Origin of the sequence: Ruminococcus albus AD2013 (assembly GCF_000526775.1) — a bacterium.
GTDB classification, from domain to species: Bacteria; Bacillota; Clostridia; order Oscillospirales; family Ruminococcaceae; genus Hominimerdicola; species Hominimerdicola alba_A.
The window spans coordinates 1,384,117-1,499,459 of record NZ_JAGS01000001.1 but is presented as its reverse complement, the minus strand read 5'-3'; the positions used below and the strand labels follow the sequence as shown (position 1 = coordinate 1,499,459).

The following is a 115,343-nucleotide window of genomic DNA, read 5'->3' as shown; positions in this document are numbered from 1 at the left end:
AACTCTCGTAGTATCGACAAAAGCGATAAAACATGGTATAAGGATTATCTTGCTCTCGCAAAATGCAGAAAACGCGGTGCGAAAAAGATCAGAAAAGCAATCAAAAAGCAGCTGCAATACATCCGCCGCGATCTTGGATATATCTCGAATCTGCTGAAAAACAATGGTGTTGTGCTTTCAGAATCTGACGCATATTTACTCGATATTCTGGAGACAGTCTATTCGCAGCAGCAACATATGTTTGTCAGCAATACACATCGCATTGAAAATAGAATCGTCAGCATCAGCCAGCCATATATCCGACCGATCGTCAGAGAAAAAGCAAAATCTCCGGTTGAGTTCGGTGCCAAGCTGGATCTGTCTGTGGATGAAACCGGAATGTGCAGAATTGAAAAGCTATCCTTTGATGCCTACAACGAGAGTGCCGTTTTGAAAACTGCGCTCGAGAATTATAAGAAGCGCACAGGACATTATCCGGAGCGTGTACTCGCAGATCAGATCTATCGCAATCGGGATAACATTGCATTTTGCAGCAGTCTCGGCATTCGGCTTTCCGGAAAGAAACTCGGAAGGCCGAAGAAGGATGCAGACAGCAAGGCTGAGAAGAAAATCGCCTATCAGGATAATACCGACCGAATTGAAGTGGAGCGGAAGTTTAGTCTCGCGAAACGCAAATTCGGTCTGGGTCTGCTGCTTACAAAAAGAGAAGATACAACAAAAGCATCGATCGTTCTCAGCATCATTGCAATGAACATCGACCGTATTGCGGCGATGCTTTTGCGCCTTATTCAGTTTTTGCTGAATTTCGAGCTGTCATATGGCTTGTGGCGGTGCTCTTGAAATTATGCCTTAATGAGGAGAGACTAATTACCCTTATGCAGTATAACACGCCGTCTCATATCCCCGTAGTCATAATCGACGACTGCCTGCCATCGTGCGCATAAGCAGGTAAGAGTTTTGAAAGGGTTTTCACTATCAGTGATTTTGGTCGAAAAGTTGTACGTTTTTGTACAACTCTTGCAGAAATATGTCCGGGTTAAATTTTAAATCATTTGTCTGCACAATGTATCCGCTGAGGATATGTGAAGTCTGCACAGAGTTTTATGCAAGAAAAAAAGCCCTCGGAAAGGCTTGCACAGCATTTCCGAGGGCTTGGTTATGAGTATATGGTTTATATTTTGTCGGCTCCCTTATAAGAGTATTGTCTTGCTATCCTCTGCTCGGGGCGCTTGTCAAATGCGTAGAGGAATATCAGGAATGCCCACTCTAATGGTTTCATTACAATGTATATTATATCCGCTCTTGCAGGGGATGTGATCTTTCGTGAAAGCGGATAGCCGTGTGTATCATAGAATGTTCTTATCTTTTTATGTAATCTCGGAGTTTTCTCCTGTATCAGTTCTTCAAATGCATTCGCTATACACAACTGTCGGTTAACTACTATCGTTTCATTTCTTCGAGTGCCTAACCTTATTGGCTTTACCACTTTTTTATGTCCGCCTGCTGCAACAGTACACAGATAGTGTCCGTCATAATCTATAGGGGGCGGAGGTGTTTGCTGTGAAAATGTCCAGTCAGCGGTATCCGTGAATGCTTTGATAGGTGCGTCAAGTCCCTGACCCAGAAGAACGAATATGAGCTCCAGCAGTGCTATAACAAAGAAAAATACGATGAATACAAAGATAGAATATTTCGACAGGCTATTAATCTTATTGATAATAAAACTTAATTTTTTATGCTCGTTATTTTCTGCTATCCTTTCCCTGAAGATCTCTGCTTGTTCTTTCATATGTCTGTGGATGACTCTTGCCGATAAAAGCAGTATATTAAAATGATAAACATAGAGAAGACATTCTATGCTGTGCACATTTTTTAAGATGTGCATAGCAAATGTGAGCTGAAATAAATTCATAAGTATCAGAAAGCTGATAGAAATCGCAGATAACAATGGCGGTAATTTATCTGCACTTTTATTCAGCAAGATAAAATATCCGATAAATCCTAAAATGACTACAATATATATAGACGAATATTCAGATGAAATAGTGTTGTGGTATCGATCTGAAGCTATTTGCTCGTACCAGTCACCCGCACCTTCAAAGCTTAGATTGAACAGCAGAAAATATAATATTGCTCCGTAAAAGATAGTGTGATTTGCTATCAGTTTTTCCTGCTTTGGTTTTTCCGATAAGCAGTTACATACATTCCAGACAGTAAGAATTCCCGGAATGATAAAAACTAAAATTCCAATGATGATCAATGCAAAGGTACCTGTTATATTATTGTATTGCATCTAATATTTCTCCTTAAATCATTTTACTGAAAGGCGTACCTTTCAGCTTGATCGTATTATAACACATTATAATTCGTTTGTCAATACTATTTTATCGAGAAACAATAAAATAGTATCAGAAAACAAAAACTATATATCGTTTCATGGCTTGATATACTGCCGTGTCCGTTTGCTGACGTTTTTGCTAAAAAAGGAGTGTGCAGGGTCATTGTACGGTATTGCCTGTGGATATTTTACCGATATCACACCTGTTTTTTCATGCAAAAAGCCCCGCTCTCAGGGGGTGAGAGCAAGGGCTTTTCCGTATGTGTTGAAAATTACGGGCTGTCAGTATTAGTTTGCAACGTACATCTGTCTGTAGGGGTTGCTGCTGTCGGGGGTAACGACAGTGAAGGGGTGGTCAAGAAGCTCGTTGAGGTCATGACCGAAGTAGAAGCAGAATCTTCTCAGATAATGTGAGATATCCTTGAAATCCTCTTCATCGGCGGGGCGCACGTGAACCTGATGGGGGAAGTGGATACCCTTGCAGTCGGAGCGCAGGTACATTTTTCCGCCGTGCATACCTGTGGAGGGGAAGTTGCCTACGATGGGCTTGTCATCGCTGTTGAGACCAAGCACGATGATAGTGCCGCCTGCCTGATACTCGCCGAGGAAACTGCCTGCGCGTCCGCCGATGATGATGGCGGGCTGCTTATCCTTATAGGCTTTCATATGTATTCCCGAACGATAGCCTGCATCGCCCTGAACGTAGATACGTCCGCCGCGCATAGCGTAGCCCACAGCGTCGCCTACATTGCCGTGGATAACGATGGTGCCGTCGTTCATGGTATCGCCGACAGCGTCCTGTGCGTTGCCCATGACTTCTATCTTAGCACCGTTTAGGTATGCACCGAGGGCATTTCCAGGGATACCGCTTATTTTCAAAGTCTTATCGGAGATACCTGCCGCGATGAATCTCTGTCCGAGACAGTCGGTAATGGTACAGTTGCCGTGTACCTGTCTTAATGTTTCGTTGAGCTCTCTATAATCGAGCCCTGTTGCATTTATATTCATCATACCACACCTCCGAGTTTTGTTCTGCGCTTTTCATCAGAGAAGATAGCCAGCGACGGCATTTTCTTGACCTTTTCGGTCATTTCCTCGTCGAGGACTGTCTGTTCACGCACAAGAGAAGTATATATGCCTGCACGGTTAACATCTCCGATGAGCATATAGCCTGCAAGCTTGCTGTCCTTGAAATAAAGCCTTTTGATACCTTTATCCGTGCGTTCCTCATATATCTCGCCGTCCTCGGGATAAGCACCTGCTGTTGCACAGTGGAGACCGAAGAAGCCGATGGAGTTCATGGGGATAGCATCGGTTATCTCGGAAGAACCACCTGCCATATTTATGCCTGCACATCTGCCCTGCATATAGGCGCTTGGAAGTATCGCAAGTACGCGGTTTGCGCCGATGGAGCTGTCATAGCCCTCGGCACAGTCGCCTGCGGCATAGATGTTAGCGGCAGTGGTATCCATTCCGGTATCGATAATGATACCTCTGTTGATATCGCATCCTGCCTGCTTTGCAAGTTCAGTCTCGGCTCTTACGCCGACTGCAAGGACGAGGATATCGAAATCGACTTCTGCACAGCTTTTCATGTAAGCCTTGTTCTTATCGAACTTGACTGCGGTATCACCCAGCATGAAGCTTACGCCGTGGTTTTCAAGTTCTTTCTGCATATATGCTGCACACTCAGCATCGAGGATAGAGGACAGGACTCTGTCTGCAAGGTCACAGACGGTTATACTGCCTACTCTTTCAGCTATGCCCTCAGCGCATTTTAGACCGATAAGACCTGCGCCGACTATCAGTACTTTTGATTTTTCGGTGAGGACTTTTTCAAGGGCGAGAGCGTCATCGAGAGTCATGAAAGAGAACTTCTTCTTTACCTTGTCGAGACCCTCAAAAGGGGGAACGAAAGGTGATGAGCCTGTACATATACAGAGCTTGTCATATCCGAACCTGCCCTTTCCTTCGAGGATAGTCACCTGCTTTTTGGTGTCTATCTTTGCGGCTTTGCCGTATACTAAATTAACTTTGTTTTTCTCATAAAAATCTGCGGGGCGGTACTTCATTCTTTCGAGGTCTGTCTTTCCCTCAAGCAGATAGGATATAAGGGGGCGGGAGTAAACATGGTGTTCTTCGCCCGATATAACGGTGATAGCACCGTTGCTGTCGACACTCCTTATCCCCTCTATGCAGCCGACTGCGGCTGTTCCGTTTCCGATGATAACATATTCAGCCACTTTGCTCACCTCTCCTCATAAACTATGGCATTGTTGGGGCAGCCCTTTACACAGGCGGGGGAACCGCAGCTGTTTGCGAGACACAGCTCGCACTTCTGGGCTGCGCCCTCGGGACCTGCTGCAACTGCACCGTAGGGACATACGAGAACGCAGGTAAGGCAGCCGACACACTTGGTCTTATCGATCTTTACTGTACCGTCTTCGATAGATATAGCGCCTGCTATACAGCTTTTTACGCAGAGGGGGTCTTTACAGTGGCGGCAGGATACAGCATAGGTGATGCCGTCGGTTTCTTCGATGTGTATGCGGGGATAGATATCCTTGCCTTTCAGTGCTTTTACCATATCGCTTAGACCCGAATTGGCATATGCGCAGTTATATTCGCAGAGGTGGCAGCCAAGGCACCAATCCTCGTTTACAAATACTCTTTTCATCTTAATGACCCTCCTTATTCGCCTGCGTGGGAGATACCGAGTATCTCGAGTTCCTTATCGGTAAGCCCTACGCCGCGGAGCATAAGTCTGTTGCCGCGGAGGCTCTCGATGGAGTTGATACCCATTCCGCCCATAAGTTCCTTGATCTCGTGGCGCCAAGCGTCCATGAGGTTTACAAGTCTGCGTGAACCGACATCTGGGTTCAGGCGCTTAACAAGTTCGGGTCTCTGGGTGGCGATGCCCCAGTTGCACTTGCCGCTCTGGCAGGTACGGCAGAGGTGACATCCCATAGCCAGCAGTGCTGCTGTTGCGACATATACTGCATCTGCACCGAGGGCTACTGCCTTTACCACATCAGCTGCGGAGCGTACGCTGCCGCCTACCACGAGGGATACGTTATTTCTGATGCCCTCATCTCGCAGACGCTGATCGACGGAAGCCAGTGCAAGCTCTATGGGGATACCAACGTTATCACGGATACGTGTTGGTGCAGCGCCTGTACCGCCGCGGAAGCCGTCTATTGCGATGATATCAGCACCGCTGCGGGCGATACCGCTGGCTATCGCTGCGATGTTATGTACTGCTGCGACCTTTACGATAACAGGCTTCTTGTACTCGGTAGCCTCTTTGAGGGAGTAAACCAGCTGACGAAGGTCTTCGATGGAATATATATCGTGATGAGGTGCGGGGGATATAGCGTCCGAACCCTCGGGGATCATTCTGGTCTTGGAAACGTCGCCTACTATCTTGGCACCGGGGAGATGTCCGCCGATACCGGGCTTTGCGCCCTGACCCATCTTTATCTCGATGGCTGCGGCAGCTTCGAGGTAATCCTTGTGAACGCCGAAACGTCCCGATGCTACCTGTACAACGGTGTTGGGTCCGTAGATGTAGAAATCTTCATGGAGACCGCCTTCACCTGTATTGTAGCATATACCCAGCTCGGTAGCCGCACGGGCGAGAGAAGCGTGAGCATTATAGCTGATGGAGCCGTAGCTCATAGCCGAAAACATTACAGGCATGGAAAGTTCCAGCTGTGGAGTAGTTTCGGTGACAAGCTCGCCGTCCTCGTTACGCCTGATCTTTTCGGGCTTTTTGCCGAGGAATACCTTGGTCTCCATAGGTTCACGCAGTGGGTCGATAGGCGGGTTCGTTACCTGGGAAGCGTTTATCAGTATCTTATCCCAGTATACAGGCAGAGGCTTGGGGTTGCCCATTGATGAGAGCAGTACGCCGCCGCTGTTTGCCTGCTTGTATATCTCTTTGATAGTATCGTCAGCCCAGTTTGCATTCTCGCGCAGACGGCAGTCGCTCTTAACTATTTTGAGCGCTCTTGTGGGACATAGAGATACGCAGCGCTGGCAGTTTACACATTTTGTTTCGTCCGAAAGCATGATGCCGCGTTCGGGGTCAAAGCTGTGTACTTCATTTGCGCATTGTCTTTCACAGACACGGCACTGTATGCAGCGGTTATCGTTGCGCACTACCTCGAACTCGGGATATATAAAATGATCTATCATCAGAATTTACCCTCCTTGACTCTGACTATCACAGGCTCGCCGCCCGCAGGTGCGTAGAAGTTCTCTGCATCGGGCTCCATTACCCTAACAGCCGCTTCTTCGCTGGCTATGAATACTTTATCGTCCTTTTCGGCAGTTATCATTGAGCGGAGCTTCAGGCGGTCATTGAGTGCCATGAGTCCTCCGTTCCAGCCGTATACTATTGAAAAAGGTCCTGTTATCAGCAGACTGGGGAATACCTGTCTGAGGAACGTAAGTCTTTCTTTTTCCTTTTCGGGCTTCGAGTTTATCGTAGACCAGAAAGGTGCGGCGATAACGGAAGCGGCTTCCTCCATGGTAAGACCCTGTCTTCTCAGCAGATAATCCAGTATATAGGTTATGACCTCGGTATCGGTCTGCAATGTACATTTATAGCCGAACATCTCGATAAAGCGGCGGTTTGCATCGTAGGAAGATATCTCGCCGTTGTGGACGATGGAACTGTCCAGCAGGGAGAAGGGGTGAGCACCGCCCCACCAGCCGGGGGTGTTGGTCGGATAACGGCCGTGGGCTGTCCATGAATAGCCCTCGTATTCTTCAAGCTTGTAGAATACACCAACATCTTCCGGGTAGCCGACAGCTTTGAAACATCCCATATTCTTGCCGCTGGAGAACACGTATGCACCTTTCATCTCGGTATTGATCTTCATTACCGTGCGTGCAACGAATTCACTTTCATCGACCTGTTCCGATGCGACCATAGAACCCAGTGGAGCACAGAAGTATCTCCATATAATAGGTTCATTGGTTATCTGGGGAATCTTGCGGGTGGGTATCAGTTCACCCTTTACTATCTCGAAACGTTCCTTTAAGTAAGCTTCACATTCCTTACGGGTGGAACGGTGATCGAAGAAGATATGGAAAGCATACAGATCTCTGTATTCGGGATAGATGCCGTAAGCTGCAAATCCTCCGCCCAGACCGTTTGAACGGTCGTGCATTGGCTTCATTGCATTATAAATAACATCTCCCGTTATCCCTTTACCCTCTCTTGAAATGACTGCCGCTATCGCACAGCCCGACGGTATACGAACTTCGCCTTCAAGTTTCATTTTCAGCACTCCTTATCATAAAAAAACGTTCACCCTTTTTTATCGACGTGAATCGCTTCACGGCAATAAAAAAGAATGAACGCCATTGCTCATGCATTATTTGCAAGTATTATATCTCACAATTTCATTTTTGTCAAGGGGTTTTACAAGATTTGTGAAAATTTTGCAAGTTTTGCTTCGGTAACTTTCATGAGTTTTGTGAAAAATGTGCTTGACAAAACTCTTGCGATGGTGTATAATACAAACCATGGAAGGCAAAGAGGTCTTGAATGAAGCTTAGGTTTCAAGGCTCTTTGTCTTTTTTTGTTGACATTGGAAAGACAATGGAAAGTATAAAGTCTTTTCCGAATATAATTTTCTATATTTATAAGGCAATGGCGTCTTCGGTACAGGGATAATACTCTCTGTAAACCGGGGGCGCCTTTGCTGTATCGAACGGAGGAAATCATAATGAGTACGGTACCCGAATTGTTTGCGAGCAAGGTTTTTGATGACAGAGTTATGAAGTCAAGGCTGTCTTCAAAAGTGTATAAGTCACTGAAAAATACTATTGATATCGGTGAGAAGCTTGATATCACAGTTGCCAACGCAGTTGCCGAGGCTATGAAGGATTGGGCTATCGAGCAGGGAGCTACACATTATACTCACTGGTTCCAGCCCCTTACAGGCATCACTGCCGAGAAGCATGACAGCTTTATAAGCCCCTCACCTGATGGCAGAGTTATCATGGACTTTTCGGGCAAGGAACTCATCAAGGGCGAGCCTGATGCATCTTCGTTCCCTTCCGGCGGACTGAGAGCTACATTTGAGGCAAGAGGTTACACCGCATGGGATCCTACATCTTATGCATTCATCAAGGGCAAGACCCTTTGCATTCCTACTGCTTTCTGTTCTTACGGCGGTGAGGCACTGGACAAGAAGACACCTCTGCTGAGATCAATGGAAGCACTGAACAAGCAGGCACTGCGTATCCTGAAGCTTTTCGGAAACGATCAGGTAAGACACGTTACAACTTCCGTCGGACCTGAGCAGGAATACTTCCTTATCCCCAAGGAGCTTTACGATCAGAGAAAAGACCTTATCTATACAGGCAGGACACTGTTCGGTGCGAAGCCTCCCAAGGGTCAGGAACTGGACGACCACTATTTCGGAGTTATCAAGCCCAGAGTTGAGGCTTATATGAGCGACCTGAACGATGAACTATGGAAGCTGGGTATCCTTGCAAAGACTCAGCATAATGAGGTCGCACCTGCACAGCACGAGCTTGCACCTATCTATGCTACCACAAATATCGCCACCGATCACAACCAGCTGACTATGGAGATCATGAAGAAGGTCGCACAGAAACACGGTCTGGTATGTCTGCTGCATGAAAAGCCTTTTGACGGCGTTAACGGTTCGGGCAAGCACAACAACTGGTCTATCGCTACAGATACAGGCGTTAACCTGCTGACTCCCGGCGAGACCCCATATGAGAACGCTCAGTTCCTGCTGTTCCTGTGCGCAGTTATCAAGGCTGTTGACGATTATCAGGATCTGCTTAGAATTTCCGTTGCTACCGCGGGCAACGATCACCGTCTGGGCGCTAACGAGGCACCTCCCGCTGTTATCTCCATCTTCCTTGGTGAAGAACTTGAGGGTATCCTTGAGGCTATCGAGAACGATACTCCATATGCAGGCGTTGAGAAGACTGTCATGAAGCTTGGCGTAAGTGTTCTGCCAAGATTTACAAGAGATACCACTGACCGTAACCGTACTTCGCCTTTCGCATTCACAGGCAACAAGTTCGAGTTCAGAATGGTCGGTTCTGCTGACAGCATCGCTTGCGCTAATATCATGCTGAACTCGGCAGTTGCAGAGAGCCTGAAGATCTATGCTGACAGACTTGAAAAGGCTGATAACTTCGAGGAAGCACTCCATGAGATGATAAAGAAGACCATCACCGATCACAAGAGGATCATCTTCAACGGCAACGGCTATGATGATACATGGATAAAGGAAGCTACCGAAGTACGCGGTCTGCTGAACTACCGTACAACTCCCGATGCTATCCCTCATCTGATGGACGAGAAGAACGTTAAGATGCTGACCGCTCACAAGGTATTCACCGAGGCTGAGCTGCGCAGCCGTACAGAGATCACACTGGAGAACTACTGCAAGGCTGTCATCATCGAAGCTAAGACCATGGAGATGCTGGCACGCCGCGAGATACTTCCCGCTATCGAGGAATATGCTGCATTTGTTGCAAAGACCGCAAACGCTAAAAAATCACTGGCTACCGATCTTGCCTGCACCTATGAGACAGAGACCGTCAAGAAGCTTTCGGGCTATGCAAGTGAGGCTTATGCAAGCCTTGACGAACTTGACAGCGTTCTTGATAAGGTGAAGGATTCAGACAGCGTAACCGATACAGCTTACATCATCAGAGATGAGCTGCTGGGCGTTATGGAAAAGCTTCGTGCTTCCTGTGATGAGGCAGAGACCATCACAGCTGCCAAGTTCTGGCCGTTCCCGACCTACGACGAGCTGCTGTTCGGTGTTAAATAAGTTTTCTACTAAATCCTATCTTAAATTATAAGGAAATGGCTGCCACAGAAATGCGACAGCCAAGTTCCGTTTTTTCGGAGGAATCTAATTATGTGTTGTATTATGGGCTGGTGCTCGGTCAAGGCTGACCGAGACATTATGGAAAAATGTTTTGAAAGGACAAAATCAAGAGGACCCGATGACACTCGTTATCAGGCTGTTGCGGGAGGTATCCTGGCATTCCACAGACTTGCGATAATGGGTCTTACACCCGATGGTATGCAGCCATTCAGGCTGGGTAACAGCTATGTGGTCTGCAACGGTGAGCTTTACGGCTTCGAGAAGATAAGAGATGACCTTGCAAAGAAGGGATACCGCTTCCAGAGCGATTCGGACTGTGAGATACTTCTTCCAATGTGGGAGCAGTACAAGACCGATATGTTCGCAATGCTGGACGCGGAATTCGCCTGTATAATATTTGACAGTGAGACAGGAAAGTTCATCGCGGCTCGTGACCCAATAGGCATACGTCCCCTTTACTATGGCTATGACAGGGATGGTGCTGCTGTATTCGCAAGCGAACCCCAGAACCTGGTGGACATCTGCGACAAGATAATGCCTTTCCCTCCCGGACACTATTATATAGACGGCGAGTTCCACTGCTACAATGATATCGCTAAGCCCGATCATGTATGTCATGATGATCACGATACTATCTATAAGAACATTCATGACAAGCTGGTGGCAGGCATCGAGAAGCGTCTGGTGGCTGATGCAAAGGTCGGCTTCCTGCTTTCGGGCGGTCTGGATTCATCGCTGGTATGTGCTGTTGCACAGCAGAAATCGGACAAGCCTATAAGGACTTTCGCTATCGGTATGTCGGAGGACGCCATCGACCTTAAATATGCAAAGGAGACTGCTGATTATATCGGTTCCGAGCATACAGAGATAATCATAACCAAGGACGATGTGATAAATGCCCTTGAGGAAGTTGTACGTCTGCTGGGAACATTCGATATAACCACCATACGTGCAAGCATGGGTATGTACCTTATCTGCAAGGCGATACATGAACAGACGGATATCCGCGTACTGCTGACAGGCGAGATATCCGATGAGCTGTTCGGATACAAGTACACTGATTTTGCACCCTCTGCTGAGGAATTTCAGCGTGAAGCCGAAAAGCGCGTACACGAACTTCATATGTACGATGTTCTGCGTGCTGACAGATGTATCTCTGTTAACTCACTTGAAGCGAGAGTGCCTTTCGGCGACCTTGATTTTGTAAAATACGTAATGGCGATAGACCCCGAAAAGAAGCTGAACACCTACGGCAAGGGCAAGTTCCTGCTACGTAAGGCGTTTGAAGCTGACGGAGTTCTTCCCGATAATATACTTTGGAGAGAAAAGGCTGCTTTCTCCGACGCTGTGGGACATTCTCTGGTAAACTATCTGAAAGCCTATGCTGAGGATTATTACACAGAGGAAGAGTTTGAAACACTTAGAAAGAAGTACACACACGCTCAGCCCTTTACTAAGGAATCTCTGCTTTACCGTGAGATATTTGAGAAATACTACGAGGGTCAGGGTGAGATGATAGTTGATTTCTGGATGCCTAACAAGACATGGGAAGGCTGCAATGTCAACGATCCATCGGCGAGAGTACTTTCAAACTACGGCGCAAGTGCGGAATGAGGAGGACTGACTTATGAGAAAGTATATTTTTGTAACGGGCGGAGTAGTTTCGGGACTTGGCAAGGGCATCACTGCGGCTTCTCTGGGAAGACTGCTGAAATCCCGTGGGCTGACTGTGGCAGCACAGAAGCTCGACCCTTATATAAATGTAGACCCCGGTACAATGAGCCCTTATCAGCATGGTGAGGTATATGTTACCGAGGACGGTGCGGAGACCGATCTCGACCTTGGACACTATGAGCGTTTCATCGACGAAGACCTGAACAAGTATTCAAACCTTACTACGGGAAAGGTCTACTGGAATGTTCTTAACAAGGAGCGCAGGGGAGAATATCTGGGTTCCACGGTGCAGGTCATTCCTCATATCACCAATGAGATAAAGGAGTTTGTATACTCCGTGGGCAAAAAGACCGATGCTGATGTTATCATCACAGAGATAGGCGGTACTATCGGCGATATCGAATCTCAGCCTTTTATTGAAGCTGTAAGACAGATATCTCTTGAAGTTGGCCGTGAGAACGCCCTGTTCATCCATGTTACACTGGTGCCTTTCCTGAGCGGGTCGGACGAACACAAATCCAAACCCACACAGCATTCTGTGAAGGAGTTACAGGGTATGGGTATCAATCCCGATATCATCGTACTGCGCTGTGACAGACCTCTGGAACCCTCTATTTTCCAGAAGATAGCACTTTTCTGCAACGTTCGCACAGAGTGCGTTATTGAAAATATAACTCTGCCCGACCTTTACGAAGCTCCACTTATGCTGGAGAAAGCTAATTTCTCCGAGGTAGTCTGCGAGCGTCTGGGCATTACAGCACCCCGTCCCCATCTTGATGAATGGTGCGAGATGGTGGAGAGGATAAAGTCTGCGGCTACGACTACAAAGATAGCACTTGTAGGAAAGTACACTGAGCTTCACGACGCATATCTCTCGGTAGCAGAGGCACTTCGCCATGCGGGATATTCCATCGGCACACACGTTGATATAAGCTGGGTGGATTCGGAAAAACTGACAGCTGAAAACATCGGTGAGTCGCTGGGTGGCGTTAACGGTATCATAGTCCCAGGCGGTTTCGGCGGAAGAGGTATCGAGGGCATGATACAGGCTGTAAAGTATGCTAGAGAGAACAATATCCCATTCTTCGGCATATGCCTTGGTATGCAGATAGCTGTTATAGAATACGCCAGAAATGTCTGCGGTATCAGTGATGCTGATTCGGGTGAGTTCAATGAGGTATGCAAGCACAAGGTCATCGACTTCATGCCGGGACAGAGTGACAGCATCGACAAGGGCGGCACGTTACGTCTTGGTGCTTATCCCTGTGTTATATCCGATGGTACTACGATGCAGAGATGCTACGGCAAGAACGAGATAAGTGAACGTCACCGCCACAGATACGAATTTAACAATGATTACCGCGATACACTGTCATCTGCCGGTCTTACCCTCAGCGGTATGTCGCCCGATGGCAGACTTGTGGAGACTGTTGAGCTTACCGACCGCGATTTCTATGTGGGCGTACAGTTCCACCCCGAATTCAAGAGCCGTCCCAACCGTCCTCACCCGCTGTTCATGGGATTTGTTTCAGCGGCGGCAGAGAGGAGCGGAAAATGAGCGGTCTGCATGAGGAGTGCGGAGTATTCGGCTTATACTCCCAAAAAAAGTCACATCTTGCCGAAATAGTATACTACGGTCTTTATGCTTTACAGCACAGAGGGCAGGAGGGCTGCGGAATCGCTGTATGCGAGGACGGAGTCATCACCGCACATAAAGATGTGGGTCTTGCGGGTGAGGTATTCACCCACAGAATACTTGCTGAAATGCCACAGGGCAATATGGCTGTGGGACACGTAAGATATTCCACCACAGGCGGCAACGAAAGGCGTAACTGTCAGCCCATAGTTGTCAACCACATGAAAGGGCGCATGGCGCTGGCTCACAACGGAAATCTTTCCAATGCGGGAGAACTCAGACGCGAGCTGGAGCTTTCGGGGGCTATATTCCATACAACCTCCGATACGGAGACCATCGCCTATATAATAACAAAGCAGCGTCTTATCAGAGACTCTATCGAGGAAGCAGTGCTTTCCGCAATGGACATAATCGAAGGCGCTTATTCGCTTGTGGTGATGAGCCCCACAAAACTCATCGCCTGCCGTGACCCTTTCGGTTTCAGACCTTTGTGTTTCGGTAAAATGTCAGACGGCACTTATGTGGTGGCATCGGAAAGCTGTGCGCTCACAGCTGTGGGTGCGGAGTTCGTACGTGATATAGAGCCCGGAGAGATGCTGATATTCTCAAAGGAGGGCGTGCGGTCAGACCGTTCCCACTGTGAAAAGAAGCCTAAGCGGATATGCATATTCGAGTACATATACTTTGCACGTCCCGATTCTGTCATCGACAGAGTATCGGTACATTCTTCGAGGCTCAGGGCGGGACATATCTTAGCGAAAAGCTGTCCCGTTGATGCGGATATAGTTATAGGCGTACCCGATTCGGGACTTGATGCGGCACTGGGATATTCACAGGGCTCGGGTATACCTTACGGCATAGGTCTTATAAAGAACAAGTACGTGGCTAGGACTTTCATATCGCCCACACAGGAGAGCCGTGTTGACAAGGTACGCATAAAGCTTTCGGCAGTTGAGGAAACTGTAAAGGGCAAACGAGTTGTGCTGGTAGATGATTCCATAGTACGCGGCACTACCGGCGGCAGGATAGTTTCACTGCTGCGTGAAGCTGGGGCTAAAGAGATACATTTCCGTGTATCGGCACCGCCTTTCCTGCATCCATGCTATTACGGCACTGATATAGATTCGGAAGAAAATCTTATCGCTGCACGCCGTACTCCCGAGGAGATAGCTAAGGAGATGGGTGCGGACAGTCTGGGATATCTGCCTATGTCGGCACTGGATGAGCTTAATCTGGGTGCGGGCTGCTGCAAAGCTTGCTTCGGCGGAGATTACCCCACAGCTGTTCCCGAAAAAGCACACAAGGATAAATACGAAATGAAAATACAGGAGTGATAAAAATGCTTACACCTAATATGAATTATTCCCATTTAAAGGCTTCGTACCTTTTTTATAATATCGCACAGAAAGTAAAGGCTTATCAGGCAGCAAACCCCGATGCGCACATTTTGCGTCTGGGCATAGGCGATGTATCTCTTCCCCTTTGCGATGCTGTTATCAAGGGTCTGCACAAGGCGGCTGACGATCAGGCAAATGCATCGACTTTCAACGGATATATGCCCGAATGCGGTGCACCGTTCCTGAGAAAAGCTATCGCTGATTATTACCGCGGCAGGGGAGTGGAGCTTGGTGATGACGAGGTCTTCGTATCATCGGGCGCGTCTGACGAACTGGGTGATATTCTGGACATTTTTGACCGATCAAACCGTTCACTTATAATCGAGCCTGCTTATCCCGCATATGTTGACGCAAATATCATGGCAGGACGTGAGATAGTACATCTGCCGTCTTCGAGAGATAACGGTTTTCTGCCCCTGCCCGATGAAGATACATCTGCGGAGCTGATATATCTCTGCTCGCCCAACAATCCCACAGGTGCGGTGTTCAGCAAAGAACAGCTGAAAGTATGGGTTGACTGGGCTAATGAGCACGGCTCTGTCATTCTTTTTGATGCGGCTTATGAAGCATTCATCGAGGAAGAAGGTATGCCTCATTCCATCTTCGAGATAGAGGGCGCACGCACCTGCGCTATCGAGATATGTTCACTTTCAAAGACAGCGGGCTTTACGGGAACCCGTCTCGGATATACGGTTATACCCAAAGATCTTGTCCGCAACGGTATGAATTTCAATGATATGTGGGTGCGCAACCGTACCACCAAGACAAACGGTGTATCCTACATCATACAGCGTGCTGCCTGTGAGGTGTTCACTCCTGAGGGTCAACAGCAGATACACGAAAATATAAATGTTTATAAGAATAACGCCCGAACCCTTATGAAAGCCCTTGACAAGCTGGGCATATGGTACACAGGCGGCAAGAATGCGCCTTACATCTGGATGGAGTGCCCGAATGGTATGGGTTCATGGGAGTTTTTTGACAAGCTGCTGAACGAAGCACAGATAGTCGGCACCCCAGGCGAGGGCTTCGGAAAGTGCGGCGAGGGTTATCTGAGATTTTCCACTTTCGGAAGTCCCGAGGATACCGAGAAAGCAGCTGAAAAGCTTCTGGAACTTCTGGGCTGATAAGTCAGCATTCCTCACCTGATGATATTATATAAAAAAGACAGTTATCCTGTGAGATAGCTGTCTTTTGCTTTGATGGGGATATGTGTTTAGACCGCGCTCTTTTCCTCAACTATGGTAAGATCGGATGTATCGTAGCACACCCTTGCGTGGTTGTGTCTTATCAGTTCTCTCGAAACGTGTTCGCCTGTACGGCGGTCGATCTTGTCGCGGTAAACATCGCCGTTTCGGTATACTACACCGTCCTCACGGGAAAAATATACGTTCTCAGCCTGAATATGGAATTTATAGGACTGCCTTTTTTCGGCTCTGAGTTCACCGCAGAGGTATTCATCGGTTGTATATATTATCAGCTGGTAAGTATTGTCAGTATCGTTGCGGAAACGGTAATCGAGGTAATTATACATTATAGATGTACCTGTCCCAAAGGGGATAGTTCTGTTGAAATCGGGGAAAAGGTCGATCTGGTCATGGTGGTGATGTTCGGTTATGGTCAGTTCGGAGTGGAGTATCATCCAGTGTATGAGATTTGTCATCTGGCACATACCGCCCCCAAGACCCGATGAGGGGTGGTCGGAGAATATCGTAAGACCCTCGCGGTAGCCTTTTTTAACGGTAAGGCTGCCCACAAGGTTCCAGAATGAAAAAGTTTCACCGGGACGGATAAGTACAGAATTTATCTTTGGTGCAGCAAGCGAAAGATTAACAGCCTTGTTTTCCTGAAGCTGCATATTAACATTGCCAAGACGTCTGCGAATAAGGGAATTATGTTTGTAGATCACGTATTCAAGCTTATCCTTGGAGAATGTGCGGGCAAAGGTGTGCTTGTCCTTTATATCCTGTAAAAATCTGAGTGCTTCGCATTTTTTTACTGACAGGGCGTATGTAATGGGGCATATTTCGCAGAATAGTTTTCTCTTCATTTTTAGACCTTCTCTTTCAAATCATTATAGCTTTTTTTGTACTAGTGTATCATACACTATATTAGACGGTTAAATCGCCAAAAAGTTATAAATAACAAGCTAAATAATAGAAAACATTATATGAATTGAAAATTGCGAGTTGTGACAGTGAACGTTTATAAACGCAGCTATCCTTTTAGCGACCCATTTAATGCGCCTGTATAACGATGTACATTTATTTATGTGTATTGTTTGGGACAAAACAAAAAGGCTGTTTGACTTTTGGAAAAGTATATGCTATAATTACATTGTAGTTAGTGAAGTCTAACTGGTTTACAAAAGGAGAATAAAAATGAAGTCTGCTGTACGGCTGACATCATAAAAAAGAAATTACGAGATAAGATGGGCAGGGTGCAGACAGGCGTGATTTTTATAAGAAGGTTTGGGTGATACTATGATAAGTGAAATATTCTTTGGACTTGCGCTGCCCTTTGCGGGGACAGCTTTGGGTTCGGGCTGTGTGCTTTTTATGAAGAAGACTCTCAGCAAAGGAGTACAGCGTGCGCTGACGGGCTTCGCGGCAGGCGTTATGACTGCCGCTTCTATATGGAGTCTGATAATACCTGCAATGGAGCAGTCGGAAGGGATGGGCAAACTGTCTTTCCTGCCTGCTTTGATAGGCTTCTGGTGCGGAGTGATCTTTCTGCTTTTTCTTGATACGCTTATACCGCATCTGCATATGAATGCCGAGAAAGCCGAGGGTATACCATCGCGGCTTGCTAGGACGACTATGATGGTGCTTGCAGTCACACTGCATAATATCCCCGAAGGAATGGCTGTGGGTATCGTGTATGCAGGTCTTGTCTCGGGCACGGCAGAGATAAATGCAGGTGGTGCATTCGCGCTTGCACTTGGTATCGCGATACAGAATTTCCCTGAGGGTGCTATAATATCAATGCCGCTTCACGCTGAGGGAAAAAGCAAGGGCAGATCATTTGCTGATGGTGTGCTTTCGGGAGCGGTCGAACCGATAGGCGCTTTGCTCACCATATTGTTTGCAGGGCTTTTTTTGCCAGCAATGCCGTATCTTCTGAGCTTTGCAGCGGGTGCGATGATATATGTTGTTGTTGAGGAACTTATCCCGGAAATGTCAGAGGGAGAACATTCAAATATAGGTGTGCTTATGTTCTCTCTGGGATTTACTCTGATGATGGCACTGGATGTGGCATTGGGGTGAAAATGTCTGTATAATTATAATTGTCGGTTTTGTTACATATATTTCTTCCTGATGATATATTGCATTGAATATGCCAAAAATTATTGACGATTTTGCCGCCTAACTCGTGACTTTAGTCATGAGTTAGGCGGCATTTTTTGACATTCTGTTGTGCATGGTCGAGGGTATGTATATTCATTGTAATACCATATCGTAAGAACTACCAAATACAGGAAGTCTTGATCATATACTTCGTCTTGTAAACTGTAAGCCTCACTTAAGAATGTCAGATACTATAATTCTTAAGTGAAAGACAGCTAAGTGTGTAAGCTTAGCTGTCTTTCTGCATCTTAAATCTCATAAAAAGAAAAATTGAATTCTGTTTGTGTCACGCGTGACACAAACACAGAACAACTTTTAAGTATATAAAATTTTAAATTCTTAAAAAAATCTACTATAATAAATATATATGGAATCCATCGTATTTTGTAGCAACTGTAAGCGACAGAAGTCTTAAACATGTAACAGATTACATTAATTCTCAAAAAAACAAGTAGAAGGATGGAGTCTGCAGTATGCAGATATATACGACTTATAGCGTTAAGATCAAGCATTACAACAACATCTTTAAAGATACCGTTATCGTATACAGACATGCTGTAGATTACCTTATCAAAGTATGTCTTGATAAATGGGATAACATTGTTACATTCAAAGGGATGAGTAGACTCACATATATTGAAACACTGATCCATGCTACAAAAGATAATCCCGATCCAATTTATGATTTTGATGCCAAATTCTATAAGATGCCAAGCTATCTGCGCCGTGGTGCTATTAACGAGGCTATAGGCAAGGTATCATCTTACAAAAGCAATCTCGATAACTGGATCAAAGATCCGGTCGGAAGAGAACCATCGTATCCAAAAGCAGGTTATTCATTCCCGTCTATGTATCGTACAGGAATGTACAATCAGACCGGTGATTATACTGCCCGGATCAAAGTCTATATCCGTAATACATGGGACTGGATAACGATAAACCTTAAAAAGCCTGATATGGATTATATATACAGACATTGCAGTTTTCGCAAGCAATGCGCTCCAACACTTCAAAAACGAGGCAAGGAGTGGTTTTTGGACTTTCCGTTTGAGGAAAAGGTCAAACTTGCAGATATATCTGTGTATGAACAGACCATTGTTGCTGTAGATCTTGGAATAAACACCACTGCTACGATTTCCGTAATGCGTTCAGATGGCACTATTCTTGGAAGGCATTTTTGTAAGCTTACCAAAGAAACAGACCATCTTATGCATTGTGTTAACCGTATCAAAAAAGCTCAGCAGCATGGTAACTATAAAACACCAAGGCTTTGGGCAAAAGCCAAAGGAATCAATCACGACATTGCCACTAAAACAGCTGCCTGCATCGTAGATATAGCCGCTCTTTATAATGCAGATGTTATTGTATTTGAGCATTTAGACAAGAACGGTAAGGTCCGCGGTTCTAAAAAGCAGAAGCTCAAGCTGTGGCGCAGTCAGGAAGTTCAGTCTATTGTAACGAATAAAGCTCACAGACTAGGTATGAGAGTAAGCCATATCTGTGCATGGAATACGTCACGCCTTGCCTACGATGGCAGTGGTTTTGTACTTCGTGGTAAATTTGGTGGTTTCAATACCTATGAGCTATGCAAATTTCAAAATGGCAAGACCTACAACTGTGATCTATCTGCTTCGTATAATATCGGGGCAAGATATTTCATACGTGAAATATTAAAATCCTTGGATGAGAATTCAAGGTTGCTCATTGAGGCAAAAGTACCTCAATGCAGTAAGAGAAGCACCTGCACGTTCTCTACCTTAGTTAACCTGAATGCGGAAATTATTGCTCATACAGCATAATTTTCTGAGTTCAGGCTTTATGGTAGAAACGTAGTCCGCCTGCCTAAAGTGGGCGTGTCCGTAAGGATACTATAGGAAGCACGCGACTTTAGTCGTGTGAGGCTTCACAAAATCAGTCAAGTATGATATCCTAATTATCTGCTGAATTTTTGTGAAAAGGGAGAGGGCTATGTTCATACTTGAAGATTATCTGGAAAAGCTGATAAACGAATGCAGATTTGCTTTTGGTGAAAGGCTGGTATATCTTGGATTGCAGGGGAGTTATCTCAGGGGAGAAGCTACCGAACAAAGTGATATCGATATAATGGCAGTAATAGATGAGTTCTGTGCCGCTGACATGGATATCTACCGAGAAATACTGAAAAAAGTGGGGGACTACGAAAGGTCATGCGGATTTATCTGCGGCAGAGATGAACTTGCCCGCTGGAATCCTCTTGAAGTTATACAGCTGAGACACACTACCAAAGACCTTTACGGAACTCTGTCGGAACTTCTGCCGGAAGCGAAAAGAGAAGATCAGGTAAATTATGTCAAGGTCAGTCTTGGTAATCTTTACCATGAACTTTGTCATCGCTATATACATACTGACAAGGAAAACAGTGCAATCAAGCTGTTCTTTACGCTAAAGGGATTTTTCTTCCTGATACAGAATCTTCATTATCTTGAAAGCGGAGAGTTTCTGCTGACAAAGAAAGAGCTGAAAGAAAAGGTAAGTTCCGATGACAGGTATATACTTGAACTTAGTGAGAATTACGTTTCGCAGGATTTCGACAGTGTATTCCCGAAGGTGATGGAATGGTGCAGGCAGGCTTTCATAAGGGCGGATATTTAGTGCATGAGTGCAAATAAGTGTGAAATAAATACGGTCAAAAGTATTGACAAAACATCAGGACTATGGTATAATAAATGTGGTTAGTAATAGCTAACCGTATTTATTTCGTTTTCAGTTAGATTAAACTAACCGTAGAAAGGAACTAAAATGAGTGTAGTTATAGTAGGCGGCAATGACCGCATGGCAACTAGATATCAGGATATCTGCAAATCTTACAGAATGAAATCAAAGGTGTTCACACAGATGCCTGCTGATTTTGAAAACAAGATAGGTTCGCCTGATCTTGTGATAGTGTTCACGGGTACGTGTTCGCATAAGATGCTGGGAGGTGTAAAAAAGCATACCGAGAAATCGGGAACTCCTGTGAGACATCTTCATTCTTCAAGTGTGAGCGCTTTGAAGAATCTGCTGTCGGAATACCACAGATAAAATGATAGAACAAGACCGCTTTTCGAAATGCTGAAAAGCGGTCTTCGTTTCTATTTGAGATAGTTTCTCATGCTTGCGAGGGATATCGCAAGGGTAGAGGAATTGTGAAGAAGTGCTGATGTTGTCGGGGCTATAACGCCTGATGCGCCAAGCACCATCAGGGAGAAATTGAATCCGATTATGGTGCGGTAGTTGGAGTTTATACGCTTCATAAGAGAAGCTGACAACTGACGTAATGTCACAAGACAGCGGAGGTCATCTGCGGATATCGTTATGTCTGCGACCTCTTTTGCTATGGCTGCACCGCTGCTTATAGCGATGCCTGCATCAGCTTGGGAAAGGGCAGGGGAGTCATTGACTCCGTCACCTATCATAATGACTTTTCTGCCAGCACGTTTTTCACGGCGGACGTATTCAGCTTTATCCTCGGGAAGGACTTCGGCATAATACTCGTCAACGCCAACTTTATTGGCAACCGCCTTTGCGGTACGTTCGCTGTCGCCTGTCATCATTACTATCTTGGTGATGCCAAGTTCTTTCAACTGCGAAAGGACTTCCTTTGCTTCTTCTCGTATCGGGTCTTCTATGCATATGACTGCTGCAAGTATTCCTCCAACTGCAAGGAACAGGTGAGAGTACTCATCGGGGAGTGTATCAAACTTTTCCTTTTCGCTTTCGGGCAGTGTACAGCCTTCGTCCTCGAATACAAAATGGTAGCTGCCCAGCACCACCTTGACACCACTGACAGAGCTTGCTATACCGTGTGCGACTACATACTCCACCTCACTGTGGAGTTCCTCGTGGACAAGACCTCGGTCGCTTGCCGCTTTAACTACTGCATTTGCTATGGAGTGGGGATAGTGTTCTTCAAGACACGCGGCGAGCCTGAGTGCTTCGGACTCATCGTTCTCACCAAATGTTATTATCTTAGCAACTTTGGGCTCAGAATGAGTCAGGGTGCCTGTTTTATCGAAGATGATCGTATCAGCTTCAGCAACTGCTTCAAGGAACTTTCCGCCCTTTATCGTCATGCCGCAGGTCTGACCTTCACGCATAGCGGAGATGACCGATATTGGCATTGCCAGTTTCAGCGCACAGGAGAAATCCACCATGAGTATCGATATAGCTTTTGTGGCATTCCTCGTCAGCAGATATGTCAGCAGAGTGCCGCCCAGACAGTAAGGAACAAGTTTGTCCGCAAGATGAGATGCACGGCTTTCGACTTCGGATTTAAGCTTTTCGCTGTCCTCAATCATTTTTACTATGCGGTCGTACTTACCGCTGCCTGTGAGTTTATCCACCTGAATTACACAGCTGCCCTGTTCAACCACCGTACCTGCGTAAGCGTAGCTTCCCGCGGACTTATGCACAGCAAGGGCTTCACCTGTGAGTGTAGCCTGATTGACCTCTGCTTCACCGGAAATTACTTTGCCGTCCAAAGGTATCATGCTGCCTGTGCGGACGATTATTTCGTCGCCTTCGGAGATCTCATTGATGGACACGAGAGTTTCGCTTTCGTCTGTTTTCAGCCATACCTTTTCCACGCCCAGTGACATTGTACGGGCAAGATCATCAACAGACTTTTTGTGCGTCCAGTCCTCCATAAGTTCGCCAAGACCAAGCATGAACATCACGCTTGAAGCAGTTTTGTGGTCGCGGCGTATCAGTGAGACTGTTATTGCAACAGCGTCCAGCAGGCTGACTTCTATTTTGCCCTTTGAGATCGATATCAGTGCTTCGCGGACGTACTTCGCTGCTTTGATGACAGACAGCGCCATTCGCAAAGGAGCGGGTATCAGCCGCTTGAAAATATATCTCCTTGCCAGCATAAAGAAGAGTCTGTCTTCAAACTCGCGGTCCAGTTCTCTGCCTGTATGCTCAGGTACGAGGGCAGCTGTCTTTTTGTCAGCATAGGTGAAATCAGCTAATGCTTTTATTAACTGCTTCCTGTCGGTGAATATTATTACCGCATCGCCCGTGCGGTCGAATACCTTGACATCTGTGACAAATGGTTTCGCACGGAGATAGTATTCCAGCATATCCGCCTGCCGGAGTGTCATATGGTCACGCATTATATGTACACGCAGGCGGTTATGGGAACTGTGAAGTATCTGACATTTCATCAGTCTTTTTTCTCCTCGTCCGAAAATTCTTCTTCGATGGTATCGGAGCTGTCTTCGATGATGTCGATGATATCCTCTTCCGAGCGCTTTTCGTTGATATCTTTAGCATCAGCCACGATATCATCACAGCTCTCGCGAACTTTTGTAACACCCTCCATTACAGCGTCCTTTCCACGCAGAACTGTTGCAGTCGTATGGGCGTAGACCTTTTTTGCGGTCTTGCTTGTCAGCAGCTTGACACCTAAAGTGCTTGCCGCCATACCTCCTACGAAAATTGCTCCCTTGATCCAGAATGACATACAAATTCTTCCTTTCTATATTGAAATATATGATGAACGGGAGAGTTTCCTCTCCCGAACATATCTTTACAACCATTGAAATTGCAGCTTTGCGAACTTTGCAAAAGCATATATCGAACTCTTACCCGTTCTCAAAGAGCGATTTCTAATTTCGATTAATATAACTTATTTTTTGGCAGGATGGCACTTGCCGTGCATAGCACAATTCGCACAGCCGCATCCGCAGCTGCTTTTGCCCGAGCGTTTGTCCTTTATAACAGACCTGATAGCCAGAGCAAGTATCGCTGCTACTATTATAATAACCACGATGTTTCCGATGTTTTCACTGAGCCATGCTGCCATAATAAACACTCCTTTATGCTTTGCTGACTGCCAGCTTTGAAGTCAGCTTGGTTGCTTCCTTGTAAGGTCTGAAAAGCATATATATCATGCAAGCCAGTATTGCTGCTGCGCATATAACGCCGAGGATATTGGTATTGCCTGTGATCATTCCGCCGAACTGGTTTATCATGAGTGCGATAGCATATGCAAATCCGCACTGATAGCCGATCGCGAACCATGTCCACTTGGCGTTGTTCATCTCACGCTTGATAGCGCCGATAGCCGCGAAGCAGGGTGCACACAGCAGGTTGAATACAAGGAAGGAATAACCTGTGATGGATGTGAACTGAACTGCCAGTTCCTGCCAAACAGTTTTGTCTCCGCCGCCGTAAAGTGTGCCCATTGTTCCGACGATGTTTTCCTTAGCCACAAGACCTGTGATAGAAGCCACAGCCGCCTGCCAGTTGCCCCAGCCAAGAGGAATGAATATCCATGCGATAACACTTCCGAGTTTTGCCAGAATAGATGAGCTGAGTTCTTCTTCCTCCAGCATACCGAAGCTTCCGTCAACAAATCCGAAGCGGCTTGTGAACCATACAACTACCTGAGAGATAAGTATTACTGTACCTGCCTTCTTGATGAAAGACCAGCCGCGCTCCCACATTGAACGAAGAACGTTCTTTACGGTGGGGAGATGGTAAGCGGGAAGTTCCATAACGAAAGGTGCAGGGTCGCCTGCGAACATTTTTGTCTTTTTCAGCATAATACCTGAGATTATGATAGCAGCCATGCCGATGAAGTAAGCCGAAGTAGCTACCCATGCAGCACCGCCGAAGATCGCACCAGCTACCATGGCGATGAAAGGAACTTTCGCACCGCAGGGAATGAATGTCGTTGTCATGATGGTCATACGTCTGTCGCGCTCGTTCTCGATTGTACGGCTTGCCATGATACCGGGAACACCGCAGCCTACACCAACAAGCATGGGTATGAAGCTCTTGCCCGAAAGACCGAACTTGCGGAAAACTCTGTCAAGTACAAAAGCGATACGGGACATATATCCGCAGGCTTCAAGAAATGCCAGCATCAGGAAAAGTACAAGCATCTGAGGAACGAATCCAAGTACTGCACCGCATCCTGCAATGATGCCGTCAATGATAAGACCCTTCAGCCATGCAGCTGCACCGACTTTATCCAGTGCTTTTTCAGCAAGAGCAGGAACAGGGGGAACATACCAGCCATAATCAGCCGGATCGGGTTCATCGCCTATTTTCTCGATTGTGGCGAGGGCTGATTCGTAGTCGGCGATGGTTGCTGTTTCCTCGGATATTTCCAGAGTTTCCTCGTCTTCGACTTCGTATGTAAATTCATCGGCGGGAGCCGTTCCGTTAGCTTCAACGTAAGCATCATAGCCGTCGATTATAAGTTGTGCGCCTGCGTATTCCTCGGATGCTTCTTCATAATCGGAAGTTCCTTTACCGAGAAAGTGGAAACCGTCTTCACCGAAGATGTTGTCGTTAGTGAAATCGGTGAGAGGTGCGCCCACGCCAACCATTGCTATCCAGTATACCGCGAACATTATAGCAGCAAATATCGGCAGACCCAGCCAGCGGTTGGTAACGATCTTATCGATCTTGTCCGAAGTGCTCAATGCGCCTTTGTTCTTTTTCACAAGGCAGCTGTCGATGATGTTTGAAATGTAGTTATAACGCTCGTTGGTGATTATGGATTCGCTGTCGTCGTCCAGTTCTTTCTCGACTTTTTCGATATCCTTATTTATATGAGCAAGCTTTTCATTCTTGATACCCAGTTTTTCTATCACCTTGTCATCGCGCTCGAAAAGCTTTATTGCGTACCATCTCTGCTGTTCATCGGGCAGATCATGAACACAGGCTTCTTCTATATGTGCGAGGGCGTGTTCGATAGCCGCATCAAAACGGTGAACAGGTCCGCCGTGTTTTGTGTCAGCAGCGGAAATTGCAGCTTCGGCGGCTTCGGAAATACCTTCATTTTTCAGAGCCGATATTTCTATTACCTTGCAGCCGATCGCTTCGGAGAGCTTTGAAACGTTGATCTTATCGCCGTTTTTGTTTACCACGTCCATCATATTCACGGCGCAGACAACGGGTATCCCCAGCTCTGTCAGCTGTGTTGTCAGGTAGAGATTTCGCTCTAAGTTCGTGCCGTCGATGATGTTAAGGATAACATCGGGCTGTTCATCGATAAGGTAGTTTCGTGCTACGACTTCCTCCAGCGTGTAAGGTGAAAGTGAATAGATGCCGGGCAGGTCGGTGACTATGACATCATTGTGTTTTTTCAGCTTGCCCTCTTTTTTCTCAACAGTGACTCCCGGCCAGTTTCCTACGAACTGATTTGAGCCTGTCAGCGCGTTGAAAAGCGTGGTCTTTCCGCAGTTGGGATTACCCGCAAGCGCTATTTTAATACTCATAATTTTTCCTCCTATATTGTTAGCTATGGCTAACTTTAATCCAAAAAATAAAGGTTCAAAGAACCTCGACCATTTCTGCGTCAGCTTTGCGGATAGACAGCTCGTAGCCGCGCACTGTGACCTCTATCGGGTCTCCCAGAGGTGCTACCTTGCGTATCGTGACCGAAGTGCCCTTTGTCAGTCCCATATCCATTATCCTGCGCTTGACCGCACCTTCCCCCGTAAGCTTTTTTACAGTGACGGTATCGCCGATCTTTGCATCTCTCAGTGTCATATCTTTTCCCCCTATACCATAATTTTCATCGCTAATTCTCGGCTCACAGCCACTCTCGTTTCCTTTACGTTCACGATGAGATTTCCTGCCATTACGGAAATAACAGTGACCTTTCCGCCAACTGCGAAACCAAGGTCTTCAAGATGCTTGCGAACTTCATTTGTTCCGCCGATCCGTGCGATAGTGTAGCTTTCTCCTGCATTTGCAGATACCAAAGGCATCATGTGTTCCTCCTTTACATAGGTTAGAAAAACCTAACTTTTACTTAATTATACATCACTAGCTCACAAAAGTCAATAATCTTAAGTTCACTTTGTTTGGTTGACCGAAGAGTTAGCCGAAGTAAACTGCATTTTTTATTAGAAATAACTAACCGAAAGGCTGCCGTTATTTCTATACGGCAGCCTTCTTGTTAGAAAATGAACAGATGATTTAAGCAAGCTTTTTTCCAAGATCGCGGCATTTTGCAAGAGCATCATCATCGGGGGTGTTATTGACGATAAGACCCTCACCATCAACGATCTCTGCGCCGGCTGCCTTTACTCTGTCAGCCCAGAGACGCATCCACTCTCCGTCACCCCAGTCGTAAGAACCGAAAAGTGCTATCTTCTTGCCGCTGATCTTGCCTTCTATACTTGTGAAGAAAGGCTCGAACTCGGTATCTTCAAGCTCCTCGGCACCCATAGCAGGGCAGCCAAGTGCAAGTGCATCGAACTCACTGACATCACCGTTAAATGCTGATACCTGAGTTGCGGATACTCCCGCACCTTCTGCGACTGCATTTGCCATTGCCTCGGTGTTGCCTGTGCCGCTCCAATAAATTACTGCTGTTTTCATCATAGTACCTCCTATTATTAAGCTACGCAGGAGCGCAGCTGTTTGCCTTTTTTCAGTTCTTTGCAAAGGTGTATCCTACACTGCTTGTAGCATTCAAACATAGCCTTTGCACGTTCCACATCGCCGTATACTTTCCAGACTCCGCATAATTTGCACTTCTTTCCGCAATTGGCAATAAAGCCCTTTACGTCTTCCAGCGGGTAGCCGAGAAAAATGCCTATTTCGTGAGGAAAATCGCTCTGCGTCAGCCGTTTGCACAATCTGTCAAGGCAAGATTGTGCATCCCATGACTTATCGTAGCCGTATTCCGCAAGGAAATTTCTCACAGCTTTGTCGGAAAGTGTTGCTTCAAGCAGACGCATATCATAGAGATATATTATTGTCCGATGACTGCACCTGCTGATGATACGCGCGCCTATCCTTGTTCCGAAATATCTTTTGGCAAAAAGCCGTGACAGCTCGTCAATGTTATATTCTTCTGACGAAAGTGTCGGCAGACTTCCGCATTTCATACCCATTAATGTGGGTGCTGCGTGAAATGCAAGAACATTTTCAAGTCTTTTTATTTCTTCAACAAGCATAGACTGCTCCTTTCCATTAAGGGTTAGAACTAACTAACCATCTGCTTATATTATACTTTGTATTCTTTGTAAAGTCAAGGATATTATTCATCTGTGAGAAAATTTTGTAGAAACGGATAGAAGTTCGTTATAACTAACCTAACTTTTTTGTGATATAGTTAGAATTTACTAACTGACAATTGTCAATATATTGACTTTAATATCTGCAAATGATAATATATAATGGTTATAAAAGTCTAACTACAAAGGGGGAGTGTATATGCTGACAGAACAGCAGAAAAAATATCTTATCACAATATATCTTTTGGGACAGAACGGCGATCGTGTTCGCACGACGGATATCGCAGATTATCTCCATGTTGCAAAGGCAAGCGCTGTAAAGATGTGCAAAAAGCTCATTGATGAAGAACTGATAATCAAGGAGCCTTATCGTCAGATAGCGTTGACACAAAAGGGGGTTTCCGAAGCAAACGGACTGTTTACTCCATGTGTGATATTGCAGGATTTCTTTACTTCAAAAGTGGGGATAGATCCTAAAAAAGCAGGTGAAGCAAGCATGATGATCAGCTCGGTACTCGATGAGGAAACTATGGAAAAGCTTGTGAATTATGTGCTTTCACAGGGATAAATGGGTAAAAAATGAAAGCAACGGCTGTTTCATAAATTATGCATTTTATAAAAACTTCCCCTGCGGATAATTGCTCCGCGGGGGAAGTTTTGTTATTATATGACAGGGATCTATCCGATCACTTTCTAGCCTGTTCAAGGCATTTCTTTGCGGCTTTCATTATGGCATTGGAGCTGTATGTTGCGCCTGAAACTGCATCAACTTCGCAGCTTTGATAATAGAGGATATCGCCTGCAACAGTCTCATAGGCTGAATCGAAATACTCGGGATCTTCCTCATCTGAGTAGGCTGAGATTTCAGTGATGACATCGTTTTCTATGGTTAAGGTTACGTGTACCTCACCGTCATATCCGTAAGCCGAATCCTTATATGTTCCGTTATTGTAGATGTATTCAGGCTCTGGCGGTTCGGTAACAGGAGGCTGAGTCTGAACTGGTTCCTTTACTTCCTGACGCTGCTCCTCATGTTTCTCGGGTTTTTCTTCCTGTCTGTTGTCATTCTTTTCTTCGTGATGTTCGTTCTGTTCTTCATGTTCATTCTGTTCTTCCTGTTCCTCTTGTTCTTCACGGGTTTCTTCATCCTGTTCTTCTTCGTCTGTATCATCTTTGCTTGAGGAACTGTCCTTTTTACTTGAACCGTCTTTTTTTGAAGAACTGCTGTCAGATGATTTTTTGCTTTCGGAAGAACTGCTTTCTTCTGCATCTTCCGATGAAGTATCATCTGTGCTAAGTCTTAATGTTGTTCTGTCTTCATCATCAGTGGTAGAAATATCCGTATTTCTCTTTACGGTAAGAGTTCTGGCGGCGGGTTTGCTGGTTCTTACCCTGTTCTGGGGTTTGCTGTAACTGCAGAAAGCGATAATGCCTGTAAATAGAACTACGCAGGCGGTACTTGCTATATTCAGCCATGCTTTGCTTTCGGGAGTCTTATTTTTTACGTACCATTTTCTGACTCTTAGAATAAGATAAGCACCGAATACAGCAGTATAAACTATACAGCTGAAGAAATAGCCCTCGATACCTGCACGCGCTTTCGGTATGAACAGTACTATCACGTGCAGATAGATGAGTCCGTAGAAAACATATGCTGCACGCTGTATGTTCTTCCATTTTTTAGCGTTCATCTTCTTGCGTATCTTTTTGAAAGATATGATAGTCAATGGAAGCATAATAAGCACCAGAGATGCGCATATAACGCAGGTGATAATGAAATCTGCTACTTTGCTGAAATTGGGATCTGTAAGACGCTTTATATAAGAAAGACCGTAGAATACTATATGGGATAGCGTAACTGTCGCCGCAAAGATGGATAGTTCACCTCTTACAGGCATCAGACGTTTTATCCCCTTACTGCCATCGGGCAGTACACGCATACCCATTACTACCATCCAGAGGGCAGCTGCCAGCGAACCTCTCGAAAACAGCCCGATTACATACTTGCGAAGAAAAGCATTTTCCACTGGCTGTTGTGCCAGTACTACCATCAGCACCGAAATCAGCGTGCCGCCGATGTAAAATGCCAGAGGTGCTTTTTTCAAAGCACCTGCGCACAGCACCGAGAACAGCACTGCGATCGTCAACGAAATCAAAAATAACATATTCTCTACCTCACTATCTGTGGTTTTAAGGATATCTCCAAAGTTCACCGCAGTATTCTTTATCTGTTTTCTGCCGCAAATTACGAAAGATGATCCTTACTTCGTTATATAGGACTAACTCCAATCAAACATTATACTTTACTCAGATACATTTGTCAATCATAGATTATATATTTTTACGAAAAGTTTATAATCACAAAATTAGCCATAGCTAACTTTATGCTGGTTCGTCATTATGACTTATTAGCTGTAACTAACAAACAGCCGATTCGTTTAAAGATGCCCTTGATTTTTCTGCTGCGATATAGTATAATACACCATGCAGCTAGTTTAAACTAACTGCATAAGGGAGATGCCGAAGGTCTGATGGAAGTGACTGAAATATGACAGCGGCAGATCGGAGGATGTATGAAGAAGAAAATAATAGCGCGGGCTATAGTCGTATCAGCCTTGTTGATGCTGAATTCCTGTGCGGCAAACACCGATAAAGACAATACCGAAGTAATTGCGGATGATAAGAAAACCAGTGGTTCGGTATTTGCCATGGATACCTATATGACCGTAACTGCATACGGCGATAACGGCAAAAAAGGCATAGAAGCCGCACAGAAAGAGATAACAAGGCTCGAAAAGTTATGGTCTGTAACTGATGAGAACAGCGAGATATATGCCATCGACCACAGCGGTGGGGCAGAAGTTCCGATAAGTACCGAAACCGAAGAACTACTTGATTTTGCCATAGATATGCACAGTCGGACAAACGGTGCACTTGATATAACACTTTATCCTGTTCTCAGGGCATGGGGGTTTACTACGGGTGAATACCGTGTTCCCGATGATGACGAGATATCTTCATTACTGGAATGTAAAGGCGTTGACAGGATAAAAGCGGGTGATGGCAAGGCATCTGTTCCCGAAAATACGGAGATTGACCTTGGTGCAATTGCAAAAGGAAGTGCGGGGGATGCGGCAGCAAAAGCTTTAAAAGAACAGGGTGTGACGTCCGCTCTGCTTGACCTTGGGGGAAATATACAGACTGTCGGTGATTCAAAGCCCGATGGAACGAAATGGAAAGTCGGTATACGTGATCCTTTCGGCGAAGGAAGTATAGGCACTCTCACCATAGGGGAATGTGCTGTTATAACATCGGGTGGATACGAAAGGTTTTTTGAAATGGACGGCTTGATATACAAGCATATCCTCGACCCCGAAACAGGAAGACCAGCAGAAAGCGGTCTTGCAAGTGTGACCATCATCGGGAACGAGGGCAGAATGTGCGATGCACTTTCGACCTCGCTGTATGTAATGGGGCTTGATGATGCCTGCGGATATTGGCGTGAGAACCATGATTTTGATATGATACTTGTTAACGATAAGGGCGTGGTATATGTCACGGAGGGAATATCTGAAAGCTTTTCACCTAATGTTGATGATGTTACGGTGGTGGAAAGATGAAGATAAGGAATATCTGTATCATCATAACTCTGGTGATGCTTGGTGCGGCGGCAGTATGGTGCGCATACATTATGAGACCTAAAAGCGGGAAGACGGTCGTTATCTCTCAAAACGGCAAAGAACTTTACCGCATTGACCTCACATCAGAAATAGACAGAACGATAGAGGTTGAGTACGAGGGAAGAAAAAATACAGTTGAGATTCAGGACGGCAGGATACATATGAAATGCGCAGATTGTCCCGACCATATCTGTGTGGATACAGGCTGGCTGGAGGACGGAAAGCCAATAGTATGTCTGCCAAACAGACTTGTGATAGAGTATGAGAACAGCGATATCGACGGTACAGCGAGGTGAGATGATGGATACAAAAAAACTTACACGGCTTGGTCTTCTGACCTGTCTTGCACTGATAATATTCATCGTTGAACTTCGTATACCAGAAATCGTTCCGATACCGGGAGTAAAGCTTGGGCTTGCGAATATAGTTACAGTGTATTGTGTTTACAATTATCGTCCGGGTGAAACAGCTATGATGCTTTACAGCAGGATACTTCTGGGGGCGCTTTTCAGCGGTAATCTGATGGCACTGTGGTACAGCATCGCGGGGGGAACTCTCTGCTTTATAGGCATGGAACTATTGAAAAATATCATACGTGAGGACAATATGTGGTTTCTCAGCATTGTGGGGGCGGTGCTGCATAATATCGGGCAGATAGCTGTTGCGATGCTTGTGCTGAGAAGTACATCCGTGATAGCGTATCTTCCTTTTCTGATGATATCGGGGTGCATTGCGGGTCTGTTCACGGGACTTTGTGCTCAGGTGATATGCAAAAGACTCAGAAAATTGGGAAAGGTTAGCTGAGACTTACTTGTAAACATTTATCTAAAACAATTGACGAATTACCAGAAATATGGTATGATACTCGATGTTGACACAGGTAATATACCAATAGGTTAGTTAAATCTAACTCATTGGTGTAAATAAATGATAAGGAGTAGTACGAATGAATAAAACAAAGAAAATTTTCAGTTTGTCGATCTGCGCTGCAATGGCAGCAGCTTCGATACCGCTGAGCGTTTTTGCTGATGAGGTAAAGGCAGAGGAGTATGTATACGGTACGATGCAGATACCCTATGACAAGTTCTATGCGGCAGAGTCGGAGAACCTGAGCAATGCAGAGGGTCTTGATGCTGTAACTTCCGCAACTGTCAACAAGACAAGAATGAACGGTGAGGGTCAGCTTTTTGAGGGTACATATAACAATGCAGGTGAGGAAGGTTCTGATGAACTGGGTAAGATATACGGCGTTGTTTATCCTGTTGCTATCAAGCAGGCAGACCTTGAGGCACTGGGCGAGAACAACTACGGTTTCTCTGAGTCAGCTGAAAAGCCCGAAGCTTACAAGACCGTTACCGTAAATGAAGGAGAAGTGAGCTTCTCGGCAGTAAATGACGAGAATCCTGATATAGTAACAGGTTCAATGACACTGAACACCAGCACTCCATGGGGAGATTATGCAGGAAATGTTACAGGCAAGCCCGAGAATGGCACTATCATCTACGGTATACTCATTAAGACAAAGGACGGTGCGGCATACGCACTGCGTCACGAGCAGAATATCTGGAGAAATGCAGAGTTCTCATGGTCATCAGGCATAAAGACCACCGAAGCTCATGGTATAGCACTGGACTACAAGGGCTTTGAGAGCCTGATGGGCAACACCATTACCGAGATGGATTACATCACAGCCGCAGGCTATGTCAAGGTAGATGTGGGCGAGGTATATGTGCCCGTTAAGTTCAACGGTGGAATCGCTGTTGAAAATACAGATATCACTGCAGGCAAGGCAGATATAACACTGACCGATATTCCCGAAGATTTCGACATATCATACAGCATCGAGAATCTTGAAGCAGTATTTGAGGGCAACAGCTTTACCTTTGCTAATGCAAACCCGGGCAGCTACACACTTATCTCTAAGGATAACAAGGGCAAGTATGCAGATATCTCTGCAAGCTTTTTGCTGACAACAGCAGATCTTCCGGCTGCATTTGACGGCGAGGAGAACAAGCTTATCGCAGCTGAGGGCTTTACTGCTGAGCAGCTTGAAGCATATATCAAAAACATCTCGACTGTTGCTGTAAACGAGAATGAATATTCAGCAAGCGGCAGAAGAGCAAAGAAGATCATCAAGGAAGACGGTACACTGGATACCGAGAGTGATGTATTTGCCGAAGGCGAAAGCTTCAACATAACGGTAAAGGCAAAGGGATATGAGAATGACCTGGTGTTCACTTATTCAAAGAAGAATGAAGGAACCGAGGATTATGCATTGGGTGATGTGAACGGTGATGGAAATATCAATATCACTGATATTACAAAGGTCGCAGCTCAGGTAAAGGGCAAAAAGATGCTTGATGAAAAGGGCATCAAAGCAGCAGATGTTAATAAAGACGGTAAAGTTAACGTCACGGATATTATACAAATCGCTGCTCATGTCAAGGGCAAAAAGCTTATAAAGTAAGAATTCTAACCAAATCCTTTAATACAGACGCAGAAAGCACTTCTTTCATAATGAAAGCGGTGCTTTCTGTTTTATCAGGGGAGATCTATGTGAAACGTTTTAGTGAACCTTAATATAAGGGAAAAGCCCCTAGAATTGCTTTCAGAAAGCGTTTCTAAGGGCTTTTGTTCTTCAGCGGTCACAATTGACTGCTTCCTTTATAATAAGCTGTGTGCTATGATATCAGAGCGAATATGAATCTGTATAAGGTGTTTCGATCTTTACTGGAGTACCTGCTGCTTTTGTTACTGTGCCGCACATTTCGCACTGTCTGAGAATTCTGGCTTTGAGAATGGAAGCATCACTGTCAGCGAAGTCTATTATGGAGTTTTCCATTGCTTTTTGCCAAAGCTCGTTATAGAGCTCGGCATAGCTCTCGGCATTACCCGAATACAGACGCTTCATCGGTATATTATTGCGGTATGTATTGTTATCGAAATCATTATCTCTCAGGCAGCTGAGATGCTGCTGCCATATGACATCGCCCACAGGGTCTGTGAGTATAAGATTGCCGCCGTCAGTGTCTATCTTCATATCAAAGAACAGTGCAAGTGATGAGTCTATGTTTTCTGTGTACTCGTTGTAATAGTCAAGTACATAGGGTATGCCGTTTATTTCGCCTGTTATGACGGACATAGCACCATCGGATGCTTTGTTTGCAGAGAAGGTATCCGCACCGCCTGTGACGCTGTAAAGCACATCCATAAGCGGATAGAGCACCTGTGAACTACAGCTCATGCGAATTCGCAGGAGCTTTCTTTCAGTAAGCAGCTTGCGGGCATAATTCAGAAATTCGCTTACCGAGGGCAGATATCTATAGAAATTATTTACAGCATACTTTGTATTTTCGCAGGCTGAGATAAGGTCTTTAACTTCAAGATGATGCACGGGTTGTTCCTGTAGTACAGGTATGCCTTTTTTCAGAAGCTTTTTTACAGCATTGGAGCTTTTTCCTCCTGTTATCATGGATCTGGCAGCCATTATGACAACATCTGCATCGTTTATATTTTCAGTGTCGGTATAGAGCGGTACCTTATATTTTTCGGATATAATGCGGCTTTTTTCACTGCCTTTTGAGAGTATGCCGCACAGTGAAAGCTCACTGCTGTTTTCGATAGCGTTTATATAAAAACTGCCGAAATTTACACCGCATACAACTGCTTTTATTTTATCATCCATTACTGTACCTTTCCGACAAGACGCTGATTTATCAGGTCACAAACTTCTTTTTTCTGGGTATCCACAAAGAAGTGACCGCCCTCACGTACCTCAAGGCGCATCTCACCGCTGGTAACGCCCTGCCATTGCTTTGCTTTTTCGTAATCAACAGTGTGGTCTTCCTTGCCGTAAAGCACATCAAGGTCAAGGGAGAGCTTATCGTGTTCACGGTAAATGAAAGTATCGAGCATTTTGCAGTCAGCTTTCAGCAGAGGCACATAGTATTGCAGGAACATATCGCTCTGGACTATCTTTTCATCGAACATACCCAGGCTCACAAGATATTCGGTTATATCGTTCTTGGCATCTTTCTGAGGGAACTCAACAAGTGAGTCCCTCAGATATTCAGGGGCTTCACTTGATGCCACAAGTCCCCAAAGTGGTTCTTTGCCTGTGAGCTCCCTGACTCTAACTGCCGCCTCATAGGCAATAACTGCACCGCCGCAGTAACCGAAAAATGCATAGGGCATACTGAAAAGCTCGATATTGTCATTTACCAGGTCTTCGATGAACTTATCGAAAGTCTCCTCCATAGGATCTTTCTTTCTTATCTCACGTTCGGGATAAAGTATTGGGATAAGGTTTATAGATGGGTCGATCAGCTTTTTCCAGGTCGCGAAACTGCTGGCACTTCCTCCGGGAAAAGTGAAACAAAACAGGTTTATTTTATTGTTCTCATCAAATCTTTCATGGGCTATCCATCTGCTTTTATTCATATTACCATCTCCTTATCATGCGTTCAAAGCCTGTGCCATTAGTCTTATCGTCGGGCATTCGTATACCTCGGGCAGTGTGAGTTTGTATCCGAATTTGTTCTCAAGTTCAGTTATAAGCTTTACTATCATTACAGAATCGCCGCCGCAGTCGAAGAAATCTTCATCGACACCGATATTATCGGTATTGAATATACTGCACCATACGTCAAAAACATTTTTTTCGGTCTCTGAAAGATCAGTATCACAGCTTGTGCTGTTTTTCTTCTCATCGATAATCTCTGCTGCCATATCACCCAGTGCTTTGACGTCTACCTTGCCGTTCTTGGTCAGCGGTATTGCATCGAGGTACTTGTAGAATGAGGGCACCATATACTTAGGCAGCTTTTTGGCAAGTGCTTCATCAAGTGTGTCCTTATCGGGGAGGTCAGCGCTGTTTTCAGGCACACAGAACATTACTATATGCACAGAACCGTTGTGGTCAGCAGCGATGACCTTTATATCCTTCGGTTTAAGGATATCGTTTGCGGCAGATTCTATCTCGCCTAGTTCCACTCTGTGACCTCTTATCTTGATCTGGAAGTCTTCTCTGCCCTGGAATTCGATATTGCCATCGGGCAAATACCTTCCTATGTCACCGGTTCTGTAAAGACGTTCGCCAAGCTTTTTGGAATATACGAACTTTGCATCGGTAAGCGCCTTATCTCCAAGGTATTCAAGAGCAAGACCTTTACCTGCGATATATATGCTGCCTGTGACCCAATCGGTAAGGGGCTGCAGTTTTTCATCGAGTATATAGAACCGCTGATTAGCCAGGGGCTTGCCGTAGGGGATACTTCTTTCGTAAACGGCATTATGGTCGATGGGGTAGTATATTGACCATATAGCTGCTTCGGTGGCACCGCCCAGACTTATTATCTCTGAATTTGGGAAGCATCTCTTTATATCGGCAGGCAAATCTGTGGGGATCCAGTCGCCCGAAAGAAGTACCAGTTTGAGAGACTCGATAGTCTTCTCTTTCTCGCCTTCAATGAACATTGTGAGCATCTTCATCTGTGCAGGTACACTGTTCCATACGGTGATATTTTGTGTACGTACAAGTTCGAGCCAGTGGGCAGGGTCCTTTGCAAGGCTCTCTGTAGCTTGTACAAGCTCTGCGCCTGCATAGAACGCCCCGAATATATCATATACCGAAAGGTCAAATCCCAGATTTGCCAGTCCAAGAAGACGGTCTTTTGAAGTAACATTCCAGCGCTGATTTATATCGAGGATAGTGTTTGAGGCTGCCTCGTGGGATATGACCACGCCTTTGGGTGTACCTGTACTGCCTGATGTGAATATGACATAGGCAGGGGATGAAAGCTTGGGAGCATCGGGTATTATCTCTGTATCATCAAGGGAAGCTCTTTCAAGCTTTGTTATGTCTATTTTCTTTGATATGCCGTCGCTGATATAGTCATATTTCTCCAGAAGGATATATTTTGTGCCGGATGTGGTAAGTATCTTTTCTGCTCTTTCGGAAGGCTGATGTACATCAAGGGGCAGGTATGTTCCGCCCAGAGTGAGTATCGCAAGTACAGCTGCTATCTGCCAGATGCCTTTGGAGATGGATAATGCAGCTATCTCGCCCTTCTGGAAACCAGCCTCACTGAGCGATCTTCTGAGTGTGACGGTATATGCTGCCAGTTCACGGTAGGAGTAGGTGGTGCCGTCATTATACAATGCAGGTGCATCGGGAGTTTTTTCAAGACTTCGCATAAAGCCGTCATAGAGATATGTTGCATCTATTTTCTGCTCGGTGCTGTTCACTTCATCTCTGATTTTCTGTACCTTTTCGGGAAGCACGTTGAATATACTGCTTTTCAGTCCCTCGGGTGATGCAAGACGGATGACGTTATTGCGGAATATCTCAAAGGCGTTCTCTATAAGTCCCTCGGGGAACACGCCCTCACGGACATCCCAGTTAACACGCAGTCTGCCATTGACTTCGAGAACCTGACAGTCTATCAGTACCTGAGGTGTCATGCTGATAGTGTAGAGCAGTCTTCCTACACGGTCTATCTCGGTATTCATAGCACCAAGTGTACTGGTGAATACCGCAGGTACAACTATTTCGCCGTGGGTATGACGGCTGAGTTCTCTGAGTACCTCTGTGCCTGAGAACGCATTGTGTCCAAGGTCTTCCCAGAGCCTTGCCTGCAGTGCTTTCGCTTCATCGAGATAAGTTTCATACCCCTTGTCCTCCGCTGAAAGGATACTTGCGATGGTGAAGTCACCTACGACTTTTCTGATATCGGGATGTATCTCAGGTCTGTCGGACATGGTGACATCTATACAGAAGGACTTGTTTGTGGATATAGCTCTGAGAGTTTCAACATAAGCTGTAAGTACAAGATTTGATGGTGTTACCTTTTCGCTCCTTGCTGTTTCGCAAAGGCGGGTGTACACATCATTTTCAAGGAAAAACAGGTGCTGCCTGAAAAGCACTGCATCATTGCTTACAGTGCCAAGTGTGGGGAATACAGGGGCGGATGGCATAGTCTCAGCCTTTTCGAGCCAGTATTCTTTATCCTGTTCATACTTGTGTATACCCTCGGCTGTCTTTTTCAGGTTCTCACGGTGGATAACGATGTCTCTGAAAGTCAGCTCGGTCGTTTCAGGCTTTTTCTTGTTATAGTAGTTATCCTCAAATTCATCGAATATAAGGTTAATGCTGACAAAATCCGCAACAAGCATATCCAGCGAGAAATGCAGCATATACCTGTTTTTCAGTACAGTCATTTCAAGATCGAATTGCGGCCATGTCCCTGCGGGATATTGTTTGAGAGTAAGCTCTCTGCGCTTTTTATCGAGATATTCCCGGGCTTCTTCATCATTCATAAAGCTTATATCAGTTAGCTTTATTGCAGGGACGGTATACTCTTTGAGGATCCTCTGAACACCTTTTGATTCTATAACAGCATGGAGCATCTCATTGCGGGATATTACAGCTTTCCACGCATTTTGTACCTTTTCGTAGTCCAGTTCATCAAATTCAAATTCGGAATATATTTTACAATTTGTTCCGCCGTATTTGTAAAGTGAATCCTGCCCTACCAGATAGGAGGACTGGATATCTGTCAGAGGAAATTCATCGTAGATATGTTCCTTGTCGATTATAACATCATTGTCGTTATGCTTTGACAGATACTCGATAATACGTGGCTTGTTTTCTTTAAGCACAGCTTTGTCCTGTTCTGTGAACGTACCCTTGGGTGCGCTGAATTTCAGTTTATCTCCGTTAAGAGAAAGCTCAACACCTTTCTGTCTGTATGACAGAAGCAGTTCTTCAATACTCATTATATCTCTCCCTCATCTGTATAATTGTCTTTGATCTCGTCTTTCTGTCTGATAAGTTCATCTATGCATACTGCAAGTGTTTTTACATCACCGCAGCCGAAAACATCGGTGATCTTTAACTCGACTGAGTATATTCGGCGCACTTCATTTATCAGTCTGACCGCTTTGAGTGAATCGCCGCCCGACAGTATGAAGTCGCTTGATCTTGTAAAGCCTGTTTTGCCAAGCAGGTCTTCCCATAGGCTTATGATAGTTTTTTCGGTATCGGTAAGATCGGTATCATCAGCATTCTCGGCTTGTACAGCAGCTTTCCTGCCTGTTTCCGAAAGTCTTTCGTTCAGCCGTGAGAATATGTATTCCTTCTGGCTGTCTACCAGAAAATGTCCGCCGTCACGCTCGATGATGCGTGTTTCGCCGTTGGTAAGACGGTTCCAGCACAATGCTTTTTCACCATTCACCTTCGGGTCATCGGGACATATGAGCACATCAAGGTCACAGTTGAGTTTATCATGCTCTTTGAAATCATAAGAATCAAGAAGGTCGTGGTCTGCTGTGAAAAGCGGCTTATAGTAATCCAGAAAGACCTTGTCATGCAGTGTTTTTTCATCTATGAACGGCAGTGCCGAAAGATGCTCGAAGAAAAGACGCTCTCGATTCTCATCGGTTATCTTTGGCACAGATTCATGAAGAAATTCAGGCGCTTCGCTGGATATTATCATTCCGTACTCAGGCTCTGTGCCGTAAAGTTCCTTTACTCGTACAGCAGTTTCGTATGCTATGACAGATCCGCTGCAATAGCCAAAGAACGCATATCTATTTCGGAATATATCTTCCAGCGATACTGCCAGATCATCAACAAAAGAATCCATATCCTTGTACATAGGTTCTTTGATACGCTTTTCACGTACGGGATAAAGGATCGGTATCAGGTCTATATCCTCATTGAGAGAATACTTCCATGATGAAAAATAGCTGGCGCTGCCTCCGTCAAATATAAAACAAAGCAGCGATAATTTATTGCCCTCGGTCACATTTTCGTGAGCTATCCATTTATTTGCTTTCATTTTAATCTCCTGGGAATCATATTTCAAATTCGTCTTCATCGGTCTCGTTACTGCCTGCATTGGCGGCTTCAACAGCCTTTGCGAGCATTGCCAGCGTACCTGCTGTGAATACTTCTTTAACGCTTATCTGTATACCGAGATCTTTCTTTATTCCGTTTACAAGGTAGATCGCTTTCAGTGAATCACCGCCTGCGATAAAGAAGTCGTCATCTGCGTATACAGGCGAATAACCAAGTACACGTTCCCACACAGGTGCGATCTGTTTTTCGGCACCGTCTGAAAGGGGCGTTTTCCTGCGCTTTTCAGAACTGCTCTTGATGCTGCGGGACATCTCATACATTAATGCAGTGTCGATCTTTCCGTTTGATGTTAGCGGGAATTCTTCCAGATGTACAAATTTTCCTGGGACCATATATGCAGGCAGTCTACCGTGAAGTTCATTTTTCAGCTTTTCCTCTGTCTCTTCGGTATATTCGCCGTTATAGCGGAAGAACACTATCAGCATCCCGTCACGGAAAAGTATCTTTCCGTCAGACACATTTTCCAGTTTATCTACCGCAGCTTCGATCTCGCCTATTTCCACACGGTATCCGTTGATCTTTATCTGGTTATCAAGTCGTCCAAGAAATTCGATGTTGCCATCGCTCCAGTATCTGCCCATATCTCCTGTGTTGTACATATACTCACCGGTTACAGGATGTTTGATGAACTTTTCACGGGTCTTTTTGATGTCATTGAGATAGCCCATTGCAACGCCCTTGCCAGCAATGAATATTGTTCCTGCCACTCTGTCTGGACGGTCTGCAAGGTGTTCATCTAGTATGTAATACCTCTGGTTGAGCAGCGGTTTGCCGTATGGTATGCTTGTCCAGTTCTCGGGTATTTTTTCTGTTACCTCGTAGATGTTTGACCATATGGATGCTTCTGTTGCACCGCCCAGCGAAACGAACCTGAGCTTCGGGAACAGTTTCCATATTCTCTCGGGCAGCGTAGTGCTTATCCAGTCACCGCTTAGCAGCATAAGTCTCAGGGAGCTTTCAGAGCTGTAGTTTTCTCCGTTAAGATATTCGCAAAGCATTTCTGCAAATGCAGGTACGCTGTTCCACAAAGTGATGTGTTCTTTTTCGATCAGTTTTAACCAGTGTTCAGGATCCTTGTGCTTATCGCTTTCAGGCACTACGATCTTACCGCCTGCTGCCAGCAGACCGAATACATCATATACCGAGAGATCAAAATGCATATTTGATATGGCTAGGCACGCATCTGTATGTGAGACCTCAAATCTGCTGTTGATATCTTCGATGGTGTTTACAGCACCTGAATGGGGGATCATTACGCCCTTTGGTATGCCTGTACTTCCCGAGGTATAGATAACATATGCAAGTTCCGATGTATCGTTTTTTACTGCGATGCTGTCATCTTCGCATGGTGGTGTGGTCATGGCATCTATCAGATTGTATTTGCCAAAAGTGCTGAACCTTTCGTCAGCAAGATCCTTGTATACCACCTTGTCAGTGCCGCTGTCATTAAGTATGGTAACAAGTCTGTCATCGGGGTTTGATATATCCAGCGGCAGGTATGCACCGCCCGAAAGCAGTATGCCCAGTGCGGCGATTATCTGTTCGGCACATTTAGGCATAAGGATAGCCACGGTCTCGCCCGACTTTATGCCGTAAGCAAGCAGCTGTTTGCTTATACCCAGCGCTCTGGCTTTTAGTTCATTGTAGGTATACCTCTTGTCCGCGCATACAAGTGCTGTATTATCCGGATATTTTGCCGCTGCTTTGAGGAACATTCTGTCAAGCGTATTTTCGGGAAGCTCCTTGTCGGTCATGTTGGCATTCTTTCTTGCTTCGCTTATCTTAACTTCTATCAGGCTGTGGGACTGTTTGTTAAACAGACTGCTGTCAGCAGAAAGCCTTCTGAGAAGGTCTATATATGCAGCGAACATCTCATCTATGAATCCTGGATAGAAGATATCCTTCAGACTGTCCCACGAAAGCTGTAATCCGCCGTCCCTTTCGACTACCTGATGATCCAGCCATACCTGGGGGGTCTGGCTGATATTGTAAGTGAGTTCGCCGATGCACTCATTATCAGCCTGACTGTTAAGACCTATACCGCTGGTGAATACCACAGGCATCAGTGAATCTTTTGAATTTCCGGTCTTATGTCTGAGCTCTCTTTCAAGGTCTACGGCACTATAGCAGGAATGTTCAAGGTCTCTTGCCAGCTGTCTTGCTATTTTACGGGCTCTGTCTGCAAAAGTATCCTGATCGGAATTTCTTATTTCAAGCAGTGTCAGTGTAGTAAAGTCGCCGAACAGCTTGTTTACATCGGGGTGCAGAGGCTTGCGGTCGAACTGGGTCAGGTTAAGTGTGAATTCGGGTGTTGTACTTCTCGAACGCAGAGTTTCGGTATATGCTGCTATGAGAAGTACCGACGGAGTAAGTTCAAAGCGTCGTGCGCTCTCACGCAGGCTTTCCCACTCGTTCTTTGAGAGAAAGGCTGAATGACGCTCAAAGTGCTGATCAGTGATCTCGCTTTCCTTTTTTAATGTTGGCAGCGCAGGAGCCGGCAGAAAGTTGTCTATACGCTCCTTCCAGTATGCCTTATCCTTTTCGTATTTACCCGAGTTCTTTATCTTTTCAAGCCCCAGTACATAATCACGAAAAGATATTTCCAAAGGCTTGTCTTCGTGGAAAGTTTCCTTATAGCGTTTAGCCCATTCATCAAGCACGCCGAACATACTGAAACCGTCAAATACGATGTTGTCAAAGCTTACGAATATCCTTGATCTGCCGCCAAATTTTGCTGCCCTGATATCGAACAGCGGCCATTTTTCAATGTCGATGATCTGATGTGACATATTATTTCTGACTTCTTCAAGTTTTGTATTCAGTTCAGACTCCGGTATGCCGTCAAGGATCATCGTGTCTATATGGTATTCCGGCACTTCGGGAAGTATACGCTGGGTGCCGTCATAGGATATGACAAGGCGCATGGTTCCGTGATATTTTATCATATCGTTGAGTGCAGCCTGTGCACGATCTATGTCAAGGTCATCACCGTCAAGTTCGAAATAACAATGAGTAGCTACTCCTCCCAGTGAGAATGTTTCGCTTCTGCCGAGCAGGTATGCGTTCTGAACTTCTGTAAGCGGGAATGGGGCATAAGCATTCTTGGTATCTGCTGAGATATAAGTGTTTCCTTCGCTGCATACGTACTTGCCATCAGCAAGTCTGCGATCTATCTTTTCAGCCTGTACAGCTATGGTCACATCCTTCATCATGTCACGGACAGTATATTCTATCCCGAACATTTTCTTTATGCGTGTTGTCATGCGGATAGCGGTAAGCGAATCTCCGCCAAGACGGTAGTAGTTATCATCAGTACCGATGCTTTCAAGACCGAATATCTCCTGCCAGAGTTCGCAGAGTTTCTTTTCTGTTTCGGTAACGGGTACAGAAACTGATGATTTTTCCTCCGCAGTCATGCTTGCCAGCTTTCTGAGCAGTTTGCGGTCCACCTTTCCGTTTTTGCTCAGGGGCAGCTTATCCATTGCATAGAATACCTTGGGTATCATATAATCAGGCAGTTTCTGAGTTATCTGAGAAAGTATGTAATCTTTATCGGGTACATAGCATCCGTTGGAAGATGCTGCCATGATAAGCATCCTGCCTGCAAAGTTTTCGGGCAGGATATTGCAGATGGTATCTGCCCCCGATGCTTTGAGCATGGATCTATAATCAGCTGAAGAGGGAAGTGCAGCATTGCGTTTTTCCAAGATATCAGCTGTGATCCATTGCAGCGCAGTGTTATCTGTTATCTCCGCTATGAACATAACGCCCGATGCAGAAAGCATCTCCCTGAGTGCGTTTAGCTTTGCATTCATATCTTTCTGTCGGTGGAGATAGTTATAGGCGAGCACTATATCAAAACTGCCCTGTAATGTGAGCATATCACTATCCGTCAGCAGCTTTGTTTCACAGCAGCCGTAGCTTTTTATCAGCTTATCTGACTCTGTAAGGAAGAATGCTGATGTATCTGCAATTGTATATGAAATATCCATACTGCCTATGGTTTTGAGTATATTATTTGTAAGGGAAGTATCTCTTGCACCTATCTCGAGGATATTTACTTTTCTGCCGTATGCACTGATCACCGCAGCTATCCTGTCAGCAAGCACGGCTGTGATCTCATCGCTGCCGGGAAGTTTTGACAGCAGTGAGTTCGGAGATAGCAATTTATCGGGGTCATAGAAGAGTTCTGCGGCATCTTTACAGCCCGAGATCATATCGGGGATATAAGGCTTTATCTCATCAAAGTAAGCCTCAACAGACTTTTGCACCTCTCCGTCAGCTTTTGGAACTTCAGGATCGTTGCACTGCTCAAAGCCATGTTCGGATCTTCTGATGTTTCCGTTTTTGCAAAGCTCATCAATATACATATCCACAAGAGATCTGTACTGCTCGTTCACCTTTTCATAGCTGCCTGAAAGCAGACCCAGAGCTATTATTGTATCGTAAATTACCGAGAGTACCTTTTTATGGGAATATGCTATGGTATCTTCGTAGCCATTTACAGAGATGTCTGCATTCTTGACAGCCGATCTTATCTTATCCGATTCCTCCTGTGCCTTGGAATTGATAGTAAAAAGAGGTTCTTTTCGGTCACTGCCCGTTTCAAGGTATGCTACAAGATGTTTTTCACCCATGCCTACTTCGGCAGCTTCGACCACTGCACTCTTTACCTGAGGTATCTGTTTCAGAACGGCTTCGGCTTCACCTAGCTCGATGCGGTGACCTCTGATCTTCACCTGAAAATCCTTGCGTCCGAGGAATTCGATGATACCATTCTCTCTGAATCTTCCATGGTCGCCTGTTTTGTACCATCTTGTTCCGTTTTCTTCAATGAACTTCTTTTTGTTAAGCTCATCATCGCCCTTATAAATGCCGACACCGATACCACCGATGAGAAGTTCGCCTTCGCACCAGAAGGGGACATCTTTTCCGTTGTCATCGACAACTCTGTAGGATTGTCCGCTGAGGGGACGACCATATGGGATGGACGGCCAGTTTTCATCCAAAGGCAGGGTAACACGATAGAAGTTTGACCATATGGAAGCTTCTGTTGCACCGCCCATTGATATGAACAGGCAGTCATCCGTCAGTGCATCTGCTCTTACAGGCAGGTCAAGACCTATCCAGTCGCCTGAAAGCATAATTTTTTTGAGAGGAAGTTTCTTTGCAGATGCTTCTGCGGCAGTCATAAGCATATTTAATAGTATCGGCACGGAATTCCAGACTGTGATGTTATACTTTGATACCAGCTCCAGCCAGTATTCCGCATCACGCTTTTTCTCATCGGGTAACATTATAAGTTTAGCACCTGCTGAGAATGTTCCGAAGAAATCGTATACTGACAGGTCGAAATCTATCGAGGATATGCCGAGCACTGTATCATCGGCAGTTATACCATATCTTTCGTTTACGTCACGGATAGTGTTTGCCGCGCCTTTATGGAACATCTGAGCTCCCTTGGGCAGACCTGTGGTGCCAGAGGTCATGATGACATATGCAGGGTCATCGCAGGATACATCCGGCAGTACGTCCGCTGCAGGCTGTTCTAACAGTTTCTCTATGACAAGCACACGTGTGTTTTCGGGCCACTCTGTATTACTATGAACAAGTTCATCGCAGATAACGGTGCTGATGCCTGTTTTTTCATGTATCAGTTTTCTTCTTTCTTTAGGCTGGTCGATGCTTACGGGTACATATGAATTGCCTGAGAGTATTATGCCTATCAGTGATACAGCCTGCCTGTATCCTCTGGTAACAGTAACAGCCACCGCCTCGCCTTTGATATTATTTGATATGAAATAGCCTGCAACAGCGAGCGCTTTTGCTTTCAGTTCACTGTAGGTCATCTCAATACCTGCACCTGTATCGACAAGTGCAGTTTTGTCGGGATATTTTTCTGTTGAACGCAAAAATCCGTCAAACAATCTCTCCTTAGTTTTCGGTAGAATGATATTCTTCTGCGCATCAATAAACTCACGCTGTTTTGGAGGCAGCAGGTCAAAATGAGTATCCCATTCTTTTTCTGAAGTATCAGTTATGAGCCTCTCCATAGAATTCATCATGTCTTTTATCATACCCTCAGGAAACAGTCCGATAACGCTGTCCCAGGAGAGCATGATGCTGTCCGGAGTTTCATATGACTGGAAATCTATCCATACGCCCGGGGTCTGGGAGAGCATTCTTTCAAATCTGCCAAATACCTCCCCGGTCTCACCGCCTATGATAGAATTGCCGAAATTGCAGGCAAAGACCACAGGTGCATAATTTTTGTCTTCTCCATACTTGCTCATTATGTCACGCTGGACCTTTACACCCGAATACGCAGTGTGTTTCATTATCTCGCTGAGCTGACCCTTTATCTGTAACGCAAGTTCTTCAAATGTAGGGTCGGCGGTGAGGTCAACTTCGAGCAGCATAAGTGTAGTGAAGTCAGCAACCGCATTCTCCGATGCACCATATTCGGTGTGTCTGTCAAATGTAGGTATATTTATCAGAAAACGCTTATTGCTGCTCCATTCTGCAATTATCATGGCATACACCGTCATAAGGTATACTGCAGGAGTGATATTGTATTTTGCCGCCATTGCTGTTGCTTTGTTCCAGGTATCAAGAGATATATCCACGATATCCCTGACTGTCCTTGTAGTACTTATCTCAGTTGGGTCTTTTGCCATGGGAAGCTCGGGCGCATGGGCAATGTCGGCTATGCGTCCGCTCCAGTATTCTTTAGCAGCAGCCTCATCTTCGGCTTCCTGCTGCTTTTTGTTTTCAAGGTATGAAGCAAAATCCCAGTTCAGTGAATCCTCGGGAAGCTCTCTGCCTTTGTATGCTGCAGCAAGGTCACGCAGGATTATATTAAAGCTCTGTACATCAGCCACGAGCAGGTCGATATCATAGAAAAGGCGGTACTCATCGTTCTGACCCTTTACCAGTGTGAATGCGCAGACATGGCCTTTTTCTACCTCGAATTTACGGTGGGTGAGCTGTTCGCCTATCCTGGCACACTTATCCAGCCAATCGCTGTCGCTGCTGTAGTCATAGATGTCGATATGTTCGCTGTATGGCTTGTCCATGATCTCCTGTTCGCCGTTATCCAGGAATTTTGCACGCAGCATAGGGTGATGATACTGCACCTTTTTCCAGGCAGAATCAAGTCTGTTTTCATCTATCCCTTTACCTGAGAATTCCATGAATGCGTGGCAGCCTATTCCGCCAAGTTCTCTGCCGTCTTCTCTGCCTATTTTATAGGCATACTGTATATCGGTAAGAGGAAAAGAACTTTTCACATCAGTGGTCTTAACTGCTTTCTTTGCTTTATTACCCTTTTTCTTCTTTTTATTTTTATTATCCTGTGTTTTTTCTATCAGTTTATGCCATGCTGCAAGTGTAGGTTCGTCAAGAAGTTCACCGTATGATATCTTGATGCCCTCTTTTCTCAGCTTGCTGACAAACCGCATCACCGTCAGTGAGTTTATGCCTGCATTTATCAGGTTCTGGTCATCACTTATTTCTTTGGAGATCGGCAGCATTGCAGATACTTCCTGTTTCAGCTTTTCAAATTCCATTAGTTCAATCCTCATTTTCTGCTATCGTAAGAAGTTTTTTTACGTCCTTTTTACCTACTGCTGTTAGCGGAAGTGCGTCAAGCGTGATGCATCTGTCAGGGAATTTATATCTTGCAACTCCCTTTTTGGTAAGGTGTTCAAACACTTCCTCCATCGTTACTTCATTTTCATCGGATGACACCATAAATGCATAGATCTTATTGCCTATCTCCGGATCAGGCACTCCTATGACAGCGGCATCCTGTACACGTTCATACATACAAAGATGTTCTTCCAGCTCAGCGGGCATTATTTTTTCACCCGCCCTGTTTATCTGTTCTTTTATACGTCCCACGAACTTATAGTATCCCTCACAAGTCCTCATTGCCTTATCGCCTGTTCTGTAAAAACCATACTTTGTAAAGCTTGAAAGGTCAGCATCGCCAAGACCGTAATAGCTGTCGATGATGTATGGACCTCTGCATATGAGTTCGCCGTATTCTCCGTCGGGAACGTCATTATCATCACTGTCAACTATCCTTATCTCGGTGGATTCACACTCATCGTCGATAAACTCATCTGGGAGCGCTTTGCCCTGATATTTCTTTATGTATTCACGGCTGTCATCGAGCAGGGTAGTTATGATAAGTCCCTCAGAAGTTCCGAATACCTGCATTATAACAGTATCGCCGAAAGCCTTTATCGCACGTTCAGCGGCGCTGTCATCGAATACCGAGCCACCTACCTGGAGTATCCTGAGTGAGGATATATCAAAATCATCATCGATCTCCAGCATATCTATACACATACTTACCATTGTCGGTACCAGTGCAGTCACGGTAACTTCATACTCGGTTATCTTATCGAGTATCTCATCGGGACTGATATGGCTGCAAAATACCGCAGTTCCGCCAACATCCATAACACCGAGAAATCCAGGGTCGCCGGTAGGAAAATTGTGTTCGCAGGGAAGTGCCACGAGGTAGACATCATCAGATGTTAGTTCGCATCTGTCGCAGCAAAGCTTGCACAGATACATATAATCCGAATGAGTCCTTGCGATCAGCTTGGGAACACCGGTTGAACCGCCGCTGAGAAGATAATGCAGGGTGTCATATGGGTCTGTTTCGGGAAGTTCGCCTTTTTCTGCAGTTATATCTTCAAGCGCTATGACAGTGCTGTCATCGCCATCGATGTCACCGTCTACAATTATGTATTCAAGACAGCTGTATTCCGCCTGTAGTTTTTTTGCAAGGTTAAGATACTCATATCCCATGTATTTATCCGGTATGATATACACCTTTGGCGCAGCAGTTTCCATGATAGAAGACAGCTCTGCTTCGCGATGTGCAGGCAGTACGAGCACAGGCTTGACACCAAGTTTATAGAGGGCAAAAAGAGTTATAACATACTCTGCACTGTTTGGCAGCTGTATGGCAGCTGTATCGCCCTTTTTAAGCCCTAGTTTGCTTAATCCGAACGCCCTTTCGTTGCTGAGACTGTCCATTTCCGAATAGGTAAGCTCATAATCATCTGCTATCACAGCTGTTCTTTCTCCGTACTTTTCAGCCCATTCTCTGATATATTCAGAAAGGGGCTTCTTTTTCCAGTATTTAAGACCTTCAAATTTACTAAGGTCTTTCTTATATCGTTCTTTCATATCTTTTCCTCCTTGGTATGATAACAGAAAGCGGCAAAATATCCATTGTATCTGTCGATACGCAAAACCTTGTATTCTTCCGTGCTGCTTACTGTTCCGTTTTCTTGCACAAAAAAACTCTCGGGAGATATTGAAAAACCTTTCCCGACAGCTTTTACATATGCTTCCTTACCAGTCCATATCCTGAAGAACTCGTCTGTTCCGCAGCGCAGGACAGCTTCCTTTTCTTTCGGGTGTAGTACAGTGCTGAGTAAAGCCGCATCTATATTCGGATCGTTTTTTTCAATGTCCACACCCACTTCTGCTGATGAAGAAAATGCCAATAGTATCATATCGCCTGAATGCGATATGTTATATTCAAGACCTGTTTTTCCCATGATGACGGGCTTTGTATTTTTTTCTGAAATTATAGATATTTCCTCGGCTTTTATTCCGAGATATGCTGCCGCTATAAGTTTTGTAAATATCCTTCCGCCTGCAAACCTCAGTCTGTCCTCCTCTTTGAGAAAACGTCGGTATCGGCTTAGTTCATCAGCATTAAGATAATGCAGATGATTCATGATAATTTCACGGTCAAGGCAGATATCTGCTGACCAGATATCCGCCATACCGTGTTTGGGAAGACTTTTTATCTCGGGTATATCCCGTATGTTGAAATATGACAGATTCATATTACCTTGCGAAGATAACTTATGACATCCTTCTCTTTTTCTTTGATAAAGAAGTGATCTCCTTCAAATTTACGGCAGTTGAATTCATCAGAGTATGTGTTCCACTGCATAACATCATTTTCGCGAGCGTCATCATCATTTGTTGCGCAAAGTGCTGTTATCGGACAGGATATCCTTGTTTTCTCGAAGGAGAAACTTTCCGAGACTGTAAAATCTGCTCTCAGCATTGGCAGGAACATATCGAACAGTTCTTCATCCTGCAATATTGCCTGTGGAGTACAGTTATACTTTCCGAGAGCTTCACGAAACTCATCTGTTGGAAGAGCGCCGATGGGATCATAATCGGGTATGTGAGGAGCACTGCAGCCCGATACTATCAGTCCCTTTATATCTATGCCGTCATTTTCAAACTTTTCAGCCAGTGCATAAGCGATCTTGGCACCCATGCTGTGCCCGTAGAGGTATATATCATGGTCTGAGAATTTCCTGATCTCGTTGTATACGTCCTCCACCAGTTCTTCATGATCCGCATAGGGCTGTTCGCCGAAGCGTTCTTCTCTGCCGGGCAGCTGTATTGGGCAAACGGCAACATCACTTCCAAGACCATTTTCCCAGTTCCTGAATGCAGATGCTCCGCCGCCTGCATAGGGAAAGCAGAACATAACCTTATCGCTTGAGGGTATTTTTTCCTCATTTTTGATGAGTTTCCTGTTATCACGCATTTTGCGGCACTCCTTTTCTATTATTTTGAAAACTGTCTTTTTAGCTCTGCGAAAGTCATGTCCTGTTTGGTAAGGCAATCATATACCGCATTGAATATCTTTATGCCCTCTGCTTCCTGCTCGTTGTTCATGAGCATACCGTCATTTCGCAGGGTAAGTCTTATTTCAGTATCAGTCTCAACGGCTGATATGCATAAGAAGTTTGAATAGTAGTAATCCATAAGAGCCATATCAGAAAATGTTTTCGCTTTTGCTTCGCCAAAAGGGATGACCTCATTGAAATTTGTGATATAGCTCTGATATGAGATAACGCACTCTATGGGCAAAGCATTTTCAGTAATAACATATGGCATTATGGGCGAAGTCCTTACCTCACGAAGATTGAGATCACGGCACATCAGCGCATTTTCCAGCATAGTCTTGCTGTCGTCAAGCTCAATACGGCTGAAATACATCTCTGAAAGCAGACCTATAGTAGCCATGTATTTTTTCTTTCTTGTTCCCACAGGAATAGTCAGCCTGGTCTCACTTCTTCCGTGAAGTAGCGAGAACATGGTGTGTGCCATTATAAGTGTAACATGGAAAAAACTAAGGCGGTTCTTGCGGCAAACTTCATCGAGCTTTTCTTTTTTCAGCGTAACGAACTCGCCGTACTTTGCATAATTGCGTTCATCATATTCGGGTATCTTCAAAAACGGCTTGTACGCAATATGTCCCTTTATAAGGTCATCGTACTTTTCAAGCTGTGCGGCTAACTCGCCCGAGTTTATCATCTCATCAAAATCCTCGATAAACTTTGTCACACCGACAGCCTCGGTCAAAGGCATACCGTTATAGCCCGAAACTATGCTTTTCATGAGTATACCCATTGACATACCGTCGGAGATAAGGTGTATCACTCTTACATACAGGATATGATCGTCATCGCCCATATCGAAGAGTATTATATTCCACGGAATAGTACCCTTGAAATTATTCTCTACTGAGAAACGGCGTACTTCAGCGATTTGATCCCTCACGTTCTGAAGACGTTCTGCATCGGTGTTTCCGCAAGCTTTTCTCTCATCGAGCTTATAGCCTGTATTTTCGCTTGTATACTGATATATCTCATTATCATTCTCGCTATACTCAAATCTGAAACTGAAAGCATCATTATTAAGAACGATATTGTTGATAACTTCTTCAAGCTTATTCTTGTCGATCTTGCCATCTATGCGGACAGCGCCTGCAAGTCCAGGACTGTATACACCGTTCTCGGGAAAACAGGATAATTTCTGAATTGGGTAGAGTTTTCTTTTTTTCATAATTAATACCTCCGGTTAAACTTGATTATTTATTGAACTGTTTTTTTAACTCACCGAATGTCATATCCTTTTCGGTAAGGCAGTCGTACACGATCTCGAACACCTTTACACCCATTGCCACCTGCTCATTGTTCATAAGTACACCGTCATTGCGCAGGGAGAGTATGACAGCATCATCTGTTTCAACACCTGACAAACACAGGCAGTTGGAGTAATAATAGTCCATCATCCCGTTATCGGCAATTGCTCTTGCCTTAGCTTCACCAAAAGGCATCTGTTCGCCGAAATTAGTGATATAGCTCTGGTATGTTACTATGCATTCCATCGGCATATCGTGCTCTGTGACTACATGAGCCATTATGGGTGCAATCTTTGTTTCACGAATATTGAAGTTGCGGCATTCGATGGTATTTTCCAGCATGGTCTTGTTCACATCAAGCTTTATGCGGCTGAAATAACTGTCTATCAGAGGGCCAATGGTAGTCATGTATTTTTTCTTTCTAGGACCTATCGGGATAGTGAGTCTGGTCTCATCCCTGTCAAAAACAACAGAGAACATGGTATGTGCCATCAGAAGTGCTACATGGAAATAACTAAGGCGATTTTTGCGGCAGGTCTCAGCCAGCTTATCCTTTTTCAGCGTTATAAAATCGCTGTATTTTGCAAAATTGCGGTTATCGCTGCAGGGCTTTTTCAGGAATGGCTTATATTCCATATGGCTCTTTATAAGATCATCATTCTTTTTGAGAAGTTCCTCATATTCGCTCGAACCAAGATACTCAAAAGAGTCTTTAAGGTAGTCCGACATATTTGCAGATACTGCTGCAGGTGCGCCATTATAGCCTGAGATTATTTTATTTATAAGTATACCGATAGACATACCATCAGTTATGAGATGGAATAGTCTGACATAAAGGATGTATTTATCTTCTCCCATATCAAATACGATGATATTCCAAGGCACTTCTCCTTTGAAGTTGCCCTCAACGTTGATACGGCGTACTTCTGCTATCTGATCTCTTATATCCTGTAATTTATCTTCTTCTGTATCGCCAGATGCGGTGCGCTCGTCAAGTGTATAGCTTGTACCCTCGACTTTATACTGATATATCTCATCATCGTTTTTGTCGTATACGAATCTGTAGCTGAATGCATCATTCGTATGAACGATATCATCGATCACGGTCTCAAGCTTTTTCTTGTCGATTTTTCCTTCTATCATGAATACACCTGCCAGGCTGGGGCTGTATATCCTGGGTTCGGAAAAACACATTATAGCTTTCTGGATAGGTAAAAGTTTCATTTTTTCCATTATGCTTTTCTCCCTTACATCATTCAAAAAGTTCCGCAAACTGTGCGATTGTCTCACGCTCATAAAAGTCGGAGACCTCGGCAGTTTTACCTGTTCTGTCCTCCAGTTCGGCTATTACCTGTGCTGCGGAGAAAGAATTTCCGCCCAGGTCGAAGAACGACTCATCTTCAGCAGGCAGTTCGTCCAGTTCAAGAATTTCTTTCCAAATTTCTTTCAGTGTGTCTTTCATTATGATCTTTCCTTTCCGGGGTTTTATCTTTTATTAGTGATCTCTTCGATGCAGAGTTTGTCAGTATCAGCTATCTCTTCCAGCCTGATGTACTCATCATCGCCTATCTCATCGAGTATCCTCTTTTCGTAGGAGCTGTCAACAAGTTCAAATCCGTAATTAAAGCCTTTATGCAGCTTTGAGGGTTCTTTTAAAACAGCCAGAACAGTTTCTGCAAGGAAATATCCGCATACTCTGTTGACATTTCTCAGACAAACCTTATAAGCTTTGGTGTTTCTGACACCGTTTTTCTGACCTGTAAGTTCAAGGTACAAAAATGCAAGAGGTGTTTGTGAGCCAAATTCCTTATTTGTCTTTATGCGCTCATTGAGTTTGTTTTCTATCATGATGGCAGCATCCTCTTTGCTGTGTCTTGTGACATCTACAAGCAGCTTCATGAAAAAGCTTAGTGTAGCCATATCATCATAGGTGCAGAAGAAGTAATGCTCGTCCGAGCCCAGTACCTCTGCCAGCTTTCTGCTGTCGCAGGTAATAAGCGGCTTGAATATCACCTTTTTATCCGAAAAAGGTGTAGCGTGGGTCTTTCGTATGTCCGAACCCAGCGGAGAGATATTACCCTTGGAAATATAGGCATCTCCGCAGAAATCTTCATTGCCTGCGCCTATTATCATATCTACGAAAGAACCTGCCGAGCAGCCGTCAAAACCGCCCTGATATACTACCGAACGTTCGATGGTATCAAAATCTCTTTTTGCACACACATATGGCAGAAATTCCGATAATCCGGGGATATATCCTGCTGATGCGATGCATATGCCTTCGGTGCTGCTGCGGTCTTTTTCGTAGCTTGCATCCGATGGGTCTACAAGTATTTTTCCTGCTGACATGACAGCATCTCTCACAAGTTTTCCGTAAACGTGTGACGGGCTGATGCAGTTGATGACGATGTCGCATTCGCTGATGAAAGCATCAAGTTCAGCTTTTACATTGACATCGATTTTTCGTCTGCTGAAATTATCATACTCGTCAAACATATTTTTGTCACTGCGCTGTCCGCCAATGACCTGTACACCGTTTTTGAGCAGTTTTTCAGTCGCATTGCTTCCGATGTATCCTCCGCAGCCCAATATACCAACTATACTGTTTTTCATCATTACTCTCCTTTATATGACCCTCTGCCGTGCTGAAAAAACAGGCTTTCGGGTAGCTTTTATGGTGAATCATATCCGAGAGAAAGAAGTATCTTCTCTCTTATAAGTGCTATGACGTTTTGCTCATCTTCTCCATAAGGGAAAAAGTGATTGCCGCAGAATTCGTATCTTTCAAATCCTGCGGATGTTACTTTAGCCCATTTATCTACTATCTCGCCGTCTGCATCTTTATCCTCACTTCCGTTCATGGCGGTTATCGGTATATCCAAGATCTCTCCGTTATATACGTATTCCTCATTGAGCCTGTAATCGTTATAAATTATAGGCAGGAATACGCTTCGGAAGGTCTTGTTTGAAAGTATCTCATCACTTTCCATTCCGCATCTTTTCAGCTCTTTTTCCAGTGCACCTATGCCCTGGGAATATCTGAATGATGATGCGGTCTCTTCAGAGGGGGCATGACGTCCTGCGACAAAAAGTCTTTCGGCTTTTAGACCGTATCTTTTTTTTAGCTCACATGCTGTCTGAAATCCGAATAATGAACCGAGACTATGTCCGTAGATGAAAAATGGTATGGAGTCGGCAGTCTTTGCCATCGCAGCGGTCATATCTTCAAGTACGCTCTCAAAAGTCAGTGTTTTCGGGTCGCAGCTCCTGTCAGGAAGTTCCAGCGGAGCCACATCTATCAGCGGCGACATTTTCAGCCAATTTCTGAAAGTACACACACTACCACCTGCGTGATGAAAGCAGTACAGCCTGCATGCTGCACCTTTTTTACCGATACCGAAGGGGAATATCGTATCAAGTTTCATTATCCTTAAATGTTCCTCCTTGTAAACAAAATTAATCAGATCGATGCTATACCGGATCGACCAATATAGTTAGTTAAGACTAACTAATAGTGATAAAGACCCGGATTCAGTTCGTATCAGACGTGCCGAACACAGTTGAATAGTGGCCTGATGAGGCTTAAAAACGGTCGAAAGTGCGCTGTGAGTTAGTTGTGTATAACCGACAGGCGCGATCGCCTGATCTTTCAATAAAAAATCGCACGATGATATTATATCATATTGATAAACTTTTGTCAACACCTTAATTTAGCTTTTTGTATAAGTTAAAAGAGGCTAATTTTTCCTTTGTGTACCAAAAAGAAAATGATACCGACGTTTTGTTGGCATTGCGAAACGTCGGTATCATTTTTATTTTTTATAATTTCCAGCTTGCTGCTTTCTGACGATCTTCAACAAATGTGCGGTAGATGCCTTGCTGCTGCATGAGTTCTGAATGAGTTCCTCGCTGGGCTATCTTTCCTTCATTGATAACAATTATCTGATCAGCGTGTTCAACTGTTTTAAGTCGGTGCGCTATCATTATGATAGTTTTCTCCTTGGTGAGTTCCTTTACTGCCTTAGTAAGTTCAGCCTCGTTTTCCGGGTCAACATTTGCAGTAGCCTCATCGAGTATTATTATCGGTGAATCCTTCATTATTGCTCTTGCAATGGAGATACGCTGTTTTTCACCACCTGAAAGACTTGCACCGCCTTCTCCGATCACTGTATCGTATCCACCGGGGAGCTGTTGTATGAATTCGTGGCAGCAAGCTTTTTTAGCAGCTGCTACAACTTCCTCCATACTTGCATCGGGTCTGCCGAAACGTATGTTATTTGCAATGGTGTCCTGGAAAAGATACACACGCTGGAATACAAAGCTGAAATTCCGCATCAGACTGTCAAAGCTGTAATCCTTGACATTTCTGCCGCCCAGCAGTACCTGACCGCTGTTTACATCCCAGAATCTTGACATAAGGCTTGTCAGTGTTGTCTTTCCTCCGCCTGAAGGACCTACTATGGCAGTGGTGGTCTTTTCGGGTATCTTCAGGTCGATACCGTTGATGATATTCCTGTTCTCATAGGCGAATGTGATGTTTTTTAGTTCAATGTCGTGATTATCAGGTGTTATCTCTTCACCGTTTATGTCCATGCCCGGAATATCAATTATTTCATTGGCAAGAGTTACCGAAACATCTACGCTTCTGATAAGTGCACTGTATCCGCTCATTGCATCAAGACTTTCGTAGATCATGAATGAGCTTATCATCATCATGATGCAGTAGAGAAGGCTCATCGTACCGTTCACGTAAAAATATACCGATGCAGCACACATTACAACTCCCATGAGCTTTGTTGTGATATCCTGTAATGTGATGTACGGTATCACATCGTACTCAAGATGTGTGTCGGCAAACTGCTTGGCTTTTATGGCTTCATCCAGCTTTTTAGCACGGCTCTTGGTCAGATTGTAGTTCTTAACTTCTACTATACCCTGGATGAATTCGATTATAGCAGAGATCATTGCATTGTCGGATGCCTGTTTCCTTGGTACGCTTGATCTTGATTTTTTCTGCATAAGGCTGTTTATGACAGCGTATATGCCTATTCCCAGAATCAGTATCAGACCTATCCTTACATCGAATATAAGTACACATATTGTCAGTATAAGTGTGGTAAGAACGCTCTGTGTTGTAAGCATAACTATACGTGCGGCAATACCTGCAAGGGCTTCCATGGTATTTGTAGTTACGCTGGTTATATGACCGAGGCTTGTATCATTGAAATAACCCATGGGGAGATAACGCAGATGTTCAGCGATCTCGATCCTCTTGCCGGTACAGCAGTGATAACCTGCTTCTGTCTGGAGCATTGTGGTCTTCATGCTTATGATGACTTGTGCGATCAGGGAAATAATGAGTATGAGAAGGGAATTCCAAACATTCTTCATGGACATATTATCGTCGATGATACCCATTGCCACTACGCCTATCGCACCTATACGCATTGCTGCAAACAGCGCCTTGATAACACCTAATCCTATTGCCTTGTAGATCTTGTTCCTGTCTTCGACCGAACAGAACATAAAGAATTTTTTTAGTGTTGATATCATTATACTCCCTCCTTTACTGTGATATGGCTGTTCCACATCTGGCTGTACAGAGGAGAGTTTCTGAGCAGCTCCTCCTGAGTACCGCTTGCCTCGACCTTACCGTCGTTGATAACTATTATCTTATCCGCATCAGCAATTGTTGAAAGTCTGTGAGCGATCACAAGAAGTGTCCTGCCCTTTACAAGTTTCGCAACAGAAGACTGTACCAGTGCTTCGTTCTCGGGATCGGTATAAGCAGTAGCTTCGTCAAGAATGATAACCGGAGCATTTTTCAGCATTGCCCTGGCAATGGATATCCTCTGTCTTTCACCGCCCGAAAGATGTCCGCCGGCACCGCCGACTACAGTGTTATAACCATTCTCCAGCTTCATGATAAAATCGTGGCAGCCGCAGGCCTTGGCAGCATTCATAACATCTTCGTCGCTGGCCTTAGGATCTCCCATACGTATATTATCCATTATGGTTTCATCGAACAGATAATTGTCCTGTGATACATAGGCGATATTGCGATTGTATTCTTCAAGAGGGATATTCTTTATATCCACACCGCCAAGAGTGACCTTACCTTCATTAACGTCCCAGAATGATGCTATGAGTTTTGCGATGGTCGATTTTCCCGAACCGGAGGGACCTACCAGCGCATTGACTGTACCTTGCTTTATTGTCAGGTCTATACCGTGGAGTATCTCTTTTTCCTCATAACCGAAGTGTACATTTTCAAGAACAATATCTGTGCCGTCAGGTTTTTCTGTCATGATCTCCGGACGGATCAGTTCATCACGCTCAAGTATCTCGGTAACTTCGCTGATAATAAGTCCCATCTTTGAGATATCATCGGTATACGAAGTAACTGTTGAGATAGGAGCTACAAGGCTGAGTGAGAGTATTACCAGCATCAGCAGATCTCCTCCTGATACATTGCCATGCATATATTCTATTGCACCGAAGGGGAGAAGTCCCAGCAGGAAGAACGGCATCAAGATAAGAGCCATGTTCTGCCATAAATTACATTTTCTCATCCATTCAATGTAGCAGGTTGCACAGTCCTTTGCGGCATTTGCGAACTTTTCGTAGGAGCTTCCCGATTTGCTGAATGCTTTTATTACCTCGATGCCGTTTATATATTCAACGGCTGAATCGTTCAGGGCTTTCGTTTTTGTGATAGCATCACCGTATAAATTTTTGCTTGCTGCCATCATACCCATGAAGAATATCGCACCGGCAGGTATGCACAGCATTGACAGCAGTGTGAGCTTTACGTTGATAGTAAGCATATAGATTATCAATGCCAAAGGCACGAGAACACCTGCGCCTACCTCAGGGATAATGTGTGCAAGTGTGGTCTCGATAGAGTCTACACGCTCACAGATGATATTCTTGTATGTTCCGCTGGAATCTGCCATTACTGAACCCAGAGGTATTTTTGCAAGCTTTTCTGCCAGTCTGCGGCGGATATTTGCAAGTATCACGAAAGATGTTGCGTGTGAGATGGTGGTGGATATTGCGTGGCTCACCTTGCTAAGTACCCAGAAAACACCCATCATTATCATATCCTTGCTGAAATCACCCATCTTGGGTACTTGGTTCGATCCATGCAGTATCAGCAGTGTTTTTACTATATCTGCCATGTAAATGTACGGCACAAGACCGCACACTACTTTTGATACTGCAAAAAGCATACATAAAATATAGTTCAGCTTTTTTTCTTCTGCGAACTCGAACAGCCAGCTGGTCAGAGAACGCTTTCTCTTCTTCTTTGTCTTTTCAGACATATCTATTCCCCTCTTTCTTTAAGTTATAAAAGACTAACTTATGCTCAAAAAAATACAGGCATTATATGCCCAGTATTTTTTTCCATCCTGCCGAGAAGAACTCTTCTATGGTCTCTGCATAGTGCAGTGCCTGTTCCTCGGTAAAATCGTGTTTTACTGCCTCGTACATTGCTGATACATTTGCTGTTACCAGCATATGGAACTCCAGATGAGAAACTTCTCTCAGTTTCATGTTATAATCATTCAGTTTATCGAAGTATTCCGCATCGAGCTTTTCTTCCAACAGTGCCATATCATGGATAAAGTTCTCATATTTTGTTCCCTGTGAACAGCATACCAGCAGCTTGAATACATCGAAATTCTGATAAATAAAGCTCATTATCCACTGTGTCTTATTTTCGGCTTTAAGCAATGCCTGTTCGTTAGCCAATACTTTCAGGCGTTCATATTCCTTAATGCTGGCTTTATCATAAAGCATCCTAAGTTCACTAAGAGTCGGCTCGACCAGTGATGCAAACATTTCTTCCTTATTTTCAAAATGTCTGTACAGAGCACCTACGGTAATACCTGCATCAGCAGCTATCTTGCGCATTGAAGCATTTTTAAATCCCTGCTCCAAAAACTCCTTTTTGGCAGCAATGATTATTTTCTTATTATTCTCGCTTTTATCTCTGGGCACAAGTATCACCTCCTGCTTTTTAAGTAAGCACTGTTCACAAACAAGAATATTATATCACTTAAAAATGCGCTTGTCAAGGTATGTATACAGTGTTTACTTATTTTTTACAAATCAAAGATCAGTGCTTATAAAACGGCAAAAAAACACACCGCAGTCAGAGCGGTGTGTTTTTTGCTATTCGATATTTTTGAGTGCGAGCACCTTCGGTATCTTGCGGATACGGAAAAAGTCTATGAACGTTATGAGCAGATATGCTATGAATACAAGCAGGAATTCTTTCACAAAGCCGGATACGGGCATAGTGAATTCAAACCAGCCGCTCATGCCGAGCATCATGGCTTTCCAGAATACCGTCATCAGGATAAAGCCGAGGTATATAGCTATAAATTCAGTGATGAACACGAATATAGCAGTAGGGATAAGGTAAAGTGAGGCTATTTCGTTATCGTTATAACCAAGCACCTTTGTCATGGAGATGGCACGCTCGTTTTTCTCGATGATTATTTTGGTAAGCAGATAGAGTATCAGCGCTGCGACTATCACGCACACATACTGGAAATATTCCATGTATGCACCTATGGAGTGGTCAAGCTGACGAGCTACTTTCAGAAGGTCGTCTTCGGTTATCTCAGCTGCGACATATTCATCATCTATGTCAGTTATAGGTTCATTGCACATATAGCCGCTGAAATCATCTTTGTCTTTATCAAACACTTCATTGAACCTTTCATTCGTCATGAATACAGCAAGTCCAGCTGAATAATCGTAGATATCGTATACCTTCCAGGTATAGTCTTTATGCTCGTATTTTTCAGAAAGAACTATAGTGTCCCCCACATTGATCTTATACTTATCTGCATAAGCCCGTGATATGTAAACCTCATCTTCGGCAGCTTTTTCATTAAAGTCAGCGTCAAGCCTTATGTACAGGCTGTCATCCTTAACACCGTAAACGGATATTTCTTCGTTATAGGTATCGCTCTTTCTTTCCAGTGAAGATATGGAGATACGCTCTGCATTTTTTGTAGAGGTAGTTATTGTGCTGCCGTCATCATCCTCGGTTCGGCTGAGTACGAGCTGTTCCTTTGCGAACATCGATTCACACATATGCGCCTGATGATAGTCCAGTGTTTCACGCATTCCCACAGCCATCGACAACAGCAGCATAACAAAGGTTATGCCTACGAAAAGCATCAGGTAATTCGGGATATTCTGGAGAAATACACGTATGCGGAATCTTGGGAAAAATCTCCATCTGGGCAGTCTGACAGCTTTCTTGCGCTTGCTTCTTTTCAGGTCGTGACGCAGGAAACGCAGCGGCGATAGGCGCAGGGTCCTCAGAATAACAACAAGGTTGATGATAAGCATGAGAACTATCGGTATTATGGTGGTGCGGATAAATGCATAAGGTGTCCACAGGGTCTTGTACGTTGGCAGGCTGTAGCTGTTGTAATACATACCTACCACAACATTCTTGAAGAATGTGTAACCCAGTATATTACCGACCAGCGCTGAAAATACAGCGATCATGAGGGGGGCGCTCATATAGTATCTGAGCAGTTCGCCTTTTGTATAACCCGATGCTCGTAAAGTGCCGATAACGGAAGATTCTTTTTCGAGCGTAGTGCTTATGGTAACAGCGAATATAAACGCCAGTACGGCGGTGAGTATATAGAGCATTACTCCGCCCATTGCCATATCTGTACCCAGGTCATTTTTGGCAAAGTTGATGGCCTGATTGGCATAGGCAGGAACATAGTCCTCCAGCTTGATATCCTCATCTTCGGATACAGCGACCTGAGTGATGAGAGCTTTCATAAAATCATCTGACAGCGACTTTTCTTCATATTCGTCATCGGGTCGATCATTGTAGGTGAAAGCGTAATTAGCTCGTGTATTGCTGTGTATGCGTTCAAAGCCTTCTTCTGTTGTCATGGCAACATTGAAGGTCATTGCATCGAACATTGTGTCGGTATTGTTCTCGTAGAGTGTTGAATAATCAACAAAAGCTGCAAGTCCGCAAACTTCAAATTCTTCTTTGTCGACTGTGATGGTATCACCGACTTTTATGCCAACATTATCTGCGTGCATACGGTCGATCATTATTTCATTCTTGTTTTCGGGAGCCTTTCCGTCAAGTATATCGTATAGATCCACGTCCTTACGCTCGGGATACACTCTGATACCTATGCCGGGGTCTGCATCATCAGCAAGACCTTCTTTAACGTCTTTGTAAAACAGCTCGTATACGGTCACGGGCACGGTGTCGATCTCTTTATCAAGCCCGTATCTGTCAGAAAGCTCTCCGACCTTATCATCGATCTCTTTGTCGATCTCCTCGTGGGCTTTATCGAAAGCCTCTTTGAGGGCATCATCGTATTCATCGGAGTCTTTCGCCTGCTTTAAAGCTTCATCGTAAGCTTTGTCGAAGTTTTCCGAGAGAGCCTTATCGATAGCTTCTTCAAGGGCAGCCTTTTTCTGTTCATCGGTGAGCTTCTGTCCGGCTTCGGCAGCAGTCTCAAATTGTTTATCCAAAGCGGCAGTTACCTGTTCGGTAATTGCTGATCTGACCTGTTTGTCGATCTCTTCTGCCATTGCATCGTCCACGGCTTTGATAACTTCGTCTTCAGCTTCGTTATATGCTCGTTCACGGAAGACACTGGCTACATCAGCTATCTTACCGCTTTCGATAGCTGCGACAGTTTCTTTGTCTGCGGGTTTGGAAAGCCTGAAATGTCCGTCTTCACGTTTGAAACGTTCAGCGCATTCTTCAAGCGAGGTGTTCATACTGTTATTGGAAACGAACATACCTGATACAAAGCCAATAGTTAATACGAACATAATGAATATGAGAAAGTAACGTTTTCTGTCACGCCATATATCTTTCCATACTCGCTTTATCATTGGGTTTTTGGGACGCTTTCCGTATGAAATAGATTCTTTTGCCATCAAAACGCCTCCTTACCATTCAAGGTCGGCAGCGGAGATCTTTTCGGTATTGATGATATCATGCCTGATCTTACCGTCACGCAGCTTGATAACGTGGTCTGCCATTTCTTTGATAGCCTCATTATGAGTTACCATGATGATAGTGTTGCCATACTTTACATTGACCTCTTCTATCAGCTTCAGTATCTCCTTTGAGGTGTTGTAGTCAAGTGCGCCTGTGGGCTCGTCGCAGAGAAGTATATCGGGGTTTTTCACTATTGCACGACCGATGGAAACTCGCTGCTGCTGACCGCCCGAAAGCTGGTTGGGCAGTTTATGGCGGTGCTCATAAAGTCCAAGTATTTTCAGCAGTTCATCAATATCCAGCGGAGCATCCGAAAGATATGCACCTGTCTCGATATTCTCCTTGACATTCAGGTTCGGTATAAGATTATACATCTGGAAAACATAACCTAGATGCTTTCTTCTGTACCTGGTAAGGCTTTTTTCATTCATATCAGCCAGCTTGTCACCGTCAATGTATATCTCACCCGAATCGGCATTGTCTATACCTCCGAGGATATTCAGCAGTGTTGATTTGCCTGAACCCGAAGGTCCCAGCAGCACGCAGAATTCGCCTTTAGCAACTGTAAAATCAAGTCCCTTCAAAACGTCTTGCTTCGTATCACCGCTACCGAAACTTTTTTTTAGTCCGCAGACTTCAAGAAATTTTTTTTCTTTTTCGCTCATGATAGATTACTCTCCTCCATAGAATATAGTGCGTTAGTTGCGACAAACTGATTATATCACTTTTACGATGATATTACAACAGCCCACTTGACAAAAAATAATTGACTCTTTCTCAAGTATTTAGGATAACATTAACAAATTATCTTATTTACTCAACTTTATACAAAGCCTGAAATTAACAAAAATGAGTCCTGAATAAAGCGTGTTAATCTTTGATTTTTCAACAGAATATACAAAATCACTCTAAAACTCGAAAAATCTTATCCTAATCATACAGTTGACAAACATTAATCATTATGCTATAATTCATATGGTTAAATACAACTAACCAGTTAATCTGAAAGTTGTATTAAGCTAACAAAATTTAATTAATAGGAGTAGATATTATGAATCAAAACAAACTTAATGCAAAAGATTTTATAACCGTAGGTATTTTTACTGCGCTGATATTTGTTGTGGAATATGCCTGTGGAATGCTGGGATTTATTCACCCTTATTTTATTGCTTCCTATGTAGTTCTGATACCGATCGTTGGTTCTATCCCCATGATGCTTTTTTACACAAAGGTTGAAAAATTCGGAATGATAACCATAATGTCGGTAATTATAGCTATCATCATGTTTTTAACAGGTATGGGTTGGCTGGGCGCACCCCTTATCATCGTATCAGGGTTGATAGCAGATCTGATCGCTAAAAAGGGCCGCTATAAGAGTACAAAAATGATAGCCATTAGTCATGGCGTATTCTGTCTGTGGATATGTGCGAACTATTTCCCTGTGATCGTAACAGCTGATAAATATCGCAAAAACTTGATCGATGGTGGTTTCTCAGAGGATTATTGTGATGCACTTTTCGGTGTTATAAACGGAAAAACTATTGCGATACTTCTGATCCTTTGCCTGGTATTCGGTATTATAGGTGCATATGTCGGCAAAGCTGTTGTAAGAAAGCACTTTGAAAAAGCAGGTATCGCATGAGAAAACTTGAACTTGACCCACGAACCAAGCTTTTCATGATATTTACCATATCATTGATAGTTATGGTACCTGCATTTAACACGCTGCAAATAATGATTCGCATAATTGTGACTATAATACCTATATTGCTGCTGATGGTGGAAGGCAAATATGCATCGTCGATACGTTTTGCTTTACTGTATGCTGCTGCGCTAATATTACAGCATTATTATCTTACGGTGAAGTCAAGGGGAGTTTTTTCTGCTTTGATAACCGGTTATTGCAGTATCGTGGTACAGTTCATGCCTGCATTGATAACCGCATGGTTTGCTATCAGGACCACAAAGATAAATGACTTTATGTCGGCTATGCAGAAAATGCACGTACCTGACGGAGTGTCTATCTCGCTGGCTGTGGTCATGAGATTTTTTCCTACCATCAAGGAGGAGTACGAGAATATAAACGATGCCATGCGCATGAGAGGAATTGCAATGGGCGGCGGCAAGGTTACAAAGATGATAGAATACCGCCTTATACCCGTGATGTTCTCGTGTGTCAATATAGGCGATGAATTATCGGCAGCGGCGGTTACCAGGGGACTTGGTGCACCGATAAAACGTACCAGCGCCAAGGAACTGAAACTCAGAATTATCGACTATACCACTATGGCGGTTTTTACTGTATCAACAGTTTTATTTATGGCTGCGAAAAATATCGGGTGATAAACATATGATAAGTTTAAATAATGTGAACTTTCAATACAAAGGCTCAGAAGAGGCAGGTCTGCACGATTTTTCTCTTGAGATAAAGACAGGGGAGACCGTACTGCTATGTGGAGCATCCGGCTGTGGAAAGACTACCGTCCTGCGACTGATAAACGGGCTTATCCCTCATTATTACAAGGGTGAGCTGACAGGCAGTATAATTGTAAACGGCAAAGATGTTCCAAAGATCGAGCTTTACGATCTTGCCAGTGTTGTGGGTACGGTCTTTCAAAATCCCAGGAGCCAGTTTTTCTCGGTAGATACGGACGGCGAGATAACTTTCGGCAATGAAAACATGGGTTTGGAGCCGAAAGAGATAATCAGAAGAAAAGATGAAGTCGTAAAAGAACTTGAACTTGGACCATTGCTCGGTAAAAACCTGTTTGATCTTTCTGGCGGTGAAAAGCAGAAGATAGCCTGCGCTAGTGTATCGGCACTGATGCCGGAGATAATGCTGCTTGATGAACCTTCCTCGAACCTGGATTGGAAAGCGATAGATGAGCTGAAAGAAGTAATAAAATACTGGAAATCAAAAGGTAAAACAATAGTCATTTCGGAACATCGCCTTTGGTATGTGAAAGATATCGTTGACAGAGTTATCTTCATGAAAGACGGCAGGATTTGGCAGGAATGGAACAGAGAAGAGTTTGGCAGGCTTACGGCACAGGATCTTTCAAAACTTGGTCTCAGACCAACCTCTGTGGAAGAAAAGTATATAAAGGAATTCGGTCAGTGCATATTCTCGGAAAATGAATGCTCGGATAATAAAAGTATCAAGGGATACGAAAACAGCATTTCATTAAAGGATATGTACTTTACCTATGATATGCCAAAATTCTTTTTCCGCAAGAAAAAGCTCAATGCGGCGGACTCGGCACAGTACACCCTTGCCATACCCGAACTTGAATTGCCACGTGGAAAAGTCATCGGGCTTATAGGGAAAAACGGTGCCGGCAAAACGACATTTCTGAGATGCATATGCGGTCTTGAAAAGGACTGCACTCTGAAAATAATTTCTGACGGTGAAACCGCCTCGGGCAAAAAGATAGTAAAAAAATGCTATATGGTCATGCAGGACGTAAACCACCAGCTTTTCACAGACAGCGTGAGGGCGGAGGTAATGCTCTCGATGGACGAGGAAGATAAAGCGAAAGCTGATAAGATCATTAGTGATCTGGGACTTTATGGATATGAGGATACTCATCCCATGGCTTTGTCGGGCGGACAGAAGCAGCGTGTGGCGATCGCATCTGCACTTGCGGCAAACAGTGAGATACTGCTTTTTGATGAACCGACATCAGGGCTTGACAGAGCGCATATGATGGCTGTGGCAGAAATGCTTTCGGAACTTGCTGAGGATAACAGGGTTATCATCGTATCGACTCATGATCCCGAGCTTATCTCGCTTTGCTGTGATTATATTCTCTGTATTGAAAAAGGCAGGCTCAAATATCTGAGAGAATGTCAGTAGACTGAATATGACTAAGCATCGTACTAAAGTTCAAGAGGTACGGTGCTTTTTGTTATATTAAGAGCAACATTGAAAAAACTTCTGATATAATGCAATGCCGGTTTGTTAGTCTTTTCTTGCCAATTGTGTTCAGGCGGAAACAGGAGTGAAGTATATCATATATCACAGGTTTCACAACGGTCAATATAGACTCATCCCGAAAGGGAAGTCTGCCGCATAATATCTAAGAATATTGACGATTTTGCCGCCGCACGCTCGTGACTTTAGTCATGAGTTAGGCGGCATTTCTAGACATTCTGTTGTGCATGGTCGAGGGTATGTATATTCATTGTAATACCATATCGTAAGAGCTACCAAATACAGGAAGTCCTGATCATATACTTCGTCTTGTAAACTGTAAGCCTCAATTAAGAATGTCAGATACTATAATTCTTAAGAGAAAGACAGCTAAGTGAGTAAGATCAGCTGTCTTTCTGCTTCTTAGATCTAAAAAAATAATTAAATTTTGATTGTGTCACGCGTGACACAATCACAGCAAAACTTTTAAGTATATAAAATTTTAAATTCTTAAAAAAATCTGCTATAATATATATGGAATCCATCGTATTTTGTAGCAACTGTAAGCGACAGAAGTCTTAAACAGGTAACAGATTACATTAATTCTCAAAAAAAACAAGTAGAAGGAGGGAGTCTGCAGTATGCAGATATATACGACTTACAGCGTTAAGATCAAGCATTACAACAACATCTTTAAAGATACCGTTATCGTATACAGACATGCTGTAGATTACCTTATCAAAGTATGTCTTGATAAATGGGATAACATTGTTACATTCAAAGGGGTGAGTAGACTCACATATATCGAAACACTTATTCATGCTACAAAAGATAATCCCGATCCAATTTATGATTTTGATGCCAAATTCTATAAGATGCCAAGCTATCTGCGCCGTGGTGCTATTAACGAGGCTATAGGCAAGGTATCATCTTACAAAACCAATCTCGATAACTGGATCAAAGATCCGGTCGGAAGAGAACCATCGTATCCAAAAGCAGGTTATTCATTTCCGTCAATGTATCGTACAGTAATGTACAAACAGACTGGTTATTATACTGCCCAGATCAAAGTCTATACCCGTAATACATGGGACTGGATAACTATAAACCTTAAAAAGTCTGATATGGATTATATATACAGACATTGCAGTTTTCGCAAGCAATGCGCTCCAACACTTCAAAAACGAGGCAAGGAGTGGTTTTTGGACTTCCCATTTGAAGAAAAGACCAAACTGGCAGATACATCTGTACACGAGCAGACCATTGTTGCTGTAGATCTTGGAATAAACACCGCAGCTACGATTTCCGTAATGCGTTCAGATGGCACTATTCTTGGAAGGCATTTTTATAAGCTTACCAAAGAAACAGACCATCTTATGCATTGTGTTAACCGTATAAAAAAAGCTCAGCAGCATGGTAACTATAAAACACCAAGGCTTTGGGCAAAAGCCAAAGGAATCAATCACGACATTGCCACTAAAACTGCTGCCTGCATCGTAGATATAGCCGTTCTTTATAATGCAGATGTTATTGTATTTGAGCATTTAGACAAGAACGGTAAGGTCCGCGGTTCTAAAAAGCAGAAACTCAAGCTGTGGCGCAGTCAGGAAGTTCAGTCTATTGTAACGAATAAAGTTCACAGACTAGGTATGAGAGTAAGCCATATCTGTGCATGGAATACGTCACGCCTTGCCTACGATGGCAGTGGTTTTGTACTTCGTGGTAAATTTGGTGGTTTCAATACCTATGAGCTATGCAAATTTCAAAATGGCAAGACCTACAACTGTGATCTATCTGCTTCGTATAATATAGGGGCAAGATACTTCATACGTGAAATATTAAAATCCTTGGATGAGAATTCAAGGTTGCTCATTGAGGCTAAAGTACCTCAATGCAGTAAGAGAAGCACCTGCACGTTCTCTACCTTAGTTAACCTGAATGCGGAATTTATTGCTCAAACAGCATAATTTTCTGAGTTCAGGCTGTATGGTAGAAACGTAGTCCGCCCACCTAAAGTGGGCATGTCCGCTAGGACACTATAGGAAGCACGCGACTTTAGTCGTGTGAGGCTTCACATTGAAGAAAGACGGGACAAAGCCGAATAAAGAAATCGCAGATCTGATAACTTGGGTCTGCGTTTTTTTATGTTTTTCAAAATTTTTCCAATATTGAATTATTCGGCAAAAATCGGCAAAAAAATAAGCACTTTGATGTTACTCAAAGTGCCTATTTGTGATGTATGCGCCAGGAGGGACTCGAACCCCCGACCTACTGGTTCGTAGCCAGTCACTCTATCCAGCTGAGCTACTGGCGCTCAATCAACTCTAATATTATAGCATTATATAGGCGAGTTGTCAATAGGGAAAATGAAGTTTAACAAAATAAACGATATATGTTAATCTTATGTTCACTATTTTGCAAGCAGTTCCCGATAGTTCTCAAAACAGATGTCTGCTTCTTTCAGCATTATAGCCTTTTCAGAGCCGCTGAGCTCGTCCATGCAGGCAGCTGAAGCAAAACCGCCTATCTTTGCACCGCGTATTCCCTCGGGCAAATCTTCAAAAACTATGGTGTCATCTGAAGTGGTGCCCAGCCTTTTGCAGGCAAGCTCGTAAACGTCCGGGAAACCCTTGCCGCGTCCGACTTCTTCTGTGGTGGCGAAACCCTCAAACAGTGACAGCACTCCCAGTCGTTTCAGCACAGGTTCATACAGCGCCGCAGAATTTGCAGTCGCCAGACCCAGCTTCACGCCGTTATCAGAAAGATACCGCAAAAAATCCGCTGCACCGTCCACCTCGTCGATGATATGGGTGTACTCGTACACTGCCATGTCGTGCCATTCCTGCATTATGCTTTCTATGCTGTCATCAAGTCTCAGCAAATCTTTTGTATAAATTGCAGCTGCCCTGAAATCCTTGGTTGAAACGGCTTCGTAGTAACCCTCAGGGACTTCCATTCCTCGCTTTTTGAAAAAAAGGCGGTCTATCTCGCTCCACACTCCTTTTGAGCGTATGAGTGTGCCGTCCAGGTCAAAGACCGCCGCCTTGAATCTTGTAAAATCCATATCAGAAACCTATCTTAGCAGTTATGCCCTTGATGCTGACACCGTCACCCACGCTTATGGGCAGTTTCTGTTCCTCGGAGAAACCGATGGTCTCGCCGTCCTTGAGTTCAACGTGTTCGCTGAGTACATACTCTTCAATAGAGAACATAAAGCTTACCACCTGATCGGGCTGTTGTTTGCTGTCGATTATCTCCAGTTCGTTCATGCCAAAGAAAGTCATGCCCTGTGTGAAAGCGCAGAGACCGTCCTTTGCAAGATACATTCCTGTATAAAGGAGTATCGGCACGGGAAGTTCATCATTCTTGATAGTTTCTGCAAAGTTCATATAGAATTCTTTTTCGTATACCGTGGGATTTTTGTATATGCCGATGGCGTTGTCAAGCTTCAGCAGACTGTATGCTATCTTTGCAAAAAGCAGAGCCTGTTCCATGCCGTCGAACTTGTTCATAACAGCCATCATTACGTGAGCCTGATGCTTAGCTACCTCAGCCGCACCGTCTTTCCAGAGGATATTGTTCTTGGCGCACTCTTCAGCCTCTTTGTTGGGTACAGGATTGGGCATAAGTGAACAAGCCACTACCATACCCTCGGTGTGGAAAACCAGCGCATTGTCCTTGACCTCGTCATCTGTCTCGATGCCCCAGTCATCTTTCAGTGATTTTTTGAACCTTGCCCAGTCCATATTAGCGTCCTTATAGAGCACAAAGCCCGCAAGAACGTTGCCTTCTTTTTTATCGTTGTTATTTGTATTTTCAGCCATTGCCATAACCTCCGTGTCTAGTAGGGCGAGCCCATTTCTGCAATATGTTTTATATTATAGCACATCTTTCGGCAATTGTAAAGACAGGTTAAATAAATTCCATCATACGATGTGAAACAGCATGCGTCTTACTGATAGTTATACTATATAGATATGTAATAATTATGCGCGAGTGTGTACACAATTTGTATTTTATGTTTAATATCTCAAACAAAAATATCATAAATAAATGGATAAACTGACATCTTTTTTTAAATAAGTATTGAAAATCGAACCAATATATGTTATAATAATATAAATTATTATAGGCAGATGCCGTTTATGGTCATATACTGCCGCTAACAACGGAAATTAAGCTCTGGGCACACATAAAGTCAGATTTAACAGCTAAAGCGTCAGCAGAAAAGAGGGACTTATCATGATCAGGTCAAATAATATGCAGCGGCCGAAGAAGGTTCTTATCGTGGACGATCAGGAGATCAACAGAGATGCTCTGGAAATCATCATGGAGAATGATTATGATATCATTTTCGCAGAAAACGGAGTGCAGGCTTTAGACCTTATGCGCCGCCATAAAAATGAATTATCCGCAGTTATGCTTGATCTTATCATGCCTGTGATGGACGGTTATGAGGTACTTAAAACCATTCAGGCTGATGAAGAATTTCAAGGCATACCTGTGATAGTCATGACCTCCTACGAGGAGGCAGAACTTGAAGCTTTGAGGCTGGGTGCGGCAGATTTCATCACTAAGCCTTTTGTCCTACACGAGGTCATACTTGCCCGTGTAGCCAGGATAATCGAGCTGAATGAGGGGCGCAGGCTGATATCATCGGCAGAAAAGGACGAACTGACAGATCTTTACAGCAAGAATTTCTTTTTTGAATACGCCGAGCGTCTGTTCAGCAATCACCCTGAACTTCAGATGGATGCAATTGTATTGAATATCGAGCAGTTTCACACTGTGAATGCTTTATACGGCAGAGAATTCGGCGATAAGGTGCTTAAGACCATGGGAAGTATCATAAAAGATTTTCTGAGAGAAAAAGAGGGAATCGCCAGTCGTTTCGATGCTGACAGATTTGCAGTATACTGCACCCACTGTGATGATCACAGGGCTGTGCTGGACAGATTTCAGGCAAAGATGGACGAGTTTTCTCCCGGTGTAAGGGTGCATCTGAGAATGGGCGTGGACGAGCGAACCGAGGACGTTGAGCCTGTACTGCTTATCGACAGGGCGCGAACCGCCTGCATAATGGCACGGAGCGACTTCCGCAACCCGCTGAGGAAATACAACGAAGATATCCTTAAAAAGGAGCTCTTCGACCAGAAGCTTCTGGGCGATCTTCGCAATGCGCTGGCAGATGGTCAGTTTAGGGTTTATTATCAGCCGAAATACGATATTCGCAGTGAACCGCCGAGACTCATGAGCGCAGAGGCACTGGTGCGGTGGGAACACCCGGAGCTCGGTATGATACCTCCCGGCACGTTTATACCGCTGTTTGAGGGCAACGGGCTGATAACTCTGGTCGATAACTACGTGTGGGAGGAGACTGCAAAGCAGGTAGCGATGTGGAGAAACAAGTTCAGGTTTACACTGCCTGTTTCGGTGAATATCTCCCGTGCGGATATTTTCGATCCTGACCTTACCGAAAGGCTTTGCAGGCTCATCACGAATAACGGTCTGGAGTACTGCGACATCAAGCTTGAAGTCACTGAATCAGCCTATTCGCAGGACGCTGACAGACTTCTCGGTCTTATACATACCCTAAGAAAAATTGGTTTTGAGATAGAGATGGACGACTTCGGGGCGGGGTATTCTTCACTGAATATGCTGTCTTCCATGCCCATAGATGTGCTTAAGATGGATATGTCCTTTGTGCGCAATATCGAGAACAGCGAGACCGACCTCAGGCTTATGAAGCTGATACTCGATATCGCGGGAAATCTCAAGCTGAGCGTAGTTGCTGAGGGCGTTGAAACAGAGGGTCAGCTGAAACTTCTAAGGGACGCGGACTGCGACCTTGTTCAGGGATATTACTTTTCGAGACCTGTCCCTGCTAATGAATTTGAAGAGTTTATCCGCAAAGAGCGGGAGCAGAGAGTCAGCTGAGGTCAGGGCTGTATCCCATGAGATAAGGGTCTGATATATCAAACGACATAAAGTTATCAGGGGGCTGAGTTTTATGACGTTACAGGAATTGTATTATGAGATAGGCGGAGATTACGAGCAGGCAATGCGTGTGCTCCGCATGGAAAAGCTTGTAGATAAACATATCAGAAAAATGAGGACTAATCTAGTGGTGGAAGAGCTTATTGATGCCGGAGATCGGATTGAACCTTCAAAGATATTTGAAACGGCTCATGCTATGAAGGGCGTTTGTGCAAATCTGGGACTTGTTGGGCTTGCGGGAATGGCTTCGGAGTTAGCGGAGGAATTCCGTCCCGGCAACAGGAGAAGACTTTCAGACGAGGAAGTTAAGACTAGGATAGCAAAGATAGATGAAGCTTATAAAAGAACATCTGACCGCATACGCAGATACGAAGAGGGCTGAATATCGGTAATTTGGTCTGAGGGGTTTGATCATCATGGAGAGTTCCGACAATATAAAATATCTCGGTATATTCGGGGCATGGGCATTGTCCTTTGGATGTAGTGTGGGCTGGGGCTCATTCGTTATGCCCGGCACAACATTCCTGCCCATAGCGGGACCTGTTGGTTCAGCCATCGGGCTTGGTCTGGCCGGCATGGTGATGCTGGTGCTTGCTGTAAATTTTCATTACCTTATGAATCGCTATCCCGAATGCGGCGGTATATATACCTATACCAAAAAGGCTTTCGGCTACGACCACGGATTTCTCGGGGCGTGGTTCATGATAATTACGTATATAGCTATAATCTGGGCTAATGCGACTGCTCTGCCGCTTATCGCAAGGACAGTGCTGGGCGATACTTTCCGTTTCGGTTACCTTTATTCCATAGCAGGATATGAGATATACATTGGTGAGATAATCCTTTCGGGAATGGCTCTTGCGGTTGCGGCACTGGTTTGCTTTTCAAGAAAAATCTCGGCATTGGTGCAGGTGTTTATGGCGGGGCTGCTTTTCGCCGGCGTTTTGATATGCTTCGTGGGTGTACTGTCATCAAAGGGCTGTACAGCGAATTTTTATCCGCCTTATCCTCCTGACAGTTCTCACTCGGGAGGAGTTTTCACTATATTTGCCCTTGCACCATGGGCTTTTGTCGGGTTTGAATCAATAACACATTCAGCTGAGGAAGCGAAGTTTTCACTGAAAAGATCCTTTGTGATAATGCTGACCTCGCTGATGACAGCTGCGGCGGTTTATGTGTTCCTTGTATTGCTGGCAGTAAAGGCTCTTCCCGATGACTGCGGCTCATGGACGGACTATATCGGTTCACTTGACAAATACACGGGCAAAGCTTCTCTTCCCACTTTTTTTGCGGCGAACAAAGCACTCGGCGATAAAGGCACATTCATACTTGGTGCGTCTGCACTGGGTGCGATATTCACGGGTCTGGTCGGAAATTACATAGCCCTCAGCAGACTTTTATGTTCTCTTTCCGCTGACGGACTTTTTCCAACATGGGTTGGTAGAAAAAGCAAGGCTCATGTGCCGAAAAATGCAATAATATCCATACTTGCATTATCACTTGTACTACCGTTCTTCGGAAGAACTGCTATCAGCTGGATTGTTGATATTACCACTGTTGGTGCAACTATAGCCTATGCTCTTGCATCGGCAGCGGCTTTCAGGCTTGCTCGTGAGGATAATGATAGAATAAGAGCAGCAGTTGGCATGGCGGGTATGGTGATATCCATACTTTTTGCGCTGGAATTCCTGATTCCTAACCTGCTTTCAATAAAAACTCTTTCTCTTGAATCTTATTTTATACTGACTATCTGGAGCATACTGGGCTTCGTGTATTTCCGAACTTTCCTGAATCGTGACAACGAGGGCAGGATGGGACATTCGATCCTCCCATGGATAATACTTCTGGGACTTATAATATTCACATCAAGCGTATGGCTCCGCCAGACCACAGATAAAGCACTTGAACGTTCGGAAACGGTGTTGAAGGAGTACTATTCGGTGGAGGAGAACGAGTCTGACGAAGACCATATTGACGATGAGATGAAAAGTGTTGGAAGATCGCTGGATAATGCCAGCGCAGTGCAGATAGTGCTGATATGCTTCTCACTTTTCAATCTTCTCAGGATATACAGTGCACTGCAAAAGCGTGAAAAGCAGATGGGCGTGGAAAAGGCTCTGGCAGAAGCGAGCAGCCGTGCAAAGACCAGCTTCCTTTCCAACATGAGCCACGAGATACGAACCCCAATGAATACCATCATAGGGCTTGATACCATCGCTCTGCGTGAACCCGATCTTCCGCAGAAAACAAGAGAGCATCTTGAAAGGATAGGTGCAAGCGCCAACCATCTGCTGAGTATAATAAATGATATCCTCGATATGGGACGTATAGAATCGGGCAGGATGGTACTTAATAATGAGGAATTCTCATTCGATGGATTCCTGGAGCAGATAAATATCATCATTAACGGTCAGTGTCAGGACAAGGGTCTGAACTATGAATGCAGGATCGTTGGTGATATGGCTGAATACTACATCGGCGATGACCTGAAACTCAGGCAGGTGATGATAAACATTCTCGGCAATGCCGTTAAATTTACAGATAAATCGGGAAGTGTGACTCTTACTGTTGAGGAGGTATCACGGGCGGATGGAGTATGCACTCTGAGATTCACCGTAAAGGACACAGGTATCGGCATGGACAAGGAATATATCCCGAAGATATTCGAGCGCTTTTCTCAGGAAGATGCTACCACTACGAACAAGTACGGCGGAAGCGGTCTCGGAATGGCTATCACGATAAATTACGTTGAAATGATGGGCGGCGAGATTCATGTTGAGAGCGAAAAAGGAGTAGGTTCAGTATTTATCGTTACCGTGAAGCTGGGAGTCTGTGAGCGAAAGTCAGAGGATATCACAGCTGAGGAAGTCATAGGCAGGAGAGCGGATATTTTGTCGGGACGCAGGGTGCTCATCGCTGAGGACATTGAACAGAATGCGGAGATACTGGCTGATATTCTTGAACTGGAGGGGATTGAGTCCGAGCACGCAAAAAACGGCAGGGAAGCTGTGGAGATGTTCAGCGGATGCGACGAAGGCCACTTTGACGCTATTCTCATGGACGTTCGTATGCCCGAGATGGACGGACTTACAGCGACGAAAAGGATACGCGCTCTGGAACGGCCTGATGCGGGAACGATACCTATCATCGCAATGACGGCGAATGTATTTGAAGAAGATGCAGAACGCTCCCTTGAAGCGGGCATGGACGCCCATCTTTTCAAACCCATAGAACCCGAAAAAATGTTTGATACAATGGCTCGCCTGATATCATCATCTGATAAGGCGCAGCAAGATAGCTGACAGGAGGTTTACCTTGACATTACTGAAGAACCATAAACGTATAACAGCAACAGTCCTGCTTGCAGCTATCCTTATAAATATAATTATGCCTGTAATGGCATTTGCAGATAGACAGGAACAAAAGACAGTCCGTGTGGGCTGGTTTGATTCTGCCATGTGCTATTATGACAAGTTCGGCAGGCGCTGCGGTGTTGATTACGAATATCATCAGAAGCTATCAGCTTACACAGGCTGGAATTATGAATACGTAGAGGGAAGCTGGCCTGTTCTGTTTGAGATGCTCCAAAATGGCGAGATAGATCTGCTGAGTGACGTTTCCTACAAGCCCGAACGAGAGGAATTCATGTATTTCCCCGACCTGCCCATGGGCACCGAGGCTTACTATATCTATGTCGGTTCGGACAACACAGAGATCAAAGCCAATGACCTTACTACCTTCAACGGCAAGAAGATAGGCGTTAACAAAGGCAGTTTTCAGGAAGAACTGCTGAGAGAATGGGTAGAGAAAAACGGCATAACCACCGAGGTAATACCGCTGACGGACACCGAAGACGGATCCATGGAGAAGATCATCAGGAAAGAGATAGACGGCATTGCCACGGTATTCACCTATGATTACAACAGAGATGCTGTCCCCGTCATAAGGATAGGCGGTTCGGATTATTACTATGCGGTCAGCAAGTCCCGCCCCGATCTTCTTGAAGAGCTCAACACGGCTCTGGCACATATACAGGACGATGATCCTTATTTCAACGAGAGATTATCCAAGGAAAGAGTATACTATAATACAACAAATGCTTTGCTTTCGGCTGAACAGGAGGACTGGCTGGAAAAGCACGGCGAGATACGCATAGGTTACAGAGAGGATTATTTTCCTTTCTGCTGGAAAGATGAGAAAACAGGGGAGCTGACAGGTGCCCTTAAAGATTATCTGACACACGCGGAGAATACCCTCAACAGCCCTAACCTTAAATTCAAGACCATACCCTACGATTCGCTTACAACAGCCCTTGAAGCACTTGATGCAGGGGAGATAGACTGTGTTTTCCCTTTGTGCATGAGCAGCTACGATGCCGAACAGTCGGGGATAATGCTGACGGATACCGCAATGGATTCCGAGATGCAGGCAGTTATGCGCAAATCTGACAGCAGGACGTTATCTTCTGATAGCCAAATAGTTTTCGCAGTAAACGAGAACATGATAAATCCCGAAAGCTTCATCAAGGAAAACTATCCCGACAGTGAGATGAAATTCTATCACGGACTTCAGGCTTGCTATGATGCCATACAAAAAGGTGAAGCTGACTGTGTGCTTCTCAGCAGTTTCAGGGTGCCCACCGAAGAGGATAAACTGGAGAAAAGCAAACTGCACTCCGTACCAACGGGTGAGCTGATGGAATTATCCTTTGCGGTAAAAAGATCAGACCTTGAACTCTATGCCGTTATGAACAAAGCGGTGCTGACCACCAAAAGCAACGAAGTCAACAGCGCACTTGCTTCGTATATGGTTACAGATCAAAAAGTATCTTTCATGCAGTTTATGAAAGACAACTGGCTGATAACTGTGGCTGTACTAACATTGCTGTTTACTGTCGTAATATTCCAGCTTGTCAGAAGAATGAGGGCGGAGCATCTTGCTGACAGACAGAGGCAGATGCTTGAAAAGGCATCGCACGCTGCCGAACTCCAGCAGACCATATCTTCGCTGCTTGATAATATGCCCGGAATATGTCTTACAAAGGATGCTAACACAGGAGAATATCTTGCCTGCAACCAGACCTTTGCCGATTATGTCCACAAAAAAGACCCTTCAGAGGTCATAGGGATTAAAGCGGCGGACGTATTTGATGAAGACAAGGTAAGGAACTTTGCCGAAGACGATAAGATGGTGCTGACCATGGATGAGCCCCTTATCTACTATGATAATATGCCCGACGTTTTCGGCAATACCGTGAACGTAAAGGTGACTAAGCAGAAGTACACAGATGTTAACGGCAGACTGTGTATACTGATGATCTATCAGGACGTTTCAGACAGTCTGCGCATCTCCCGCGGCAAGGTGAATTCAAAAGAATCTTACGAAAAGGCAAGGAACGACGGTCTTATATTCACACATATCGCTCAGGCGCTGGCGCGTGGTTTCAGAAACCTGTTCTATGTCGATATCAACAGCGAGGAATTTATCGAGTACCGTTCGGATGAGAAAGACGGAAATCTCTGCGAGGTAAGGCGAGGCTGGCATTTCTTTGAAGAGGGCGATGATGCGACGCAGATAGATGTGTATCCCGAGGACAGGGAAGAAGTGATGAGGGCTATGGACCGCAAAACTCTCGTATCTGCACTTGATAAGAACAATATGTTCATGATGACATACCGCATGATGACGGATGGTCAGCCCAGATATGTAAATATGAAAGTTGCGCGTATACGTGACGATGAGAGATTTATTGTAATCAGTATGACAGACATAGATGAGCAGATGAAGCATAGGCAGGCGGCACAGCGTATGCTGGAGGAACAGATAGCATACAGCAGAGTCAGCGCTCTTGCAGGTGAATTCCTTTGTATCTACATAGTTGAACCCGAAACAGGAAAGTACCGCAAATACAGTTCTTCTGCTGAATTTGATGTTTTCGATATGCCTGCGGAGGGTGAGGATTTCTTATCCGACCTCAGAGAGAATTCCATAAGGGTGGTATACCCCGATGACAAGAACCGTGTCTTTACAGCTCTGACGATGGATAACGCCATGGCGGAAGTTATCAAAAACGGAATATTTACCATAAGTTACCGCCTTATGATGAACGATGAGCCAAGGTATGTACAGCTGAAAGCCGCTCTTGATGATGAACAGGACGGCAGGCGGCTGGTTGTCGGTGTCAATGATATAGATGCTCAGGTCCGTCAGGAGGAAGAATACAGCAGACGTCTTGCACAAGCGAGGATAGAGGCTAACATCGATGCGCTGACAGGGGTCAAGAACAGGAACGCCTACCGCGTATACGAAGAAAGGCTCAATGCACAGATAGAGATGAATCGCGCCCCTGATTTTGCTATAACAATCCTCGACCTGAATGACCTGAAAAAGATCAACGATACTCAGGGACACAAGGCGGGAGATCAGTACATAAGAGATGCCTGTAGGCTTATCTGTACCACATTCAAGCGCAGCCCCGTGTTCCGTGTAGGTGGAGACGAATTTGCTGTGCTTTCGCAGGGCGATGACTATGAACGCATTGAAGAACTCTTAAAGATATTGAACGATCATAACGATGAAGCCATACTGACAGGCGGGATCGTTGTTGCGTTGGGAATGGCACGGTACGATCATAATGAAAAAGTGGCCCAGGTTTATGAGCTTGCAGATCAGAGAATGTATGAAAACAAGAGTTATCTGAAAGAGAAGAAAAAGCAGAGAGGTTAAATATATATGTATTATTCTGCGATAGGTGTACTGGCGGCTCTGGTACTGCTCATTGTCAACTGGGATATACTGTTGTCCAGGGAGCTGTATGATAAGCCCGCATGGAACGTTTACAGAAAATTCCTGTTTGCAGTGCTGATGTATTATGTCAGCGACATACTGTGGGGCATACTGGAAAATCAGAAGCTATCAAAAGCACTTTTTGTCGATACTACTTTGTATTTTATAGCTATGGCGTCGGGCATATCTTTCTGGGCGGAGTACAATGTTGCTTACCTGAACGAAAAAAGCCTTTTCGGACGTTTTCTGATATACATTGGCAGGGGCATAGCAGGTGTGATAACATGCCTGACAGTAATAAATATCTTCAGACCCGTGCTTTTCACGGTAGACAGCAGAAGTGTGTACACGCCTCTGCTGCCAAGATATATCTTGCTGGTTTGCCAGATAGTATTTCTTTTGATAATAGCAGGATTCGCTCTTATTTCGATGATAAGGAGAGGATACAACACCGAGGAGGGCGTAAGGTTCAGAATATCAGCATCCTTTGGTATATTCATGGCTGTATTCCTGCTGATACAGGTGTGGTTCCCGTATCTGCCGCTGTATTCTATCGCGTATATGCTGGGAACTTGTCTGCTGCACGCATTTGTTGTAAACGATGAGAAAGAGGAACGCAGGAGAGAACTGGCGGAGGCTGAAAAATTATCTGAACTGAGAGACAGATTTGTTTCGCTGATCGATAATATGCCGGGGATGTCTTTCATGAAAGACGCATCTACTGGAAAGTATCTTGCCTGCAACCGTACTTTTGCAGAGTACGCCCACAAGGATACCACTGATGAAGTTGTTGGTCTTACCGATGCACAGATATTTGATGAGGTCACAGCCGCTCATTTCGTTGAGGATGACAGGATAGCTGTCTCAATGAGCAAGCCTTATGTTTTCTATGAAGATGTGTTAGATGCAGCAGGAAAGCCGAAGCAGCTGCAGACTACAAAGTTAAAATTCAAGGATACGGCGGGAAGGATCTGTATCGTCGGAATGTGTCAGGACATTACCGACCTTGTGAGCATACGCCGCGAACACGCTTTGACAAAGGAAGCCTATGAAAGCGCAGTAAGCTCGGGGCTGATGTACAACCATATAGCCCAGACCCTTGCCCGTGATTTCACTTTGATGTTTTACGTAAATACGGATTCGGAAGAATTTACCGAGTACCGCAGGGAGAAGAATGGCACTGCCCTTTCGGAAGTAAGGCAAGGCTGGCACTTTTTCAGCGACTGCAAGGCAGAACTCAGCGAGAGTGTGTTCGATGAAGATAAAGAAGCTTTTCTCACTGCGATGAACCGTAAGAATCTGATGAAAGCCCTGAGCGTCAGGGACACATTTGTGCTGAATTATCGAGGTATCACAGAAGAAGGAACTGTGTATTACAGTATGAAGATATCCCGTATGGAGAATGATGATCAGTATATCATAGTCGGATTTACCAATGTTGATTCGGAAATGCATGAGACTATGGCAAAGAATGAGGCGCTTGTAGCAGCACTTGATTCGGCTGAGGCGACGATAAGATCAACGTCAGCTTCACTTGCGGGAATGAGTCACGAGATACGAACTCCCATAAATGCCATCATAGGACTGGAGAATCTCGCGCTGAAAAACAAAGAACTTGATCCCGATACACGGAAATATTTTGAAAAAATAGGTACCAGCGCACATCATCTGCTGGGCATCGTAAACAATATCCTGGTTATGAGCAATATCGAATCGGGACGGAACAGGATAAACGAGAACAGGTTCTCACTGAGGGTAATGCTGGAGCAGATAAATGGGAATATGAGGTCGGAATGCGAAAAAAGGGGGCTAAGGTACGAATTTTTCCTTGCACAGAAACTGGAAGACACCTATATAGGCGATGACAATAAGCTGAGACTGGTGCTCTGGAATATATTGTCAAATGCTGAGAAATTTACCGAGGCACCGGGAAGTGTCACGATGATGGTGAAAATCATAGAAGCCAATGATGACATAGTGAACCTGTGCTTTTCGATAAAAGACACGGGTATAGGCATGGATAAGGATTTTCTTTCAAAGATGTTCGACGCTTTTTCTATGCAAAGTGAGTACAGTACATCGAGGTTTGGAAGAAGCGGACTGGGTATGGCGATAACAAAAAGGCTTGTGGAGATGATGAAAGGCACTATAAGTGTAACTTCGAAAAAAGGAGTAGGCACCGAGTTCATAGTGACGCTGCCGCTTATGGTAGATGATAGTTCAGAAAGTATTGGATCAGGCGTGTTAGACTTGGAGGCTGTGAATATACTGGTGGTTGATGATAACCGCATCGAGGCAGAGCACGCACGAATGATGCTTTCAGAAGCCGGTATAAAATCAGATATCTGTACAGGCGGTGAGGAAGCACTGCGTATGATGGAGGAGCAGTCTCAAAATGGTCAGCCCTACAATATCGTGCTGACGGACTGGAATATGCCCGGAATGGACGGAGCTGAAACTGCTGCGGCGATACTGAGCCGTTACGGCAGAAACTGCATTGTCGCTGCGATGACAGCATACAGCTTTGATGATATCCGCGAGGAAGCAAACAAAGTCGGAGTGTTCAGCTGCCTTGAAAAACCGCTGTTTGCTTCATCTCTTCATGACGATCTGACACGGATAGCAAGGCAGAGCGATCTGAACATATTCAAGGAAAAGGAACGGGCAAGACTGGAAGGTCGGCGTATACTGCTGGCAGAGGACGTTGATATCAATGCTGAGATACTGACAGATATCCTTGAAATGGAGAATATCAAAGTAGATCATGCAGCTAACGGAAAAGCAGCTGTTGAGCTGTTTGAAAAGAGTACTGCGGACATCTACTCTGCGATAGTGATGGACGTTCGTATGCCGCTGATGGATGGTCTTGAAGCAGCAAGGGTAATACGTGCCATGGATAGGGAAGATGCAAAACGCATACCTATCATTGCGCTGACAGCAAATGCCTTTGATGAGGACGTTCAGCTTTCAATGCAGGCGGGAATGAACGAACATCTGACCAAACCTGTTGAAGCGGAGCATCTTATCCGTGTCCTGGGAGAATTGATCTTTGATTCTGAAAGATCATTGGGGAAAAATGTATAATATACAGAGAATAATGAATGATCGTGTTACCGCCGCTGTGCGCTGAACGCTCATTCATTATTCTTTTTGTGCTGTTTTACTCTAAGTGCAACGTATAATTCTTATTTTTAAAATATTTTGTTCGTTGACTTTTAATTATGTTTGTGATATAATAATTAACTGTGTTAATTTGATATTATAATATATGGAATTATTTTCCACTACATTCGAGCAAAAGCAAGATGTTCGCTAAATGCGGCATCGCACTTAAATCCATGATAAAATACATACACGATCAATACGGTCAGAGCGTGGCTGAAAGGTATGTATTCTATAAAATATGAACTGCGTTTTTCTCGTGGTTTAGGAGGTCTATAAATGGTAGCAGCACAGACATTTGCCGTTATCATCTTTGTTGGTATGTTCATCATGATCGTACTTGACAAGATCGAAAGGCAATATGTTACACTTGGCAGTGGTATTCTCACGCTTGGAGTCGTATTCGGCTTGTGCATGAAGAATGGTTCTGCCATAGTCAGGACACTCGCTCTGGGTGATTTCTTCAAAAAAGATTTCTGGTATCAGGTCGAGGAAAGTGAAAGCGCGGGCATCAACTGGGCGACGATAATATTCATTGCGGGTATGATGCTGATGGTGGAAGGCATGGCTAAGGCGGGATTTTTCCGCTGGCTCTGCATGAAGATAGCGTTTCTTGTAAAATGCAAGACTGTTCCCGTCTTTCTTACATTCACCATACTTGCAGCAGTGCTTTCGATGTTCATCGACAGCATAACCGTTATCATGTTCCTTGCGGCTGTAACGGTAGAGCTTGCACATCTTCTGAAATTCAACCCCATACCTATGATACTTTCCGAGATATTCTGCGCAAACCTCGGCGGCAGCGCAACAATGTGCGGAGATCCCCCTAACATAATCATCGGTACTTCTCTGGGATTCTCTTTCTTCGATTTCCTGATGAATACAGGTATCGCGGCAGGCATCAGCCTTGTTGTTTCGGTCCTTTTCCTATATCTGGCATTCAGGAAAGATCTCGTCACCAAGGATGGTGAAAAGATCGATATCTCTAAACTTCCCAAGCCTTCCGAGGCTATAACCAACAAGAAGGATTTTATCATCAGCAGTATTATTTTCGGCTGTGCGGTAGTTCTTCTCATAACCCACGGCACAACTCACCTTACAGTAGCGACCATCGGTCTGTTTATCGGTATAATAACTCTTATCGCTAACGCTAAACACGCTGCTGAGATACTCAAAAAGGTGGATTACAAGACACTTCTGTTCTTTATCGGACTCTTCATAGTTGTAAGCGGTCTGGAAGAAACAGACATACTTGATAAGATCGCGAAGTTCATTGAAAACATAAGCGGCGGCGATGTGAAGCTGATGATAGCTATCATCGTATGGGTATCTGCAATAGCAAGTGCTTTTGTGGATAATATTCCATTTGCTGCGACAATGGTGCCTGTCATCAAAAACCTTGCGGCTGCATCGGGAACACCTATCAGCACGCTGGCTTGGGCACTGGCTATCGGTACGGATATCGGCGGAAGTGCCACACCTATCGGTGCTTCTGCAAACGTTGTGGGCACATCTGTTGCAGCTAAGAACGGTCATCCCATCAGCTGGGGACGTTACTGCAAAAAGCTTGCGCCTGCCACAGTTATAGTTCTTACGATTTCAACGATATATCTCTTTGTAAGATATGTCTGATGTGAGGAGGTAAAAATTATGTCTCAGATCATTATTTCAATCGGCCGTGAATTCGGAAGCGGCGGACGTGTTATTGCTCAGGCACTGGCAGAAAGATTCGGTCTGCCTCTGTATGACAGACATCTCATAACCGAGATAGCAGAAAAAATGGGCATGACAGTTGAACAGGTAGAAAAGTACAATGAAGTCCCCAAGATGAAGCTTCTTTCAAGAAAAGTAAACGGATACAGCAATTCCATCGAGGATAATATCGCTGAGATGCAGTTCAATATCATTGATGAAAAAGCTGCAAGCGGTGAGTCCTTCGTGGTGGTGGGAAGATGTTCGGAGACAAAGCTGAAAAAGTACCCCGGACTGGTATCACTTTTCATACTGGGTGATATGGAATCTAAGATCGAGCGTGTAATGAAAGTGTATGAACTGAACCGCGAAGATGCTGAGAAGTTTATCGCTAAAAAGGATAAGAAGCGTAAGCGCTACCACAACTATCATGTATCCGGCAAGTGGGGCGATTCGAGACTTTACGATCTTTCTGTAAACAGCTCGAAGCTGGGTATCGACAAGACTGTTGATATGCTGGCGGATTATATCAATGCCCGTTCGGAAGCTCTGAAATAAGCAAATCGGAATTGAACGCAATTTAACATATGATAAGAGCCATACTATCGGTGTCGAGAGTATGGCTCTTTGTTATGGCATATGGTTGATGAATATATGTCTGAAATGTTAAATTTTGGAAAGTTGATATTCAATTGCTGAAAAATCATCAGATTTCACATTGTGTAATATTGAAGTGTGAATAAAAAATGTTTGATATTACAAAACTGATTTTACCCTCTTGACAAATGCATGATACGGGTGTATACTATGCACATAAACAGCAACGGGGCTGCATGATGAGTGTCATGCAGCCTTTTGTTTTGGGGTCACTCATACATGGTATTGCTGTATACAAGCGCTTGAAAATAATATTATTTGCACAAAGGAGTGCATGGGCAAAGATGCTCATGCACTCTTTTTATTCAATTGGAGGTAATAGTATGGACGTACAGGAAATAGTACAGGAAGTCACGCAGGCTTCCGATAAGACTGTATTCGGCGTATGGTTTATGATCGCCGTAGCGCTGGTTTTCTTTATGCAGGCTGGTTTTGCAATGGTGGAGACAGGCTTCACAAGGGCAAAAAACGCAGGCAATATCATTATGAAGAATCTGATGGACTTCTGTATCGGTACAGTTGCATTCATCGCTATTGGCTTCGGACTTCTGCTTGGCGAAGATGCCGCAGGTATTATCGGTAAGCCCGGTTTTGATATTTTTACAAGCTATGAAAGCTTTGCTTGGGATCAGTTCGTATTCAACCTTGTGTTCTGCGCAACTACTGCGACTATCGTTTCGGGTGCTATGGCAGAACGTACAAAGTTCCTCTCTTACTGCATCTACTCGGGTATCATCAGTGCTCTGATCTACCCGATAGAAGCACACTGGATCTGGGGCGGCGGCTGGCTGGCTCAGATGGGCTTCCATGATCTTTCAGGTTCATGTGCGATACACATGGTCGGCGGTATCTGTGCACTGATTGGTGCTAAAATCGTCGGACCACGTATCGGTAAGTTCACCAAGACAAAGGACGGCGAGATCAAAGTAAACGCTATCCCCGGTCACAACCTGATAATCGGTGCGCTCGGCGTGTTCATACTCTGGTTCGGTTGGTACGGATTCAACCCCGCAGCTGCTTCAAGTGTCGGTCAGCTCGATTCCATCTTCCTGACAACAACAGTTGCTCCAGCGATCGCTACTGTAACTGTAATGGTCTTCACTTGGCTCAAGTACGGCAAGCCTGATGTTTCAATGTGTCTGAACGCTTCGCTTGCAGGTCTTGTTGGTATCACCGCAGGCTGTGATGTTATGGATTGCTTCGGTGCTATCATGGTCGGTATCGTTTCAGGTTTCCTGGTATGCTTCGGTGTCTGGTTCCTGGATTATAAGCTCCACATCGATGATCCCGTTGGTGCGGTAGCAGTACATATGATGAACGGTATCTGGGGTACTATCGCAGTTGGTCTTTTTGCAACAAAGTCCGCTCCGGGATATGATATCCAGATCGAATGCGGCGGCATCAAGGCTGAGGGACTTTTCTACGGCGGTGGATTTGAGCAGCTTGGTCTTCAGCTTCTCGGATTTGTAAGCGTTGCAGCCTGGGCTGCTGTGTCAATAACGATCACTTTCCTTATCATCAAGCACACCATTGGTCTTAGAGCTTCCGAGCAGGAAGAGATCATTGGTCTCGATATCACAGAGCATGGTCTGGTATCCTCTTATGCAGATTTTGCACCTTCCATGAATGATGCTTCTGTATACGGCTACACCAAGGACGATGCTAAGAGCGTTAAAAAAGTCGGCAAAGATGTACCACCCATCGTTCCTGTATCTGTTGAAAAGGCAGTTGAGGTCGAGAGCTATGTTGCTCCTTCTCCTAACGGTAAGCCTAAGATGACAAAGATTGTTGTAGTATTCAAGGAACAGAAATTACAGGATTTCATCCAGGCTATGGAATCCATAGATGTAACAGGTATCACTATCACTCACGTATTGGGCTGCGGTATGCAGAACGGTCAGCGCCACTACTACAGAGGTACAAGCATAGAAATGAACCTGCTGCCAAAAGTAAAGGCAGAGATAGTTGTATGCGCTGTGCCCGTGAATACAGTTATCGATGCAGCGCGTTCGGCACTTTACACAGGTAACTACGGCGACGGAAAGCTGTTCGTTTACCCGATAGAAAATGTAGTTAAAGTTCGTACAGGCGAACAGGGTTATGATGCACTTCAGAACTTTGATGATGAAGCTCCTGCAACCTGATGATAAATAACAAAAATGTCGGTTCTTCTTTTTGGGAGAGCCGACATTTTTTATAAGGTTTTTCAGCAGGTAACATACGATATGATATTCCATGCATAGGGAGAATCAGAACTTGTCCATGCCGCAATGATCCGTATCTCTTTCGATTGACTGATGATACGCTCATCAAGGTCATTGTATTTAGCATCGGGAATGATCTCAAACTCTATACCGCTTCCGATGATCCCGTTTTCGGAATATGGGAGTATCCGTGTTCTGTCGTTGTATAGTTCGGGATACCAAAATTTGTAGCCATCTTCGATATATTCCGTATCAGCCCACCCAAGCCCGAATACATATCCGTCGAGTTCACAGATAGCATTTCTGGTGTTTTCGCCGCCGCCGTCGTCATTGAGTTCGCCTTTTGAATATCTGACGTTGTATGTATCACCGATTGCAGATCTATCTATAGGTATTATAATAGTATACAGTCCTGAAGGATAAAGCTTAGTTACGTCATTGAGATAATATCCTTCAAACTGATCTGAACCTTGTTCTATCTCAAACTCCACGAGTACGCCATTCTTCAATACTTCTATATGCCCGAATGGTGTGCTTAATCTTTTAATGCGCATTTTCCCACCTGATTTCTGTCTGTATTATATAACATTATATCTGCCAATGTTTGGATATGATAAAATGAAATAAAACTGATGCAAAGAAATTAATATTATACTTTTTGAAATTATACCACAAAATTAGCTGTAAGTCAATAATAGAACAGTTTTACGGCATTAGGCATCTTACTGACTTATTGAATTTGTGTATGGGATATGATAAATAGATAAAATTTTTGAACAAAAAATATCCACTTTTTACGTCAAATGTCCACGATGTGAGTTGACCTGTTGGAAAAAATTTAGTATAATAAAATAACAAAATGGGATATGTGCTTATTTAATAAGCGCGGGTTTTGATTGTTTTTAGACACAATCAGAAGGAGGAGTTAATATGAAAATCAACACAAGTGTTAAAAAGCTGACATCCGCTTTTGCTGCGGGCGCTCTGCTTTTTTCACAGTCAGCATTCCTGTCTAATGTGACGATTGAGGCAAATGCTGCGAGTCTGTGTACTGCCAATGTGAATAAGACCTATCAGAAGATAGATGGCTTTGGCGGTATCAACCACGTTGAGTGGTACGGCGACCTGACTGATTCGGATCGTGCTATCGCTTTTGGAAACGGTAATGATCAGCTGGGCTGCACAATTCTGAGAGTATATGTAAACCCTGATAAAAACCAGTGGTACAAAGTTCTCCCGACAGCACAGTATGCTGCTAAGAGAGGCATCACCATTTTCGCTTCACCTTGGGAGCCGCCCGCAAGTCTGGCTGAAAACGGCTCTGCTTACGGCGGTAAGCTCCATCTTCCTAAAAGAAATTACGGAGCATACGCTCAGCACCTTAATGATTTCGGTAAATACATGAAGCAGAACGGTGTTGATCTGTATGCTGTCTCTGTACAGAACGAGCCGGACTACGCTAAGGAATGGACAGCTTGGACGCCGGACGAGACTACTGATTTCATTGCTAACTATGGCAATCAGATAACCAGTACAAAGCTCATGTCGCCAGAATCATTCCAGTATGGCGCATATAACAACGGTAAGGACTACTACTCAAAGATCCTTAATAACTCAAAGGCTTATGCAAACTGCGACATATTCGGAACTCACTTCTACGGCACACCCAGAAGTAAGATGGACTTCCCGGCACTTGAAAACTGCGGCAAACAGCTGTGGATGACTGAAGTATATGTTCCTGACAGCAATGTCGATTCAAACAAATGGCCTGATAACCTGAAACAGGCTGTAAGCATTCATGATTCAATGGTCGTAGGCGGTATGCAGGCTTACGTTGTATGGCCTCTTCGTCGTAATTACAGCATCCTTCGTGAAGATACACACAAGATGTCAAAGCGTGGTTATGCTTTCGCACAGTACTCTAAGTTCGTTCGTCCCGGCGATGTTCGTATAGATATCACCGAGCAGCCTGCATCTAACGTTTTTGTATCCGCATACAAGAACAATAAGAATCAGGTAACTATCGTTGCTATAAATAACAGCAATTCAGGTTATTCACAGCAGTTCTCGCTGAACGGCAAGACCATCATCGATGTTGACAGATGGCGTACATCAAGCAGCGAGAGCCTGGCTAAGACCGACAATCTCACAATCGAAAACGGCACAACTTTCTGGGCACAGCTTCCCGCACAGAGCGTTTCAACTTTTGTTTGTACTCTTAGCGGCGGCAGCACTGGCGGTAACGGCGGCACAGGATCTTCAGGATCTTCAGGTTCTTCCGAACTTGATTCCGACGGATACTACTTCCACGATACATTCGAGGATGAAATAACTTGGCAGGCACACGGCAGCACAGAACTGCAGAAGTCCGGCAGAACACCTTACAAGGGTTCTGAGGCTGTGGTAGTTACTAACCGTACAAGCGCTTGGATGGGTGCAGAACGTACACTTCCTTCAGGCGTACAGAACGGTAAGGCATACAGCTTCTCTGTAAACGTTACCGAACTTGACGGTGATGATACAGAAACCTTCTATCTCAAGCTGAACTATACTGATTCTAGCGGAACAGCACACTATTCTACAATTGCAGAGGGTGTTTGCCCCAAGGGCAAGTATCTGCAGCTCAGCAATACAAACTACACTATCCCTTCTGATGCAGTTAATCCTGTTATCTATGTAGAAACTAAGGATACCACTTCAAACTTCTACATTGATGAAGCTATTTGCGCACCTGCAGGCAAGAGTCTTCCCGGTGCAGGTATCCCTGAGATACCTCAGACTAATACCAATACCAATACCAACACTAACACTCAGACACCTACCAATGATACTTATCCTAAGAGTATCCAGGTAAACTACAGTACTCAGTATCATCAGATCCAGTTCACATGGAGCCCTGTTCAGAATGCTCAGAACTACGGTATAGCTGTTTATCTGGCAGGCAAATGGAGAATTCAGACTCAGACTATCTCCGGTTCCACTACAACTTACGTAACTCCTAAGAATCTGACACCCGGCATGAGCTACAAGGTAGCTATCGCAGCTAAGGTCAACGGTTCATGGGATGTTGCAAATGCGATCAAGAACGCAGTTATAGTAACTGTTGTTTAATATGACAGCTCCACTGATCTAAATAGAAAAAATGAAGAAGAAAGAATAACGAGTAAAGTGATATCCCATTTTGTTCAAGGTTATTCTTTCTTCTGTTTTATAAGAAAAAAACAGGGGAGACCGCATTTAAAACGGTCTCCCACTTTTGTTAATTATTGTTTTGTATATGACCACATTGAACGGTATTTCACAACAGTGTATCCGCTGACCTGCTGGAACTGACGCAGGAAGTATTTGAGGTCTTTATAGCCGCATTTTTCTGCGATCTCGGCATTTGAAAGGTTCGACATGGTGATATAATATCTTGCCGCCGCTATGCGGGCATTTATACAGTCATCGTGTAGGGTGAAACCGTAGCATTTGCGGAATATTGTTCGCAGATAACCTGCACTGCCGTTGAAGCGTGAATAGATATCCTCTGAATCGAAAGTCAGCTGAGGGTCATTGTAGAACTGAGTACGCAGTTTGTTCAGCTTTTTGTAGTGTGGTTTTGTGCGCCGTGATGAAAACATATCGGTCATTTCAGCTATTTTAGCAAAACACTTTTCTTTAAGCTGTACATAATCATTATCCTCACAGGGTATAGCTGCGCATACATAGGAATCCAGTCCGTTTATCTTCATATATGCGGTGTGGTGCAGCAGTACAGCGGAGAGCTGCTTTGTAAGAACATCAGTATCGGGGATATCACGCATAAGACAGAAGAAAGTATCCTCATTTATCTTTGCGCAGATATGGTTCCCGCTGAATTCACGCACAGCCTCAGCGGCATCTAGTACGGAATTTATCTGATCGTTCTGTGAAGCGCTGTATGGGTTTGTACGTATGGTACCTATCTTGAGTGCGACTAAGCAGAGATTGCTTTTATCTGCATTCAGGTAAACTTTTCTAAGACCGTTCTCGTTCAGCATACCCGTGAGTGATTCTCGTTCCTCGGAGATATCCTGACACTGGAGATAGAATTTGATATCGTTCTTCATGCGAAGAAATTCCAGACAGTTAGCCACGGTCTTCAGCCAGTTTCGGAAGAAATGATCGAAAGTATCGGGTCCGCGGAAACTAAGCGCAACATAGCCAAGCTCTCTGTCAGAAAAGAACAGTGGACAGAAGTAGTATGGTGCAGCATCATTACGAAAGACTGCTGAAATATTATGCTTGCGGAACACGAATGGTTCTTCATCGTGAAGCAGATTGTATCCCACCATATTTGAAAAATTAGGTGAAGTATCGTACCAGTTTTCGTAAAGGCACATATACAGCTTGTCAGCGTCACGTATCAGAGAGCTGAATTCGTGTATCTTCTTTACAAATTCATCGATGTTCCTGCATTCGATAAGGTTGAGTTCAAGCTGATTGAAGAGATCGAGATAATCGTATCTGTTCTTGTGCTGGGCGGTCTTGAAGTCGAATCGGATATCGGTTATCTTTGCTTTGCAGGGGCAGGTATTCCCGTATATTATATGGCCTCTCGGAGTTGCGGACAAAATACTGTTAGCTTTTATCCCTGTTTTTTCTGTAAGAAATTCCATTGCAATTATGCCGAGTTCGTACCTGTTGCGCTGAAATGTAGTCAGCAGCGGTACGTGGCAGTATCTGTCCGGAACATATTCATAGCCGATGACGGACATTTTTTCATTTATGTCAATGCTGCATTCTAAGAATTCATCAAGCAGACCGTAAGCCATATAATCGTTGCAGCATATAAGTGCCTGGGGGTAGGGAAGTTCACCGCTGATATACCTCTTTGCGTGGGCGTGACCCGATGTCATCCAGAAATCACCAAAAAAGACCTTTTTTTCGTCAAAGGGAATACCATGCTTTTCCAGAGAACGTCTGTATCCTTCAACTCTCTTGTGAGAAACGGAAAGCTCATAATGACCTGAAAGGAGGTGGATATCAGTAAACCCGTGTACATCTGTTAGATGGTCGCAGATATCCTCTATATCTGTTTCATCACAGGTGTTGATATACTGCAAAGAGGGAAGCGTCCATTCAGGCAATTCGGTGCCGATGGCAACTAACGGAAGATCTTTGTTTTTCAGTTCTTCAAATATGATCTTGCGGAGATCGGGATTGATTATAGATTCGGAAATAAGTATGATGCCGTCGTATTCGTCGGAACCTATAAGTGAATATATGCTGTTCTCTGTTTTTAAGACTTCATCTGTGACCGGAGGATTGTATATATTTGAAAGGACTGCGATGTCTATATTCAACATCTGTGCTTTGTTTATGATACCTCGAAATATCTCACGCTGTTCTGTATCAGCGGCATTTGCGGCAATTACGCCGAATAGCTTTCTCTTTTTCAATTATCTCACCTCCTGCGGTAAATCAACTAATGATATATCTTAATCAACATTATACAACATTTGTCACAAAAAAGCAATAAGGGGGAGTAAAGTGATGATAAACTAAATGTGTTTATAATGACATTTTTTAGCCGGTGCTAAGATAAAAACAAATTCCCCGAAGTACTTTTTTGTGCTTCGGGGAAAAATATTTTTTACTTTAGCACGGATCGATTCGGTGCAGACGAGTTTGATTTTTTACTATTGCGCGGTGGTATACGGTACAGGTTAAAAATCCTGTCAGGGCACCGATAATAATTCCGCAAATAACATCGGTTGGGTAGTGTACTCCGACATAAAGCCGCGACAAGGCGATAAGCAGGGCGAATATAATTATAGGTATACCTATCTTTCTGGGAGTTTCACGGAAGATCACGGTGCTGACGGTAAATCCGCCTGATGAATGGCCTGATGGGAATGACCAGTCGTTTTGCTTGCCTATTATGAGTTTTAGTCCATCAACGACTTCATAAGGGCGTATTCGCGCCACTATGTTTTTAAGTATAACGTTGCAGATCAGGGCGTTTACTACCAGGGCAGCAGCGCACAATAATCCGAGTTTGCGAGTTTTAGGAATTATCATGAGTATCAGCGTGGCAGCTATCATAATGGCGCCGCCGTTTGCGGAATAGGTTATCGCTTTTACAAAAGGTGTGATGGCGTCAAAACGAAGATTATCCTGTATCCACAGCAAAAGCTGTCCGTCCATTTCAATTAATTTTTCAAACATTTTTAGGGTTCCTCCTGAAATAAACAAGAAATAATATTATGATAACATTGCGTTTTATAAAAATATTATAGGAAATATTTTCCAATATTTTGTATTTAAATGTAAAAATGCATATGCTTGAACTGTGCAACAATCGGCAATTTAATAATTAAGTAAAATTAAGTTATTTTTGCTAAATAATCGCACAGAAATTCAGAAACAAATAAGCTGATTTTCTAACAAAATAAAAGTTAGTTTATAAGCGATACACGTTTTGGAATTACTTGTCAATTATAGCACGTATTTTCTCAAAAGTAAAGTATGTTAAGCAATGAAAATACCGCAGGTGCCTTACACCTACGGTATTTAAAGCCCGAATCTCTCCAAAATTTTTTTGACACGCGCAATATTCGATCAAGGTCATATGTCCCATTCGGTGCTGACAGTATACCTTGCAGGGAAGCGAAGCTTTGATATTGCGTGCATGAAAGCGATGGTGCCGTTGTACTTGAAGCTAACTATATCGACCTTGCTTTTGTTTAATTTCTTTGTTGCAAGATCCCATGCTCCTATTTCCTTCAGGGCTTTCGTATATATCTCTGTTATGCCTTTAAGCTCGTCTGTTTTTTCTGCGTGGATACGCAGCTTTCCTCTCCTGAAACAGTCGGGTTCGACACTTGGGTGATCCATCATAAGTTCGTTTTTATTCATATCATCATCTCCTGTGAAACTCTCTCTCAATCTCGGCGTACTAAAAATTTCGGTTCACAATCTTACATTTTGACTCTTCGCTTCTCTCGTTTGCATATTTTAGCACAAAAAATTGTCCTCGTCAAGGGGTATCACCCAATTTTGTTGATTTAGACAAATGTTAGAAATTAACAAACATTATTTTAGTTAAAATAAGCTTTGAAAATGGTGCTTTTATAAAAATAATCCCGAAAGAAATGTGTTTGAAATTTACAAGGTAAATTTTGTGGACAGCTTTTTGTACTAAAAAATATAAGCCGAGTTTTTGCCGAAAATTGCGGTCATCTGGTTTTATATTTTTTAAAATTCATAGAATTGTGTTGACAATAATGTATTTTTCTGGTAAAATATAATAAATTGAGATAAAATTTATTTCAAGGAAGGAGGGCGTGTATGAACAAAAAAGATATTGCTGCACTTACGAAACTTTTCGGTGAGTTGTACACTGTTCGCAGTGAGGCGGATCTTGAGAATGTTATAGAGAATGGTATTAAATGTTTCGGTGATAAGGATATATCTGAGCTGAAAGTTCAGATGTATCGTCTAGGTGGAAAGATGCTCACTGTTGACGCTGAAAACAGAGATGCACTGAAGGCACGTCGTATTGCCGTCCTTACAGACAGTGAAAGATCTGAGATGGAGAAAGTCGAAGAGATCATTGACGGAAATCTTCTTAAATACTATTTTCAACCTATTGTCAGCGCTATAGACGGCGAGATCTTTTCATATGAAGCTCTTATGCGTTCGGCCGCAGATCCTTCGATAACACCTTTTCATATACTAAAATATGCAGGTCTTAATGACAGGCTTGATGATATAGAGAAAGCTACATTTATGAATGTACTTACTATAATTGAGCGTGAGAAAGAGATACTCGGCGGGAAAGCGATATTTATCAACAGTATACCGAATGTTAGTATTAGCGGAGCTGACGCTGAAAAGATATCCGAGCTTCTGAGAAGGAATTCGGATAGCGCTGTTGTTGAACTTACTGAGAGTGCGGAAGCTGATGAAGCACAGCTCAGTATAATGAAAGACAGATACCGCAGCATGAATATCAAGATTGCTGTTGATGATTACGGCACAGGATATTCAAATGTCCATAATCTGCTCAGATATACGCCCAATTTTGTCAAGATAGATCGTTCATTGCTCAGCGAGATCAACAGTGACCAAAGAAAGCGGCATTTTGTCCGTGATATAATAGAGTTCTGTCACGAGAATAACATACTTGCGCTGGCAGAGGGCGTTGAAACAGCTCTTGAACTGAGAACGGTGATACTTATGGGTGTTGACCTTATACAGGGTTATTATACTGCCAGGCCTGCACCTGATCTCATAGCATCTATACCTCTTGAGATAAAACAGGAGATAAAGCGTTATCAGCAGCAGCGTCAGGATGGTATGTCTACCCATGTTTACAAGGTAGAGGGCTCGGAGCGAGTAATGCTTGATAAGGTCAAAAAGCAGGGATACAAGTGCATACGCATACATTCATCTGAGGAACGAGGCGATATTGCGATAGTGGGCAGCTCTGCTTTGAATACCAATATCCATATCGAGATAGATGACGGTTTCAAAGGAAGAGTTACACTTGAAAGTGCTCATCTTTCCAGCATAAAGAAAAGTCCTTGTATTAAAATCGGTGAGAACTGCGAGGTTGAGATATCTGTTTTCGATGATTGTTTCCTTCGCAATGGAGGTATATTTGTTCCTGAAAGCTCGGAGCTTATGTTCACAGGTATTGGTTCTATCGTAATAGATGTTCATGATTCTGTATTTTACGGAATCGGCGGTCCTCTTGATAAGGGTCACGGCAAACTGAGTTTCTGCGCAAATGTTGAGTTTATAATAGAAGCTTACGGTCAGCAGGGAACTTGTATTGGTTCGGGACTTGGCGGCGAGATAAACATTCAGCAGGGCATTTTCAACATAAAGATGAATGGTAATAATGGCGTGGCGATAGGTGCTGTAACAGGAAGTGTAGATCTCGATATACGAAACTGTGGTCTTCAGGTCATAAGTACCTGCCTTAAAGGGGCGATAATTGGCAGTCGTGATAGTGATGCAAAGATCATGCTGCATGGCTGCAGTTTCAAAGGTGTTTCTAGCGGAAATGAGACTGTCTGTCTGGGTTCAGTCAATGGTAATGCAGATGTTACGATAGATAATTCCAACTTCGTTACAGATACACGTTCGGACGATCTTGCAGTGCTTGGTTCTCTGAACAAAGATAGTAATGTTAAGCTTCACAATATCGCGATGATCATTGATGCCGTAGGACAAAAAGCATATGTTATCGGCGGAGCAAAAGGTGAGACTTCGTTTCATTGCTATAATGTCGATGTAAAGATCACTCTCAGTTCAGTTTTTGATAGTATCACTTCGGCTGAGGGGGATGATCTGAAAATTGGTGCCGGCAGATATTTTGTTGAGATAAATGGTGAAAAAAGAGATCTTACCCCTAATATCTGAATTGTTGCAGGAGACGCGCAAGCGATCTCCTGCTTTTGATGAAAGGAGATAGTGATGGATAAATATTACAATATTGAAAATACAGATACTATTGACGGTCTGGCTTATAAAGAACAGACAAAAATGCTGATACTCCAATTGGCTGACGGTATGGACTGGTCTGATGCAGCAGGTCATTTTGAACTATTGCGGCAAAAGCTGAATACCTATCTGTGGTACATAGATTCAAAGCAGTATGAAGAAAAATACCCCGATGTTGAGAGGGTAGAGCTTCGCGTCAGCTTTATGTTCAAGGAGCCTGATGCTTGTCTTAAAATGTATGAAAAAACAAGCGAGGTACTGAGCAGGATATTTGAGAATTCAGCTCTGATAGTTGAACGAGGGAAGCGTGACTGAGAGCGATGGCATATTATATATGAAAGCAAAAGACATTTCACGAAAATCGGAGATGTCTTTTTTGTCGTATAAAAAAAAGCACGAGTAAAAACTCGTGCCTTGATTTATGCCGCTAACCGGACTTGAACCGGTACGGATTTTACTCCGAGGGATTTTAAGTCCCTTGTGTCTGCCTATTCCACCACAGCGGCTTACTAAAATATTATAACATATTACAAACGGCTTGTCAAGTGCGAAATTCAAAAAAAGCAAATGATCATATTTTAGTAGTTAAATGCATAGTATGAATAAGCAAATTATTCTGTGCAGAGGGGTGCAAAGTATGAAAAAACAGGGATTTTTGAAAGGCAGTGCCATACTTGTGGGAATGGTGGCTGTGACTAAAGTACTGGGGCTTATATATAAAGTACCGCTGGCAAATATACTTGGCGGAACCGGTATGGGTTACTTCTCGGCGGCGTTTTCTTTGTTTACGCCTGTGTTTGCACTTGCGGCGGCGGGGATTTGTCCTGCAATGGCAAAGCTTACGGCAGAAAAAGCTGCACTGGGCAGATACGCAGACCTCAGGCGGCAAAGGAGTACTTCGCTGATGATATATACATTTAATACTTTGACCGTTTGTATAGGTTTGTATGCGGTGGTAAGGTTTGGTACAATAGACGTAAGTGTTCGTTATGCTTTGTACTGTCTTGTACCATCATTGCTTTTCTGTGGTGTGATGAACGTTGAGCGAGGCTATTTTGAAGGTCTTGGAAACATGATGCCTACCGCTATATCGGAGATAGCCGAAACTTTATTCAGGTTGGTATTTGGGTTGGGACTTGCTGTTTATATCAGGAGATATGCCATTGAAAGCTATGAACAAAGCGGCGTTGTTTTCGGTGCGGTTTGTGAAAGTTTATCACAGGCAGAACAGGCAGCACTGCCTTATATAGCGGCAGGGGCAGTGCTTGGTTCGTCAATTGCTTCTTTCCTTGCCTGCGGAGGATTGCTGTTGTATACGGCGTTCCACGGCGATGGTCTGACAGTTGATATGCTGGCTTCAGACCCTGTTACGGAAAGCCGGAGACATCACGCAAAAGAACTGATGGGGCTTTCTTTTCCGATAGCGCTTGCTGCTGTTGTAACAACTCTTACTGGTATGCTCGATATGCTGACATTGCCGAAATGCCTTGCTTTTGCTATAAGCAGATCACCGCAGAGTTATGAAATGTTTGCGAAAATAGGAAAAAGTGAACTTCCGAATTTTCTGTACGGATCATACGAAGGACTTGCTGTAATGCTTTACGGGCTTGTACCTACGCTGACAGCTATGCTTGGAAAGAGTGTTCTGCCCTCAGTTACTGAAAGTCTTACTAAACATGATAAGTCAGGCTTGAAACGTGACCTGCGGCGTATGCTGACTCTTTCTGCCACAGCCGCCATACCCTGCGGACTTGGAATTACAGTAATGTCTTCAGAGATACTTGAACTGCTGTTTTCAGGACGAAAACCGGAGTGTCTTGCGGCACAGCAGCCGCTGATGATACTTGGGATATCTGTTATTGGCTGTTCGATGGCTTTGCCGTGTTTTACAGTCATCCAAGCACTGGGGAGACCATCTTGCGTTACTGCAATAATGCTGATTGGTGCGATAATAAAACTGGTACTGAATATTGCACTCGTACCATTATTGGGATTAAACGGCGCGGCAATATCAGAACTTGTGCGGAGTATTTTCGTATGTGCCGCAGCTATTTCCATTATAAGCAAATTGACGGGTTCGGAAATCGGTGTTATAAAGCTGTGCATCAGACCTTTTTATGCGGGCGTGATGTGTGCAGTGTCCTCAAGGCTTGTATTTGATGCACTTGCAAGGTTTGGAATCGGTGAAAAACTCTGTGCCGCAGGTGGGATCATCGGCGGGGGAGTGGTATGTCTGACAGTACTTGCACTTTTATTTGATGAAAGCATTGTAGTACGGAGCGTGAGAAAATCGCGTAAAGCCGAAAAAAAACGCCCCTTTAGTGGTCACAGGATAGGCTTGTCAAGAGGAATTTTTGTACTATATTTATAAAAAAACTTGTGCGAAATGCCGAAAAACAATATAAACGGAGTTTTTTCAAAAAAAATTGAGAAAATCACTTGCTTTTTTTCCAAAATTGAGGTATTATATTAAAGCACCCTTGTGAGATGATTTCGGGGATGCAGGCTGTGAGGTGAGTATTTTGGAAAAAAAGTCTGTTGATGAACTTATTGAGAGCCTTCCTAAAAAGGAGCGCTACAACATGGATGATCTGGTTGATCTGGTAACGGTTCTGCGTGATCAGGAAAAGGGATGTCCGTGGGATAAGGTCCAGACTCACAGTACAATAAAAAAGGACCTGCTTGAAGAGGTCTATGAAGTCATGGAGGCTATCGACTTCGATTCTCCCGAGATGATGAGGGAGGAACTTGGAGATGTGCTTTTACAGGTGATATTCCATGTGGTGCTGGAAGATGAGAAAAATCATTTCGTGCTGGAAGATGTTATCACCGAACTTTGTCAGAAGCTGATAATACGTCACCCTCATGTTTTCGGTGATGTGCAGGCTGATACCGTTGACAAGGTGCTCAGCAACTGGGATTCCATAAAAAAGGATACCAAGGGGCAGGAGAGTTTCACAGATACTTTGAAGAGCGTTCCTAAGAATTTCCCCGCACTTATGCGTTCGCAGAAACTCGGAAAGAGAGCTGCAAGGGCAGGGGTAGATTTTGAAAAGTCCGAAGAGGACGGCACTGAGCTTGATCTGTATGCGGCTATCGAGTCATCGCTTAACAGAGTGAAATTGGCAGATCAGAAAGAAGAGGATGCTTCGGGCGAGATAGGTGAGCTGCTTTTCCTTTGCTCCAATCTTGCAAGAAGGCTTGACTGTGACGCTGAGGAATGTCTGGCAGACAGCTGCAACAGCTTTGTAAAAAGGTTTGAGGATCTTGAAAAGCACAGCGCAGATATATCGGAAGTATCAGCCGAAGAGCTGTACTCATATAAAGGAAATTAATGAATAAGCAATTGTTCGTTAAGGATAAAAATTTTTGGAGGTTTTAAAAAATGAACAAGGCAGAACTTATCAATGTTATCGCAGAGAAGGGCGGCTATTCTAAGAAGGAAGCTGACAAGGCTCTGGCAACAGTTCTTGATTCCATTACAGGTGCTCTGGAGAATGGCGAGAAGGTTACTCTCGTTGGTTTCGGTACATTCGAGGTTAGAGACAGAGCTGCTAAGGTAGCTATGAACCCTGTTACCAAGGCTCCTGTTGACGTTCCTGCAAGAAAGGTACCCGCATTCAAGGCAGGCAGCGCTCTCAAGGCAGTCGTTGACAAGAAGTAATATATGCTTTTTAAGGCGGGCAGATTGTCCGCCTTTGTTTTTTAGGAGCGATTGTTAAGTAATCAAATGAGTTGACAAATGTGATTAAATGTGTTAAAATATACTCAAAGGAGTATATTATTATGAATACATCAAATATCACAAATTACAAACCAAAAGATTTTGCCGAATTGTTAGGTGTTTCAGTAAAAACACTTCAACGATGGGACAGAGAAGGCATATTAAAAGCAAACCGAACCCCAACTGACAGGCGTTATTACACTTACGACCAATATCTTCAGTTTAAAGGTATAAATACAGAAAACGATAATCGTCAGATCGTTATTTATGCCAGAGTGTCTACGAGAAATCAAAAAGATGACTTACAAAATCAAGTATCCTTTTTACGACAGTTCTGTAATGCTAAAGGCATTAGTGTAGACCAATGTATTGAAGATTATGGAAGTGGTTTAAATTATAACCGTAAAAAGTGGAATGAACTATTAGATGAGGTGATGGAACAAAAAATCAAAACTATCATAGTCACACATAAAGATAGATTTATCAGGTTTGGCTATGACTGGTTTGAAAAATTCTGCATGAAGTTTAATACAACTATTGTGGTGGTAAACAATGAAGAATTATCGCCACAAGAAGAACTCGTGCAGGACATTGTTTCAATTCTTCATGTATTTTCTTGCAGGTTGTACGGACTTCGTAAGTATAAGAAACAAATAGAAGGGGATGAGGAAATTGCTAAAGAGCTTCAAGACGGAAATTAGTCCAACATTGGAACAGAAAGCTAAAATCAATAAGACTATTGGAACTTGCAGATACGTTTATAACTTTTATCTTACTCATAACAAAGAACTTTACGATAAAGGCGAAAAGTTCATGAGTGGAAAGAGTTTTAGCGTCTGGCTAAATAACGAATATCTTCCAAATAATCCAGATAAACTATGGATTAAGGAAGTAAGTTCTAAATCTGTAAAGAAATCTATTGAAGATGGATGTGCTGCTTTTACAAAATTTTTTAAGCATCAAAGCGGTTATCCCAACTATAAGAAAAAGGATAAATCTGATGTGAAAATGTATTTTGTAAAGAATAATCCAAAAGATTGTGCTTGTGAAAGACATAGAATAAATATCCCTACTCTTGGTTGGGTAAAACTTAAAGAAAAGGGTTATATACCAACAACTAAAGATGGTTGGAAAATCAAAAGCGGTACAGTTTCTAAAAAAGCAGGAAGATATTATGTATCTGCACTTGTAGAAATACCTGACAACAAAATCACCAAAAACAGCAGCGAAGGTATCGGTATTGATTTAGGATTAAAGGATTTAGCGATTATTTCTAATGGTAAAACATTCAAGAATATCAACAAGTCTGGCAAAGTTAAGAAACTTGAAAAACAATTACGAAGAGAGCAAAGATGTCTTTCTCGCAAATATGAAAATTTAAAGAAAGGAGAGTCCACTCAAAAAAATATACAAAAACAAAAGCTCAAAGTACAGAAACTTTATCATAGGATAGATAATATCCGTACTGACTACATCAATAAGACAATCGCTGAGATAGTAAAAACCAAGCCATCTTATATAACGATTGAGGATTTGAATGTAAAAGGAATGATGAAGAACAGGCATCTTTCAAAAACGGTTGCGGCACAGAAGTTTTATGAATTCAGAGCGAAACTTCAGGTCAAATGCAACGAAAATGGTATTGAATTAAGAGTTGTAGACAGATGGTATCCATCATCTAAAATTTGCCACTGTTGCGGATGCATCAAGAAAGATTTAAGGCTTTCAGATAGAATCTATAGATGCAGTTGTGGTTATGTCGAAGACAGAGATCTCAATGCTGCCCTTAATTTGAAAGATGCCATGACTTACGAAGTTGCATAATTAAACGCAAACGTAAGTATGTACCGAAGGCTATTTCGGGAATTAACGACTGTGGAGTGTACAAGAACTTGTGAGTAGATATGATTTCGGTCAATCAAAAGCATACATTGTGAAGCAGTAAGTAATGTTCGCGAGAACTTACAACATCTCGATGTAAGTATATTTAATCACATTTTGAGTGGCAGGACTCATGAGATTAGATAAATATCTTAAAGTCACAAGATTAATAAAGCGCCGCACCGTTGCTAATGAAGCCTGTGATGAGGGCAGAATAATGGTCAACGGCAAGGTAGCAAGAGCTTCGTATGATGTTAAGATCGGTGATATCATCGAAATAGGTCTGGGACAGCGTCCTATCAAAGTAAAGGTGCTGAATGTCACCGAATACGTCAAAAAGGAAAATGCTGCGGAGAATTACGAAGTAATAGGCTGATAATATCAGATAACAGGATCAGATAATTAAACGGAGGTGTTTTGAATGAAACAGATTACAGAAATGCTGAAAAAGGTAGGCGTATTCTATATCGCTACTACCGATGCAAACGGTGATCCCCATGTACGTCCCTTTGGTGCGGTGGCTGAGATCGATGGAATGACTTGTATCTGTACCAGCAACCAGAAGAAATGCTTTAAGGAAATGATGCGTCACAGCAGAGTAGAGATAAGCGGTATGTGCGGCGAGATGGAGTGGATAAGACTCACTGCTGATGTGGTTGAGCTTGACAGCGATGAAGTTAGAGCCGCTTTTCTGGAGCAGTGCCCTCAGCTAAGAGGTCTGTACAGTGTGGGCGACGGTATTTTTGAGGTTCTCGAACTTCAGGATCCTGAGTGCATCAAGTATTCGTTTAATGCACCTCCCGAGAATATCTGACGGAAGAGTAGTTTTTCTTAATAAACTAAAAACCGCAGGGACGCTGAGTTCCTGCGGTTTGTGTTTTTATCAGAATGGTGCTGCGCTGTCGTCATCTGGTGTCTCGCTGACGGGAGCAGGTGGTATTTCCTCTGCCGGTGCAGGCTGTGCGGGAGCATTTGCGGGCTTTTTGTCCACAAAGCGCATTTCCAGACCGTTAATAGATATCTCGGGGTCATCAAGTGCTATAACAAGGCAATTTCTGCCGCCTATGATCTGGGTCTTGACCTTGTCAGCACCTCCCTTGCCGATATTTACGGTTATGCTTGGCACTGAAACCACAGTCTTGTTCTCCACAAGGTTAACAGCAGTAAGCGGCTTTTTGTCGGTAGCCTGCTCGAATACTCTGTCAAGGTCGGCGAGTTTTTCCTGACTTACACCTGCCTCCCAAAGTATCGAATTCATCTTCTGGCTGTCGATAGTGGCTATCTCGGTCTCATGTGAGGTCTGGTCGATGTAATTCTGAATTTTATCATTGACCTTGGTTATCATGTTGTAATCCAGTTCGTCACCAACAACTTTGCCGAGTATCGAATGGAATACTTCCTTTTCGTTCTGACCCGTCATGGTGAACTCACAGCCCAGAAATTCTTCTATCATAGAAGTATTGGGCTTCTTGGCGTTTTTGCAGTAGTAAAGCACGCCGTTCACATCTGGTGCACGGTCGTTGAAAAGCGGGAAGAGGAAACCGTCTGTGGGAAGCTCGATTATCCTGTCGGTGCTTTCTTTTTTTGCGATGGCATTCTGCTCTTCATTGTAGATAAGACCGTCGATACGCAGATTTACAGGGCATATTGCAGTGATGATGAAGTTGTAATCGGAGGAATCGCTATCCTCATCTATCTCATCCATCTTTGTCTTTTTCAGCACCGAATAAGTGCAGTGTGCGGTGAATATGCTGTATGTTGAAACGTACTCGACTTTTTCAACTATCGTGTTCAGAAAATTGTCTACGATCTCTTCGTCTGCAAGCTTGCTTTTGAGCACACCCCACAGAAACTGCTGCTGTCCGCCTTCGAGTATAGCATTTTTCGGGAAAGGGTATTCCAGCAGATTTGAACCTATTTTGCCGCTGAGTGTCTTTTTCAGGTTCGCAAGGATAAGTTCGCTTTCGTCCTGCGGCATGATGTTGTAAAGCTGGTTGGTCTTGCATTTTATGTTTTTTTCAGCATCGACAAATGCAGTTACTACTCGGTTTATCGTAAAGAAATTGCAGTCATCGCTGAAGTTTTTCTTGATCTCGGCTATTTCCTTTTTGTTCATTTATGTACCTCCGTTTAAGAGAAAAGAGGGCCGCCACGCAGCAGCCCTCTATCCTATAATTTGTCCTCGCCTTAAAACCATTCGCCCAATGGTTCCGCCATATAATAATATAGCACATTTCATTCCATTTGTCAAGTGGAGGTGACATTTTTCTTGTGAAAAACCGTCTGTTAAAAGTACGGGCAATGTATGAGATGATTGACTTTAGTGGCGATATGTGATATAATATTCTCGTTGATTTGCAGGTTTTGGCAGGGGACTGCTCCTGCGAAATTTTACAATTTACGGAGGTTATAATGTTTAAGAATAAGGATCTGTATACAGTCGGCGTTATCGGCGCGATGAAGCCCGAAGTCGATGCAATAAAAGGACTGCTTAAAGACGGAAGTACATATACTGTCAGTGGCATAGAGTTCGTTTACGGCGAACTTTTTGGTATGAACGTTGTTGCCGCGGTATGTGGTATTGGTAAGGTTTTTGCTGCTATATGTGCTGAGGCTATGATAGTCACATTCAAGACAGATGTCATCATAAACGCAGGTGTTGGCGGTTCACTGACGGATAAACTTGATATCGGTGATGCAGGTATCGCTTCGGCGGTAGTACAGCACGATATGGATACCACTCCATTCGGTGACCCCAAGGGTATGATATCAGGTATAAACAAGGTGTATTTTGAATGCGATGCCCACTGTGTTGATCTGCTTGCTTCTGCAGCTGATGAAATTGGTGTCAGGAACGAAAAGGGTGTTATTGCCTCTGGTGACTGCTTTGTTAACAGCAGTGCCAAGAGAGATGAACTCAGGAGTGAGTTCAACGCGATAATCTGCGAAATGGAAAGCGGTGCCATAGGTCATGTATGCTATGTCAACGAAGTTCCTTTCTGCGTGCTGAGAACTGTATCCGATAACGGCGATGATGATTCCCACAACGATTATGCTCAGTCCCTTGCTAAGGCTGCAAAGGCTGAACTGGATATACTTGTCGGCTTTCTTAAAAAGCTCGGCGCTGAGAAAAACTAAGGAGGAAAATTATGGAACTGATTGCAAGCTTTCAGGTAAATCACCTTGATCTTTTCCCAGGACTGTATGTGTCCCGCAGAGATTGCAAGGGTGAAGCTGTGACTACTACTTTTGATATGAGAATGACCGCTCCCAACCGCGAGCCGGTTATGGATACTCCTGCGATGCATACGATAGAGCATCTTGGCGCGACATTTCTCCGCAGTTGTCCCGTCAAGGATGATGTTGTTTACTTCGGACCAATGGGCTGCCGTACAGGATTTTATGTGATCTTCTTCGGCGCACAGACATCCGAGAGCGTTTATGATACTATCGTTGATATGTGCAAGTTCATACTTGATTTTGAAGGTGATATCCCCGGTGCAAAGCCTGAGGAATGCGGAAACTATTCCGAGCAGAACCTCAATATGGCTAAGTACTACATCAGACGCTACCTTAACGACCTCACTGAGAACAAAAGATTCGTTTACCCTAAATGATGTAACGCATATGATAAAAGGCACCTCCATAAAACGGAAGTGCCTTATTTTATGACTTGTGTTTGTGCCCCTTCAGCTTTTCAACTATGCTGTCCTTGAAAAGAAATCCGAATATTCCAAGAACTATCGCTGCGAAAATAATGCAAAGTGCAGTCTTGAAATTACCGTCTATCGCATTGCTGCCGAGGGTCGTTGACATCAGGATCGCGGGGATTCGGCATGGCATGACGTACATGAAAAAATCACGTCTTTTGATTTTTGTCAGCGGTACGATATAGGATATGATATCCTTCGGTATACCGGGTATCAGGTAGAGTATCACTAGCACTTTGATCAGCTTGCTTTCGTCCTGAAGAAATTTATACTTCGTCAGGTGCTTTTCGTCTATGAAAGCTTCTACTAATGGTTTGCCGAATTTGTTGACCATCATGAATATTACGAAGGTGCCAAGCATCGTTCCACCGAAAGACAGCAGGAATCCTATGAACCAGCCGAATAGTACACCACCGATTATCTGCACAGGCGGGATAACTGCGATTATGACCTGTACTGCCTGTATCAGCATGAATATCAGCATACTCTCAATACCTGAATACTTGGTTTCAAGTGTTTCTTTCAGCTTGTCCATGCCTTCTTCGGTACGCAGAACCTTTACCAAGGGTATAGATGCCAGTGAGGCTACCGTTAGAAGCACCAGTATGACTATTACCGTGACTATTTGTACGCGTCGTTTGTTTCGGCGTTTTCTGTGTTCGTGGAGATGTTTTTTAGTATCTGTTTTCTCCGTGATATGTTGTGTATTTTCTTCTTTCATTTTGCTTATCTCCAAAACATATCATTTTCTCCGCAGTATCTTTTTGCGGAACCAGTTTATATAAACGTCTATCGTCAGCGACAGGAATTTATCGTACACAAGGAAACATATCTGCGCTTCAGCCCACAGCAGGGGTATTGCATATTTTCCAAGAAACTCGGTGCCTTCTAGCATATCCACCGATGTGAATATGAATTTGAAGAGATTGTAATATATAACTATCGCTATATTGAAAACTGCAAGTTTGACGATCCAGACTAAAAGTTTGTTTTTTTTCTTTTGAAAGCCGGAACTGCAATATCGGGTAATAGCCCATGAACAGTATGAACAGCAGGGAAGCTTCAAAATTAGGTGTTATGAATATACAAAGGAGACTCACCGCGCAGTAATCTGCTATCGCCCATTTGCTGTCAGTTTCGACTATCATCACGACCATAAGCACTCCTGCAAACACCGGTATAGCATAGCTTAGTCCCGGCAGGAAAGAACTGCTGAACATCAAAAGCAGACATACTGCCGCACATATACCACCCAGTGCCACACGGAATGCTGTGGTGCTGTTTTTGTTTTTACTCATAAATAATTGCATACGCAGGAAATATCGCCCATGCAAACTCTCCTCGCATTAGTATAGTTGGTTGTGCATCTGGTCATATCAGCTGTCAGCACATTACCTTAATATATACTAACATATTATTGTGTATTTTCTGTGATATTATCCATATTGTGTCAGCGCATAAAAAATGTCCGAGAACAATCTGTTCTCGGACAAATATCTTTTATGCTTCAACGTCCTCGTCGGGAACGGGTCTTGAACTGCTGTCATCGTCATCATCGCTCTTGCTGCTGTTATCTTTTTCCTTGAGAGTGATGAATGTGCCTTCGTTAACTTCTTCCTCCGATTCATCGCTGCTGTCGGTATCGGGCTCCTTTTCCTTGCGGTCATCGGGAGTACCGACTGCGCCGGGCAGATAGTTTTCAAAGATGAGTATGGAATCTTCAACAGAATCAAAGTACGTATCGCTCTTTGTGGTAACTGTGATATATTCCTTGCCCTTGTATTCAACTACAGTTGCAAGGGTGTAACCTGCTTCATCGGTGAAACCTGTCTTACCGCCAAGTATCTTTGCATCGTCGCTGCCGTCCTGATCGGTGTCGATAAAGTAGCCGTCAAAACGAGAGTGGAAAATGCTGTCAAGCTCGATACCGTCTTTAAATTCCTTAGTAGGATTTGTGGTCCATGTCTTTGTGCAGAGTACTTTGCGGCAGGTTTTGTTTTCCATGCAGGCTTTTGTTATAACTGCTATATCCTGAGCAGTGGTGTAGTGCTGCTTGTGATGCAGACCGCTTGCGTTAGCAAAATTGGTATCGGTGAGTCCGAGTTCGGCTACCTTGTCGTTCATCAGCTTGACAAAGTTCTTTTCGTTGCCTGCAATAGCATTTGCAAGACCGATAGTGCCGTCAGCTCCGCTGGGAAGAATAGCTGCATAAAGCAGATCTTCCATAGTAACTTCATCGCCTGCCACGAAGCCTGCGCAGCTTGCGTTTTCTTCCTGCAGGGGTTCGATGTCCTTTTTGGTGAACTTGTACTTGGCGTTCATATCATCGATATTTTCAACCGCTACAAGCAGGGTCATCAGCTTTGTCAGAGATGCGGGATAGATCCTCTCGTTATACTTAACGCCTGCCAGTATCTCATTGGATTCGCTGTCCAGCAGAATAGCTTTTTCGCAGGTGATATCTTTAAGATTTACTGTTTCATACTTGTCTGATACACCGGGAAGCATTGAGGGCTTCGGCTCGGGTATCAGTTCTGCCAGATCGTCCTCGGCAGTTGTTTCCTCGTCGGTGGGGGTGGTGTCATAGTCTGCGGTCGCGGGTGAGCTCACACTTTCGTTGGGTTTGATCATCTTTCTGCCTGTAACTACCATCAGTGCGCAGCTTACTGCCACGATGATGATCATTACCAGCAGAGCGACAACTGCGGCGCCGCCCTTACGGTTACTGTTCTTCATTTCTCCTTACCATTCCTTTCAGTAATTCTGTTATTTTAAACCTTTTCGGTCGTAGTTTCACTGCTGTCCTGATGCATGATCGTCTTGTAGCAATAATCCAGTATATCCTTTCTTGTGACGATACCGATAAATATGCCTCTGTCATCGATGACAGGAACAAAGTTCTGATCCATGCTCAGAAGTATCAGATCTTCCACAGTCGAAGACACGTTCACGGTTTGCATTTGTATCTTCGGGGGTATTTTTTCAAGCGGAAAGCTTTCCATCTCACGGATATCATACATACCTTTTTCTACCATGAAACGCAGAAAATCGCCCTCGGACACTGTTTTTACGAACCTGCCCTCTCTGTCGATAACAGGAACGGCGGAATAACCGTGGTTCTTCATTTTTTCAAGGGTCTGTCTTGCAGTGCAGTCATTGTAAAGATATTCTATGCACGCCTTAGGGTGCAATAATTTCAAGATGTTCATTATATCGGGATCCCTCTCAGATTTTGTCTCCGTAGGTGTATACCAGCGAAGTCAGTTCCTCATAGGATATATTTTTCAATTTTTCATCATTCATTGCGGCAGAAGTAAGTTCTTCAGCGCTTACGCCGCTGGTGACAAATATCGCCTGGCAATATCCAAGCTTTTGTTCGGGGGTCATAACGCCGAAATCAACAAGACCTGATAAGAACGACAAATCAAACACAGATCTGTCAATGTTTTTGGTCTGGCCGTCGGTGGTCAGCAGTTCATCTTCAGAACCGTAGGATATCTCCTTGATAGTCCTGGTCTCGGTCATGCCTTCGTCTCCGTTTACAGCTTCGACCATATATGTAGTAGTGTACTTGGCGGGAAGCCCTGTTTCTTTATCAAAGTAAAAATCCATAACGGTTATGTAAGAACCGCCTGTATATGTGTATTCTTCAACATCATAGATTTTTGCGTCTTCGGCATTTATGTGTGTGTCGGTAGCGGGAAGATCCTGCTCCACAACGGTTTCGATAACACTTATTGGTATGATCGAATTCTTTTTGCGGTAAATGCCGCACACATTGTCGAAATCATAAGATGTTCCGTCAACTGTTATAAAACCGCTTGTCCCGATCTCATTGGTCTGGAGCTCGTAATAGTTATCACCGTCTTTGAGTCTTGTGATCTCGGTCTCATTTCCGGAAGCATCGGTATAAGTAAGTTTTATGCGATATTGATCGCTCTTCAGCAGGTCATATGCCTGTTTGATATGTACACCGTTCTGCGCTGTGACAGAATCAGTCTCACCGTCGGTGACTATTTCGTCCGCTGTGCTCTCATCAGTAACGAAACTGCTTGTTTTATGTTTTTTCGCCGACTTGCTTTTCTTGCTATTTTTCTGACTGCAAGCTGTACATGAGAATGCCATCATTGCAGCTGTCAGCACAGCGGCGAGCTTATAAATCTTCATTGTTCATTTCCTTTCGCGTCAAATGGATTGTTCCCACAGATGCACATATTAATTATACACCCCGTCACTCTTTATGTCAAGTGAAATTTTAGCGTTAAACCCTTGCCAAATTTAGTTAAAAGGACAATTTTTTGCCCCGCAAAACAGCGAAGGGGGTAAAGCTCTGATACACATACATAAGCTTTGCCCCGAAGCATTTCAGAATGTTTCGGGGCATTGTGTATATTCAACTAATTAATTCTCACCTATGTTCCAGAAATATTCCGGTGATGTAGTGTATTGCACTTTTCTTGAATAACCCTTAGTGCTGTATCCTTTTGGGATAAGTTCGATCTGGGAGGAAATAGAGTCTGTATCGTTCAAGCGATAATTTGTATTTAATCTCAGAAGATTTTTCGACATATATTCTATGTATTCATCATAGTTAAATCCGGTTCCGTTATATGAAGCGGTTTTATTCGGGTGAAGTGTTTTACCTGCGATAATTGCTTCTCGAAGCTGCCGCAATGAAACATATTCTCCGTTACCATCTGTAAAGTAAAGCCGATATGTAGGGTCAAGCATTATTCTTGAACCTGAGGGCATCAGACAATCTACTACAACATGGCAATCCCGAAACGGCTCTTCATATGGTTTACAAGTTACGTGTCTGGCTCTGATACCATTTATTCGCAGAAGCTCTGAGAGGATCAGTGATAATCCTCTGCAATTGGTTTTTTGTTCATTTTCTTCACAGCTTCTAACAACACTCACAAGACTTGGGTTACTAGGTAGTACACCATGACTATAATGCTTGAAATGATCACAAACAAAATCCAGCATTGAAAATACGATCTCATCCCCATTTCTATTGCAATAAGAAGAATAATCATATTTGTGCAGTATTTCGGGTACGGGATGGTTTAATTCCATTTCAGGATAATGCTTGTTTTTGACTTCTATTTCTTCGTATTCCGAGTATTTTCTCAGTACATCTATCCTATCTTCATCGGGGACAGGCTTTTTGGCTTTGTTTTTATATATCTGGTAGATTTTCATACCGCTCACAAATGTAATGAACCAAACAGCTATGCCCAAAAGTATACGCAAATAAAGTTCCATATTTTTCTCCTGTTTTTATGCTTAAAAGTAAATCCTGACAATTATAGCTTTAATCATAGCATACCGCCATTGAAATGTCAATCAAAAGTTTATTCGGCACTCTATTTAAGCATCAGGATATATTATTACATAAAAAAGCCCCGCCGAAGCGGGGCATGAGCTTACCTGTAAGCCGGGTTTTGTCGAGTACGTCAATCTATCTAGGCTGTACGTTGCCGCACAGCTCAAGCCACCTACGGCTTCGGGTCTGACGAGCAGCCATTGACCTTTCAGCCGCCATTGGTGTTGCATCGGATAAGGTTTACATGGCAGTGACATCTCTGTCACTCCGGTGGGCTCTTACCCCGCCTTTCCACCCTTACCGCATTTATGCGGCGGTATATCTCTGTTGCACTGGCTCGGAGGTCGCCCTCGGCTGACGTTATCAGCTATCCTGCTCTGTGATGCCCGGACTTTCCTCATAAGCGTTGCCGCTTCCGCTGACGTATAGTATGCTCACAGATGTTATCATAACATATTTCATAAGATTTGTCAACGCTTGATGCCATAGAATACGCTCTTCATATACGAATTCAGAAATATCTCCTTAAAGCCAAGTCCCATCCTTTTATATGTACATGATTTTCTCTTGCGCATATCGTGAAGTATTCTGTGCCATACCTTGCGGTATTTGTATATGCATTACTTAGCAACCATCCCACAATGCGCTGAAAATCATATTTAGACTTGAAATTTCATCAATTGTCTTCTATAACTGCTGCATCAGGATCTTTCGCTGCCACCAGGCCGTAAAAAGAAGGCTTTGCGTTCATTTTACCGTCGAAAAAGAGTGGGCTTTCATTGCTTTTCCAACTCATTGTATCCTTAAGGCCCCAGACAGTAAAGCTGGTTATGGGAACACCATCGCTTTTTAGCTGAAGTATTTTCTCCATGAATTTCTGTGCGTAATCACCTTGAGTTTTCTGCCAGTCCTCTGAGTTATCTTTGCTTATATCAAGTTCTGTGATGGATATCTCAACGCCAAGTTCCGTGTTGTATCTTCTGAGAGCTTCACCGTAGCTTTCGGTATTACACCATGTGCCGATATGGGACTGCATACCGACTCCGTCGATATTCCCGGCTTCTGCAACGGGTCTGAGAAAATCGATTATCTCCAACTGTTTATTTATCTGGAAAGCGTTGTAGTCGTTATAATATAGTTTTACACCCGCGGGCTGGTATTTTCTTGCGTACTCAAAAGCTTTCTCGATGTAGTCATCGCTTATCGTCTGAAGCCAAAGACAGTCACGCATTGCCTTTCCCTGATCTGCAGCGGCTTCATTGACAACGTCCCAGGCATAGAATAGTCCCGGGTATTCTGAATCTGCCCATTCAAACACCGATTTGATATAGTTTTCCATGCGCTTGAGCATAAGCTCTCTGTCGGCAAGTTCACCGGAGGTGTCGTAATCCTTATAAAATAGCCATTCGGGTGTCTGAGAGTACCATATGAGAGTATGTCCTCGCATCTTTATGCCGTTCTCTTTGGCAAATTCAAGCTGTTCTTTGCATTTGTCAAAATGCACGGCAGGACATTCGCGGTATTTTTCAATATCAGAAAGTGTTGTCTGCTTATCAAGTAAGGAATCGGGCTTCATCTCGTTTTCACAGGTCATACTGTTGAACTGTTCCTTTATTAATGATATACAATCGGGCTCGGCAAGCTGATAAGGAGATACCGCTGTGCCTACATAAAAATCTTCGGCGTATATTTCTTTTAGTGATGGCAGCTCTGCGGTTTTCGATTCATATGCAGTACTACTACTCTGTGCCTGAGAGTTCTGCTGCTTGCTTTGCGACTTATTGTTGTTCTCAGTGTTCTTTCCGCAGCTGCACAGAAGCATTGCTGCACATATAAATACAGTAAGCTGTTTTTTCATGGTGACACCTCGCAATATCAAAATTATAAGCAAAATGATACTTTTATAATATAATACAGCATAAATTGCCTTGTTCAAAAATTGTTGATTTGAACGCCTTTATTATAACCTCTATCAGAATAAATTAACTAATCATTTATTGCGGGTGGACTTTCAAATATTGCGTTTTTGCCGAAAACTTCATATATCATGGTTTAATTGTTGATTTTAAACAATAAAAAAATAATCGCAATTATTATTTATACATAAGCAAAAAATGAATAGAATTATCATTGGTTCAGCTGTATAATAATATCAGAAAATAAAACAGTTCATTAACCGAAAGGACGAAATTAATATGAAGTTATTTGTTGATACCGCTAACGTTGATGACATCAGAGAAGCAGAGTCACTTGGTGTTATTTGCGGCGTTACTACTAACCCTTCTCTTATTGCTAAAGAGGGAAGAGTATTTGAAGAAGTTGTCAAGGAGATAACAGAGATCGTTGACGGTCCTATTTCCGCCGAGGTCATCTCTCTTGAAGCTGACAAGATGGTAGAAGAGGCTATACCTCTTTCCAAAATACATAAGAATATCGTTATCAAGCTGCCTATGTGCGCTGAAGGTCTGAAAGCTTGCAAAAGACTGACAGAGATGGGCATAAAGACAAACGTAACACTGATATTCTCCGCTGCACAGGCTATACTTGCTGCAAACGCAGGTGCTACCTACGTTTCACCTTTCCTGGGCAGACTTGATGATATAGGCATGACAGGTATGGATCTTATCGAGGAGATAGCTGATATATTCTCGGTACAGGGCATCAAGACTGAGATCATTGCCGCATCCATCAGAAATCCTATACACGTTGTTGACGCTGCAAGAGCAGGTTGTGATATCGCAACTGTTCCTATGGGTGTTATCAGACAGATGATCAAGCATCCTCTGACCGATAACGGAATTGAGCGTTTTCTTAAGGATTGGGAGACTGTTCCCAATAAGTAAAGCATTCATCATGGAATGAATATACTCCAATTTCCACCTTATTTTCTAATCTCGGGTATTCCGGTACACCCTGGCAA

88 protein-coding genes, 2 tRNA genes, 1 other RNA gene and 2 pseudogenes are annotated in these 115,343 nt (G+C 44.0%); 42 read left to right on the top strand and 51 right to left on the bottom strand.

Features of this window, described 5'->3' with window-relative positions; all coding sequences use genetic code 11:
* Nucleotides 1-39: 39 nt before the first annotated feature.
* Nucleotides 40-840, top strand: a pseudogene (locus N773_RS0106645) (IS5 family transposase); the annotation flags it as partial.
* Nucleotides 841-1,171: 331 nt separating this feature from the next.
* On the opposite strand, the gene N773_RS23395 reads toward N773_RS0106645, so the two are convergent.
* The 6 genes from N773_RS23395 to N773_RS0106615 form a co-directional block, all read right to left on the bottom strand.
* Nucleotides 1,172-2,293 (bottom strand): DUF6688 domain-containing protein, encoded by a 1,122-nt coding sequence (locus N773_RS23395; protein WP_024857059.1) that lies wholly within the window; start codon nucleotides 2,291-2,293, stop codon nucleotides 1,172-1,174.
* Nucleotides 2,294-2,626: 333 nt separating this feature from the next.
* Complete coding sequence (locus tag N773_RS0106635; RefSeq protein WP_347495435.1) at nucleotides 2,627-3,346, bottom strand: glutamate synthase; 720 nt, start codon at nucleotides 3,344-3,346, stop codon at nucleotides 2,627-2,629.
* Complete coding sequence (locus N773_RS0106630) at nucleotides 3,346-4,581, bottom strand: NAD(P)/FAD-dependent oxidoreductase (protein ID WP_024857057.1); 1,236 nt, start codon at nucleotides 4,579-4,581, stop codon at nucleotides 3,346-3,348. The genes N773_RS0106635 and N773_RS0106630 overlap by 1 nt, the downstream gene beginning before the upstream one ends.
* A gap of 5 nt (nucleotides 4,582-4,586) precedes the next feature.
* Nucleotides 4,587-5,015 (bottom strand): 4Fe-4S dicluster domain-containing protein, encoded by a 429-nt coding sequence (locus N773_RS0106625; protein ID WP_024857056.1) that lies wholly within the window; start codon nucleotides 5,013-5,015, stop codon nucleotides 4,587-4,589.
* A gap of 14 nt (nucleotides 5,016-5,029) precedes the next feature.
* Nucleotides 5,030-6,535 (bottom strand): glutamate synthase-related protein, encoded by a 1,506-nt coding sequence (locus tag N773_RS0106620; RefSeq protein WP_024857055.1) that lies wholly within the window; start codon nucleotides 6,533-6,535, stop codon nucleotides 5,030-5,032.
* Nucleotides 6,535-7,626 carry a class II glutamine amidotransferase gene (locus N773_RS0106615; protein WP_024857054.1) on the bottom strand — a complete coding sequence of 364 codons (1,092 nt, stop codon included), beginning with the start codon at nucleotides 7,624-7,626 and terminating at the stop codon, nucleotides 6,535-6,537. The genes N773_RS0106620 and N773_RS0106615 overlap by 1 nt, the downstream gene beginning before the upstream one ends.
* 450 nt (nucleotides 7,627-8,076) lie before the next feature.
* Between N773_RS0106615 and N773_RS0106600 the strand changes: the two genes are divergently transcribed.
* The 5 genes from N773_RS0106600 to N773_RS0106580 all read left to right on the top strand — a co-directional run bounded on the left by N773_RS0106600 (nucleotide 8,077) and on the right by N773_RS0106580 (nucleotide 16,067).
* On the top strand, nucleotides 8,077-10,173 hold the full coding sequence (locus N773_RS0106600) for a glutamine synthetase III (protein WP_024857052.1): 2,097 nt from the start codon (nucleotides 8,077-8,079) through the stop codon (nucleotides 10,171-10,173).
* A gap of 90 nt (nucleotides 10,174-10,263) precedes the next feature.
* The gene (gene asnB / locus N773_RS0106595; RefSeq protein WP_024857051.1) at nucleotides 10,264-11,847 is read left to right on the top strand and encodes an asparagine synthase B; all 1,584 of its coding nucleotides are present in this window, start codon (nucleotides 10,264-10,266) and stop codon (nucleotides 11,845-11,847) included.
* 13 nt (nucleotides 11,848-11,860) lie between these two features.
* Complete coding sequence (locus N773_RS0106590; RefSeq protein WP_024857050.1) at nucleotides 11,861-13,465, top strand: CTP synthase; 1,605 nt, start codon at nucleotides 11,861-11,863, stop codon at nucleotides 13,463-13,465.
* Nucleotides 13,462-14,877: an amidophosphoribosyltransferase gene (gene purF / locus N773_RS0106585; RefSeq protein WP_024857049.1), complete on the top strand. Its 1,416-nt coding sequence runs from the start codon at nucleotides 13,462-13,464 to the stop codon at nucleotides 14,875-14,877. Before N773_RS0106590 ends, purF begins: the two co-directional genes overlap by 4 nt.
* A 5-nt stretch (nucleotides 14,878-14,882) precedes the next feature.
* A complete protein-coding gene (locus N773_RS0106580) occupies nucleotides 14,883-16,067 on the top strand; it encodes an LL-diaminopimelate aminotransferase (RefSeq protein ID WP_024857048.1) in 1,185 nt (394 codons plus the stop codon).
* Between the two features lie 89 nt (nucleotides 16,068-16,156).
* Here N773_RS0106580 and N773_RS0106575 read toward each other — a convergent pair whose 3' ends face one another.
* Complete coding sequence (locus N773_RS0106575; protein WP_024857047.1) at nucleotides 16,157-16,990, bottom strand: VanW family protein; 834 nt, start codon at nucleotides 16,988-16,990, stop codon at nucleotides 16,157-16,159.
* 433 nt (nucleotides 16,991-17,423) lie between these two features.
* Here N773_RS0106575 and N773_RS0106570 point away from each other — a divergent pair, with 433 nt between their 5' ends.
* The 5 genes from N773_RS0106570 (at nucleotide 17,424) to N773_RS0106555 (ending at nucleotide 21,347) form a co-directional block, all read left to right on the top strand.
* Entirely contained in the window at nucleotides 17,424-18,206 is a 783-nt protein-coding gene (locus N773_RS0106570) for a ZIP family metal transporter (RefSeq protein WP_024857046.1), read from the top strand.
* A 416-nt stretch (nucleotides 18,207-18,622) separates the two neighbouring features.
* Entirely contained in the window at nucleotides 18,623-18,742 is a 120-nt protein-coding gene (locus N773_RS23480) for a transposase (protein ID WP_080678383.1), read from the top strand.
* A gap of 18 nt (nucleotides 18,743-18,760) precedes the next feature.
* Complete coding sequence (locus tag N773_RS0106565; RefSeq protein ID WP_024857045.1) at nucleotides 18,761-20,086, top strand: IS200/IS605 family element transposase accessory protein TnpB; 1,326 nt, start codon at nucleotides 18,761-18,763, stop codon at nucleotides 20,084-20,086.
* 169 nt (nucleotides 20,087-20,255) lie between these two features.
* The gene (locus N773_RS0106560; protein ID WP_024857044.1) at nucleotides 20,256-20,918 is read left to right on the top strand and encodes a nucleotidyltransferase domain-containing protein; all 663 of its coding nucleotides are present in this window, start codon (nucleotides 20,256-20,258) and stop codon (nucleotides 20,916-20,918) included.
* 147 nt (nucleotides 20,919-21,065) lie between these two features.
* Nucleotides 21,066-21,347, top strand: a complete 282-nt coding sequence (locus N773_RS0106555; RefSeq protein ID WP_024857043.1) for a DUF2325 domain-containing protein — start codon at nucleotides 21,066-21,068, stop codon at nucleotides 21,345-21,347.
* Nucleotides 21,348-21,397: 50 nt separating this feature from the next.
* Here N773_RS0106555 and N773_RS0106550 read toward each other — a convergent pair whose 3' ends face one another.
* The 8 genes from N773_RS0106550 to N773_RS0106515 form a co-directional block, all read right to left on the bottom strand.
* On the bottom strand, nucleotides 21,398-23,470 hold the full coding sequence (locus N773_RS0106550; RefSeq protein WP_024857042.1) for a heavy metal translocating P-type ATPase: 2,073 nt from the start codon (nucleotides 23,468-23,470) through the stop codon (nucleotides 21,398-21,400).
* Complete coding sequence (locus tag N773_RS0106545; protein ID WP_024857041.1) at nucleotides 23,470-23,769, bottom strand: DUF6110 family protein; 300 nt, start codon at nucleotides 23,767-23,769, stop codon at nucleotides 23,470-23,472. Before N773_RS0106545 ends, N773_RS0106550 begins: the two co-directional genes overlap by 1 nt.
* 165 nt (nucleotides 23,770-23,934) lie before the next feature.
* The gene (locus tag N773_RS21790) at nucleotides 23,935-24,111 is read right to left on the bottom strand and encodes a FeoB-associated Cys-rich membrane protein (RefSeq protein ID WP_080678316.1); all 177 of its coding nucleotides are present in this window, start codon (nucleotides 24,109-24,111) and stop codon (nucleotides 23,935-23,937) included.
* A gap of 13 nt (nucleotides 24,112-24,124) precedes the next feature.
* On the bottom strand, nucleotides 24,125-26,539 hold the full coding sequence (gene feoB, locus N773_RS0106535; protein ID WP_024857040.1) for a ferrous iron transport protein B: 2,415 nt from the start codon (nucleotides 26,537-26,539) through the stop codon (nucleotides 24,125-24,127).
* A gap of 55 nt (nucleotides 26,540-26,594) precedes the next feature.
* On the bottom strand, nucleotides 26,595-26,813 hold the full coding sequence (locus N773_RS0106530) for a FeoA family protein (protein ID WP_024857039.1): 219 nt from the start codon (nucleotides 26,811-26,813) through the stop codon (nucleotides 26,595-26,597).
* An 11-nt stretch (nucleotides 26,814-26,824) separates the two neighbouring features.
* Entirely contained in the window at nucleotides 26,825-27,037 is a 213-nt protein-coding gene (locus N773_RS0106525) for a FeoA family protein (protein WP_024857038.1), read from the bottom strand.
* A gap of 208 nt (nucleotides 27,038-27,245) precedes the next feature.
* Nucleotides 27,246-27,650, bottom strand: a complete 405-nt coding sequence (locus N773_RS0106520; RefSeq protein WP_024857037.1) for a flavodoxin — start codon at nucleotides 27,648-27,650, stop codon at nucleotides 27,246-27,248.
* Between the two features lie 17 nt (nucleotides 27,651-27,667).
* Nucleotides 27,668-28,231 (bottom strand): DUF3793 family protein, encoded by a 564-nt coding sequence (locus tag N773_RS0106515; protein ID WP_024857036.1) that lies wholly within the window; start codon nucleotides 28,229-28,231, stop codon nucleotides 27,668-27,670.
* A 259-nt stretch (nucleotides 28,232-28,490) separates the two neighbouring features.
* On the opposite strand from N773_RS0106515, the gene N773_RS0106510 reads away from it, so the two are divergent.
* Nucleotides 28,491-28,859 carry a metal-dependent transcriptional regulator gene (locus N773_RS0106510; protein WP_024857035.1) on the top strand — a complete coding sequence of 123 codons (369 nt, stop codon included), beginning with the start codon at nucleotides 28,491-28,493 and terminating at the stop codon, nucleotides 28,857-28,859.
* A gap of 118 nt (nucleotides 28,860-28,977) precedes the next feature.
* Here N773_RS0106510 and N773_RS0106505 read toward each other — a convergent pair whose 3' ends face one another.
* Nucleotides 28,978-30,456, bottom strand: a complete 1,479-nt coding sequence (locus N773_RS0106505) for an FMN-binding protein (protein ID WP_024857034.1) — start codon at nucleotides 30,454-30,456, stop codon at nucleotides 28,978-28,980.
* Between the two features lie 408 nt (nucleotides 30,457-30,864).
* On the opposite strand from N773_RS0106505, the gene N773_RS0106500 reads away from it, so the two are divergent.
* The 4 genes from N773_RS0106500 to N773_RS22880 all read left to right on the top strand — a co-directional run bounded on the left by N773_RS0106500 (nucleotide 30,865) and on the right by N773_RS22880 (nucleotide 34,438).
* Nucleotides 30,865-31,911, top strand: coding sequence for an FAD:protein FMN transferase (locus N773_RS0106500; RefSeq protein WP_024857033.1), 1,047 nt, complete (start codon nucleotides 30,865-30,867; stop codon nucleotides 31,909-31,911).
* On the top strand, nucleotides 31,908-32,267 hold the full coding sequence (locus tag N773_RS0106495; RefSeq protein ID WP_024857032.1) for a NusG domain II-containing protein: 360 nt from the start codon (nucleotides 31,908-31,910) through the stop codon (nucleotides 32,265-32,267). Before N773_RS0106500 ends, N773_RS0106495 begins: the two co-directional genes overlap by 4 nt.
* 4 nt (nucleotides 32,268-32,271) lie before the next feature.
* On the top strand, nucleotides 32,272-32,775 hold the full coding sequence (locus N773_RS0106490; RefSeq protein WP_024857031.1) for a Gx transporter family protein: 504 nt from the start codon (nucleotides 32,272-32,274) through the stop codon (nucleotides 32,773-32,775).
* 142 nt (nucleotides 32,776-32,917) lie between these two features.
* Nucleotides 32,918-34,438, top strand: coding sequence for a dockerin type I repeat-containing protein (locus tag N773_RS22880; protein ID WP_024857030.1), 1,521 nt, complete (start codon nucleotides 32,918-32,920; stop codon nucleotides 34,436-34,438).
* A 222-nt stretch (nucleotides 34,439-34,660) separates the two neighbouring features.
* Here N773_RS22880 and N773_RS0106480 read toward each other — a convergent pair whose 3' ends face one another.
* The 18 genes from N773_RS0106480 to N773_RS0106395 all read right to left on the bottom strand — a co-directional run bounded on the left by N773_RS0106480 (nucleotide 34,661) and on the right by N773_RS0106395 (nucleotide 64,556).
* The gene (locus N773_RS0106480; protein WP_024857029.1) at nucleotides 34,661-35,656 is read right to left on the bottom strand and encodes a Gfo/Idh/MocA family oxidoreductase; all 996 of its coding nucleotides are present in this window, start codon (nucleotides 35,654-35,656) and stop codon (nucleotides 34,661-34,663) included.
* Nucleotides 35,656-36,411 carry a thioesterase II family protein gene (locus tag N773_RS0106475; RefSeq protein ID WP_024857028.1) on the bottom strand — a complete coding sequence of 252 codons (756 nt, stop codon included), beginning with the start codon at nucleotides 36,409-36,411 and terminating at the stop codon, nucleotides 35,656-35,658. Before N773_RS0106475 ends, N773_RS0106480 begins: the two co-directional genes overlap by 1 nt.
* 15 nt (nucleotides 36,412-36,426) lie before the next feature.
* Entirely contained in the window at nucleotides 36,427-39,747 is a 3,321-nt protein-coding gene (locus N773_RS0106470; RefSeq protein WP_024857027.1) for a non-ribosomal peptide synthetase, read from the bottom strand.
* Nucleotides 39,747-40,811 carry a thioesterase domain-containing protein gene (locus N773_RS0106465; RefSeq protein ID WP_024857026.1) on the bottom strand — a complete coding sequence of 355 codons (1,065 nt, stop codon included), beginning with the start codon at nucleotides 40,809-40,811 and terminating at the stop codon, nucleotides 39,747-39,749. Before N773_RS0106465 ends, N773_RS0106470 begins: the two co-directional genes overlap by 1 nt.
* A gap of 16 nt (nucleotides 40,812-40,827) precedes the next feature.
* On the bottom strand, nucleotides 40,828-48,474 hold the full coding sequence (locus N773_RS0106460; RefSeq protein WP_080678314.1) for a non-ribosomal peptide synthetase: 7,647 nt from the start codon (nucleotides 48,472-48,474) through the stop codon (nucleotides 40,828-40,830).
* A complete protein-coding gene (locus N773_RS0106455; protein WP_024857024.1) occupies nucleotides 48,464-50,098 on the bottom strand; it encodes a (2,3-dihydroxybenzoyl)adenylate synthase in 1,635 nt (544 codons plus the stop codon). Before N773_RS0106455 ends, N773_RS0106460 begins: the two co-directional genes overlap by 11 nt.
* The gene (locus N773_RS0106450; RefSeq protein WP_024857023.1) at nucleotides 50,095-50,769 is read right to left on the bottom strand and encodes a 4'-phosphopantetheinyl transferase family protein; all 675 of its coding nucleotides are present in this window, start codon (nucleotides 50,767-50,769) and stop codon (nucleotides 50,095-50,097) included. Before N773_RS0106450 ends, N773_RS0106455 begins: the two co-directional genes overlap by 4 nt.
* The gene (locus tag N773_RS0106445; RefSeq protein ID WP_024857022.1) at nucleotides 50,766-51,491 is read right to left on the bottom strand and encodes a thioesterase II family protein; all 726 of its coding nucleotides are present in this window, start codon (nucleotides 51,489-51,491) and stop codon (nucleotides 50,766-50,768) included. Before N773_RS0106445 ends, N773_RS0106450 begins: the two co-directional genes overlap by 4 nt.
* A 20-nt stretch (nucleotides 51,492-51,511) precedes the next feature.
* Nucleotides 51,512-52,795 carry a condensation domain-containing protein gene (locus N773_RS0106440; protein ID WP_024857021.1) on the bottom strand — a complete coding sequence of 428 codons (1,284 nt, stop codon included), beginning with the start codon at nucleotides 52,793-52,795 and terminating at the stop codon, nucleotides 51,512-51,514.
* 25 nt (nucleotides 52,796-52,820) lie between these two features.
* Nucleotides 52,821-54,107, bottom strand: a complete 1,287-nt coding sequence (locus N773_RS0106435) for a condensation domain-containing protein (RefSeq protein ID WP_024857020.1) — start codon at nucleotides 54,105-54,107, stop codon at nucleotides 52,821-52,823.
* A 19-nt stretch (nucleotides 54,108-54,126) separates the two neighbouring features.
* The gene (locus N773_RS0106430; RefSeq protein ID WP_024857019.1) at nucleotides 54,127-54,336 is read right to left on the bottom strand and encodes an acyl carrier protein; all 210 of its coding nucleotides are present in this window, start codon (nucleotides 54,334-54,336) and stop codon (nucleotides 54,127-54,129) included.
* Nucleotides 54,337-54,359: 23 nt separating this feature from the next.
* On the bottom strand, nucleotides 54,360-55,487 hold the full coding sequence (locus N773_RS0106425; protein ID WP_024857018.1) for a saccharopine dehydrogenase NADP-binding domain-containing protein: 1,128 nt from the start codon (nucleotides 55,485-55,487) through the stop codon (nucleotides 54,360-54,362).
* A 59-nt stretch (nucleotides 55,488-55,546) separates the two neighbouring features.
* Complete coding sequence (locus N773_RS0106420; RefSeq protein ID WP_024857017.1) at nucleotides 55,547-56,299, bottom strand: thioesterase II family protein; 753 nt, start codon at nucleotides 56,297-56,299, stop codon at nucleotides 55,547-55,549.
* A gap of 394 nt (nucleotides 56,300-56,693) precedes the next feature.
* Nucleotides 56,694-58,427 carry an ABC transporter ATP-binding protein gene (locus tag N773_RS0106415; protein ID WP_024857016.1) on the bottom strand — a complete coding sequence of 578 codons (1,734 nt, stop codon included), beginning with the start codon at nucleotides 58,425-58,427 and terminating at the stop codon, nucleotides 56,694-56,696.
* On the bottom strand, nucleotides 58,427-60,199 hold the full coding sequence (locus N773_RS0106410; protein ID WP_024857015.1) for an ABC transporter ATP-binding protein: 1,773 nt from the start codon (nucleotides 60,197-60,199) through the stop codon (nucleotides 58,427-58,429). The genes N773_RS0106415 and N773_RS0106410 overlap by 1 nt, the downstream gene beginning before the upstream one ends.
* A gap of 61 nt (nucleotides 60,200-60,260) precedes the next feature.
* Complete coding sequence (locus N773_RS0106405) at nucleotides 60,261-60,878, bottom strand: TetR/AcrR family transcriptional regulator (protein ID WP_024857014.1); 618 nt, start codon at nucleotides 60,876-60,878, stop codon at nucleotides 60,261-60,263.
* Between the two features lie 174 nt (nucleotides 60,879-61,052).
* Nucleotides 61,053-63,827 (bottom strand): FtsX-like permease family protein, encoded by a 2,775-nt coding sequence (locus tag N773_RS0106400; protein WP_043537826.1) that lies wholly within the window; start codon nucleotides 63,825-63,827, stop codon nucleotides 61,053-61,055.
* A 12-nt stretch (nucleotides 63,828-63,839) separates the two neighbouring features.
* Entirely contained in the window at nucleotides 63,840-64,556 is a 717-nt protein-coding gene (locus tag N773_RS0106395; RefSeq protein ID WP_024857012.1) for an ABC transporter ATP-binding protein, read from the bottom strand.
* Nucleotides 64,557-64,942: 386 nt separating this feature from the next.
* Here N773_RS0106395 and N773_RS0106390 point away from each other — a divergent pair, with 386 nt between their 5' ends.
* The 5 genes and pseudogenes from N773_RS0106390 (at nucleotide 64,943) to N773_RS0106375 (ending at nucleotide 69,771) form a co-directional block, all read left to right on the top strand.
* On the top strand, nucleotides 64,943-65,533 hold the full coding sequence (locus tag N773_RS0106390; protein ID WP_024857011.1) for an MptD family putative ECF transporter S component: 591 nt from the start codon (nucleotides 64,943-64,945) through the stop codon (nucleotides 65,531-65,533).
* Nucleotides 65,530-66,234: an energy-coupling factor transporter transmembrane component T gene (locus N773_RS0106385; RefSeq protein ID WP_024857010.1), complete on the top strand. Its 705-nt coding sequence runs from the start codon at nucleotides 65,530-65,532 to the stop codon at nucleotides 66,232-66,234. Before N773_RS0106390 ends, N773_RS0106385 begins: the two co-directional genes overlap by 4 nt.
* Nucleotides 66,235-66,241: 7 nt before the next feature.
* Nucleotides 66,242-66,736 (top strand): annotated as a pseudogene (locus N773_RS23475) (ABC transporter ATP-binding protein); the annotation flags it as partial.
* Nucleotides 66,716-67,747 carry an ATP-binding cassette domain-containing protein gene (locus N773_RS0106380; RefSeq protein ID WP_431602477.1) on the top strand — a complete coding sequence of 344 codons (1,032 nt, stop codon included), beginning with the start codon at nucleotides 66,716-66,718 and terminating at the stop codon, nucleotides 67,745-67,747. The pseudogene N773_RS23475 and the gene N773_RS0106380, both read left to right, overlap by 21 nt.
* Before the next feature lie 698 nt (nucleotides 67,748-68,445).
* Nucleotides 68,446-69,771 (top strand): IS200/IS605 family element transposase accessory protein TnpB, encoded by a 1,326-nt coding sequence (locus tag N773_RS0106375; RefSeq protein ID WP_024857008.1) that lies wholly within the window; start codon nucleotides 68,446-68,448, stop codon nucleotides 69,769-69,771.
* 273 nt (nucleotides 69,772-70,044) lie between these two features.
* Here the strand turns inward: N773_RS0106375 and N773_RS0106370 are convergent.
* The 3 genes from N773_RS0106370 to N773_RS0106360 form a co-directional block, all read right to left on the bottom strand.
* Nucleotides 70,045-70,118, bottom strand: a tRNA-Arg gene (locus tag N773_RS0106370).
* A gap of 96 nt (nucleotides 70,119-70,214) precedes the next feature.
* Nucleotides 70,215-70,868 carry an HAD family hydrolase gene (locus N773_RS0106365; protein ID WP_024857007.1) on the bottom strand — a complete coding sequence of 218 codons (654 nt, stop codon included), beginning with the start codon at nucleotides 70,866-70,868 and terminating at the stop codon, nucleotides 70,215-70,217.
* A gap of 1 nt (nucleotide 70,869) precedes the next feature.
* A complete protein-coding gene (locus N773_RS0106360; protein ID WP_024857006.1) occupies nucleotides 70,870-71,628 on the bottom strand; it encodes a DUF4261 domain-containing protein in 759 nt (252 codons plus the stop codon).
* A 418-nt stretch (nucleotides 71,629-72,046) separates the two neighbouring features.
* Here N773_RS0106360 and N773_RS0106355 point away from each other — a divergent pair, with 418 nt between their 5' ends.
* The 8 genes from N773_RS0106355 to N773_RS0106320 all read left to right on the top strand — a co-directional run bounded on the left by N773_RS0106355 (nucleotide 72,047) and on the right by N773_RS0106320 (nucleotide 88,242).
* On the top strand, nucleotides 72,047-73,741 hold the full coding sequence (locus N773_RS0106355; RefSeq protein ID WP_051454263.1) for a putative bifunctional diguanylate cyclase/phosphodiesterase: 1,695 nt from the start codon (nucleotides 72,047-72,049) through the stop codon (nucleotides 73,739-73,741).
* Between the two features lie 73 nt (nucleotides 73,742-73,814).
* On the top strand, nucleotides 73,815-74,183 hold the full coding sequence (locus tag N773_RS19885) for an Hpt domain-containing protein (RefSeq protein ID WP_024857004.1): 369 nt from the start codon (nucleotides 73,815-73,817) through the stop codon (nucleotides 74,181-74,183).
* A 34-nt stretch (nucleotides 74,184-74,217) separates the two neighbouring features.
* Nucleotides 74,218-77,103: an amino acid permease gene (locus tag N773_RS21120; RefSeq protein WP_024857003.1), complete on the top strand. Its 2,886-nt coding sequence runs from the start codon at nucleotides 74,218-74,220 to the stop codon at nucleotides 77,101-77,103.
* Nucleotides 77,104-77,116: 13 nt separating this feature from the next.
* A complete protein-coding gene (locus N773_RS0106340; RefSeq protein ID WP_024857002.1) occupies nucleotides 77,117-80,527 on the top strand; it encodes a transporter substrate-binding domain-containing protein in 3,411 nt (1,136 codons plus the stop codon).
* Between the two features lie 6 nt (nucleotides 80,528-80,533).
* A complete protein-coding gene (locus N773_RS21115; protein ID WP_024857001.1) occupies nucleotides 80,534-83,671 on the top strand; it encodes a response regulator in 3,138 nt (1,045 codons plus the stop codon).
* Nucleotides 83,672-84,028: 357 nt separating this feature from the next.
* A complete protein-coding gene (locus tag N773_RS0106330; protein WP_024857000.1) occupies nucleotides 84,029-85,381 on the top strand; it encodes an SLC13 family permease in 1,353 nt (450 codons plus the stop codon).
* A gap of 18 nt (nucleotides 85,382-85,399) precedes the next feature.
* Nucleotides 85,400-85,999, top strand: coding sequence for an AAA family ATPase (locus N773_RS0106325; protein ID WP_024856999.1), 600 nt, complete (start codon nucleotides 85,400-85,402; stop codon nucleotides 85,997-85,999).
* A gap of 422 nt (nucleotides 86,000-86,421) precedes the next feature.
* Nucleotides 86,422-88,242, top strand: coding sequence for an ammonium transporter (locus N773_RS0106320; protein WP_024856998.1), 1,821 nt, complete (start codon nucleotides 86,422-86,424; stop codon nucleotides 88,240-88,242).
* A 62-nt stretch (nucleotides 88,243-88,304) separates the two neighbouring features.
* Here the strand turns inward: N773_RS0106320 and N773_RS0106315 are convergent, their stop codons facing one another.
* The gene (locus tag N773_RS0106315; RefSeq protein WP_024856997.1) at nucleotides 88,305-88,856 is read right to left on the bottom strand and encodes a hypothetical protein; all 552 of its coding nucleotides are present in this window, start codon (nucleotides 88,854-88,856) and stop codon (nucleotides 88,305-88,307) included.
* Between the two features lie 376 nt (nucleotides 88,857-89,232).
* On the opposite strand from N773_RS0106315, the gene N773_RS21110 reads away from it, so the two are divergent.
* A complete protein-coding gene (locus tag N773_RS21110; protein ID WP_242840360.1) occupies nucleotides 89,233-91,413 on the top strand; it encodes a carbohydrate binding domain-containing protein in 2,181 nt (726 codons plus the stop codon).
* A gap of 152 nt (nucleotides 91,414-91,565) precedes the next feature.
* Here the strand turns inward: N773_RS21110 and N773_RS0106305 are convergent, their stop codons facing one another.
* From N773_RS0106305 to N773_RS0106295, 3 genes are all read right to left on the bottom strand, one after another.
* Nucleotides 91,566-93,725, bottom strand: a complete 2,160-nt coding sequence (locus N773_RS0106305) for a substrate-binding domain-containing protein (protein ID WP_024856995.1) — start codon at nucleotides 93,723-93,725, stop codon at nucleotides 91,566-91,568.
* Nucleotides 93,726-93,924: 199 nt separating this feature from the next.
* Nucleotides 93,925-94,494 (bottom strand): phosphatase PAP2 family protein, encoded by a 570-nt coding sequence (locus tag N773_RS0106300; protein ID WP_024856994.1) that lies wholly within the window; start codon nucleotides 94,492-94,494, stop codon nucleotides 93,925-93,927.
* A gap of 399 nt (nucleotides 94,495-94,893) precedes the next feature.
* Complete coding sequence (locus tag N773_RS0106295; protein WP_024856993.1) at nucleotides 94,894-95,184, bottom strand: hypothetical protein; 291 nt, start codon at nucleotides 95,182-95,184, stop codon at nucleotides 94,894-94,896.
* A 432-nt stretch (nucleotides 95,185-95,616) separates the two neighbouring features.
* On the opposite strand from N773_RS0106295, the gene N773_RS0106290 reads away from it, so the two are divergent.
* Together N773_RS0106290 and N773_RS0106285 are read left to right on the top strand one after the other, a co-directional pair.
* Entirely contained in the window at nucleotides 95,617-97,698 is a 2,082-nt protein-coding gene (locus tag N773_RS0106290) for an EAL domain-containing protein (protein WP_024856992.1), read from the top strand.
* 54 nt (nucleotides 97,699-97,752) lie between these two features.
* Nucleotides 97,753-98,094, top strand: a complete 342-nt coding sequence (locus N773_RS0106285) for a DUF6572 domain-containing protein (protein ID WP_024856991.1) — start codon at nucleotides 97,753-97,755, stop codon at nucleotides 98,092-98,094.
* A gap of 107 nt (nucleotides 98,095-98,201) precedes the next feature.
* Here N773_RS0106285 and N773_RS0106280 read toward each other — a convergent pair.
* Nucleotides 98,202-98,285, bottom strand: a tRNA-Leu gene (locus tag N773_RS0106280).
* A 131-nt stretch (nucleotides 98,286-98,416) separates the two neighbouring features.
* Between N773_RS0106280 and N773_RS0106275 the strand changes: the two genes are divergently transcribed.
* The 7 genes from N773_RS0106275 (at nucleotide 98,417) to N773_RS0106245 (ending at nucleotide 104,198) form a co-directional block, all read left to right on the top strand.
* Complete coding sequence (locus N773_RS0106275) at nucleotides 98,417-100,150, top strand: polysaccharide biosynthesis C-terminal domain-containing protein (RefSeq protein WP_024856990.1); 1,734 nt, start codon at nucleotides 98,417-98,419, stop codon at nucleotides 100,148-100,150.
* Nucleotides 100,151-100,301: 151 nt separating this feature from the next.
* Complete coding sequence (gene mazG, locus N773_RS0106270) at nucleotides 100,302-101,114, top strand: nucleoside triphosphate pyrophosphohydrolase (RefSeq protein WP_051454262.1); 813 nt, start codon at nucleotides 100,302-100,304, stop codon at nucleotides 101,112-101,114.
* Nucleotides 101,115-101,164: 50 nt separating this feature from the next.
* Nucleotides 101,165-101,443, top strand: a complete 279-nt coding sequence (locus N773_RS0106265; RefSeq protein ID WP_013498254.1) for an HU family DNA-binding protein — start codon at nucleotides 101,165-101,167, stop codon at nucleotides 101,441-101,443.
* Nucleotides 101,444-101,580: 137 nt separating this feature from the next.
* Nucleotides 101,581-102,204 (top strand): IS607 family transposase, encoded by a 624-nt coding sequence (locus N773_RS0106260; protein ID WP_196231662.1) that lies wholly within the window; start codon nucleotides 101,581-101,583, stop codon nucleotides 102,202-102,204.
* Nucleotides 102,176-103,327 carry an RNA-guided endonuclease InsQ/TnpB family protein gene (locus N773_RS0106255; RefSeq protein ID WP_347495405.1) on the top strand — a complete coding sequence of 384 codons (1,152 nt, stop codon included), beginning with the start codon at nucleotides 102,176-102,178 and terminating at the stop codon, nucleotides 103,325-103,327. The genes N773_RS0106260 and N773_RS0106255 overlap by 29 nt, the downstream gene beginning before the upstream one ends.
* A 190-nt stretch (nucleotides 103,328-103,517) precedes the next feature.
* The gene (locus N773_RS0106250) at nucleotides 103,518-103,760 is read left to right on the top strand and encodes an RNA-binding S4 domain-containing protein (protein ID WP_013498253.1); all 243 of its coding nucleotides are present in this window, start codon (nucleotides 103,518-103,520) and stop codon (nucleotides 103,758-103,760) included.
* A gap of 45 nt (nucleotides 103,761-103,805) precedes the next feature.
* Nucleotides 103,806-104,198: a pyridoxamine 5'-phosphate oxidase family protein gene (locus N773_RS0106245; RefSeq protein ID WP_024856986.1), complete on the top strand. Its 393-nt coding sequence runs from the start codon at nucleotides 103,806-103,808 to the stop codon at nucleotides 104,196-104,198.
* A 69-nt stretch (nucleotides 104,199-104,267) separates the two neighbouring features.
* Here N773_RS0106245 and N773_RS0106240 read toward each other — a convergent pair whose 3' ends face one another.
* Nucleotides 104,268-105,500 (bottom strand): DUF4317 domain-containing protein, encoded by a 1,233-nt coding sequence (locus N773_RS0106240; protein ID WP_024856985.1) that lies wholly within the window; start codon nucleotides 105,498-105,500, stop codon nucleotides 104,268-104,270.
* Nucleotides 105,501-105,796: 296 nt separating this feature from the next.
* Here N773_RS0106240 and N773_RS0106235 point away from each other — a divergent pair, with 296 nt between their 5' ends.
* A complete protein-coding gene (locus N773_RS0106235; RefSeq protein WP_043537820.1) occupies nucleotides 105,797-106,522 on the top strand; it encodes a 5'-methylthioadenosine/adenosylhomocysteine nucleosidase in 726 nt (241 codons plus the stop codon).
* Nucleotides 106,523-106,533: 11 nt separating this feature from the next.
* Nucleotides 106,534-107,001 (top strand): S-ribosylhomocysteine lyase, encoded by a 468-nt coding sequence (locus tag N773_RS0106230; protein WP_024856983.1) that lies wholly within the window; start codon nucleotides 106,534-106,536, stop codon nucleotides 106,999-107,001.
* Nucleotides 107,002-107,050: 49 nt separating this feature from the next.
* On the opposite strand, the gene N773_RS0106225 is transcribed toward N773_RS0106230, so the two are convergent.
* The 8 genes from N773_RS0106225 to N773_RS0106195 form a co-directional block, all read right to left on the bottom strand.
* The gene (locus tag N773_RS0106225; protein ID WP_024856982.1) at nucleotides 107,051-107,815 is read right to left on the bottom strand and encodes a TVP38/TMEM64 family protein; all 765 of its coding nucleotides are present in this window, start codon (nucleotides 107,813-107,815) and stop codon (nucleotides 107,051-107,053) included.
* Between the two features lie 118 nt (nucleotides 107,816-107,933).
* Nucleotides 107,934-108,392, bottom strand: coding sequence for a hypothetical protein (locus N773_RS21785; RefSeq protein ID WP_242840359.1), 459 nt, complete (start codon nucleotides 108,390-108,392; stop codon nucleotides 107,934-107,936).
* A gap of 202 nt (nucleotides 108,393-108,594) precedes the next feature.
* Nucleotides 108,595-109,830, bottom strand: a complete 1,236-nt coding sequence (locus tag N773_RS0106215) for a D-alanyl-D-alanine carboxypeptidase family protein (RefSeq protein ID WP_024856981.1) — start codon at nucleotides 109,828-109,830, stop codon at nucleotides 108,595-108,597.
* Nucleotides 109,831-109,865: 35 nt separating this feature from the next.
* On the bottom strand, nucleotides 109,866-110,303 hold the full coding sequence (locus tag N773_RS0106210) for a CBS domain-containing protein (RefSeq protein WP_024856980.1): 438 nt from the start codon (nucleotides 110,301-110,303) through the stop codon (nucleotides 109,866-109,868).
* A 16-nt stretch (nucleotides 110,304-110,319) separates the two neighbouring features.
* A complete protein-coding gene (locus N773_RS0106205; RefSeq protein WP_024856979.1) occupies nucleotides 110,320-111,261 on the bottom strand; it encodes a hypothetical protein in 942 nt (313 codons plus the stop codon).
* Between the two features lie 234 nt (nucleotides 111,262-111,495).
* A complete protein-coding gene (locus N773_RS0106200) occupies nucleotides 111,496-112,362 on the bottom strand; it encodes a transglutaminase-like domain-containing protein (protein ID WP_024856978.1) in 867 nt (288 codons plus the stop codon).
* Between the two features lie 152 nt (nucleotides 112,363-112,514).
* An RNA gene (rnpB, locus tag N773_RS21480) (RNase P RNA component class A) lies at nucleotides 112,515-112,860 on the bottom strand.
* 239 nt (nucleotides 112,861-113,099) lie between these two features.
* Nucleotides 113,100-114,281, bottom strand: coding sequence for an endo-1,4-beta-xylanase (locus tag N773_RS0106195; protein ID WP_024856977.1), 1,182 nt, complete (start codon nucleotides 114,279-114,281; stop codon nucleotides 113,100-113,102).
* Nucleotides 114,282-114,618: 337 nt separating this feature from the next.
* On the opposite strand from N773_RS0106195, the gene fsa reads away from it, so the two are divergent.
* Nucleotides 114,619-115,266 carry a fructose-6-phosphate aldolase gene (gene fsa / locus N773_RS0106190; RefSeq protein ID WP_024856976.1) on the top strand — a complete coding sequence of 216 codons (648 nt, stop codon included), beginning with the start codon at nucleotides 114,619-114,621 and terminating at the stop codon, nucleotides 115,264-115,266.
* Nucleotides 115,267-115,343 lie beyond the last annotated feature (77 nt).

What these genes read in the sequence shown, in the direction of transcription:
- N773_RS0106300 (WP_024856994.1), bottom strand. Translation starts at nt 94,494, where the DNA reads ATGTTTGAAAAATTAATTGAAATGGACGGACAGCTTTTGCTGTGGATA.
- N773_RS0106320 (WP_024856998.1), top strand. Translation starts at nt 86,422, where the DNA reads ATGGACGTACAGGAAATAGTACAGGAAGTCACGCAGGCTTCCGATAAG.
- purF (WP_024857049.1), top strand. Translation starts at nt 13,462, where the DNA reads ATGAGCGGTCTGCATGAGGAGTGCGGAGTATTCGGCTTATACTCCCAA.
- N773_RS0106245 (WP_024856986.1), top strand. Translation starts at nt 103,806, where the DNA reads ATGAAACAGATTACAGAAATGCTGAAAAAGGTAGGCGTATTCTATATC.
- N773_RS21110 (WP_242840360.1), top strand. Translation starts at nt 89,233, where the DNA reads ATGAAAATCAACACAAGTGTTAAAAAGCTGACATCCGCTTTTGCTGCG.
- N773_RS0106200 (WP_024856978.1), bottom strand. Translation starts at nt 112,362, where the DNA reads ATGGAACTTTATTTGCGTATACTTTTGGGCATAGCTGTTTGGTTCATT.
- N773_RS0106390 (WP_024857011.1), top strand. Translation starts at nt 64,943, where the DNA reads ATGAATCAAAACAAACTTAATGCAAAAGATTTTATAACCGTAGGTATT.
- N773_RS19885 (WP_024857004.1), top strand. Translation starts at nt 73,815, where the DNA reads ATGACGTTACAGGAATTGTATTATGAGATAGGCGGAGATTACGAGCAG.
- N773_RS0106380 (WP_431602477.1), top strand. Translation starts at nt 66,716, where the DNA reads ATGCCGGAGATAATGCTGCTTGATGAACCTTCCTCGAACCTGGATTGG.
- N773_RS0106480 (WP_024857029.1), bottom strand. Translation starts at nt 35,656, where the DNA reads ATGGATGATAAAATAAAAGCAGTTGTATGCGGTGTAAATTTCGGCAGT.
- N773_RS21115 (WP_024857001.1), top strand. Translation starts at nt 80,534, where the DNA reads ATGTATTATTCTGCGATAGGTGTACTGGCGGCTCTGGTACTGCTCATT.
- N773_RS0106295 (WP_024856993.1), bottom strand. Translation starts at nt 95,184, where the DNA reads ATGAATAAAAACGAACTTATGATGGATCACCCAAGTGTCGAACCCGAC.
- N773_RS0106195 (WP_024856977.1), bottom strand. Translation starts at nt 114,281, where the DNA reads ATGAAAAAACAGCTTACTGTATTTATATGTGCAGCAATGCTTCTGTGC.
- N773_RS0106210 (WP_024856980.1), bottom strand. Translation starts at nt 110,303, where the DNA reads ATGAACATCTTGAAATTATTGCACCCTAAGGCGTGCATAGAATATCTT.
- N773_RS0106435 (WP_024857020.1), bottom strand. Translation starts at nt 54,107, where the DNA reads ATGGAAAAAATGAAACTTTTACCTATCCAGAAAGCTATAATGTGTTTT.
- N773_RS0106250 (WP_013498253.1), top strand. Translation starts at nt 103,518, where the DNA reads ATGAGATTAGATAAATATCTTAAAGTCACAAGATTAATAAAGCGCCGC.
- N773_RS0106285 (WP_024856991.1), top strand. Translation starts at nt 97,753, where the DNA reads ATGGATAAATATTACAATATTGAAAATACAGATACTATTGACGGTCTG.
- N773_RS0106495 (WP_024857032.1), top strand. Translation starts at nt 31,908, where the DNA reads ATGAAGATAAGGAATATCTGTATCATCATAACTCTGGTGATGCTTGGT.
- N773_RS0106500 (WP_024857033.1), top strand. Translation starts at nt 30,865, where the DNA reads ATGAAGAAGAAAATAATAGCGCGGGCTATAGTCGTATCAGCCTTGTTG.
- N773_RS0106550 (WP_024857042.1), bottom strand. Translation starts at nt 23,470, where the DNA reads ATGAAATGTCAGATACTTCACAGTTCCCATAACCGCCTGCGTGTACAT.
- N773_RS0106385 (WP_024857010.1), top strand. Translation starts at nt 65,530, where the DNA reads ATGAGAAAACTTGAACTTGACCCACGAACCAAGCTTTTCATGATATTT.
- N773_RS0106330 (WP_024857000.1), top strand. Translation starts at nt 84,029, where the DNA reads ATGGTAGCAGCACAGACATTTGCCGTTATCATCTTTGTTGGTATGTTC.
- N773_RS0106525 (WP_024857038.1), bottom strand. Translation starts at nt 27,037, where the DNA reads ATGATGCCTTTGGTATCTGCAAATGCAGGAGAAAGCTACACTATCGCA.
- N773_RS0106325 (WP_024856999.1), top strand. Translation starts at nt 85,400, where the DNA reads ATGTCTCAGATCATTATTTCAATCGGCCGTGAATTCGGAAGCGGCGGA.
- N773_RS0106590 (WP_024857050.1), top strand. Translation starts at nt 11,861, where the DNA reads ATGAGAAAGTATATTTTTGTAACGGGCGGAGTAGTTTCGGGACTTGGC.
- N773_RS0106365 (WP_024857007.1), bottom strand. Translation starts at nt 70,868, where the DNA reads ATGGATTTTACAAGATTCAAGGCGGCGGTCTTTGACCTGGACGGCACA.
- N773_RS0106620 (WP_024857055.1), bottom strand. Translation starts at nt 6,535, where the DNA reads ATGATAGATCATTTTATATATCCCGAGTTCGAGGTAGTGCGCAACGAT.
- N773_RS0106275 (WP_024856990.1), top strand. Translation starts at nt 98,417, where the DNA reads ATGAAAAAACAGGGATTTTTGAAAGGCAGTGCCATACTTGTGGGAATG.
- N773_RS0106455 (WP_024857024.1), bottom strand. Translation starts at nt 50,098, where the DNA reads ATGAAAGAACGATATAAGAAAGACCTTAGTAAATTTGAAGGTCTTAAA.
- N773_RS0106490 (WP_024857031.1), top strand. Translation starts at nt 32,272, where the DNA reads ATGGATACAAAAAAACTTACACGGCTTGGTCTTCTGACCTGTCTTGCA.
- N773_RS21785 (WP_242840359.1), bottom strand. Translation starts at nt 108,392, where the DNA reads ATGAGTAAAAACAAAAACAGCACCACAGCATTCCGTGTGGCACTGGGT.
- N773_RS0106355 (WP_051454263.1), top strand. Translation starts at nt 72,047, where the DNA reads ATGATCAGGTCAAATAATATGCAGCGGCCGAAGAAGGTTCTTATCGTG.
- N773_RS0106625 (WP_024857056.1), bottom strand. Translation starts at nt 5,015, where the DNA reads ATGAAAAGAGTATTTGTAAACGAGGATTGGTGCCTTGGCTGCCACCTC.
- N773_RS0106560 (WP_024857044.1), top strand. Translation starts at nt 20,256, where the DNA reads ATGTTCATACTTGAAGATTATCTGGAAAAGCTGATAAACGAATGCAGA.
- N773_RS0106470 (WP_024857027.1), bottom strand. Translation starts at nt 39,747, where the DNA reads ATGAGTATTGAAGAACTGCTTCTGTCATACAGACAGAAAGGTGTTGAG.
- N773_RS0106570 (WP_024857046.1), top strand. Translation starts at nt 17,424, where the DNA reads ATGATAAGTGAAATATTCTTTGGACTTGCGCTGCCCTTTGCGGGGACA.
- N773_RS0106290 (WP_024856992.1), top strand. Translation starts at nt 95,617, where the DNA reads ATGAACAAAAAAGATATTGCTGCACTTACGAAACTTTTCGGTGAGTTG.
- N773_RS21790 (WP_080678316.1), bottom strand. Translation starts at nt 24,111, where the DNA reads ATGGCAGCATGGCTCAGTGAAAACATCGGAAACATCGTGGTTATTATA.
- N773_RS0106530 (WP_024857039.1), bottom strand. Translation starts at nt 26,813, where the DNA reads ATGACACTGAGAGATGCAAAGATCGGCGATACCGTCACTGTAAAAAAG.
- N773_RS0106545 (WP_024857041.1), bottom strand. Translation starts at nt 23,769, where the DNA reads ATGTCATTCTGGATCAAGGGAGCAATTTTCGTAGGAGGTATGGCGGCA.
- N773_RS0106615 (WP_024857054.1), bottom strand. Translation starts at nt 7,626, where the DNA reads ATGAAACTTGAAGGCGAAGTTCGTATACCGTCGGGCTGTGCGATAGCG.
- N773_RS0106440 (WP_024857021.1), bottom strand. Translation starts at nt 52,795, where the DNA reads ATGAAAAAAAGAAAACTCTACCCAATTCAGAAATTATCCTGTTTTCCC.
- N773_RS0106575 (WP_024857047.1), bottom strand. Translation starts at nt 16,990, where the DNA reads ATGAAGAGAAAACTATTCTGCGAAATATGCCCCATTACATACGCCCTG.
- N773_RS0106360 (WP_024857006.1), bottom strand. Translation starts at nt 71,628, where the DNA reads ATGGCTGAAAATACAAATAACAACGATAAAAAAGAAGGCAACGTTCTT.
- N773_RS0106420 (WP_024857017.1), bottom strand. Translation starts at nt 56,299, where the DNA reads ATGAAACTTGATACGATATTCCCCTTCGGTATCGGTAAAAAAGGTGCA.
- N773_RS0106205 (WP_024856979.1), bottom strand. Translation starts at nt 111,261, where the DNA reads ATGAAGATTTATAAGCTCGCCGCTGTGCTGACAGCTGCAATGATGGCA.
- N773_RS0106635 (WP_347495435.1), bottom strand. Translation starts at nt 3,346, where the DNA reads ATGAATATAAATGCAACAGGGCTCGATTATAGAGAGCTCAACGAAACA.
- N773_RS0106425 (WP_024857018.1), bottom strand. Translation starts at nt 55,487, where the DNA reads ATGAAAAACAGTATAGTTGGTATATTGGGCTGCGGAGGATACATCGGA.
- N773_RS0106215 (WP_024856981.1), bottom strand. Translation starts at nt 109,830, where the DNA reads ATGAAGAACAGTAACCGTAAGGGCGGCGCCGCAGTTGTCGCTCTGCTG.
- feoB (WP_024857040.1), bottom strand. Translation starts at nt 26,539, where the DNA reads ATGAGTATTAAAATAGCGCTTGCGGGTAATCCCAACTGCGGAAAGACC.
- N773_RS0106600 (WP_024857052.1), top strand. Translation starts at nt 8,077, where the DNA reads ATGAGTACGGTACCCGAATTGTTTGCGAGCAAGGTTTTTGATGACAGA.
- N773_RS0106520 (WP_024857037.1), bottom strand. Translation starts at nt 27,650, where the DNA reads ATGAAAACAGCAGTAATTTATTGGAGCGGCACAGGCAACACCGAGGCA.
- N773_RS0106315 (WP_024856997.1), bottom strand. Translation starts at nt 88,856, where the DNA reads ATGCGCATTAAAAGATTAAGCACACCATTCGGGCATATAGAAGTATTG.
- N773_RS0106510 (WP_024857035.1), top strand. Translation starts at nt 28,491, where the DNA reads ATGCTGACAGAACAGCAGAAAAAATATCTTATCACAATATATCTTTTG.
- N773_RS21120 (WP_024857003.1), top strand. Translation starts at nt 74,218, where the DNA reads ATGGAGAGTTCCGACAATATAAAATATCTCGGTATATTCGGGGCATGG.
- N773_RS0106375 (WP_024857008.1), top strand. Translation starts at nt 68,446, where the DNA reads ATGCAGATATATACGACTTACAGCGTTAAGATCAAGCATTACAACAAC.
- N773_RS23395 (WP_024857059.1), bottom strand. Translation starts at nt 2,293, where the DNA reads ATGCAATACAATAATATAACAGGTACCTTTGCATTGATCATCATTGGA.
- N773_RS0106265 (WP_013498254.1), top strand. Translation starts at nt 101,165, where the DNA reads ATGAACAAGGCAGAACTTATCAATGTTATCGCAGAGAAGGGCGGCTAT.
- N773_RS0106460 (WP_080678314.1), bottom strand. Translation starts at nt 48,474, where the DNA reads ATGAGGATTGAACTAATGGAATTTGAAAAGCTGAAACAGGAAGTATCT.
- N773_RS0106395 (WP_024857012.1), bottom strand. Translation starts at nt 64,556, where the DNA reads ATGAGCGAAAAAGAAAAAAAATTTCTTGAAGTCTGCGGACTAAAAAAA.
- N773_RS0106465 (WP_024857026.1), bottom strand. Translation starts at nt 40,811, where the DNA reads ATGAAAGCAAATAAATGGATAGCTCACGAAAATGTGACCGAGGGCAAT.
- N773_RS0106555 (WP_024857043.1), top strand. Translation starts at nt 21,066, where the DNA reads ATGAGTGTAGTTATAGTAGGCGGCAATGACCGCATGGCAACTAGATAT.
- N773_RS0106430 (WP_024857019.1), bottom strand. Translation starts at nt 54,336, where the DNA reads ATGAAAGACACACTGAAAGAAATTTGGAAAGAAATTCTTGAACTGGAC.
- N773_RS0106240 (WP_024856985.1), bottom strand. Translation starts at nt 105,500, where the DNA reads ATGAACAAAAAGGAAATAGCCGAGATCAAGAAAAACTTCAGCGATGAC.
- N773_RS0106445 (WP_024857022.1), bottom strand. Translation starts at nt 51,491, where the DNA reads ATGCGTGATAACAGGAAACTCATCAAAAATGAGGAAAAAATACCCTCA.
- N773_RS0106225 (WP_024856982.1), bottom strand. Translation starts at nt 107,815, where the DNA reads ATGAAAGAAGAAAATACACAACATATCACGGAGAAAACAGATACTAAA.
- N773_RS0106515 (WP_024857036.1), bottom strand. Translation starts at nt 28,231, where the DNA reads ATGCTTGTTGAAGAAATAAAAAGACTTGAAAATGTTCTTGCATTTCAC.
- asnB (WP_024857051.1), top strand. Translation starts at nt 10,264, where the DNA reads ATGTGTTGTATTATGGGCTGGTGCTCGGTCAAGGCTGACCGAGACATT.
- N773_RS0106410 (WP_024857015.1), bottom strand. Translation starts at nt 60,199, where the DNA reads ATGTCTGAAAAGACAAAGAAGAAGAGAAAGCGTTCTCTGACCAGCTGG.
- N773_RS0106475 (WP_024857028.1), bottom strand. Translation starts at nt 36,411, where the DNA reads ATGAATAAAAGCAGATGGATAGCCCATGAAAGATTTGATGAGAACAAT.
- N773_RS22880 (WP_024857030.1), top strand. Translation starts at nt 32,918, where the DNA reads ATGAATAAAACAAAGAAAATTTTCAGTTTGTCGATCTGCGCTGCAATG.
- N773_RS0106505 (WP_024857034.1), bottom strand. Translation starts at nt 30,456, where the DNA reads ATGTTATTTTTGATTTCGTTGACGATCGCAGTGCTGTTCTCGGTGCTG.
- N773_RS0106230 (WP_024856983.1), top strand. Translation starts at nt 106,534, where the DNA reads ATGGAACTGATTGCAAGCTTTCAGGTAAATCACCTTGATCTTTTCCCA.
- N773_RS0106565 (WP_024857045.1), top strand. Translation starts at nt 18,761, where the DNA reads ATGCAGATATATACGACTTATAGCGTTAAGATCAAGCATTACAACAAC.
- N773_RS0106450 (WP_024857023.1), bottom strand. Translation starts at nt 50,769, where the DNA reads ATGAATCTGTCATATTTCAACATACGGGATATACCCGAGATAAAAAGT.
- N773_RS0106415 (WP_024857016.1), bottom strand. Translation starts at nt 58,427, where the DNA reads ATGATATCAACACTAAAAAAATTCTTTATGTTCTGTTCGGTCGAAGAC.
- N773_RS0106400 (WP_043537826.1), bottom strand. Translation starts at nt 63,827, where the DNA reads ATGGCAAAAGAATCTATTTCATACGGAAAGCGTCCCAAAAACCCAATG.
- N773_RS0106235 (WP_043537820.1), top strand. Translation starts at nt 105,797, where the DNA reads ATGTTTAAGAATAAGGATCTGTATACAGTCGGCGTTATCGGCGCGATG.
- fsa (WP_024856976.1), top strand. Translation starts at nt 114,619, where the DNA reads ATGAAGTTATTTGTTGATACCGCTAACGTTGATGACATCAGAGAAGCA.
- N773_RS0106580 (WP_024857048.1), top strand. Translation starts at nt 14,883, where the DNA reads ATGCTTACACCTAATATGAATTATTCCCATTTAAAGGCTTCGTACCTT.